Origin of the sequence: Amycolatopsis sp. NPDC005232, from assembly GCF_040607795.1 — a bacterium.
In the GTDB taxonomy this organism is placed as follows: domain Bacteria; phylum Actinomycetota; class Actinomycetes; order Mycobacteriales; family Pseudonocardiaceae; genus Amycolatopsis.
The window spans coordinates 1-115,343 of record NZ_JBEXHL010000014.1; the positions used below are offsets into that span (position 1 = coordinate 1).

Genomic DNA, 115,343 nt, shown 5'->3' on the forward strand with positions numbered 1-115,343 from the left:
CCGCCGGACTACGCCACATGACCCGAGACACCACCCGACCACTCACCCTGCTCGGCATCCACCCCTAAAACACCAACGACTTTGCCGGAACCCTGCCCTGGGAGGGCGGGGGCGTGTTCGGGCCGGGGCGAGGTGGCGCACTGAACACCACCTGGGCCAACCCCGTACGGTCCCGGATCACCAGGAACGTCACGGATTTCAGGGTGCGCCGGCGGTGGAGCCAGCCGGCGATGGTCGTGGTGGTGCCGGTGTGCGTGGGCAGGTCGGCGACCAGGGTGCGAGGGAACATCCACTCTCCTCGAGCGAACTCGGCGACCCCTTGGGGGTGCGGGCGAGAAGGGAACTCGCGGTACCACCGCACCTTCGCCGCCGGGACAAAGGCGGCCTCGAAAAACTGGGCCCGGTGTCGGGGGCCGGCCGGCGGGGCATTGCCTCCCCGCTGCTCGGGAGTGTCTTCGCGGCGGGGACGCGGCGCCGCCTCTCAGCTATGGCGGCTCTCTGTGGGCGCGGGACCCCGCGCTACTCGGTTCCGTCAGCGCGTTGCGCGGAAGTCTAGGCACAGGCGCCACCGAACGTCGCGCGAATTAACCCGCCAGCCGTGCAGGACTTTCGACTTGCCGCGCCGAACGGTGACAAACAGCCGTTTCCAACGAATTCCACCGCGGCCACCCCGCCGCGTTCACCCGGCTGGCGCAGTGGTCCACGCAACCCCGTCGGGCCGGCTCATCCGAGCAGCTGAAGCCGAACGGGTGAGTGGTTCGTACATCGGTTCGTCCCAATCCGTGCTCCATCCGAAGGACCGCCCACGACGCCCCAAAGAACAGTTTTCCCAGGTCACTCCGGCATTTAGGGGCTTTTGCCGGGATCGTTACCATCCCTCCATCGTTGACCCCTTCGTTCGCCCTGACCTAATTTGTTGCCCCACCAGACGAACTTGGCGGTGTCAGCGTGGACTCCTCCCTGCCTCTGAGACCCATCGGCCCACCGCGGCCGGCGGATCAGGCCTCGGTGCGGCGCAGCAACCTCGCGCTCGTGCTGCGGCACCTGCGTGACGCCGGGCCGCGGTCGCGGGCGGGCATCGCGGCGGAGACGGGGCTGAACAAGGCCACGGTGTCGAGCCTCGTCGCGGAGCTGGTCGAGCGCGGGCTGGCGCGGGAGGGCGAGCTGGAACGCGCGGGCGCGGTCGGGCGGCCGGGCACGATCGTGGAGCTCGACGGGCGCGGGGTGGGCGGCGTCGGCGTGGAGGTGAACGTCGACTACCTCACCGCGCTGGCGCTGGATCTCACCGGCACCGTCCTGTTCGAACAGCGCGTGGCGCTCGACGTGCAAGCGCTTCCTCCGGCCAAGGTCCTCGACGCGACGGCCGAGCTGGCCGCGAGAGCGCTCAGGGAATGCCGCCGTCTCAAGGTCTCGCCGGTCGGGCTGACGCTGGCGATTCCGGCCCTCGTCGACGTGGAAGCCGGCACCGTGGCGTTCGCGCCCAACCTGCACTGGACCGACGTCCCCGTGGTCACCGGCCTGACCGAACGGCTCACCCACCGCCTCGGCCGCCTGGGATTCCCCGTCCGCATGGCCAACGACGCCAACCTCGGCGCGCTCGGCGAGCACGCGATGGGCAGCGTCGCCGGCACTGCGGACCTCGTGTACCTCACCGGCGAGATCGGCGTCGGCGGCGGCGTGATCTCCGGCGGCAGGCTCCTCGGTGGCGCGGAAGGGTTTTCCGGCGAGATCGGCCACATCCAACTCGATCCGAACGGCCGGCGCTGTGGCTGTGGCAGGCGCGGCTGCTGGGAGACGATCGTGGGCCTCGCCGGGATGCTGCGGCTCGCGGCCGAGCCCAACGACCCGGTGCACGACCCCTCGTTGGACCTCGAACAGCGCCTCGACATGGTGCGCCGCCGCGCGGAGCTGAAAGACCGCCGCACGCTCGACGCGCTGGCCCAGGTGGGCACAGGGCTCGGCGTCGGCGCGGCCGTGCTCGTGAACGTGTTCAACCCGCGCGTGGTGCTGCTCGGCGGTTACTTCGCGCAGCTCGGCCCATACCTGCTCGGCCCGATGATGGCCGAGCTCAAGGCCCGCGTGGTCGCGCCCGACATCGGCGGCTGCCGCGTGGAGCTGTCGTGGCTGGGCTTCTCGGCCGCCTCGCGCGGCGGGGCCCACGTGGCGCTGGAAGCCGTGTTCGACGACCCCGCGCGGGTTGTCGCCGGAGCAGGGGAGAGGGACAGCGGATGACGCTTCTCGAAATGACGGGGATCGGCAAGGGTTTCCCCGGCGTGCGCGCGCTCGACGACGTCGAGCTGAGCGTGGCCGAAGGGGAAGTGCACTGCCTGCTGGGCCAGAACGGCGCCGGCAAGTCCACGTTGATCAAGGTGCTCGCCGGCGCGCACCGGCCCGACGCGGGGGAGATCCGCGTCGGCGGCGAGCCCGTGGAGCTGCCCAACCCGACCGCCGCCATCAAGTGCGGCATCGCCACGCTGTACCAGGAGCTCGACCTCGTCGACGGGCTTTCCGTGGCGGAGAACATCTTCCTCGGCCACGAGCAGGCCAGCGGGGGCTGGGTGCACCGCGCGACGATGCGCGCCGAGGCGCGAAAACTCCTGAACCGGCTGGGGCACCAGGAGATCCGCGTGGAACGCGAGGTCGGCTCGCTCTCGGCCGCGGGCAAGCAGATCGTGAGCCTCGCCCGCGCACTCTCGCTCGACGCGCGCCTGATCGTGCTCGACGAACCTTCGGCCGTCCTCGCCAGCGACGAGGTCGCGAACCTCTTCCGCGTGATCCGCGGCCTCACCGAACGCGGCGTCGCCGTCGTCTACATCTCCCACCGGCTCGAAGAGATCCGCGAGATCGGCGACCGCGTCACGGTCCTCAAAGACGGCCACACCGTCGCCACCGGACTCCCGGCCCGCACCACGCCGACCACCGAGCTGGTCGCGCTGATGACCGGCCGCCGCGTCGAATACCTCTTCCCGCCCCGGCCCGCCGAAGACGCGTTCGACGACCGCCCGGTGCTGCTGGAGGTCGAGGACCTCACCGTGGCCGGCTCGTTCGAAGACGTGGCGTTCACCGTGCGGGAAGGCGAGATCGTCGGCCTCGCGGGACTCGTGGGGTCGGGCCGGTCCGAAGTCCTCGAAACCGTCTACGGGGCAAGGAAACCCACCACCGGCCAGGTGAAGCTCGCCGGCAAACCCCTGCGGAACGGCGTGACGTCGGCCGTCCGCGCCGGCCTCGGCCTGGCGCCGGAGGAACGCAAGAGCCAGGCCCTGCTGCTGCAGGAGTCCGTGGCCCGCAACGTTTCCCTCGCCTCGCTGCGGCGTTACGCGCGGTTCGGCTGGTTCAACTCCCGCGCCGAGACCACCGCCGTCCGCCGCCACACCGAGGCCCTCGACCTGCGCCCGCCCGACATCCGCCGGCCCGCGGGGAAGCTCTCGGGCGGCAACCAGCAGAAGGCCGTGCTCGCGCGCTGGCTGCTCAAGGGCTGCCGCGTGCTGCTGCTCGACGAGCCGACCCGCGGGGTCGACGTCGGCGCGCGGGCCGAGCTGTACCGCGTGATCCGCGAACTGGCCGATTCCGGCGTCGCGATCGTGCTCGTCTCGAGTGAACTGCCGGAGGTGCTCGGCCTGGCCGACCGGGTGCTGGTGCTGCGCGAAGGCCGCGTGCTCACCGAGGCGCGCGGACGCGACCTCGACGAATCGGCCGTGCTCGATCTCATCCTCGAGGAGCAGGAGCGTGCGGAATGAACGCTGAACAGGCGGTGGCAACCGAACGTGCGCGCGGGTTCTCGGTGCGGCTGCGGGAGGCGCGCAACCTCGGCTTGGTCGGCGTGCTGGCCGTGCTGGTGCTGATCGGCGCGCTGACCCAACCGGGACAGTTCCTCACCACGGGCACGCTCGTGCTGGTACTGGTGCAGGCTTCGGTGATCGGCGTGATCACCGTGGGCATGACGTTCGTGATCATCGGCGGCGGCATCGACCTGTCCGTCGGCGCGGTGGTGGCGCTCGCGACGGTGTGGGCGACCACGCGCTCGACCCAGCAGTTCGGCATTACCGGGATCGTGTTCACCGCCGTGGCCGTCGGGGTCGGCTGCGGCCTGGTCAGCGGGCTGCTCATCGCGTACGGCCGGCTGGTCGCGTTCATCGGCACGCTGGCGATGCTCGCGTCGGCCCGCGGCCTGGCGATCCAGCTCTCGCAAGGCCGCACACAGACCGTGACGTCGAGCAACCAGGCGCTCGTCGACCTCGGTTACCAGGACAGCTACGTGCTCGGTATCCCGCCGCTGGTACTGATCTTCGCGGCCGTCGCGATCATCGGCTGGCTCGTGCTCAACCGCACCACCTTCGGCCGCCGCACCTACGCGATCGGCGGCAACCTGGAGGCCGCGCGGCTCGCGGGCATCAACGTGAAGCTGCACACCTGCCTGCTGTACGTCCTATCAGGACTGTGCTGCGGCATCGCCAGCGTGATGCTGATCATCCTCACCTCCAGCGGCACGTCGGGCAACGGCAACCTCTACGAGCTCGACGCCATCGCCGCGGTGATCATCGGCGGCACCCTGCTCTCCGGCGGCCGCGGCACGCTCGTCGGCTCCGTGCTCGGGGTGCTCGTGTTCACGGTCATCAGCGTGCTGTTCACCCTCAACAACCTGCCCACGGCCGTACAGCAGCTGGCCAAGGGCGTGATCATCGTGCTCGCCGTGCTCGTGCAGCGGCGGGCTTCGCTCTACTCGAGTGAGAGGACCACCCGATGAACACCGACATCCGCCGCCGCGCGTTCCTGACCGGAGCGACCCTCGCGGGCGTGGGCGCGCTCGCCGCGTGCACGAGCAACGAGGAGCCACCGCCCGCCGCCGCGACCGCACCCCAAGGCGCCCAGGACGCGCCGGGCAAGAGAGTCACGGTCGGGTTCGCCGGGCCGCAGGCCGACCACGGCTGGCTCAACGCGATCACCGTCAACGCGCGGGCCGAAGCGCAGCGCCATCCCGACGTGGAGCTCGTCGTCGCCGAGGGGTCGAACGACGCCGCCACGCAGTCGGCGCAGATCGACGCGCTGATCAACCGCAAGGTCGACGTGCTCGTGGTGCTGCCGGCCGATGGCAAGCAGCTCACGCCGGCCGGGCGCAAGGCGATGAACGCGGGCATCCCCGTGATCAACCTCGACCGGATCTTCGACTCGCCGCAGGCCTACCGCACGTGGGTGGGCGGCGACAACTACCGCATGGGCGTGAACGCGGGCAACTACATCGGCCAGCAGCTCAACGGGCAGGGCACCGTGCTCGAGCTCGCCGGCATCGACACGCTCGAGCTCACCCGCCAGCGCACGCAGGGCTTCGACGACGCGCTGGCCAACTACCCGGGGATCCGCAAGGTCGGCCGTGCCGCCGCCGAGTTCACCGTGCCGACCGGGCAGGCCCGCATGGCCGAGCTGCTGCAGGCGCACCCGCAGTTCAACGCGGTCTGGAACCACGACGACGACCAGGGTGTGGGTGCGCTGCAGGCCGTGCGCCAGGTCGGGCGGTCGGACTTCCTGATGGTCGGCGGCGCCGGGTCGAAGGCCGCGATGGAGGCGATCAAGAGCGACAACTCGGTGCTCAAGGCCACTGTGCTCTACCCGCCGACGATGGCCGCGTCCGCCGTGCGCCTCGCGCGGCTGCTCGGGCAGACGAAGGGCGTGTCGGACCTGGCGGAGCAGGAGATCCCCGCTTCGGTGACCACGTTCTCGGCGGTGGTGACCAAGGAGAACGTGGACAAGTACCTGCCGGTTTCCTTCGAGTGAAAGGGTTTTCGATGGCCGGGCAGATCGGCGTCGGGATGGTGGGCTACGCCTTCATGGGCGCGGCCCACTCCCAGGCGTGGCGGACCGTGCACCACGCCTTCGACGTGCCGCTGACGCCGCGGATGGCGGTGTTGTGCGGACGTGACGCCGCGGCGGCGTCGGCTGCCGCGGAGAAGCTCGGCTGGGCTTCCGTGGAGACGGACTGGAAACGGCTGGTGGAGTCCGACGAGGTGGGGATCGTCGACATCTGCACGCCGGGGGACACGCACGCGGAGATCGCCCTGGCCGCGCTCGCCGCGGGCAAGCACGTGCTGTGTGAGAAGCCGCTGGCCAACACCGTTGCCGAAGCCGCGGCGATGGCCGCCGCCGCCGAGGAGGCGACCGCTCGAGGGGTGCGGTCGATGGTGGCGTTCAACTACCGGCGCGTGCCGGCGCTGGCTTTCGCGCGGTCGCTGGTGGCCGACGGGAGGCTGGGCGAGCTGCGGCACGTGCGGGCGCAGTACCTGCAGGACTGGATCGTCGATCCCGAGTTCCCGTTGGTGTGGCGGCTGCAGAAGGAGCGCGCGGGGTCGGGCGCGCTCGGCGACATCGGCGCGCACATCGTGGATCTCGCGCAGTTCCTGACCGGGTCGCGGATTTCGGGCGTGAGCGCGGTGACGGAGACGTTCGTGCGCGAGCGGCCGCTGGTCGCTTCGTCGTCGGGGCTGGCGGCTTCCTCGGCGGCTGCGCGGGGCGAGGTGACGGTGGACGACGCCGCGCTGTTCACCGCGCGGTTCGCGTCAGGCGCGCTGGGCAGCTTCGAGGCGACGCGGTTCGCGGCCGGGCGCAAGAACTCGATGCGGATCGAGCTCAACGGTTCCGAGGGCAGCCTCGCCTTCGATTTCGAGGCCATGAACGAGCTGTACTTCCACGACCACACACTGGATCCGTCGGTCGCCGGGTTCCGCCGGATCCTCGTGACCGAGCCGGAGCACCCGTACGTCGGCGCGTGGTGGCCGCCGGGCCACGGCCTGGGTTACGAGCACACCTTCACCCACGAGGTGCGCGATTTCCTCGTGGCGCTCGCTTCGGGCACCGACCCGGCGCCGTCGTTCGCCGACGGGCTGCAGGTGCAGCGCGTGCTCGACGCGGTGGAACGCAGCGCCGCCGCCGATTCCGTGTGGACCGTTGTCTGATCAGGAGGTTTTTTCGATGGCACGACCGCTGACGCTGTTCACCGGGCAGTGGGCCGACCTGCCCTTCGAGGAGGTCTGCCGCCTCGCGAGCGGCTGGGGCTACGACGGCCTCGAGCTCGCCTGCTGGGGTGACCACTTCGAAGTCGACAAAGCGCTTTCCGATGACGGGTACGTGCAGTCCAAACGGGACACGCTGGCCAAGTACGACCTTCGCGTGTGGACGATCTCCAACCACCTGGTGGGCCAGGCCGTGTGCGACCACCCCATCGACGAGCGCCACGAGGCCATCCTGCCCGCCCGCATCTGGGGCGACGGGTCACCGGAGGGCGTGCGCCGGCGGGCGGCCGCGGAGATGCAGGACACCGCGCGGGCGGCCGCTTTGCTGGGCGTGTCCACTGTGGTCGGTTTCACGGGATCGTCCATCTGGCACACCGTGGCGATGTTCCCGCCGGTGCCGCAGTCGATGATCGACCGCGGCTACGAGGACTTCGCGGCCCGCTGGAACCCGATCCTCGACGTGTTCGACGAGGTCGGCGTCCGCTTCGCCCACGAGGTCCACCCGAGCGAGATCGCCTACGACTACTGGACGACCGTGCGCACGTTGGAGGCGATCGGCCACCGCCCGGCCTTCGGCCTGAACTTCGACCCGTCCCACTTCGTCTGGCAGGACCTCGACCCCGTGGGTTTCCTGTGGGATTTCAAGGACCGCATTTACCACGTGGACTGCAAGGAAGCCCGCAAGCAGCTCAACGGCCGCAACGGCAGGCTGGGTTCGCACCTCCCGTGGGCCGACCCGCGCCGCGGCTGGGACTTCGTCTCGACCGGCCACGGCGACGTCCCGTGGGAAGACGTCTTCCGCATGCTCAACGCCATCGCCTACGACGGCCCCATCTCGATCGAATGGGAAGACGCCGGCATGGACCGGCTGACCGGCGCGCCGGAGGCGTTGGAGTTCGTGAAGCGGTTGAACTTCACACCCCCGACGGCGGCGTTCGACGCGGCTTTCTCGTCGAAGCCTTAGGTCTGTCGGACCGGCGTGGCCCTCAGGTCAGGCGGTTGGCGATCATGATGATGACGACCACCAGCGTGAGGGCCGCGAACACCATGCCCACGATGGCCAGCGCCTTCATCCGCCGCCGTCCCACGCACGCGGCGATGCCCAAAGCGAGCGCCACCAGTGCGAACGGCAGCCCGATCCAGGCCCGGAGGTCGAGCGTGCCACCCAGGCGCGCGTCGTCCATCGCGACCGGCAGGAACGGGACGATCAGGCCCGCGATCCCGACCACGAACGCCAGCACGGCGGGCACGCCGCTCTTCAACGGCCCTTGCTGAAGCATCCCGGGCTGCCCGGTCCACTGCTGCTGCGGCCCGGGGTGCGGAGCGAGGCCGGATTGCGGCGGCAGTGCGACCGAGGGCGGCTGCGGCACCGCGGCGGGCGTGGACCACGCCTGCTGCGTCCCGCCACTCAGCCGCCCGGCCTCGGCCGCGGGCGGCTGCCCCGGCGTGTACCGCAACACGGGCCCTTGCGGCGGCGGCGGGAAACTCGCGTCCGGCTGGGTTTCCGGCGTGCCCGGGCTCTGCTGTGGACCGTCGGTCATGGTGGGGACTCCTCGGTGGCGGGGACCGCGCTGGCGAGATCACAAGATAGTCGTCTCGACCACCTCGCGACCAGCAAACGGCCTATCCCGCCACCGGGGAAATCCGTCACCGGGTGCCGAGCAGGTGCTCCAATGCCAGCTGGTTCAGCCGGGTGAAGTGGTAGCCCCGCTTACCCGCCGCCTCGACGTCGAACGAGTCCGCGGCCAGGTCGTCCAGCGTCTCGCCGGGGGCGACCGTCGGGACCGACAGCTCGTCGACGCGCGAAGCCGACAGCGCCGCGGCCACCTCGGGGTCCGCCCGGAACGCGGCGGCCTTTTCCTTCAGGATCAAGTACATCCGCATGTTCGCGGCGGCCGAATCCCAGACGTCCGAAGCGTCCTCGGTGCGCAGCGGCTTGTAGTCGAAGTGCCGCGGGCCGTCGTAGCCGGCGCTCTCCAGCAGGTCCACCAGGAAGAACGCCGAAGTCAGGTCGCCGTGGCCGAAGATGAGGTCCTGGTCGTACTTGGGACCGTGCTGGCCGTTGAGGTCGATGTGGAAGAGCTTGCCCTGCCACAGGGCCTGCGCGATGCCGTGCACGAAGTTCAGGCCGGCCATCTGCTCGTGGCCGACCTCGGGGTTCAGGCCGAACAGCTCGGGTCGCTCCAGCTGCGAGATGAGGCCGAGCGCGTGCCCGATCGTGGGCAGGAGGATGTCGCCGCGCGGTTCGTTGGGCTTGGGCTCCAGCGCGAACCGGATGGCGTAGCCCTGGGACACGGCGTGGTCGGCCAGGAGGTCGAGGCCCTCCTTGTAGCGGTCCAGCGCGGCGCGCACGTCCTTCGCCGCGTCGGACTCGGCGCCCTCGCGGCCGCCCCACAGCACGTACGTGGAGGCGCCCAGCTCGGCGGCCAGGTCGAGATTGCGGCGCACCTTCGTCAGCGCGTACCGGCGGATGTCGCGGTCGTTGCTGGTCAGGCCGCCGTCCTTGAACACGGGGTGCGTGAACAGGTTGGTGGTCGCCATCGGCACCTTCAGGCCCGTGGCCTCCAGCGCCGCCTTGAACTTCTTGATGGCCGCGTCGCGGTCGGGCTCGGTGGCGAGCAGGTCGTCGTCGTGGAAAGACACGCCGTACGCGCCCAGCTCGGCCAGGCGGTGCACGCTCTCCACCGGGTCCAGCGCCGGCCGCGTCGCCACGCCGAACGGGTCGGCGGCCTGCCAGCCCACGGTCCACAGGCCGAACGAGAACTTGTCGTCCGGAGTGGGCGCGAAGTCGGTCATGACGGTCCCCTTCAATCAAGTACCATTTAGTTCACGTTGTAGACTAAATATGCGCCCCGCAGGCCCGCCCGTCAAGGGCCGTCGCTTCACCGGGGCCTCGGTACAGTTCCGGGAGGAGGCCACGGCGATGACGCAGGCGGTGCGGCACGACTCGATGCGCGCGCGCAACCTCGAGCTGGTGCTTGGCGAGGTCGCCGGGCGCGGCCCGCTCACCCGCGCGGCGCTCGCGGAGCTCACCGGCCTCACCAAGTCCACCGTGTCGAAGCTCGTCGGCGACCTGCTCGACGCCGGTTTCCTCGCCGAAACGGGCCCGGCCCGCGCGGGCGAACGCGGCCGCCCCGGCGTCGAGGTCGTGCTGTCCGGCGCGCGCGTGGCGTCGCTGGGGCTGGAGATCAACGTCGACTACCTCGCCGTCTGCCTGCTCGACCTCGCCCGCACCGTGCGCTTCACGGAGCGCCGCGAGCGTGACAACCGCGGTTCCCGCCCTGAGGAAGTGCTGGGGGAGCTGCAAAACCTCGCCGAGACGGCCCTCGCCGCGGCTGAAAATCTGACCGTCGCCGGGGCCGTCCTCGCCGTGTCCGGCCCGGTCGGCGACGGCGTGCTGTTCAGCGCCCCCAACCTCGGCTGGAGCGACGTCCGCGCCGCCGACATGCTGCACCTGCCCGTGCCCGTCACCCTCGACAACGAGGCCAACCTCGGCGCCCTGGGCGAGCTCTGGTTCGGCGCCGGCCCGTCCGACTTCCTGTTCGTCTCCGGCGAGGTCGGCATCGGCGCGGGCCTGGTCGTGGACTCGGCGCTGTTCCCCGGCACCCACGGTCTCGCCGGCGAGCTCGGCCACGTCGTCGTCTCCCCGGCGGGCCCGCGTTGCCGCTGCGGCGCGTCCGGCTGCCTGGAAACCTATGCGGGACAAGAGGCTCTGCTCGAAGCGGCGGGCGTCACGAGTGTCCACGACCTGCTGCACAACCTCGAGACCAACGACCCCACCGCCTCCAGGGCCACCACCGCGGCGGGCGAAGCGCTCGGCCTCGCGCTGTCCTCGGCGGTCAACCTGCTCGACCTCGACCACGTGGTGCTCGGCGGTGTCTTCGCCCCGCTCTTCCCGTGGCTCGCCCCCGCCGCGGAAACCGTGCTGGCGGGCCGCCTGGGCCACCTGCGCGGCTCGGTCCCGACGCTCGCACCGTCCACTGTGGGCGGTGATGCCGCCACCTTGGGCGCGGCCGGGCGGACCATCCACCACGTGCTGGCCGACCCGGGCCCGTTCCTCACTCGCGCGTGACCCCGGCTCATCCACGACGGGTGAGGTGACTGCGGCACCGGCGGGCCGACGATGACGGCGAAGGCCCGCCGAATCGAGGTGTTCGATGACTGCCCAGCCGACTGCCCGAACACCCGACCAGACGCGCGTGCGCCACGCCGAAGTCGCATTGCGCTCGATCGGCCAGCCGAACTCCGTGGCCCGCGAGTTCGACTTCTGGAACGACCGCTACGAGGGGCGGCGGCTGTTCTCCGAGCTGTTCGGCACCTTCCTGCTGGTCCTCGTCGCCGTGGGCGGCGGAGTCGTCAACGCCCGGTTCGGCGGCTCGGCGATCCCGACGTCGGCGCAGGTCGTGGCCCCCGCGTTGATGGTCGCCGCGATCATCCTGTTCATGGGCACGGTCTCGGGCGCCCACCTCAACCCGGCGGTGACGCTCGCGTTCGCGGCGCGCGGTGACTTCCCCTGGAAGCGCGTGCCCGCGTACATCCTGGCGCAGTTCGTCGGCGCGGCGCTGGCCACGCTGCTGCTGTGGGCCCTGCTCGGCAAGCAGGGCGACGCCGGGCTGACGCTGCCCGGCAGCGGGATCAGCACCGTCACGGCGATGCTGTGGGAGCTGGTGCTGACCACGGGCCTGGTGAGCGTGATCCTGGGCAGTGCCTCGGGGGCCCAGCAGGTCGGGCCGCTGGCGGCGATCGCCGTGGGCAGCTACATCGCGCTGGCCGGGTTGTGGGGAGCGCCGGTGAGCGGCGCGTCGATGAACCCGGCGCGCTCGCTCGGGCCCGCGCTGGTGCTCGGCGACTGGACGTCGTGGTGGGCGTATCTGGCCGGCCCGATCGCCGGGGGCTCATCGCGGTGGGGATCGCCTACATCCTGCGCGGCACCGGAGGCGGCCGCAGCGGGGAGAAGGCGGCGCAGGGCGTGCTTCCGGGGAGCGCGGTGCCGCGCTCCCCGGAGAACACCTAGCTCACCGAACGCACCAGCACGATGCCGCTGCCCACGGTCGCGCCCGCGTCGTCGACCACCGAGAGCTGACCGCGCAGCACACGGCCCGCGCCCGGGGCGGCCGAGGCTGTCACGACACCCGGCACGGTCCACGTGGTGCCCGAGGCGTGCGCGGCGACCGGGTCGGTCACCGTGACGCCGCCGAACGACGGGTTCACGAACACGTCCAGGTAGTCGTACGCCGTGGTCCCGGTGGGCACGGAGTACCCGTCGACGACCGCGATCCACGCGCCCGCAACCGGGTTCTGGACCGTCACCGACTCCTCGGAGTCACCGTCGGCGCTCTGGCCCGCGAGGACGCACGAACCGCTGCTGCAGTTGTACACCGACAGGTCCAGGTCGGCGGCGGTGTCGGCGGTGTTGCCGATCGTCACCGTCAGCGACGTCGAACCCGGCAGCACGGTCAGCGGCGTCTGCGCCGACTGGTCCTGCGCGATCGTCGGCCGCGTGATCTTCGCGCTGCCGAACGTACTGCCCACCACGTGCCCGGTGAACGCCTTGAGCGAGTTCTTCACCGTGTACGTGCGATCCACCCCGGTACCCAGCGGAGCCGACGCGATGTCGTCCGGGTTCGGCGTGATCGCGGTGCCCAGCGCGGAAACCGTCAGCTTGTACGGCGCGGTGTCCACATCGGACGTCCGGCGCGCCTCCACCGTGATCTCCCAGACGCCCGGCAGCGGGTTGGTCAGCGTGCGGCTGGTCGGCGTGCCGCCGACACATCCCGCGCCCGCGTCGGGGTTGTAGCAGTTGGTGGAGGTGTTGCTGTCGACCGGAACGCCGGTCGGGTCGTAGCGCAGGAAGCGCACCTGGCCCTTGCCGGGGTCACCACCACCGGTCAGGTCGACCTGCAGCGAGCTCGCACCCTGCGGCACGCGCAGGAAGTAGCTCACCGACTGGTTGCGCGCGATCGTGCCCGACGCGGTGAAGGTGCCCGACGAGGCGAACTCAGCCGGCGCGAAGACCGTGTTCATGGTCTGCACGTCGACGCCGATCGTCAGCGGGTTGTCGAGGTACAGCAGCGCCGAATGCGCACCGGCCTGTTTGGGGTTCACCTTCACCTGGAAGGAAACGGGCTTGTTCAGTGGCAAAGACACCAGGGAACCCGAGGAGAATGTTCCGTCGTTGCCCACCCAGCGTGCGAAATACACCACCGGACGAGAAGAACCGGACGTGCGCGTGAGCGTGTACGTGCGCGTGTAGGACTTTCCGACGGTCACGCCCTCGCGGTCGTGGATGCCGACGCCGACGCCCGGGGTGGGCTTGAGCAGGTTGGCCTGCACCGTGTGCACGTCGACCGCGGTGGTCACCGCGTCCGGCTTCGGGTTCAGCGACAGCGCGACCCACGCGGCGGGCACGTTGAACAGCCCGGCGCCCTGCTCGTACGCGCCGATGCCCGGCACGAAACGCGCCGTGGACTTGATCGCCGAGCGCAGCGCCGCGACCGGCGGACGCTGGCCGTGGTGCGTCGCCTTGTACGCGCTCACCAGCAGAGCCGCCGCGCCCGTCGCCTGCGGTGAGGCCATCGACGTGCCCTGAAGCATCGCGTACCCGGCGGGCAGCTGGTACGTGCCCGCGACCGGACCCGGCGCCTCCCACCGCGGCACGGTGGAGATCGCCGCGCCGGGCGCGATGATGTCCGGCTTGAAGCCACCGTCTTCGCGCGGACCGCGCGAGGAGAACGGGTGCAGCGCCTCGGCCTTCGACACCTTCGAGCCGTAGTTCGACAGCCACGTCTCGCGCGTGATGTACGAGCCGACACTGATCGCGTCCGTGGCCACCGACGGGTCGCCGACCGAGTTCGCGCCCGCGCCGGAGTTGCCCGCGGAGATGAAGATCTGCACGTTGTACTCGGCGATCGTGCGGTTGTAGAGCTCCGCGCGCGCGTTGTTGCCGTCGTTGAGCGCGGGCAGGCCGCCGATGGAGATGTTGATGACGTCGGCGCCGTGGCTCGCGGCGTAGACCACGCCGTCGAGCAGACCGCTGGAGGTGCACGAGTCCGTGGTGAGACACACCTTCACGGCCATCACGTTCGCACCCGGGGCGGCACCGTCCATCTTGCCGCCGAACAGGTCGTTGCCCGTCGCGATGCCGGCCACGTGCGTGCCGTGCTCGGCGCCCGCGATGCCGATGTTCACGAAGCCCGGCTTGTCGGTCTGCACCACGAACGCCATGCGCTCGGCGCGGTCGGTGGCGGGGTTGTCGGTGCCGAAGTAGCCGACGTCGAAGTTCTTGGCGTAGTCCGACATCGGCTTCTCGTCGGTGAAGTCGCCGTCGCCGTCGAGGTCCACGCGCACCTGCTTGGTGGCGGTGTCGAGCAGCACGCCCCACGAGTCGGCGCGGTCGCCGTCGCGGTTGAGGTCGCCGCCGGTCTCACTGCCGGCGCCGCCGAGGTCGCCCGCGGTCTCCTTGAACAGGCCGAAGGTGTACGGGCCGCCGGTGGCGGGCGAGGTCCAGTCGCGGCCGTTCGACGCGAAGGTGCCGGTGTAGGTCTGGGTGGACTGCTGTACCCACGTGCCGTCGCCGGAGTTGGTGGCGTTGGCGTCGTACCAGTCGACGATCTTGCGGTCGCCGTGGCTGGTCTTGGCCAGCGCGGGGCTGTCGAGGTCGACGCCGGAGTCGAGCACGGCGACGGTGGTGCCCTTGCCGTCCCAGCCGCCGAAGGTCTGGCCGAACTGCGCGGCGTAGGTGTCGCCGGTGGGCAGGTACGGGTTCACGCGCGGGGTGTTCTTGCCCGGAGCCGGCTGCGGGATCGGGTTGGCCGCGCCTTCGGGCTTCGGGTCGTCGCGGTGGATGAGACCGTCGACGTCCACGGCGTTCACCGACTTGAGCTTCGCGGCCTTCTCGGCGTTCGCGACGGGCACGGAGACCTTGACGTAGTCGAGCTTCGCGTCCGTGGACTCGACCACGCCGCCGAGGGCCTTGAGGTCGTTCACGGCGGCGCTCGAGCGGCCGCGCTCGGCGGCGACCAGCAGCGTCACGGTGCGCTTGCCGGCCCGCTGGGCTTCGGCGACGAGCGCGCGGTCACCGTCGTCGAGGGTCTTGCCGTCAGTGGCGGTGGGGTTTCCGGGTGAGGAAGGGGGCTGCGCGGCGAGCGCGGCGGGCACCCCGACGGGGGCGACGCCGAGGGCGGTGGCGAGGAGGGTGATCCCCACCCGCCGTCTCCAGCGTGATTTCTGCTGTGTCATCGGAGCAGTACACAGGTCGGGACCATCCGCATCAATCAGACAGTCAGCCTATCGGCCGCAATTCGGCGTGAGACGAACGGCCTAACCCGACGGCCTGACCAGACCACCACCACGACGACTCCGCGGCCGACGGCCCCGCGAAGGATCACCGCAGGGTCCCGGGGGGTCCGGGGGAGACGACTCACGAAGGCGACCACCGTCGGGGGTCGGGGGGAGACGGCTCGCCAACACGACCACCATCGGGACTTCGGGGGGAGACGGCTCGGCAACGCGACCGCCGCCGGGGGCCACTCAGCAAAGGCGACCACCGTGGGGGTCCGGGGGCGAAGCCCTCCGGGCGGGCCCGGGGTTGCACCCCCGGAGATACGACGAGCGAGCGGGGTCCGCGCTTCCAGCGGACACACTCCACCCACTCGCTCGTGGCAACCGAGGGAGTCGAACCCTGCGCGGCTTGTGAAGGCGGCGCCCCTGACCGGCCCTGACCCTGCGGCGGGCGACGGCTGCCCTGTACTTGTTCGAACAACAGGGGAGTACCCCCGCATTCCCAGCATCGCACATTCGTCACCCGTTCGGGCAGTGACGGGGTGGCGGTGTTCTTGTCGTGCCGGTGATTCCCTTCCCCCGTACCGGGCTGGCAGGCTGGGCGGATGGACGATCTCCTTCTCCGCCGGGTGCGGGTCGGGCTGGGCGGCGGGCTCGCCGACGTGCGGGTGAACGACGGCCGCGTGGCCGCCATCGAGGAGCCGGGCACCGGTTCGGGCTTCGCCGCGCGTGTGCTCGACGGCCACGGCGGCACGCTCCTGCCGGGTCTCGTCGACGCCCACGTGCACGCCCTGCAGTGGGCCACCTTCCGCCGGCGCATCCTGCTGGGGGACGCGCGTTCGGCGGCGGAAGCGGTGGAACTGCTGCTGCGGCGGTTGTTGGAGACGTCCGACCAGCCGGGCGACGTCGTCGTCGGTGCTGGTTTCCGCGACGGGCTCTGGCCCGACAAGCCGCACAAGGACCTGCTGCAGCGCGCGTTGCCGGGCCGCGCGGTCGCGTTGTTCAGCGCGGATCTGCACACGCTCTGGCTCAGTCCCGCCGCGCTCAAGCTGGTCGGCCGCGACCACCCGACGGGTGTGTTGCTGGAAAACGACTGCATGACCGCCACGGCCGCGCTGCCGTCGGCCGCGCCGGACGTGCAGGACCGCTGGGTCGCCGACGCGCTCAGTGCGGCGGCTTCCCGTGGTGTGACGGGGATCGTGGACTACGAGTACGCAGACACGGTCACCGATTGGACTCGCCGCGTTACCGAGGTGGCACCGGCGACGCGGGTGGCCTGTGTGATTTCGCGGCCGTTGCTGGACGTCGCTGTTTCCCGCGGCCACCGGACCGGTGACGTGCTGCCGGCCGGCGGCGGGTTGCTGAGCGTGGGGCCGTTCAAGTTGTTCGTGGACGGTTCGCTCAACACCCGCACAGCGTATTGCCACGACCCCTATCCGGAGTCGGATTCTCCTGGCCTGCTTGAACTTCCATCTTCGGAGCTGGAGCCGCTGATGCGGCGGGCCTGGGAAAACGGCCTGGTGCCGGCGGTCCACGCCATCGGCGACAAGGCCAACACCATCGCCCTCGACGCGTTCGCGGCCGTCAGCTGCCCCGGCCGCATCGAGCACGCGCAGCTGTTGTCTTCCGACGACGTCCCGCGGTTCGCCGGGCTGGATCTCGTGGCGAGCGTGCAGCCCGCCCACCAGCCCGACGACCGCGACGTGGCCGACCGCCACTGGTACGGCCGCACGGACCGCGCCTACGCCTACCGCGCCCTGCTGGATTCCGGCGCCCGCCTCGAAATCGGCTCCGACGCGCCGGTCGCGCCGCTGGACCCGTGGGACGGGATCGCCGCCGCCGTGGGCCGCACGGACGACGACCGGCCGGCGTGGCATCCGGAACAGGCGATCCCGCTGGCGGACGCGTTGGCCGCCGCTTCGGGTGGACGCCGGGGGATCGAGGTCGGGGACGTGGCCGATCTGATGGTCACGGCCGCGGACCCGGCACACTTGTCCCCGGCGCAGCTGCGGGACATGCCGCTCACCGCGACGATCCTGGCCGGGAAGCCGACGCATCTGGCGTGAGCTGGCAGCGGGCCGGTCCGGCGCGTCAGCGGGCGGCGGCGCCGGCCTGCCAACCCGAGGCCCACAACCGCCCCGGCGTCACCTCACCGCGGAAGAGCGGAGCCGCGCGGGCGCCGAAGTCGGCGAAGGACGTCGGGCGGAGGCCGAGCTTCGAGAACACCGTGGTGTCCACAGTAGACTCAGGACTCCCCGTGCGGCGAAGGTGGAAGAGCGCGGCGAGGTCGTCCGCGAATTGCGCCGGGATACCGGCCGCGACGACGCGGCGGTGGTGCTCTTCGGCGGAGAGGTCGACGTAGCGGATCGGCCGTCCCACGACGCCGGTCAGGATTTCGGCCACCTCCGCCATGGTCAGCGCTTGCGGTCCGGTCATTTCGTGAACGGCCGATTCGTGGCCGTCGGAGGTGGCCGCGGCGTAGACGACCTTCGCGATGTCCTCGACGTCGATCGGGGCCAGGCGAGTGGCGCCGAGGGGCAGGGCGAGCTCGCCGTCGGCGAGCATCGTCGGTACTTCTCGCAGGTAGACCTGCATGAACTGGCTCGGCCGCAGGATCGTCCAGGCGATGCCGGACGCGCGCAGGTGCTCCTCGATCCGTGCGTGCAGCCGCGCGAACCGGAAGCCCGAACCCGGGTCCGTGCCCATTCCGGACACCTTCACGACGCGCCGGACACCGCGCCGCACGGCGGCGTCGATCAGGTTGGCCTGCGCTTCGGCCATCCGGCCGTCCGCGCCGGAGATCAGGACGGCCGTCTCGACGCCGTCGAGAGCCGGGCCGAGCGTGTCCGGCGCCAGCAGGTCGCCGTGCACCGTGGAGATGCCGGGCAACGCCGGCTGCGGGCTGCGGACCAGGGCCCGCGCCGGGTGACCCCGCCGGACGAACTCGCGCACGACAGCCGAACCGGTGAGCCCGGTGCCGCCGGTGATGAGGATCATGGGGGTGACTCCTTCGTCGAATTTCCCTCTTGATCCCTGTAGACGAAGCGCTGCCCGCGAACTGACCGCGGAATCCACCGGACGTCCGGCGCGTTGCCGGGGTTGTGACGCCGACCACCCTTGACGACTGGACCGACCTCGACGCCCGGCATCGGCCCGAGCTGCTGGGCTACTGCTACCGGATGCTCGGGTCGGCCGTCGACGCCGACGAAGCCGTGCAGGAGACGATGCTGCGGGCCTGGCGTGGGCGCGCCGGCTTCACCGGCGCCGCCACCCCGCGGGTGTGGCTGTTTCGCATCGCGACGAACGTCTGCCTCGACCAGCTCCGGCGCAGGCCTCGCCGGGAGCACCCCGTCGACGTCACCGCGGCCGGCGACGCGAGTTCGCCGCTCGGCGTGGGGGAACCGGCGAGGTGGGTCGGCCCCGCACCCGATCGCTGGCTCCTGTCACCGAGCGCCGACCCGGCGGAAACGGTGGTGCGGCGCGAATCGGTGCGCCTCGCCTTCGTCGCCGCCCTGCACACGCTCTCCGCACCGCAGCGCGCGACGCTGATCTTGCGTGACGTCCTGAAGTTCAGCGCGGACGAGACAGCCGGGCTCCTCGGCATCACCGTGGCCGCCGCGAACGGGCTGCTGCGCCGCGCACGGGGGCGCCTCGCCGAGCGCCCGGCGCCGGCGGCCGGACTCACCGACACCCAGCGCGCGCTGCTCGCCCGGTTCGTCGACGCCTTTGAACGCTACGACGTGCCCGCCCTCACGGCGCTGCTCCACGAGGACGCCACGCTCGCCATGCCGCCCTACGGCCTCTGGCTCGCCGGCCGGACCGAGATCTCGCGGTGGTTCCGGCGCGAGGACAGCCCGTGCCGTGCGTCGAGGCTCGTTCCGATCGAGGCGAACGGCTCGCCCGCTTTCGCGATCTACCCCGGCGAGGGCGGTTTGCGGGCCTTCGCGGTGCTGGTCGTCGACGTCGCCGGCGACCGGGTCGCCGCGCTCGAGGCGCACCTCGAGCCGCGGCTGTTCGGCCTGTTCGGGCTCCCGGCCGAGCTCGCCGTGGCTCAGTCGCCGTGCGGGTCGGAGGCGTTGACGGCGGCGACGACCTGGTCGTAGTCGCCGCGGGCTTCGCCGTAGCGGAGGAACTTGACGCGCTCGACCTGGATCTCGCGGGCGTTCGGCTGGGTCTCGATGAGGTTCACGACCTCGCTGACGAACTCGTCGAGCGGCTGGGCGTGGTCGTTGCCGGCCTGGCCGGGGAGCAGGTCCGTCTGCACGGACGGCGGTTCGAGCTCCATGACCTTCACCGACGTGTCGGCCAGCTGCAGGCGCAGCGATTCACTGAGCATGTGGATGGCAGCTTTCGACGCGTTGTAGCTCGGCGTCACCTTCAGCGGCGTGAAGGCGAGGCCGGAGGAGACGGTCATGATCGTCGCGTCGGGGCGGGTCTGCAGGTGCTCGACGAAGGCGGCGATGAGGCGGATCGGGCCGAGCACGTTGGTGGTCACGACCGATTCGGCCGAAGCGAGGAACGACTCGGGCCGGTGCCAGTCCTCGATACGCATGATGCCGGACATGGTGACCAGCACGTTGAGGTCGGGGTGGTTCGCGAGCACCTCCTTGGCGGCGGCGTCGATGCCGGCGGGGTCGGTGGTGTCGATCCGCACGGTGTCGAGACCGGGGTGCCGGGCGGCGATCTCGCGCAGCAGCTCCTTGCGGCGGCCGCCGATGATCACGGTGTTGCCCTTCGCCTGCAGCTCGAGCGCGAGGGCCAGGCCGATGCCGCTGGTCGAGCCGGGGATGAAAATGGTGTTTCCGCTGATGTCCATGCCACGACTTTCGCGCTTCGCAAGGCTGAGGTGCAGAGACCGCTCATCGGGGGATCGGCGGTCCCTGGTTCGTGCCCGCCGTGAGTCGGATACTGAGTGTCATGGATCGTTCGACACTGGCGGAGTTCCTGCGCCGACGCCGGGAGGAGCTGCAACCCGAGGACGTCGGCCTGCCTGCGGGCGCGCGTCGCCGCGCTCCCGGGCTGCGGCGTGAGGAAGTCGCCTCGCTGGCCGCCATGTCCACCGACTACTACACCCGGCTCGAACAGCAGCGCGGTCCGCAGCCGAGCGAGCAGATGCTCGCGTCGCTGGCCCGCGCGCTGCGCCTGAACGCCGGAGAGCGCGACTACCTGTTCCAGATCTCCGGCCGCAACGCGCCTTCGGCCGTCGCCGTCGCCACTCACGTCGCGCCTGCGTTGCTGCGGGTCCTCGACCGGCTCGACGACACGCCCGCCCTGATCCTGTCGAACCTCGGCGAGGTCCTCGTGCAGAACCGCTTCGCCGACGCCCTCTACGGCGACCATTCCCACCACACCGGCCTCGCCCGAAGCGGCATCTACCGCTGGTTCACCGACCCCGGCGAACGCCTCATCTACCCGGCCGCCGACCGTGCCCGCCAGAGCCGCGCCCAAGTCGCGGGCCTGCGCGCCGCGTACGGGTCGATGGGGCCGCAATCGCGCGCCGGTGAGCTGGTGCGGGCGTTGCGGCAGGAGAGCGCGGAGTTCGCCGAGCTGTGGGAACGGCACGAGGTGGCGAGGCGGTTCGAGGACCACAAGACGTTGATCCATCCGCAGCTGGGTCCGATCGAGGTGGACTGCCAGGCGTTGTTCACAGAGGACTGGTCGCAGTCGCTGCTGGTGCTCACGGCGGCGCCGCGGACGGAGGCGGCGGAGAAGATCCAGCTGCTCGGAGTGCTGGGGCACGAGCAGTTCCCGGCTCCGGCCCGGTGATCGGTTCGTGGTGAAGCCGTGGCGGCGGGGCACAGCCCGCACCGGCCCGGTTGCGCAGCACGTATTCCGACGGCGTGCGCAAGATCGTCGGGTCGGACACCGACATGCTCAGCAGCAGCCGGTCGTTCCTCGAAGCGCAGATCCGGGAGCACACGCCGGCGTTGCCGAACGTCCGGTCGGTCGTCGCGCGCGTGACGGGGCTGGAGTTCTCGGACACCGCGGTCACTGCCGCGACTTCCACCGCCTTCGCCGCTTCCCCGCGCGGCTCGTGGCCACCGGTGACGCCGTCGCGTCCTTCAACCCCATCTACGGCCAGGGCATGTCCTGCGCCGCCCTGCACGCTTCGTGTCTTTCGGAGTACCTGCGCACCGGCCCAGATCTGGCCGTGCCGGCGCACGCGTTCTTCGCCCTGCAACGTGTGATCGTCGACGCCGCCTGGGGCCTCTCCACGGGCGGCGACCTCGAACTGCCCCATGTAGACGGTCCCTACCCCCGCGGCTATCGCCTGCACAATCGGGCGATCAGGCAGATCGTGGCGGCGTCGGTGTTCGAGCCGGAGATCGCGCGGCGCTTCGACGAGGTCGCGTACCTCCTGGCGCACCCGGCGACGTTGGCTCGGCCGGGGACGTTGGTGCGGTCGATCGCGGCCAACCGGCGCGGGTGACGGCCTGCGCGGCCACCGCCGGTGCGGGCGCCCCGATACGAGGGCGCCCGGACCGGCGCCGGGTCAGTGCCGGAGCTCGGCGTGGACCAGGAGAGCGTCGTGGTCGGTGTAGGTCGTCGGCAGGACCTTCGCACGGGCCGCGGCGAGGGTGCCGTAGGAGTGCTGGATGCCGGGGTCCTTGGCGGCGGCCGCGTCGGTCAGCGTCCAGAAGCCCTGGGGCGCGCACGAAGCGTGCCGGTTGACGTCACCGGCGAAGATGGTCGGCCGGTGCCGGGCGGCGAGCACGGCGGTCAGCTCGGTGCACTGGACGGAGTTCGTCGTGCCGGGGGCCTCGCCGTCGGTCGACAGGTGGCTGGTGCAGACGTCCACTCCGCGCGCGGTCGTCACGCAGAGCCAGCGGCGCTGCTCCACGCCGCTGAACACGGAGTACGGGGCGTCCTGGGAGGCGCGGATCGCGTCCTTGGTCAGCACGGCGTTGCCGAAGAACCCACGGCCTTCCGGAGTTTTGCAGGCCAGCGGGGCGCCCTTGTAGATCACCGTGGCGAACCGGTAGTGATAGCCGGTGCGCGTGGCGACCTGGGCGACGTCGCCGCTGCACGCCTCGTTGAGGGTGACCGCGTCGACGTTGTTCGCCTCGATCTTGGCGGCGACCTCGTCGACGATCTTCGGGTACTCGGTGCCGGGGTAGCAGCCGGCGTAGCCGCTGGAGCAGACGTTCATCTGCAACAGCGAGTACGGCGACCGCCCGTGCCCGGCCTCGGTGGCGCCGGCGGTGGCGAGGGGGGACAGGAGCCCGAAGGCCAGCAGACAGAACAGCACAGTGCGCAGACGCGCAGCGAAACGTTGGGTCACGAGCAGATTCTGCGGCCCGGGCCGGGCCACCCGAAGACCTCTCGACAAGAGTTCACCGGGTGGACGTCCGGCGGGCAACCTCCATACCGGAGTTCGGCGCCTTCCGTTGCGCCACTACGGTTTCTCGCGATCGCGGGCACCATCGAGGCCGCGCCGGCGGGTGGGCCGGCGCCTTCCGCCACTCACCTCCGCGTCAGCCCCGCCCCTCGGGCCTGGGCAGGTCGAGGTGCTCGCGCAGAGTCGACCCGGTGTACTCCGTGCGGAAGCGGCCCTTCGCCTGAAGCAGCGGCACCACGTGGTCGACGAAGGTGGTCAGCTCGTACGGGAGGGTGGAGCCCATGATCGTGAAGCCGTCGACCGCGCCCGCGTCCTGCCAGGTGAGGATGTGGTCGGCCAGCTGCTCCGGCGTGCCGACGAAGTGGAACTGACCCGCCCCGCTTTTCATGGCCGAGGTCAGCTCTCGCAGCGTCGCGGTCGGCTCGGCGCGGGCCGCCTCGACGAGCTGCGCCGCCCGGCTCGACGCCGCCGGCGCGTCGAGCAGCTCCGCGGGCAACGGCGCGTCCGGGTCGTACGCGTCCGGATCGAGTCCGGCGGTGTAGAGCACGTTCTGCCACCGGAACTCCTCGCTGGACAGGTCCTCCAGCCGTTGGGCCTTTTCCTGTGCGGCAGCCTCGGTGTCGCCGAGCGTGATCATCAACGCCGGCAACACCAGCACCTGCTCGGGCGCCCGCCCGACCGCCGCGGCCTGCGCGTGCAGGTCGGTGCGGAACTTCACGGCCGCCTCCAACGACGGCGGCCCCGAGAACACCAGCTCCGCGAACCGCGCCGCCAACCCGATCCCCGCCGACGACTGCCCCGCCTGCACGAGCACCGGCCACCCCTGCGGCGACCGCGGGAACGGCAGGATGCCCTCGACGTCGTAGAACTCCCCGTGGAACCGCGGCGCGTGCAGCTTCGCGCGGTCCGCCCACACGCCGTCGGGCCGATCGCCCAAGAGGGCGCCGTCCTCCCAGCTGTCCCACGCCCGCGTGACGACGTCGACGAACTCGTGCGCCCGCGCGTACCGGTCGGCGTGATCGGGGTGCGCGGCCTCGCCGAAGTTGGCCGCCGCCAGCGACGTCACGGTGGTGACGATGTTCCACCCCGCCCGGCCCCCGCTGAGGTGATCCAGCGTCGCGAACCGCCGTGCCAGCTCCCACGGCTTGTTGTACGTGGTGGACCCCGTGCCGATCAGCCCGATGTGACTGGTGACCGCCGCCAACGCGGAGAGGACGGAGATCGGATCGAACTGCGTCTGCGGCAAGTGCGCCACGCGGTACTCGGGGATGGCGATGTTGTCGGCGAGGAAGATCGTGTCCAGCAGACCGCGCTCGGCCGTGCGGGCGATGTCCGCGTAGTACGGCAGGCCGAGGACCCCACGTACGTCGTCGTCGACGACCCGCCACGCTGATTCGTGGTAGCCGTTGGGCCAGATGAAGGCGTTGAAGTGCAACGGTCGCGCGCTCATGAGCTGGGCTCCTCAAGCAGTGTTGTCACGGGTGTTGTGGTTCCGGCTCACCGCGGCGGTTCACAGCTTCGGCGAGCGGCTTCCCGGCCGGCTTCCCGGTCGGCCGTGCGGCGCGGCAGCCGGGGCAGCTCGGCCGGGGCTGCCGGCGGTGGGCTTGCGAGCGGGTGCCCTCGCCGCCATGGGGCGGCCGGTTCGGTGGCCGGACCGCACCTCGCCGCAGCTGCGGGGTTGTCGGGTGGGTGGGGTCGTGCTGTTGGGCTTGCGAACGCCGCGCCACCACAGTCGGCTGGGCGGCTTCCCCGCCGACCGTTCGGCGCGGCGCCCGTATCTCGTGGTGGCCGTCGGGCCGTTCGGGCGGGTTCGCCAGGGTCTCGCCCGGGTCGCAGCAGCGGCTGGGGCCCCTCCACCCCGTGGCGTCCGCGCCACAGAGCGGAGGGAACGACCGCAACCCGACCCCGCCAGACCGAAACCTCAGGCCAGGCCCTGCTGCTTCAGCCAGTCCTTCGCCACGTCGGCGGCCGGCTCACCGTCGGAGTCGACGCGGCTGTTGAGGTCACGCAGCTCGTCGGTGGTCAGCTTCGCGCTGACGGCGTTGACCGCCGCCGCGAAGTCCGCGCCCCGCTCGTCGAGCACCTTCTGGCTCACCGCCGGCACGACGTTCTCCGTCGGCTCGATCCCGAGGTCGTCCTTCAGCACCACGTACTTCGAGTCACCGGCGACCGGGCTCACCGAGTCGACCGGGATCACGGTCGCGCCATCCGAGTCGAGCTCCTGCACCCGCGGGCCGATTTCCTGCACGGTCTTGAACGTCGCGTTCGTGAGCTTGTACACGTCCTGGAAGCCCTTGAAGCACGGCAGCCGCGTCTCACACTCCGGACCGCCCGCCATCACGACCTTGTCGAGCTTCTTCAGGTCGCCGATCGTGGAGAGCCCCTTGGACTTCGCCAGGTCGGCCTTCACGATGTAGACGTCCTTGTCCTCGGCCGGCGCGTAGTTCAGCAGGCCGATGCCCTCCGGCTTGAACAGCTCGGCCAGCTGGCTGTGCTCTCCGGCTGCGTCCTTCACCGCGTCTTTGCCGAAGCCCGTCGCGATGGCCGCGCCCTGGTACTCCGGCACGAACTGCAGCTCGCCCTTCTTCAGCGACGGGTAGATCAGCTCGCGCGAACCCAGGTTCAGCTTGCGCGTGACCGGGTAGCCCTTCGCCTCCAGCGCGCCCGCGTAGAGCTCCGCGAGGATCTGGCTGTCGGTGAAGTTGAACGACGCCACCACGATCGGCGCGCCGCCCTTGCTCTGCGCAGCCGGCTGGTCACTGCCGCCGCCACCGCACGCCGTGAGGCCGAGCGCCGCCACGGCCAGCAGCGCCCCCGCTCGGATGGTCCGGGTCCAGCGCACGTGCCCACACTCCTCGGTTCGAGAACGGTCTTGGTGACCGATCATGGGGACCCTATAGACGGGTACCGACAGAAACCACATCGTGGGAATCACATGGGGCCGGCGTCTGCTGTGGACAGCGGTTATTCCCGATTCACGGCCAGAAATATCGGTCCGAAAGGTCATGCGAGCCGATAGGTTGATCACGTGACGAGTTACGCGATCGTGGGATCCGGCTGGCGCGCGGAGTACTTCTGGCGGCTCGCGGACGAGCTCGACTGCATCGGCGTGGTGTCGCGCAGCCCCAAGGAGCTGCCGGTGCCCGTGTTCACCTCGCTCGACGAGTGTCTCCGGCGCAAGCCCGACTTCGTGGTGACGTCGGTGCCGTGGCACGTGACGCCGGGCCTGATCCGGGAGCTCGTGGGCCGCGGCGTGCCGGTGCTCGCGGAGACGCCGCCCGCGCCCGATCTGGACGGCCTCAGGGCGCTGTGGCACGACGTCGGCGAGAGCGGTCTCGTCCAGGTCGCCGAGCAGTACAGCCGGATGCCCGCCCACGCCGCCCGCATCGCGCTGGCCCGGTCGGGCGTCCTCGGCGACATCACGCGCGTCGACGTGTCCTCCACGCACCAGTACCACGCCGTGTCCTCGATGCGGACCTTCCTCGGCGCCGGCCGCGGCCCGGTGGAGGTGCGGGCCACTCGGACGACGGCACTGCTGGCCGACCCCCTGTCACGCGCGGGTTGGGCCGACGTCGTCGAGACCAAGCCCGCGGTGACGACGTTCGCCGCGGTGGTCTTCGCCGAGGGCGTCGGCGTCTACGACTTCACCGACAACCAGTGGCACAACCAGCTCCTGCACCGCCGCCTCCTCGTCCGCGGCACCCGCGGCGAGCTGGCCGACCAGGACGTCCTGAGGCTGACCGGCGACCGCACCATCACCCACACCCCGATCATCCGCCGCCAGACCGGCTACGACCTCGACCTCGACGGCTTCGACACCGACCACCTCACGTTCGGCTCCGAGGTCCTCTACCGGAACCCGTACCAGGGCCGACGGTGGAACGACGAGGAGATCGCGATCGCCACGCTGCTCGCCGACACGGGGGCTTGGGTCCGCGGTGAGGGGCCGGCGCCGTACCCGCTGGCGGATGGGATCGAGGACCACCGGATCGCGTTGGCGATCGAGGAGGCGGCGGATCGGGACGCGGTGGTGCGGACGGGGCCGGAAGCCTGGCACTGAGCTGCCGGAAGACGCCTGACAACGCTGCCAGTGGTCTGCACCACCGGAACCGATTCAGCACCGCGGTGAACCCCCCACTGGTACGCCCGGTGGATTGACGGAACCCCACCTAACGGGCAAAGATCGTAGACACCCCGATCTGACAACGTTGTCACGCCGAAAGGAACGCGATGAGAGCGCGGAAACGCGTGTTCGCCGCCTTGGTGCTCGCCAGCGCCGTGGCCACAGCGGCCACCACCACGGCAGCCACAGCCCAGGCCCAGCAAGGGCCGAAGTTCGCCGACGACCCCACCACGCTCGTCGACACCAGTATCGGCAACAACGGCGACGGGACGACGTTCCCGGGTGCCGCGGTGCCGTTCGGGATGGTGCAGCTGAGCCCCGACACCCAGCTGAACCAGTACGCCTCCTACGACTACAAGCAGGACACCATCCTCGGCTTCAGCCACACGCACCTCTCGGGCGTCGGCTGTCAGACGATGGGCAACTTCCGGTTCATGCCGACCACCGGGGCCGTCACGTCGTCGGACCCGGCGCAGTACGGCGCGAAGTTCAGCCACGCCAACGAAACCCGCGCGCCCGGCTACTACGGCGTGAAGTTCGACAACGGCATCCAGGCCGAGCTGACCGCGACGCAGCGCACGGGCCAGCACCGCTACACCTACCCCGCCGGCTCGGGACCCGAGAACGTGCTCATCGAGGTCGGCCAGAGCAACGGCTCCACCTACGCAGGCGATGTCCACGTGGTCGGCAACGACACCGTCGAAGGCTGGCTGCAGGGCGGCAACTTCTGTGGTGAGACCGGCAAGGAGCGCTACCGGATCTTCTTCAGCGCCAAGTTCGACCGCACGTTCCAGAGCTTCGGCACCTGGACCGACGGCACGATCACCCCGAACCAGCGCGACGCCTCACGCGGCACCCAGCGCGCCGGTGCCTACCTGACGTTCGACCCGAGCAAGGGCGACCAGGTCGGTGCGTCCGTCGGCCTGTCCTACACCTCGGTCGACGGCGCTCGCCTCAACCGCAAGGCCGAGCAGCCCAAGTCGTTCGACAAGGCGCGTTCACAAGCGCACAACACCTGGCAGGACGAGCTCAACCGCATGCGGGTGGCTGGTGGAACAACACCAGACCAGCGCACGTATTACACCGCGCTCTACCACTCGCTGCTGCACCCGTCGATCGGGTCCGATGTGGACAATCGCTACCGCGGCTTCGACGATCAGGTGCACAAGGCGGATTCGACGTACTACCAGATGTTCTCGCTCTGGGATACGTACCGCTCGCAGAACCAGCTCGTGGCGCTGCTGCATCCGGACAAGGCCGCCGACATGGCGAAATCCGTGTTGCACATCTACCAGGATGGTGGCTGGTTACCACGCTGGGGCCTGGGCAACAGCGAGACCAACGTGATGTCCGGCGACCCCATCACCCCGTGGGTCGTGGACATCTACAACCGCGGCCTGCTCGACAACCGCACCGCGCACGGCCTGTTCGACGCGCTCTGGAAGAACGCCAACGAGGTCCCCGCCGACCAGTCGATCTTCCGCGGCCGCGACGGCAACCCCAGCTACGTCCAGAACGGCTGGGTCGCCTACCAGAACCTGCCCGGCTACAAGTTCGGCGACAGCCGTCAGGCCGGCTCCGCCACGCTGGAGTACGCGCTGGGTGACTGTTCGCTTTCCACCATGGCGGCGGGACTGGGTTACCAGGACAAGGCGAAAACTCTCGCTTCTCGCTGTGACAATTTCACCAAACTCTGGGACCCGACGATCACCTCCCAGGGCTTCAACGGCTTCCCCGTCCCGAAGAACGCCGACGGCTCGACGGTCGGCAACCCCGACCCCACCCAGACCAACGCCTTCCACGAGGGCACGGCCTGGCAGTACCAGTGGATGGGCCAGCAGGACCCGCAGACCCTCTTCGGGCTGATGGGCGGCGCAGGGCAGGCCGAGCAGCGGCTCGACAAGTTCTTCGACATGCCCACCGTGCTCACGGACCCGGCGAAGGCCGCCGCGGACTCCTGGGTGACGGGCGCCTACGACTACCACAACAACTTCGCGTTCAACCCCAACAACGAGCCCGACTTCGCCGCCCCGTGGATGTACACGTGGACCGGCGCGCCGTGGAAGACGTCGGCCGTGCTGCGCGCCATGCGCACGCTCTTCACCGACAACGTCTACGGCATGCCCGGCAACGACGATCTCGGCGCCACCTCGTCGCTGCTCGTCTTCGCCATGGCCGGCATCTTCGAGGCTCAGCCCGGCTCCGCGACCTACGTGATCACCGCACCCATGTTCGACAAGGTCGAGATCCGGCCCGAACACGGCCGCACGATCAGCATCGAGGCCCCGGGCGCCAGCGCTTCGAAGCTGCAGTACGTGTCCTCGGTCAAGACCGACGGGCCGGGCAACGGCGGCAAGCTGCGGCAGAGCTGGTTGTCGCACAAGGACCTGCTGCGCGCGGGAACGATCAAGATTCAGCTCTCGGACACCCCGACGAGCTGGGGCGTCAACGCCGGTCCGCCGGCGGTGGCGCGCGCCTGACAAGTCCGGGGTTGCGGTCCAACAGGGCCGCAACCCCGGGCTTCAGGTCCTTCAGTGCTTCGTGTGCAACGCGGTGAGCGCGCCCTGCCACGCTTCGCGCGAGACGGTGAGTTGTCCTGCTTCGCGATTCTTGGTGTCCCGGACACTGACCCGCTCTGCGACTGCTACCTCGACGCAATTGGAATTCGCCGTGCTGTAGGACGACGTCCGCCACCGGGCAGTCTGCATGTGTGGACCTCCGCTTACTTAGCTGCCTCCGCGATCACCGCGCGGCTCGCGTCCTCGCTCAATGCCTCTCCGGCGAGCAGCCTAGCAAGCTGTCGATAGAGTCCCCAATCCTTACTGGCGCTCAGGAACGAGGTCGTGCTGTGCTGCTCCAGCAACACAACGGGGTCTCGGTGTTGGTACTCGAAAATAACAAAAGAGCCGTTCATGCCAGGGTGATAACGTGGCTGCCGGGGGAGCACTCGCAAAGCCACGTTTGGCCGTTCGGACATGGCCAGCAAGTGGTCCATCTGATCTGACATGACCCAGCCGGCCGCAACTGGCTCATCTATCGCGTGGATGCCGATTATTGCGGAGTAATTGACCGGGTCTCGTTCGGTGAGGATCTTCTGCCGGTTGAGGCGGACCTGAATACGCGCATCGGTCTGCTCCGCGGTCAATCCTGAGTCTTCGAAGATGTTTCGTGCATAATCTGGAGTCTGCAGTAGTCCTGGAATGACGTTGAGCGCCCACTCGTTGATTGCGTGCGCGCCCTGCTCGTATTGCAGCAGAGTGGTCAATTCGGGAGTCAATTCGGCTTGCCCGGCCGCCATCCAGTTCGGGTCGCGCACGTGCCTGGCCAAGTCCATGATCCGGCGCCTCGCCTCGCCGAGCACCCGCAGATAGCCCATCAGCGTGGCCACATCCTCGATCGAGGGCGTGCGGGTCCCGGCTTCCCAGTGCGCAATGAGGCTCGGGTTCAGCTCGAGTGCCCTTCCCAGCTCGCGTACGCCGAACTTCCTTGCTTCGCGCACTTCGCGCAGCGCCGCACCCAGCGCCACCGCGCGCGGGGTGCCAGAAGGCTTGGTCATGGCCGTGATCATACGTAATCGAATGATCACCCGTGGCGCCGCTGGCGTTTACGAAAGTTGACAGAAGGCTGTGTTCAGCACGTTGCTGAATAGGGGAGACCGCTGTGTTGAGATGGCAGCAGGCCGAGGGAAAACGGCACGCTCATGAAGGGCCTTTCGCGCCGCGCCCGGAGGAATCGTTCGTCGCGTTGTGCGGGGTGGAGGTGACCGTGGCGCGGACGGACGTTCCGCAGCTCGGCGGGAATTGGTTCGATCCGACGTGTGCGGTGTGTTCGTCGGCGTGGTTGAGCCGGACGTGAACGACACCTTGCTCCTCGAGCGGATCCGGGATCTGCACGCTGCGCTGGGCGCGGATCTCGCGTTCCTGGTGCGGACGTTCGAGGAAGATCTGCCCCGCCCCGACGCGCTGCGCGACCTCGGCGAGCGGCTGCTCGACCTGGGCGGCGCGCTCGTGACGAGGTCGGACGAGCTGAACGCGGCCATCCTCGCTGTGCTGCCGCCCGACGGGTGGCTGCCCGAGGCCGGCACGCGCCGGCACGTGATCGGGGTGGTGCACCAGGTGGGGCCGAGGCCGTTGCGGTGCGGGAATGTGTTCCTGGCGTTGTGCGGTTCGGCGTGTTACCCGTTCTACGGCCGGGACGCCACGAACCGCGCGGCGCGCCACGAAAGGTGCGAATCGTGCCAAGCCTGGCAGGGATCCTCCTGACGGGTGCTCACCGGCGCCCGACCCGAGCGTGACCGGCGGTTTTCGTGTTGGCTGGACCGATGGCCGAGCCAAACCAGCAGAACCAGCCGAACCAGGAGAACCAGCAGAAGACCAGCACCGACCGGCTGTTCCGGATCGCGATCACGCTCAAGGGGCTCGACGGCGCGGTGCAGCTGGTCGGGGCGCTGATTCTGGCGTTCATCCCGGCGACGGTGGTCACGGGCTTCGCCCACGCCGTGATCACGCGCGACCTGCTGGGCGACCCGTCGGGCACGCTCGCCCGCCACCTGGAACTGGCGACCGAGCACTTCGTGAGCGGTGGCACGAAGACGTTCGCGGTGGCGTACCTGCTGGCCCACGGCCTGATCAAGCTGCTGCTGGTGTGGGCGCTCGCGCGCAAGTGGATGCGGGCGTACCCGGTGGCGATGGTGGTGCTGGGCGCGTTCGTGGTCTACGAGGTGTACCGGGCGATCAACACGCATTCGATCGCGTTGCCGTTCTTCGCGGCGCTCGACGCGGTGATCATCGTGCTCGTGTACCGCGAGTACCGGCAGCTGCGCCGGGAACGAGCCCGTCAGCGTGAATCAGACGGCCCTGGTGCAGGCAGCGCGGATTCAGACAGCATGGATTCAGGCAGCTGAGGGAAATCGCTCGGTGACGATGGCGGCCACGTCCACCTCCGGCTGTTCGACGAAGAGCGCGGTGGCGTTGTCGGTGCCGCCGAAGGTGATGGCCGTCTCGACCAGCGCCGCGGCGCCGCGTTCGGGGTCGGCCAGGATCTCGTCGATGGTGGCGGGCGGGAGGACCTTGTGCACGCCGTCGCTGGTGAGCAGCAGACCGCCGCCCACGACCTCGGTCGTGCCGATCTCGTCGGGCTTCGTGGTGCGCACGCTCGTAGTGACCATGTGCTCCATGCGCGGCGAGTACGGCTGGTGGCGCGCGCGGAAGTACTCGGCCAGCGTGTGGTCGGTGGTGAGCTTGCGGATCATGGTGCCGTCCCAGGCGTACGCGCGGGAATCGCCGACCCACGCGATGCGGTAGCCGCCGGGGAAAGGCATGGCGACCACGAGCACGGCGTCGCCGGTGCCGCCGAGCTCGCGCAGGGCGCGCTGGGCGTTGAGGATCGCGGCGACGGGCCCGCTCTGCACGGGCGTGCGCGCGGCGGCCGCGGCGGCGGTCTGGGCGGCGCGGCCCGCTCCGGGGTCGTCGCCGACGCCGTCGGCGAGCGCGAAGGTGATCCCGGGCGCACCGGCGAGGGCGTAGGCGCTCACGGCGTCGGCGTTGCGCTCGCGTGGGCCCTGGGCGCTGGCGGTGTGCCAGCGTGGGTATCCGGCCATCGTGACCTCCCCGGTGTTCGCGGCTTTCCCCCTGCGCTTTCCAGAATGCGCTCGTTTCCTGGGAACAGACTGAGACCCGGCTGTTTTTCCCCTGTTGGCCTAAACCACCACTTCACGCGCTGCCTTCGCACAGACAGAGGCCACCTCGCACTGGGCGAGGTGGTCTCTGCGTCCGGCCTACTTCGTGAGGTCGTAGACGGTCGAGTTGCCGACGGTGGTGGCGGTGAAGTTCGTCGCGACCCACTCGGTGATCTCGCTGGAGCCGCCGCCGGGTCCGCCGCCGCCGGGTCCGCCGTCGACGTAGTAGGAGACCTGGCCGTCGGCCACGTACTGCTGGAACTCCGCCAGCGTGGGCGCCGGGTCGCTGCCATCCCAGCCGCCGATGCCGATCACGGACTTGCCGCTGGCCAGTTCCAGGCTCGCGGCCGACTGCGAGCCCGTGGTGGCGGCGGCCCATTTAGTGGTGGTCTTGGCCAGCAGCGCGGTGAGCTCGCTGCTCGTCTGCTCTTCACCGGGACCCCCGCCGCCGAACCCGCCGAAGCCTCCGGTGCTTGGGCCGGACGTCGGGATCGAGCCGGTGTGGGGCTGGGCGGCCGTGTCGACGGCGTAGGCGGCGGTGCCGAGCCCGAGCGTCAGCACGCTCGCCGCGGCCAGGACCACCAGCGCCTTGCGCAGCGGGGGCACGCCGACGACCACGACCGTCGCGACGAGCACACCCAGCACCACGATGATCCACCGCAGCGCGGGGAACCAGTCGGGTGTGCGGTCGAGGAGGAGGAAGCTCCACACGGCCGTCACGGCGATCATCGCGCCGAGCACCGCCCGTGGCGCGGTGTTCGTCCGGCCGCGCCACAGGGCATGGCCGGAAATCGCGACCACGGCGGCGATCGCCGGGGCGAGCTGCACGGAGTAGTACGGGTGCACGATGCCGCTCATGAGGCTGAACACCAGGCCCGTGACGAGCAGCCAGCCGCCCCACAGCAGCATGGCCGCGCGGGTGCGGTCGGTGCGGGCGGCGCGGCGGGTGAACCAGAGGCCGGCGACGAGCCCGATGATCGCGGCCGGCAGCAGCCACGACACCTCCGTGCCGAAGCTGGCGCCGAACATGCGGCCCAGGCCGCTGCTGCCGCCGAACATCGTGTTGCCGCCGCCCGCACCGCCGAACCCGCCGCCACCGCCGGGCCCCTCGCCGCCGAAGATGCGGCTGAGGCCGTTGTAGCCGACGGCGAGTTCGAACAGGCTATCGCCGGTGGAGCCGCCGATGTAGGGGCGCGAGGCCGTGGGCCAGATCTCGACGAGCGCCACGAACCACCCGGCGGACACGAGCACCGCGAGGCCCACGTACAGCAGGTGCAGCAGGCGTTTGCCGAGCGACGTCGGCGCGGCCACGAGGTAGACGAGCGCGAACGCGGGCAGCACCGTGAAGGCCTGCATCATCTTCGTCAGGAAGCCGAACCCGACGGCGACCCCGGCGAGTGCCAGCCACATCGGGCTCGCCTTCTCCACGGCGCGCACGGTGAAGTAGGCGGCGGCGATGAGCAGGAGCACGAGCAGGGCGTCGGGGTTGTTGAAGCGGAACATCAGCGCGGCCACGGGCGTCAGCGCGAGGCCGGCGCCGGCGAGGAGGCCGGGGACGGGGCCGGAGACGCGGCGGACCGTGAGGTAGAGCAGGCCGACGGACGCGACGCCCATGAGCGCCTGCGGGGCCAGCACCGTGAAGCTGGAGAAGCCGAAGATGCGGGCGAAGGCCGTGCCGACCCAGAGGGCGGCGGGTGGTTTGTCGACGGTGATCACGTTGCCGGAGTCGAGGGAGCCGAAGAGCCAGGCTTCGACGTTCTGGGTGCCCGACTGCACGGCGGCGGCGTAGAAGGAGTTGCCGAAGCCCGAGGCGGTGAGGTCCCAGAAGTAGAGCACGGCCGTGAGCGCGAGGAGGCCGAACACGGCCGGCCGGACCCAGGGCGGCGAGTTTTCCTTGCGGTGTATCGGGTTCTTCTTGGCGGGGACGGCGAGAGTGGCGGTCATGGGGTCTCCTCGGACGGGCGCCGGCGGGGGTTGAACACCCAGCCGCGCAGCAACAGGAAGCGCAGCACCGTGGCGGCGAGGTTCGCCAGCACGAGCACGGTGGTCTCCAGCACGAGCCCGGGGTGGGTCGTGTGGTTGAGCAGGGCCAGCGAGCCGCTGGTGAGCACGAGGCCGAGGCCGAACACGATCAGGCCCTCGAACTGGTGGCGCCCGGCGCCGCCGCGGCCGCGGACGCCGAACGTGACGCGCCGGTTCACCGCGGTGTTGGCGACGGCCGTGACGAACAGGGCCAGGAAGTTCGCGGGCTGCGAGCCGATTCCGTTGCGGAGCAAGAGGAACAGCAGCAGGTACGCGGCGGTGCTGGCGACTCCGACGGTGGCGAAGCGCACGAGCTGCTTCACGAGGCTGGGCGAGACGCCGGGCGCGGTGACGCTGATGGGCTCGCGGCCGAGCTGCTCCCGCAGGCGGTGCACGGGGATCTCGCCGGTGAACGTGGCGCGCGTGATGCGCACGATGCCCTTGAGATCTTCGGTGGCCGTTTTGACGATGTGGACCGACGACTCGGGGTCGTCGACCCAGTCGACCGGGACTTCGTGGATCCTCAGGCCCGAGCGCTGCGCGAGGACGAGGAGTTCGGTGTCGAAGAACCAGCCCGTGTCCTGCACGTGGGGGAGAAGGCGGCGCGCGACGTCTGCGCGGATGGCCTTGAAGCCGCATTGCGCGTCGGAGAACCGGGCGGCGAGCGCGCTCTTGAGGATGAGGTTGTAGCAGCGCGAAATGAACTCACGTTTGGGGCCTCTGACGACGCGCGCACCCCGTGCGAGCCGGCTGCCGATGGCGAGGTCCGAGTGTCCCGAGAGCAGCGGGGCCACGAGCGGCTGCAGGGCGGCGAGGTCGGTGGAGAGGTCGACGTCCATGTAGGCCAGCACCTGGGCGTCCGAAGTGGACCAGACGGCATTCAGCGCGCGGCCGCGGCCCTTCTCGTCGAGGTGGCGCACCTCGACCTCGGCGAACTCTCTCGCGAGGGTTTCTGCCACGTGGAGCGTCTTGTCGGTGCTCGCGTTGTCCGCGATGGTGATGCGGTAGGCGTAGCCGGCGTGCTCCTCGAGGTGCGCGTGGAGCCGGCGGATGCACGGCTCCAGGTCGGTTTCCTCGTTGTACACCGGGATCACGACGTCGAGCACCGGCTGCGGCCCACCGAGGCCGACGGGCGTCGACCCGGGCCGGGGCTGGGGCACTTGTGCCGGTGCTCCCGCGGCCTTCGCTCCGTTTTCGGCTCCGTTTCGGGAGGGTGCGGTGGCGTTCATGGGAGCCATCGTTCGGCGCCCGGCTTTGGCCGGGTTGTGGCATTGCTGTGGGGCGCCTGTGGGTCGGTGCTCTATCGGGTGATCTTGAACGGCTGGGGGTTGCCACGGTGGGGTTGTCAGGCACGGCGCCGTGCGGCCGAAGCTGCGTGGCAATCGCCAGTTGTCCACAGCAGGGTCGAGTTGTGGACAGCTCTGTCCCATTCCGGCGCGGGCACGTTTTATGTCGGTGGGGGGCGATATACTGGACGAGGGCGCCCCGGTGTACTGCCTAGGGAGGGCGGGGGTTTGTCTCTGTGGGGCGGCGCGGGCGGAGGGCTGGAAATGCCGCCATCTTCGGGGCGGCCGTGAGAGTGGCGTCGGAGATTCGTGAGATGTCGGACGGTGCTCGTAGGATGGGCGGATGCTGTTCGAGGCACGGCTGCGGGAAGGCATCCACGCGGGGCGCGTGACCGTGATGGTGCGCAGGTGGGCGCGCAACAAGGCGATCGCCGGGCATCGGTACCGGACGGGTGTCGACCTGATCGAGGTGGAGCACGTCGATGAGGTGACCGTCGCGGATCTGACGGACGAGGACGCCGTGGCGGCCGGGTACGCGGATCTGGCGGAGTTGGTTTCGAACCTGCGTGGCGACGAGTCGGTGCCGTTGTACCGGGTGTCGTTCCACGTCGTGCGGGGCGGGGATCCGCGGGACGCGCTGGCGGCCGACGCGGCGTTGTCGGGTACGGACGTCGAGGCGATTTCCGCGCGGTTGCGGAGGTTCGATGCCAGTGGCCCGGACGGCCCGTGGACGAGGGCCGCGCTGGAGGCGATCGCGGCGAACCCTGGGCTGCGGGCGGGGACGCTGGCCGGGCAGCTGGGGTGGGAGGAGCTGCTGGTGTTCAAGCGGTCCGTGCGCAAGCTGAAGGACCTGGGCCTCACGCTCTCGCTCGAGGTGGGGTACCGGATTTCGCCGCGGGGCGAGGCTTATCTCAGGTTGTCAGGTCGTACACGGTGACACCGTCCACTGTGGTCGCCTGGTAGTTGTCGGCGACCCAGGTGGCGATCTGCTGGGCGTAGTCGCTGCCGGTGCTGCCTTGCATCGTGAGGCCGTCGCCGAGGAAGTAGTGGATTTGTCCATTGTGGACGTCCTGCTGGAACTGGGCGAGGGTCGGGTACGGGTCGGTGCCGTTGAAACCGCCGACGGCGAGGACCGGGAGGTTGCTCGCGAGCTGGTAGCCGGCGGCGTTGTTGGAGCCGACGGTGGCGGCTGTCCACGTGTGGCCGGGAGCCTGGAGGAGTGCGGTGAGGTTCGGGCCGGGGGTTGCGGTGCCGAGGAGGCCGCCGGCCATACCGCGGCCGCCTCCGCCTGGGCCGCCGAAACCTCCGCCGCCGAAGCCGCGGCTTACTGACGGTCCGGCCGACGGAATGGCGCCGCTGTGGGGAGTAGCCGCCGTGGCGATCGTGTACGCACCGGTGGCGGCCAGGAGCGTGACCAGGCCCAGGACCGCGAGCCCCCGTGTGGCGGTGCGGCCGAGCTGGTTGACGAAGAACACCGCCACGGCCGCGAGCAGCCCGGCGACCAGGATCGCGGGCGCGAGCCACGGTTGCCAGGACGGTTCGCGGATGAGCAGCACATAGGAGGTCACGGCCGTGAGCGCGAGGCCGCCGCTGAGCACGCCGGCCGCGGCGGGGTCGTCGCGCAGGCGCCACAGCTGGACCGCGGCCGTGCCGACGAGCGCGGCGACGGCCGGGGCCAGGGCGACCGTGTAGTACGGGTGGATGATGCCGCCCATGTAACTGAAGACGATCGCCGTCACCAGCAGCCAGCCGCCCCAGATCACGAGCGCCGAGCGGCTTTGGTCGGTGCGCGGTGCCCGGCGCGTGAACCACAGGCCGGCCCCCAGCGCGAGCAGCGCGGCGGGCAGCAGCCACGCGATACCGCCGGCCATTTCGCTGCCGAACAGGCGGAACAGACCCGTGGTGCCCCAGCCGCCGCCGCGTCCGCCGCCGACGCTGCCGGTCTCGTCGCCGGTGATGCGGCCGAAGCCGTTGTATCCGAAGGTGAGGCCGAGGAGGCTGTTGTCCTGGGAACCGCCGATGTAGGGCCGGTCCGCGGCCGGCCACAGCGCGACTACCGCGACGTACCAGCCGGCCGACACGATGACGGCTCCCAGTGCGCCGGCGAGGTGGAGCAAGCGTTTGCCCAGCGGCGTCGGCGCGGCGATCAGGTAGGCGAGGCCCAGCGCGGGCAGCACGAGGAACGCCTGGAGCATCTTCGCGAGAAACCCGAACCCGACGGCCACCCCCGCGAGCGCGAGCCACTTCGGGCCGGCCGTCTCGCTCGCCCGCACCGTGCAATAGGCGGCGGCGATGAGCAGCAGGACCAAAAGCGCGTCGGGATTGTTGAACCGGAAGATCAACGCGGCCGCCGGGGTGAGACTCAGGATCGTCCCCGCCAGCAGTCCGGCCGCGGCTCCGGAAGTGCGGCGGACGGTCGCGTAGAGCAGGTACGTCGACCCGACCCCCATCAGCGCCTGCGGGACGAGCACGCTCCACGCGTTCACGCCGAACAGCCGCGTCGACAACCCCATCACCCACAGGGCGGCGGGGGTCTTGTCGACGGTGATGGCGTTGGCCGCGTCGCTGGACCCGAAGAACCACGCCTTCCAGCTCTGCGCGCCAGCCTGGGCGGCCGCGGAGTAGAACGCGTTGGCCCACCCGGAGGCGCTGAGGTCCACCAGGTACAGCGCCGCCGTGCCCGCGAGCAGGACGGCCAACGCCGGCCGCACCCATCGCGGCCGGGTGACGTCCGCCCGCTTCGGTGTGGCGGCGGGAATCGCGACTGCGGTCATGACAGTCACCCTGGCGCCCCACCCTGGGCCGGCCTTGTGGACACCCTGTGTGCGCCCTGTGCGACGGGATGTCACAGCGTGAGCGGACATCACGGGTGGTAGGGGTAGGAATCAGGCCTGCGTGGCCGGCTCGCCGGTGTGCTGGGTCAGGGACAGCGACTGGGAGGCGGACTCCGTGCGGCGGGGATGCTGTGAACCTCGACGGACCCGCGGTGCGCCGTCGCGTTGGCCGTACTCGGGGTCGGCATTCCTCGGGCGACGAGGTTTCGCTACGCGGCCGGACATCGCCGGGCGACGATGTCCGTCGCCCGGTCAGGCGTAGACCTGCGCGACGGGCTCGCGGACGCGTGTTTCGCGGCAGCGGCGGAGACCTCGGTGCGCCGGGGATGCTGGGCTTCGACGGCGCCGTGGTGTGCCGCGAGCGCGGCGGCCGCGATGGTCGTGGCGAGGTGGACCGCTTGCAGGCGCGGACATGCCGGGGCGTCGGCGGTGGATGGCCGCCGGGCCGTCAGGCTTCGATCTGTGCCACAGGTGATTCGGTGCGCTGGGCCGGGACGGTGACCGGCAGCCGGACCGCGAACTCCGTGCGCCCGGGGATGCTGTGCACCTCGATGGTGCCGTGGTGGGCCACCAGCACCGCGGCCGCGATGGCCATGCCCAGGCCCGTCGAGCCGGCGGCGCGGGAGCGGGAGGAGTCGCCGCGGGCGAAGCGTTCGAAGACGGCCGGGAGGAGGTCCGGGGGGATGCCCGGGCCGTTGTCGGTGACGGTGATCACGGCGGTGCCGTCGGCGGAGCGGGCGAGGGACGTCACGACGGTGGTGCCTGGTGGAGTGTGGACGCGGGCGTTGGCGAGGAGGTTGGCGAGGACCTGGTGGAGGCGTTGGACGTCGCCCAGCACGAGCACCGGGGAGTCGGGCAGGCGCAGCTCCCAGCGGTGCGAGGGGCCGGCCACGTGGGCGTCGCCGACCGCGTCGGCGACGAGGCGGGCGAGGTCGACCTCACCGACGTCGAGGGGGCGGCCCGCGTCGAGGCGGGCGAGGAGCAGGAGGTCTTCGACCAGCGTCGTCATGCGGTCGGCTTCGGATTCGATGCGGGTCATGGACCGGGCGACGTCCGGGGGCACGTGCATGCGGCCGCGGCCGGCGAGCTCGGCGTAGCCGCGGATGGCGGCCAGGGGCGTACGCAGCTCGTGGCTCGCGTCGGCGACGAAACGGCGTACGCGCATTTCGCTGGCGTGCCTCGCTTCCAGCGCGGCGGAGATGTGGCCGAGCATGAGGTTGAGCGCGGAGCCGACCTGGCCGACTTCCGTGCGGGGGTCGGTGTCGCCGTCGGGGACGCGGACGGAGAGGTCCACGTAGCCGCGGTCCAGCGGCAGCTCGGAGACGCGGGCGGCGGTCGCGGCGACGCGGTCGAGCGGGCGGAGAGTGCGCCGGACCGCGAAGGCGCCGATGAAGGCCGCGCCCGTGACGCCGGCGGCCGCGACGCCGAAGAGGATCAGGCCGACGGTGAGCAGCGTCTGCTGCACGGGCTCGAGCGGCACGCCGGTGACGACCACGCCGTCGGGGATGGGCGTCGCGGTGAGGCGGTAGTCGCCGAGGTCGCCGACGGTGCGGGTGTAGGCGCGGCCGTCGGCGGGCAGGCTCTGCAGGGCCGCGAGCTGGTCGTCGGTGAGCGTGACGCGCTGGCCGTGCTGGGACAGCGAGCCGCCGTCGATGAGCCGGCCGCCGGAGAAGTGGGCGTTGACGGTGCCGGCGCCCTGCCCGGGCGCGTCGAGTGGGTTGTGGCCGCCCAGCGGCCCGCCGTGCGTCGCGAAGTCCTGGGCCCGGCCGGCGGCGGCGTAGAGCTGCCCGTCGGTCTGGTCGATGAGGAACGCCCGCAACGCAAACTCGCTCACCACCCCGATCACCAGGCACACCAGCGACAACAGCGCCACGATCGCCATGGTCAGCTTCGCGCGCAACGACAGCCGCCCGAAGCGGGTCCTCGCGCGCTGAGTCATGACACGAGCGTGGGGGCGCCGGGTGTGGGCCGCATGTGTGCTGCCTGTGAGCCCGCTGTGATGTCGGGTGTCCGAAAAGTCGGGGTCACAGGTCGGGCTGACCACGGCCACAGTCCCGGCACAGGGTTCGCCTCGATGGTGGTGGTCGATTCCCCAGTCGAAGGAGCATGTGATGACCTCGGAACAGTCCACTCAGGACCCTGCCCAGCCCGCTTGGGGTGGCACTCCCGGCAGCTCGAACCCCGGCCCGAATCGTCGGCGCAAGTGGGTCGCGGGCGGGGTCGCCGCGGCGGTCGCCGTCGGTGGCGGCGCCGCGATCTGGATCGCGAGCAGCTCGGTCGACTCCGGCACGGCCACTGCCGCCGGCCCGGGTGCGGGCGCCGGCGCCGGCCAGGGCGGTCCGGGCGGCGCTGGTGGCCCCGGCGGCGCCGGCGCGCTCGGCCAAGCCCTGCACGGCGAGTTCACCGCCGCCGACGACAGCGGCGCCTACGTGACGAAATTCCTCCAGACGGGCAAAGTCACCGCCCTGTCCGCCACCTCCCTCACCGCCCAGAGCGACGACGGCTTCACCAAGATCTACACGATCGACTCGGCCACCGCGACGGGCATCACCAACGGCGAAAAGGTCACCATCGTCGCCACCACTTCCGGAGACACGGCCACCGCCACCTCGGTCGAGGAAGCGAAGGACGGCCCGCCGTCACAGTAGTTCCGCGGGCTGCGGTCGGGCTTGGTCCGGGTACGACCGCGCAAACGGGGCGGTGTGCGGGCGGCAGGAACTGCTGGGCGAACGCCTGCCGGCAGCGATCGATGGCCTGCCGTCACGGCAGTTACTGTGTTGCGGCCAGGGCTCGCGCGGCACGACACTGCCGCTGAGGGCGGTGTGTGCGGGCAGCGCGAACGCCAATCGGCAGCGGTCGCCGTCACGGCAAGTTCCTGCGCCGCGGTCAAGGCTCGCGCGACACAACACTGCTCAAGAGGGCGGTGTGCGAGCGGCGGGAACGGCTGAGCGGGACGCCGGTCGCAAGCGATTGGCAGCCCGTCGTCGCAGTGGTTACGGGCTGAGGCAAGCGCTTGCGCGAAGCAAGACCGTCGACAGGAAAGCACCCGTAAGCGGTGCGAGCAGCTGGCGAGGGCCAGTCAGGAGCACCCGAGGGCCCGCCGTCACAGCAGTTCCCGGGCGGCGGCAAGAGCTTGCGCCGCGTACGAACGTCCGAACAGGACGGTGTGCACGAGCAGCGGGAACAGCTGATGCATCGGCACCCGCGAGCGCCAGCCGGCGGCGAGTGGCGTGGCCTCGTCGTAAGCCGAGATCACCTCGGCCAAATGCGGGCAGCCGAACAGATGGAGCATCGCGAGATCCGTCTCGCGGTGCCCACCGTGGGCGGCCGGGTCGATCAGGCAGACGCTGCCCGACGTCCACAAGACGTTGCCGTTCCACAGGTCCCCGTGTAGTCGCGCAGGCGGCTCCGCAGGCCCGGCAACGGACGGGAACCGCGAACAGGCCCGTTCGAAAACGCCAGCCTCGGCAACGTCAAGCACCCCGGAGTCCACCGCCTGCCGCACATACGGCAAGACCCGCTGCTCCGCGTACCACCGCGACCACTCGGCGCCGGTCACATTCGCCATCGGGGCCAGGCCGATCCGCGCCTCCACCGGCCCACCCGGAGGTGGTGAACCGAAAGCCGGCGCCCCGGCCGAATGCAACCGGGCCAAACCCAGCCCGAACGAACGCGCCGCGGCAACCGTCGCACGCGCAGTCGCAATCCGGTCGAGGACCAGCCACTCGTCGTCAAAGCCACGCACACCGACGAGCGAGACCGCGTCAGCCGAAGCCAGCCACCGCAACCCCGCGGCCTCGGCGACAGCCGCGCCGGGTGCGTGCTTCACCACCACCCACCCGTCGGCCAGCTCGGCTTCCACCAGAGAACCCGACGAGCGCGTACGCACCACCTCAAGGCCGGTCAGCCGGGCAACAACGTCAGCAGCGCTCACCGGTCGTAGTCGACCGCCAGCGCAGGCGTCGTCGGGCGGGCCCGGCACGTCAGGATCCGGTTGTCCGCCACATCCGCCTCCGTGAGCGCGTACTGCACATCCATGTCCACGCGCCCCCGCACCAGCTTCGCCACGCAGCTGCCGCATGCGCCGCCGGTGCAGGAGTACGGCACGTCGAGCCGGGCGCGCAGTGAAGCGTCCAGCACGGTTTCGCCCGGCTGCGTCACGATGTCCGTCACGTGCCGCCCGACGGTGACCGACAGGGCGGCCGACGCACCTTCCGGGCTGCGCGCCGGGGCGCCGGCGAAGAGTTCGAACTGCACGTCCTCGTCGGGGACGTAGGCCTCGCGCAGGGTGCGGCGCGCCATGTCGAGCAGGCCGCGCGGGCCGCAGAGGAACCACTGGTCGACCTTGGCCGGGTGAAGGCGGTTCTGCAGCAGCGCGCGCAGCCGGGTCGCGTCGAGGCGGCCGCTGCGGTAGCGCTCGTGGGAGATCGCGAGGGCCTCGCCGACGGTGTCGAAGTGCCGCACCGGGCGGTGGGCGTGCAGGTCCGGATCGCGTTCGTCGGTGCGGAAGTGGACCACGTGCAGCCGGCCCGCCCACTCGCGGGCCAGCGCGCTGATCTCGTCGGCGAACATCGTCGTCGCGCCGGAAGTGTTGACGTACAACAGGGTCGCGCGGCTGTGGGCCTCCGCGCGCAGGGCGCTGGACAGGATCGACAGCACCGGCGTGATCCCGCTGCCGGCCGCCAGCACGACGTAGTGCGCCGAACGGTCCGGGCACGGCGAAAGCGTGAACCCGCCTGAAGGTGGCAGCAGTTCGAGCACGGCACCCGGCTTCAGCTGCGAAGTCGCGAACGGCGAGAAAGTGCCGCCCGCACGGCGTTTCACCGCGATCCGCAACGACGCCGAACCGGCGGGGGAGCAGAGGGAGTACGTGCGCCGGACCACGGTGCCGTCCACAGTGGTGCGCACGACCACGTGCTGGCCGGGCACGTGCCGGAACGTCTCGCGCAGCTCTTCGGGGACGTCGAAGGTGATCGCCACCGCGTCCTGGGCGATCGGTTCCACGGAAACAACCCGCAGCGCGTGGAACCGCCGAGGCCCGCGCAGCAAGGGTTCCGGCGCGGGTTCCTTCTCGAAGCACTCGGTGAGCCGCCGCCACGCGCGGTACTCGGCGGCCGTCAGCTCGCGGCCCCACGCCGTGGTGATGGGGACTTCGCGCGCCAGGTATGCGTCGCGGTTGTCGTTCCACGCGCGCAGGTACAGGTAGAACGGGATCGCCGGGTGAAGATGGTGCACCAGGTGGTAGTTCTGGTACAGCATGATCGGCGTCATCAGCCACTCCAGCCCCACGCGCACCCGCGTGGCGCCGAAGCGGTTCTCCGCCAGACCGTGGTGGGGCAGCCAGTCGAACCACCACGCCAGCAGTGCGAGCCCCAGCCGCTGCGGGATGAGGTAGACCACCAGCAGTTCCCAGCCGTGGCCGCACGCCACCACGGTCACCACCATCGCCGCGAACGCCACCAGCGCCACCAGCGTCTCCGCGCGCTCGAGGCGCGGGCGGCCGTGCACGCGACGGGAATAGAAGCGCACGTACCAGAAGTCGATCGTCGGCCAGCGGAACGGCAGCTGCCACCACGGGCCCTGCGAAGTCCAGGCGTCCGGGTCCGTGCTCGCATCGGCGTTGGTGTTGCGGTGGTGCTCGAGGTGGATGAAGCGCAGGAACGGGAACGAGCCGTAGGCCGCCACGAACAGCATCGCCAGCCGGCCGAGCACCTCGTTGAGCCAGGTGAGCTTCCCGGCCGCGTGATGGGCCGACTCGTGCGCGACGGTGAACATCGTGAACGTGACGAGCGCGTGCAGCGGGATCGTCACCCACAGTGGCGCGATGCCGCACAACGCGAGCCAGGTGGCCGTGCCCCACACCGCCAGACCGCCCGCGAACAGGGTGAGCGTGGGCAGGGACGCGGGCGCGAGCGGGATCCGGGGACTGGGCACGGCGGTGCGCTCGGGCGCCCCGGGCTGTTCCCCGGCGCCGAGCCGGCTGTCGACGACGGGCATCGAGCGGTCTCCTCGGTCGATCGCTCCTGGCCAAGCGGTGACAACTTAGACAACCGCACGGGGTTTGTAAATCGGTTTGACACGGATTCAGGGGTGCGTCCTGGTCAGTGGCTGCGCAGGCCGTCGTCGCTGAGCTCACTTCCCGTGAAATCCGGTGTCGCCGAGGAGTCCCCGGGGGCGCGTGCGCTCGCGGGAGCGGCTGCTCGCGGCCGCGGCCGAGCTGACGTGCGTCGGCGGCTGGGCGAACCTCACGATGGGCCGGCTCGCGGCCGACCTCGTGCGAGCCGCCAGACCGTCTACAGCGAAGTGGGCTCCAAGGCCGGGCCGGCCGAGGCCCTCGTGCTGCGCGAGACCGACAAGCTCGCCGGCACCGTCGGGCAGATCGTCGCGCGCCACCCGGGCGACGCGGCCGAGGGCGTCACCGCCGCGTTCTGCCACATCGTGGCGGCCGCGCGCGTGAACCCGCTGCTCAAGACCGTGCTGGGCGGGCAGGACGGCGACGAGTTGCTGTCGCTCATCACCACGCGTTCGCAGGCCGTGCTGGAGCGCGCCGTGACCGCGCTGACGCCCGTGTTGCGGGCGCAATACCCGGAGCGCGGGTTGTCGGAAGAGGCGTGGTCCGTCTTCGCCGAGACGTTCGTCCGGCTCCTGCTCAGCCACGTGGTGCAGCCCGGCGGGCCGGTCGAGCGGACGGCCACGAGCGTGCGCTGGGTGCTCGGGCGGATGCTCGACCGCTGATCGGGAGGGGTGTCCGGGTGCCCCCGACCAGGTCCGGTGAGGCCAAGGGCCTAGACTCGGCTGTCCCGGTCGGCAGGTGACCGGGGCCGTCCCGAGGGACAGTCCAACCCCCATTGTTTACCGCTCGAGGAGAAGACCTTGAAGAGCACCGTCGAGCAGCTCAGCCCGACGCGAGTCAAGATCAATGTCGAGGTGCCGTTCGACGAGCTCAAGCCGAACTTCGACCGCGCCTACCGCAAGATCGCCGAACAGGTGCGCATCCCGGGCTTCCGGCCCGGCAAGGCGCCCGCTCGCGTCCTGGAAAGCCGGATCGGCCGTGCGCCGGTGCTCGACGAGGTCGTCAACGAAGCCATCCCGGCCAAGTACATCGAGGCCGTTCGCGCCGGTGAGGTCCGCACGCTGGGCCAGCCGGAGTTCGAGGTGACGAAGCTCGAGGACCGCGACGTCCTGGAGTTCAGCGCCGAGGTCGACGTGCGGCCGGAGATCGCGCTGCCCGACCTCGAGGGCCTCGAGGTGAGCGTTGACGACGTCGAGACCACCGACGCGGAGGTCGACGAGCAGCTCGACGAGCTGCGCGCCCGCTTCGGCACCCTGACCGGTGTCGAGCGTCCGGCCGAGAACGGCGACTTCGTGTCCATCGATCTGTCGGCCACGGTCGACGGAACCGCGGTGGAGGAGGCCTCCACCACCGGCCTGTCCTACGAGATCGGCTCCGGCCAGCTCGTGGACGGCATCGACGAGGCGATCGTCGGTGCGAGCGAGGGTGAGACGAAGACCTTCACCACCAAGCTCGTGGCCGGCGAGTTCGCCGGGCAGGACGCCGAGGTCACCGTCACCATGCAGTCGGTCAAGCAGCGCGAGCTGCCGGAGGCCGACGACGAGTTCGCGCAGCTCGCGAGCGAGTTCGACACGATCGACGAGCTGAAGAGCGACCTTCGCGAGCGCCTCGGCCGCGTGAAGAAGATGCAGCAGGGCGTGCAGGCGCGCGACAAGGTCCTCGACATCCTCCTGGAGCGCACCGAGGTGCCGATCCCGGAGAAGGTGCTCGAGGCCGAGATCGAGAACCGCAAGCACGACGCGGTGCACCCGTTCGACCACGACGAGGCGAAGTTCGCCCAGGCGCTCGAGGCCGAAGGCCGTACTCTGGACGAGTTCAACGCCGAGGTCCAGGAGGAGTCGGAGAAGGCGGTGCGTACCCAGCTGCTGCTGGACACCATCGCCGACAACGAGAAGACCTCCGTCAACGACGGCGAGCTCACCGAGCGCATCGTGTACCAGGCCCAGCGCTTCGGTGTCAGCCCGGACGAGTACGTGCAGCGGGCCCAGCAGTCGGGCCAGCTGACCGCGATCTACGCCGACGTGCGCCGCGGCAAGGCGCTGGCGTCGGTGGTCCGGGGCACGACCGTGAAGGACGCCTCGGGCGCCGAGGTCGACCTCACCGAGCTGTTCGGCGCCGACGAGGCTGATGCCCCGGCCGGCGACGAGACGCAGGTCACCGAGGAAGCGGCCGCGACCCCTGCGGAGTGACGCTGTAAGCGAACTTGGGCGGTGTCGGGCATTCCGCACCGCCCGAGTTCGTTAGGGTCGGTTGCAAGATCTCAAGCATCTGAACACGACAGCGGTGGCCGACACGACGAAGGGTCACCGCCGGCGAAAAGGCAGGCAGACGTGAAGCAGCACATGCCCGAGGGGCGGACCGGCACCTCCGGACTCACCCTCACCGACTCGGTGTTCGAGCGGTTGCTCCAGGAGCGCATCGTCGTCCTCGGCTCCGAGGTCAACGACGAGATCGCCAACCGGATCACCGCGCAGCTGTTGCTGCTCGACGCGGACGACGGTGAGTCCGACATCCGGTTCTACATCAACTCGCCGGGTGGCTCGGTCACCGCCGGGTTCGCCATCTACGACACCATGCAGCTGATCCGCCCGGACGTCGCCACGTACGCCATGGGCATGGCGGCCTCGATGGGGCAGTTCCTGCTCTCGTCGGGCACGCCGGGCAAGCGGTACGCGCTCCCGCACGCCAGGATCCTGATGCACCAGCCGTCGGCGGGTGTCGGCGGTACCGCGTCCGACATCGCGATCCAGGCGGATCTGTACAACAAGTGGAAGCAGGAGCTCGCCCGCATCACGGCCGAGCAGACCGGGCAGACCACGGAACAGATCGTCAAGGACGGCGACCGCGACCGCTGGTTCACGGCGCAGGAGGCGAAGGAATACGGCTTCGTCGACCATGTGCTGTCGGCCGGCATCACCTCGAACAACTGAGCGCGAAGCACACAGGAGACCTCTCATGAGCAATTACCGGCTCCCGGGTGACTTCCGGGCTCCGCAGACTCCTCAGTCGCGGTACATCCTGCCGTCGTACGTCGAGCGGACGAGCTACGGCGTCAAGGAGTCCAACCCGTACAACAAGCTGTACGAGGAGCGGACGATCTTCCTCGGCGTGCAGGTGGACGACGCGTCGGCCAACGACGTGATGGCCCAGCTGCTGCACCTCGAGCACGAGGACCCGGACCGCGACATCAGCATCTACATCAACTCCCCGGGTGGGTCGTTCACGTCGCTGATGGCGATCTACGACACCATGCAGTACATCCGCCCGGACATCTCCACGGTGTGCCTCGGCCAGGCCGCTTCGGCCGCCGCGGTGCTGCTGGCGGCCGGCACGCCGGGCAAGCGCATGGCGCTGCCCAACGCGCGCGTGCTGATCCACCAGCCGGCCACCGAGGGCACCTACGGGCAGGTCTCGGACCTGGAGATCCAGGCCAACGAGATCCAGCGCGTGCGCCGCCAGATGGAGGTCATCTTGGCGAAGCACACGAACAAGGAGCCCGACCAGATCAGGGCCGACATCGAGCGGGACAAGATCCTGACCGCCGACGAGGCCAAGGCCTACGGCCTGATCGATGAGGTCCTTCCGTACCGGAAGGCCTCCGCCAACTGATCACGGAACCGGTGCGTGTCGAATCGGCGACACGCACCGGTTCTCTGGTCTAGTGTCGACCTCTGACGTGCCTTCTCCTCACCCGGGTGTTCCCGCTCGCGGCTTCGGACGGGTACCGTCAGTGGCAGTGCGTGAAGCTTCGGCCGGTCGGTGTGAAAGCAGTCGGCTCGGGCCGGAGCGGCAAGACAGTGTCAGGTGCGTACCGCGCACCGGAGGGGACGAGGTCAACGGCCATGGCACGGATCGGTGACGGCGGCGACCTGCTGAAGTGTTCTTTCTGCGGGAAGAGCCAAAAGCAGGTGAAGAAGCTCATTGCCGGCCCCGGGGTCTACATCTGCGATGAGTGCATCGACCTCTGCAACGAGATCATCGAAGAGGAACTGGCCGAAGCCGGCGAGGTGAAGCTCGACGAGCTGCCCAAGCCCGCGGACATCCGCGAGTTCCTCGAGCAGTACATCATCGGCCAGGACGACGCGAAGAAGACGCTCGCGGTCGCGGTGTACAACCACTACAAGCGCATCCAGGCCGACGACAAGGCCGGGCCGAAGGACTCCAAGGACGAGCCCGTCGAGCTGGCGAAGTCCAACATCCTGATGCTCGGGCCGACCGGTACCGGCAAGACCTACCTGGCGCAGACGCTCGCGAAGCTGCTGAACGTGCCGTTCGCCATCGCGGACGCCACGGCGCTGACCGAGGCCGGCTACGTCGGCGAGGACGTCGAGAACATCCTCCTCAAGCTGATCCAGGCCGCCGACTACGACGTGAAGCGCGCCGAGACGGGCATCATCTACATCGACGAGGTCGACAAGATCGCCCGCAAGTCGGAGAACCCGTCGATCACGCGCGACGTGTCGGGCGAGGGCGTGCAGCAGGCGCTGCTGAAGATCCTCGAGGGCACCACGGCGTCGGTGCCGCCCCAGGGCGGGCGCAAGCACCCGCACCAGGAGTTCATCCAGATCGACACCACCAACGTGCTGTTCATCGTGGCCGGTGCGTTCGCGGGGCTCGAGAAGATCATCAACGAGCGCGTCGGCAAGCGCGGCCTCGGCTTCGGCGCGGAGATCCGCACCAAGGCCGAGATCGAGGGCAGCGACGTCTTCTCCGAGACGATGCCCGAGGACCTGATCAAGTTCGGCCTGATCCCGGAGTTCATCGGCCGCCTCCCGGTGGTCGCCACGGTGAACCACCTGGACAAGGATTCGCTGGTCTCGATCCTCACGCAGCCGCGCAACGCCCTGGTGAAGCAGTACAAGAAGCTCTTCGAGATGGACAACGTCGAGCTCGAGTTCACCGACACGGCGCTCGAGGCCATCGCCGACCAGGCGATGCTGCGCGGCACGGGCGCCCGCGGCCTGCGCGCGATCATGGAGGAAGTCCTCCAGCCGGTCATGTACGACATCCCGAGCCGCGACGACGTGGCGAAGGTCGTGATCACCGAGCAGACCGTGCGGGAGAACGTGAACCCCACGATCGTCGCGCGGCAGCCGTCCCGGCGGGCCCGCAGCGAGCGTGGTGAGAAGTCGGCCTGAGCCGTTAGCTGATCGGCTTGAGCCGTTTGCGGGAGTCCGCTGCCAGGCTGTTCGCGGCACGCGCGATAATGGACAGGATGACAACCGTGCCGCTGACCGCAGCCCCAGGGGACAACACCACCGCCTCGGTGTCGGACGAGGATGAGGCCACTTCGCCTCCGCCTGCGTCGACTGATGCGCCGTCGGTGGGCATCGTCGAACTGAGCGAGCGAGTCGTCGCGTCCATCCTGACGCGCTTCCCGTGGCTGTACCGCGCGGGCAACATCATGCTGGCCGTCTTCGCGGTCGTCTGCCTGGTGGCGGTGGGGACGCGGTTGTCGGCGTTGCCGCTGATCCCGTTGCCGTTGTTCGCGTTGGCTTGGTACTTCCTGCGCTTCCTGCGCGTGGCGGAGACCCGTCGGCTGCAACTGCGGTGGGCGCTGCTGACGGCGCTGGCGACGATGGTGGGGTTCTGGTTGATCTCGGTGGTGGCTCGGTGGGTGTCTTCCTGAGGCTCGTGTTGCGCGGCTGAGTGCGGGCGGGCTGGTGACCGGGTTGGTCGTGCTGGTGCTGGTGGCGCGGAGCTGACTTCAAGGGGGCGTCCGTCGCGTTTGGAGCGTGCCCGCTGCCTCACACCGCGCGCGGCACGTGCTTCCCGACGAAGCTCACCAGGCTCGGCACGACGGAGTGGAAGAACGTGTCGCTGTGGATGCCCTTCGCCGTGTAGCCGACGGCCGGGTGGGTGGCCGCGATGTAGCGGCGGACGCCGGTGATGAAGGAGTCCTCCGTGCCGCACCAGAGGGCCGTGGGGATGCCGCGCAGGGCGGTGAGGTGGCGCAGTGGGTCGAGCGAGGTCCAGTCGGTCTGGCCGGTGAAGATGTGGCGCTTGGCCATCTCGGGCCAGTTCGTGATGAGCGCCGGCGAGATGGCCGCGATGGCCTCTGGCGGTTGACGACGCTCGGCGCGGCGGCGGCCGTAGACCATCGCGCCGAAGCCGCCCATCGAGACGCCGGCGCAGGCGAAGGGCAGGCCGTGCGCGCCGCCGAGGCCGCGGGCCGCGAGCCAGCGCGGGACTTCCTCCAGCAGCATCGCCATGGGGTCGTCGCCGGGGCGGACCTCGTGCCAGTAGTTGTCCCCGCCGTCGACGGCGACGTAGCCGTGCGCGGGCACGGCCTTGCGCGCGACGTCCGAGGCGAGCTGTTTGAGCAGGCCGCTGGGGGCGGCGCTGCGGGCGTTGCCGTGCAGGCCGTGCAGCATGAGGGACATCGGCAGGTCGAGCGGCGGCTTCTTGCTCGGCAGGAAGAGGACGAGGTCGACGTCGCGGCCCCTCGCGGCGGAGTGCACCCGCTCGACGCGCAGCGAACCGACCTGGGTGACCGGTGAGTCGGTGGTGACGCCGAGGACCTGCAACGCCTGACCGAGAGGCGTGAGCCCCGCTGCCGTCGCCGCGGCGAGCCCCGCGACGCCCAGGCCCGCGGCCCCGGCGGCGATCGCGGTGCGACGGCTGACGCGGCCGTTCACCCGGCCTCCGTCCCAGCGACGGCGACGGACGCGCGGCGGGCACTCAGGCTGCCCACGGCGGCCTCGGCCCCGGAAACGGCGCCGCGCGCGGCCCGGCGGTCGACCCGTCCGTCCACCTCGGCCTCCGTCCCAGACCACCGCAGGAAACTCCCACCCACCTGGACGCAGCTCACCATCCGCGCGTTGCCTGGCGCCACCGATCATCGTGCAGAGTCCGCGCCCGCTGCGCCAGTCCTGAAACCCGGCCCTTGCGACCGTTCCATAACTCTGTTATCAATGAATAACACTGTTATGGAAGGATCTCGCATGACCAACAAGTTCCTCGAAGGCAACTTCGCCCCCGTCACCCACGAGCACACCGCCACGCGGCTCGAGGTGACCGGGGAGCTGCCCGACTACCTCGACGGCCGCTACCTGCGCAACGGGCCCAACCCGCTCGCGCGGCAGGACCCCGAGAGCTACCACTGGTTCCTCGGCGACGGCATGGTCCACGGCGTCCGCCTGCGGGACGGGCGGGCCGAGTGGTACCGCAACCGCTGGATCCGCACGCCGCACGTCGCGGGGTTGCTCGGGGAGGGGGCGGAGGCGCCGAACATGGGTATCGGGGCCAACACGAACGTCATCGGGCACGCCGGGCGCACGCTCGCACTCATCGAGGGCGGCCTGCCGGCGTATGAGCTCACCGAGGAGCTCGACACCGTCGGCGCGTGCGACTTCGACGGGACGCTGCCGGGCGGCTACACGGCCCACCCCAAGCGCGATCCGGGCACGGGCGAGCTGCACGCCGTCACGTACACGTTCGGCCTCGGCAATCGCGTGCGGTACTCGGTCGTCGGCACCGACGGGCGGGCGCGGCGCGTCGTGGACATCGAGGTGGCGGGCCGGCCGATGATGCACGATTTCTCGCTCACCGAAAAACACGTCGTCTTCTACGACCTGCCCGTGACCTTCGACGCGAACCAGACGCCGGCCCACGTCGACGTGCCCGACCCGGTCACCGCACGCTCCGGCCGCGGCGTGAGCTCACTGCCGTACCGCTGGAACCCCGAGTACCCGGCGCGCGTCGGCGTGATGCCGCGCGACGGGGACAACGCCGACGTGCGCTGGTTCGACGTCGCGCCGTGCTACGTCTTCCACCCGCTCAACGCCTACGACGACGGCGACCGCGTCGTGCTCCACGTCGTGCGTCACCCCAAGGTGTTCGACCACGGCGTGCACGGCCCGACCGAAGGTGAGCCGACGCTCGACCGCTGGACCGTCGACCTCACGGCGGGCAAGGTCCTCGAAAACCGGATCGACGAGCACGGGCAGGAGTTCCCGCGCGTCGACGAGCGCCTCGTCGGGCGCGCGCACCGCTACGGCTACGCGGTGGCCGTGGACGGGCTCTCGAACCTCACCGGCGCGGTCTACAAACACGACCTGCGCAACGGAACCGCCCAGCGGCACGGGTTCGGCCCCGGCCGCGTGCCCGGGGAGTTCGTGTTCGTTCCGTCCCGTGTGGACGCTGCCGAGGACGAAGGCGTGCTCATGGGTTTCGTCTTCGACGCGGCCACCCAGCGCAGCGACCTGACGCTGCTCGACGCGGGAACGCTCGAGCCTGTCGCGGCCGTGCACCTGCCCGACCGCGTGCCCCACGGCTTCCACGGCAACTGGGTGCCGATCGGCTAGACCGAACGGCCTACGTCAGCACCCGCTGATCGCCCGTGTAGAGGTTCATGCTGTCGCCACGCAGGAAACCGATGAGCGTCATCCCGTTCTCCTCGGCCAGCTCGGCGGCCAAAGAGGACGGAGCGGACACGGCGGCGAGCAGACCGATTCCGGCCATCGCCGCCTTCTGCACCAGCTCGAACGAGGCACGGCCGGAGACCAGCAGCCCACAGTCGGGCGCGGGTATCCGACCGGCCTGCAGGGCCCACCCGAGCACCTTGTCCACAGCGTTGTGCCGCCCGACGTCCTCGCGCACGACCTCGAGCTCACCGTCCTGAGTGAACAGTGCGGCCGCGTGTAGCCCGCCGGTGGACTTGAACACCTTCTGCTGTTCCCGCAACGTGTCCGGGAGCTTCACCAGCACGTCGGTCTTCACCTCGAACGGCGAGTCCGCGGGGGAGAAGCGGCTCTTCAGCTTCACGGCGTCGAGCGCGGCCTTGCCGCAGACGCCGCACGAGGATGTGGTGTAGAAGTTGCGCTCCACGCCGACGTCCGGAGGTGCCACTCCGGGCGCGAGTGTCACGTCGAGCACGTTGTAGGTGTTGCGGCCCTGGTCGTCGACGCCGTCGCAGTAGCGCGCGGCCGCGATGTCCTCACGGGAGCCGAGCACGCCCTCCGACAACAGGAAGCCGTGGGCCAGCTCGACATCGTGACCCGGAGTGCGCATCGTCACAGCGAGTGCTTTGCCGCCGACGCGGATCTCCAACGGCTCTTCGGCCGCCAGTGAGTCGGGGCGACGACGTTCGCCGGTCGAGGAAATCCTCCGCACCGGCCGTCGCACGGTCACCCTGCCCATCTGTCCACCTTTCAACGGCCTGTGAAGACGTGCGCAGACGATCTACGACACCCAGCCGATGCAACGTCGGGGAACAAGTAATACATTCCCACCATCACCTCACAGTTCGGAGGAGTCTGACGATGGCCCTCGGCTTCCTGGCCCGCTCTCGTATCGTCGCACCGCCTGGCTGGACCCGTTGGCTGGTCCCTCCCGCGGCGTTGTCGATCCATCTCTCGATCGGTCAAGCCTACGCGTGGAGCGTGTTCAAAACTCCGCTCGAGAAGACCATGCACCTCTCGGGCACGGAGTCCGGGCTGCCGTTCCAGCTGGGCATCGTGATGCTCGGCCTCTCGGCCGCGTTCGGCGGCACGCTCGTGGAGAAGAACGGCCCGCGCTGGGCCATGTTCGTGGCGACGATCTGCTTCGGCACCGGCTTCCTCGTGGCGGCGCTCGGCGTGGCCACCGGGCAGTTCTGGCTCGTGGTCGTGGGCTACGGCGGGATCGGCGGCATCGGCCTCGGGATCGGCTACATCTCACCCGTGTCGACGCTCATCAAGTGGTTCCCCGACCGGCCCGGCATGGCCACGGGCATCGCGATCATGGGCTTCGGCGGCGGCGCGCTCATCGCCTCGCCGTGGTCCTCGGCGATGCTCGGCTCCACACCGACCACGAGCGACATCGCGGTCGCGTTCCTGATCCACGGTGTCGTCTACGCGGCGTTCATGACGATGGGCGTGCTGCTCGTGCGCGTGCCGGCCGACGGGTGGAAGCCCGCGGGCTGGGAGCCCAAGGCCCAGGAGACCAAGAAGCTCATCTCCACGCACAACGTCTCGGCCGCCAACGCGCTCAAGACGCCCCAGTTCTGGTGTCTGTGGATCGTGCTGTGCCTCAACGTGACCGCCGGCATCGGCATCCTGGAGAAGGCCGCGCCGATGATCTCGGACTTCTTCAAGGGCACCTCGGCGCCGGTCAGCACGGCGGCCGCCGCCGGTTTCGTCGCGATGCTCTCGCTCACCAACATGCTGGGCCGGTTCGTCTGGTCGTCGGTCTCGGATGCGGTGGGGCGCAAGAACATCTACCGCTTCTACCTCGGCGTGGGCGCGGTGCTGTACCTGATCATCGCGCTGACCACGAACTCGTCGAAGCTGCTGTTCGTGCTGTGCGCGATGCTGATCCTCTCCTTCTACGGCGGCGGTTTCTCGACGCTGCCGGCGTACCTGAAGGACCTGTTCGGCAACTACCAGGTCGGCGCGATCCACGGCCGGCTGCTCACCGCGTGGTCGGTCGCCGGCGTTCTCGGGCCGCTGATCGTCGACGGCATCGCCGACAGCGAGAAGTCCGCGGGCAAGAGTGGTCCAGACCTCTACGCGACGTCGTTCTACATCATGATCGCGCTGCTCGTGGTCGGCTTCATCGCCAACGAGTTCGTGCGGCCGGTCAAGGCGAAGTTCCACGAGCCCGTGGCGAGCACCCAGGTGGGGAGTGAGGCGTGATGAGCACACCGGACGTGGAAGGCCGCTCGGGCGGGCGCACCTTGCTGCTCGTGGTCGCCTGGCTGTGGGTGCTGGTGCCGTTCGTGTACGGCGTTTACGAGCTGATCCTGAAGGTCATCGATCTGTTCAGCAGCTGATGGCCCGCTGATCGGGATTACCCGGGTCTGCTGAGGAGCGCGACCACCGGTGCACGACGTGCCGGAGGTCGCGCTCTTTTCGTCCGCCGGTGGCTGCTTGATGGACAGCCGTGATGAGCAACGTCAACTCAGGATCGTCCACGGTGTCCTTCGGTGGCCGCGATCATCGTAACGGCTTCGTCCGGATAGTCGCTGGACAAATGGTCAAGAGTCGTTGACCATTGGCTCTCGTGACTGGGGACGACTACGTTCCGCCCTCCGACAGCGTCGAGGTGCGGACTACAGAACAACTGCGCGCTGTGAACAACCTGGTGCGCCACCGCGTGCTCGCGGTGCTGCGCGACGGGCCCGCGACGATCACGCAGATCGCCGTGCGCCTGGATCTGGCGAAAGGGAGCTCGAGCTACCACGTGCGCGTGCTGGAGCGCGCCGGGCTCATCCACGTGGTCCGCACTCGCAAGGTGCGCGGCGTGGTGGAGCGGTACTACGGGATGGTCGCGAAGACGATCGAGCTGCCGGATCCCGCGCCGGGGCAGCGAGACGTGCTGATGCAGCACGCGATCGACGACCTGGCGACCGCGCCTGACGGGTCGCCGCGGCTGGTGCGGCTGAAGCACCTGCGGCTGAGCGAGGCCCGGTTCGCAGAGTTCGAGCAGCGGCTGGGCGAGCTCCTCGACGAGATGCACGCGGCACGCGAACCCGCCGAGCCCGCGGCGACGATCGCGGTGGCGTTCTTCCGGCCTGGTGAGGGGGCGGCGCGGTGACTGCGGTGATGAGTGTCTTTCGCCGTTCGGGTGCGGCGCCCAAGATGCCGCCAGCCTTCGCGCGGCTGTGGACGGCGGCGACGGTATCCGGGCTGGGGGATGGGGCGTACGCGGCTGCGTTGCCGTTGTTCGCCGTGGCGCTGAGCAAAGATCCCGTCGTGATCAGCCTGGTGTCGGTGGCGATGCTGCTGCCGCACCTGGTGGTGGGGCTGGTGGCGGGCGCGCTGGTGGACCGGTGGGACCGGCGGCGCACGATGTGGCTCGCCGATCTGTGGCAGGCGGGGCTGCTGGCGCTCGCGGTCGTGGCGGGGGCGCTCGGCGCGCTCGGGATCCCGGCGTTGCTGGTGCTGGCGTTCCTGCTCGGAGTGGGGCAGCTGTTCTTCGACGTGGCCTCGCAGGCCTACCTGCCGGACCTGCTCGGGCGCGACCAGACGTTGCTGCGCCGCGCCAACGGACGCCTGCGCGGCGCGTCGACGGCGGCCGGGCAGTTCGCGGGGCCGCCGGTCGGCAGCTTCCTGTTCTCGCTCGCGCGGACGGTGCCGTTCGTGGTCGACGCCGTGTCGTTCGTGGTGAGCGCGCTGCTGATCCGGACGTTGCCGTCGACGCCGGTGCCCGAGCGCGTCGAGGGCCGCAGTGTGTGGGCGGAGGCGCAGGAGGGGTTCCGGTACGTCGTCCGGGACCGGCTGCTGCTCGGCCTGGCGTTGCGGCCGGCGGTCGGCAACCTGGCGTTCGGCGCGGTGGGTGCGGTGCTGGTGTTGTTCGCGCAGGACACCCTGGGCCTGTCCGCCCTCGGCTACGGCTTCCTGCTCGCCGCCGACGCCGTCGGCGGGGTGCTGGGTGCGATGGTCGTGGCGGGACCTCTCGAGAAGCTGCTGGGCACGGGCACGGCGCTCACTCTGACGGCCGTCGTGGAGGGCGGGTCGATCCTCGTCTTCGGGCTCGCGGACAGCCCGTGGCTCGCCGGCGCCATGTTCGCCCTCTGCGGCTGCGGCATGGCGACCACCATGGTGCTCGGCTGGTCGCTGCGCCAGGTGATCGTCCCGGGCCGGCTCATGGGCCGGGTCGCCGCGGCCTCCCGCCTGGTCGCGACGTCGGCCGGCCCCCTCGGCGCGCTGCTGGGCGGCTGGCTCGCCTCGGCGGCGGGCCTGCGCACCCCGTACTTCGCCGCCGCGGCGGTCCTGCTGACGATGACCGTGGTGACGATGAGCATGACCAGCAACGCCAAGGTGAAAGCCGCGTTGGCATCTACAGTGGACGGTTAGAGCTCCGCCAGCAGCCGGCGCCGCGCGGAGTCCACGTGGTCGGCGGCGACGCGGTCCAGTTCGGCCGCGTCGCCGTCGCGGATGAGGGCCGCCAGTTCGCGGTGTTCGGCGACGACGTGGGAGCGGTACTGCGAGCTCCCCAGGGACACCCGTTGCAGCTGGAACAGGAACACCTGCGAACGCACGGCCTCCCACGCCTCCGTCAGGCGACGGTTGGCCGCGGCGGCGTAGACGCGGTCGTGGAAAGCGATGTCCAGGGCCAGCAACTGGGGGCCGTCCGCGCCGGAGGCGACCGCGGCAGACAGCGCCGCGACGAGGTCGTCCAGGGCGGCCAGATCGTCCACAGAGGACCGCGCCCGAGCCGTGACCGCGGCCAGGCGGTCGAGGGCCGCGCGCACGGAATACACCTCTTCGACGTCCACCGCGGTCACCTCGACGACCGTGGTCGGGCGGTGCCAGCCGCCGCGGACGAGGCCTTCGCGGGTGAGCAGGGCGAGGCCCTCGCGCACCGAGCCGCGGCTGACCTCCAGTGACGCGGCGAGCTCGACCTCACGCAGGGGCGCGCCGGGTGGGAAATGGCCGGCGAAGATCGCGTCGCGCACGCGGTCGGCGGCTTCCTCGGCGAGGCCGCGGCGCGCCGCTTTCCGCAACGGTGTGGCGTCCATCGGTCAATGTTGACATTCGGACATGGGCACTTCAAGGTGAGGGAGCCACTGTGAGCCGAAGGAGAGCCCATGCGCCCCGCGTTCCACCTCGCCATCCCGGTCGACGATCTCGCCCGCGCCCGCGCGTTCTACGGCGGGGTGCTGGGGCTGGCGGAGGGCCGGTCGGCGGACGCGTGGGTGGACTGGGACTTCCGCGGCCACCAGGTGGTCACGCACGTGGTGCCCGGCGCGAAAGCCGAGGCCGGTCGCAACCCCGTGGACGGCCACGACGTGCCCGTGCCCCACTTCGGCCTGGTCCTCGACGTCGACTCCTTCCACGAGCTCGCCGGCCGCCTGCGCGGCGCCGGCACGGAGTTCGTGATCGAGCCGTACCAGCGCTTCGCGGGCGAGCCGGGGGAGCAGTGGACGATGTTCCTGCACGACCCGGCCGGCAACGCCCTGGAGTTCAAGGCGTTCCGCGACGAAGCGCAGCTGTTCGCGAAGTGAACGTCCTCGTCACCGGCGGCTCCCGCGGCATCGGCCGCGCGATCGCCCACGCCTTCGCCGCCCGGGGTGACCGGGTGGCCGTCCACTATGGATCGAACGCCGCGGCCGCCGAGGAGACGCTGGCCGCGCTCGCGGGCGACGGCCACGTGCTGATCGGCGGCGACCTCGGCGATCCCGAAGCGGCGCAACGGATCGCGAACACGGCCGAAGAGTTGCTCGGCGGCGTTGACGTGCTCGTGAACAACGCGGCCGTCGGCACCACACCCGAGACGTCGACGCCCGTCGCGACCGTCGGCTACGCGCACTGGCAGGAAGTCTGGCGCCGCACGCTGGACGTCAACCTGATGGGTGCCGCCAACATCTCGTTCCACGTCGCCCGCCACCTCATCGCGCGGAAAGCGCCGGGGCGGATCGTGAACGTCGGCTCGCGCGGCGCGTTCCGCGGTGAACCCGAGCACCCCGCGTACGGCGCGAGCAAGGCCGCGCTGCACGCGCTCGGCCAGTCGCTCGCGATCGAGCTGGCGCCGCACGGGATCTCGGTCACGTCGGTGGCGCCCGGGTTCACCGCGACCGAACGCGTCGCGCACCGGATCACCGACGCCGTGCGGGAGCAGAGCCCGTTCGGCCGGGTGGCGGAGCCGGAGGAGATCGCCAACGCGGTCGTCTACCTGGCCTCGGCCGAGGCGACTTGGGCCTCGGGCGCGATCCTCGACCTGAACGGCGCGTCGTACCTGCGCTGAAATGTGAACGCTGAAATGTGAACTGGGTCACGCGTGCAGCAGAACCGGTGCGCGAGGCGTCGGTAGGGCGTGCGGATCGCAGGAAAGATCGTCGTCGCGGTGCTGGCGCTCGTGGTGTTCACCGGCACGGCTTACGGCTACGCCACGTTGAGCTCACTCGACGACGTCAAGCGCAGCAGCGTGATCGACGCCGGCGACGAGCCGGCACCCGGTGAACAGCCGGCCGACGGCTCGCTCGACATCCTGCTGGTTGGCCGCGACTCGCGCACCGACGACCAGGGCAACCCGCTCTCGCCCGACGTGCTGCGTGAACTGCGCGCGGGCGCCAACGGCGACGACCTCACCGACACCCTCATCGTGCTGCGCATCCCCAACGGCACGCAGACGGTGAAGGCCTTCTCGATCCCGCGCGACTCATACGTGACACTGCCCGGCGGCGACAAGGGCAAGATCAACGCCGCCTACGGCCGCGGAAAGGCCCTGGAGGTCTCGAAACTGCACGCCGCGGGCGAGACCGACAAGACCAAGATCGAGCAGGAGTCGCTCACCGCCGCGCGCCGCGCCACGCGGCAAGCGGTGGAGGATCTCACAGGCGTGAAGATCGACCACTTCGCCGAGGTCAACCTGCTGAGCTTCTACGACATCAGCAACGCCGTCGGCGGCGTCGAGGTCTGCCTCAACAACGCGACGTCAGACCGCAACTCGGGTGCGAACTTCCCGGCGGGGCCGCAGAAGATCTCGGGCGCGGACGCGCTGGCCTTCGTCCGCCAGCGCGACGGCGTCAAGGGCACCGACTTCGGCCGCATGCGCCGGCAGCAGGTGTTCCTCGCTTCGCTGGCGCACCAGGTGCTTTCGGCCGGCACGCTCGCCAATCCGGGCAGGCTCGGCGCGCTCATCGACGCCGTGAAGAAGTCCGTGGTCCTCGACGATTCCTGGAACCTGCTCGACTTCATCGGGCAGCTGCGCGGCATTTCCGGCGGTGGCATCCAGTTCACGACGATCCCGGTGGTGAACCCCGACTACCGCTACAGCAAAACGAATCCCCGGGCGACGGCGGTGCAGGTGGATCCCGCACAGGTCAAGGCGTTCGCGGCGAGCCTGATCGGCGCACCGCCTGCTTCTCCGGCGAAGCAGGCCGGCTTCGTGGTGGACGTCTCCAACGCGGGCGGCACGAGCGGGCTCGCCCAGCGCGTCTCGGATGTGGTGAAGGGCAACGGTTTCACCCCGGGCACCACCGGCAACGCCACCGCGCGCCGCACCTCGCTGGTCCGGTACGGCGCCGCACTGGCCACCCAGGGCCAGGCGGTGGCGGAGCTCCTGGGGGGCCTCGCCACCGCCGAGTCCGCCGACGTGCCGGCCGGCCACATCGAGGTCACCCTCGGCCAGGTCTACTCCGGCCCGGGCGCGTCCCCCGGCGGCAACCCCACCGGCGGCGGCGCCGGCGCGGGCGGCTCGGGTGACACTCCGATCACGGGCGCGGGGAACAACTGCGTGGACTGACCGGCACCGGACCTGATCGGCGTGCCGGGGCGGTGGTGCCGCGGGCCGGGCTGGTTGACTGGACCGATGCGATCCTGGGCCCGCTGGCTGCTCGCCGCCGCCGTTCTGGTGGTGCTCGCCATCACGCTCCGGCCTGGGCACCTCAGCCCGCCGGAGAACGTCAATCTGGTGCCGTTCGCGGGGATTGCCGACGAGGCCCGCAACGCCAACGGCCGCCTCGGGCTGATCAACAACGCCGGCAATATCGCGTTGTTCGTGCCACTGGGGTTCCTGGCGACCGTGGTCACGCGCCGGAAAGCCGCCGTGATCGCGGCGCTGGCGGGATTCTCGGCAGCGATCGAGATCGTGCAGTACTTCGTGGGCCGCAGCGCCGACGTCGACGACCTGCTGCTGAACACCCTCGGCGCGGCACTCGGCGTCCTGCTCGCCGCCACAGCCCGGTCACGCCGGAAAACCCCGGCGTGACCGGACCGCGTCAGGAGTGGTGGTGCGGCTCCAGCCGGATCACGACGGCCTTCGACACGGGGGTGTTCGACTTCTCCGCGACGGAGTCCAGCGGCACCAGCGCGTTGGCCTCCGGGAAGTAGGCCGCCGCGCAGCCGCGAGCGGTCGGGTAGGACACGGCGCGGAAGCGCGGTGCGCGGCGGTCGCCGTCGCGCCACTCCGAGACCAGGTCCACGATCTCGCCGTCGGCGATGCCCAGCTCGGCCAGGTCGTCCGGGTGGACGAAGACCACGCGCCGGCCGTCCTCGATGCCGCGGTAGCGGTCGGACAGGCCGTAGATCGTGGTGTTGTACTGGTCGTGGCTGCGCATCGTCTGCAGCAGCAGCCGGCCCGCCGGCACCTCCGGGTACTCCAGCTCCGACACGGTGAACGTGCCCTTGCCGGTGGCCGTGCCCGTGAACTCGCGGGAGTCACGCGGCGCGTGGGGAAGCACGAACCCGTCGGGCTCGCGCACGCGGCGGTTGTAGTCCTCGCAACCCGGCACCACACCCGCGATGCGGTCGCGGATCAGGTCGTAGTTGTTCTCGAACGTGCGCCACGGCACGGCGTGGTCGGCGCCCAGCAGCCGCTCGCCCAGCCGGCAGACGATCGCGACCTCGGAGATCAGGTGCTCCGAAGCCGGCTTGACCCGGCCGCGCGAGGCGTGCACCTGCGACATCGAGTCCTCGACGGTCACGAACTGTGGTCCCGACTCCTGCACGTCACGCTCGGTGCGGCCGAGCGTCGGCAGGATCAGCGCGGTGGTGCCGTGGACGACGTGCGAACGGTTGAGCTTCGTCGACACGTGCACGGTGAGCGAGCACGAGCTCAGCGCCTTCGCCGTGAGGTCGGAGTCGGGCGTCGCGGAGGCGAAGTTGCCGCCCATCGCGAAGAAGACCTTGCCGCGGCCGTCGCGCATCGCGCGGATGGCGTCGACGGTGTCCCAGCCGTGCTCGCGGGGCACGGTGATGCCGAACTCGCGGTCGAGCGCGTCCATGAACGTCTCGGGCATCTTCTCCCAGACGCCCATGGTGCGGTCGCCTTGCACGTTGGAGTGGCCGCGCACCGGGCACAGGCCCGCGCCCGGCTTGCCGATCATGCCGCGCGCCAGCGCGAGGTTCGTGATCTCGGAGATCGTGGGCACCGCGTGCTTGTGCTGCGTGAGCCCCATGGCCCAGCAGTAGATCGTGCGCTCGGACGTGGCGATCATCCGCGCGACGTGCTCGATCTGCGCACGCTGCAGGCCCGTGGCCTTCTCCGTCTCGGCCCAGTCGAGCTCGAGCAGGTTCTTCGCCCAGTCCTCGAACCCGTAGGTCGCGGAATTCACGAACTCCTGGTCGATGATCGTGCCGGGCGCCTCGTCCTCCCACTGCAGAAGCAGGTGGCCCACGGCCTGGAACAGCGCGAGGTCGCCGCCGAGGCGGATCTGCGCGAACTCGTCGGCCAGCGGGGTGCCCTCGCCGACGACACCGCGCACGTTCTGCGGGTTCTTGAATCGCATCAGCCCGGCCTCGGGCAGCGGGTTCACGGCCACGACCTTGGCGCCGTTGCCCTTCGCCCTCTCCAGCGCGGAGAGCATGCGCGGGTGGTTGGTGCCCGGGTTCTGGCCGACGACCACGATCAGGTCGGCGTGGTGGATGTCCGCGAGCGACACCGAGCCCTTGCCGATGCCGATGCCGGTGGACAGCGCCGAGCCCGACGACTCGTGGCACATGTTCGAGCAGTCCGGCAGGTTGTTCGTGCCGTAGGAGCGCACGAGCAGCTGGTAGAGGAACGCGGCCTCGTTGCTGGTGCGGCCCGAGGTGTAGAACACGGCCTCGTGCGGGCTGGCCAGCCCGTTGAGCTCGCCGGCGACGAGGTCGAACGCGGCGTCCCACGAGATGGGCTCGTAGTGGGTGGCGCCCTCGCGCAGCACGAACGGCTCGGTGACGCGGCCCTGCTGGCCCAGCCAGTAGTCCGTCTTGTCCTGCAGGTCGGCGACCGCGTGGGTGGCGAAGAACTCGCGGTCCACGCGGCGGCGTGTGGCTTCCTCCGCGACGGCCTTCGCGCCGTTCTCGCAGAACTCCGCGAGTTTGCGCTTCTCGCCGTCGGCCTGGAGCGGCTCGGGCCACGCGCAGCCCGGGCAGTCGAAGCCCGCACGCTGGTTGAGCAGGCGCAGGGTGAGCGCTGTGCGCGTGGGGCCCATCTGCTCCACGCCGCGCCGGAGCGACACGGCGACGCCGGGGATGCCGGCTGCGTAGGTCTTCGGCTTGCCCACCTTCAGGTCGGCTTCGTCCACGTCGTGTTTCGGCGCATCACGGTGCATGTGTCCATCGTGCGCTTCGATCATGGATTCCCCGACACGGGGTCTGGTTTTTCACACTTGAAAGATGCTGCTTGACCTGGTCACCCGCCCGTTCGGCCGAGAGGTTCGCCCTTCGGGGTGACGACGGTCACTGATCGTGCCGTCGATCATCTGCGTCGGCGATGTCAGGCGCGCTGCGCCCGTTCGCGGCGTTCTGCCAGCTTCAGCCCGCGGTCGGCGACCGTCACGACCAGAAGCAGCGCGCTGATCACCACGAGCACGGCGCCGAGGTGGTGCAGCCCGGCCGAGTCGGCGCGCACGCCGTAGCACTGGGCGATCACGGTGGAGGCCACGATCGCGCCGAGGTACTGGGCCGTGCGGAACAGCCCGCTCGCGGTGCCCATGGTCTCGGCGGGCGACTCCCGGTAGAGCGTGGTCTGGTTCGCGACGCTGGTCAGGCCCTGGGCCAGGCCGAACACCGCGATCAGCCCGAGCAGCGCGCCCAGCCACGTCGTGTCGCCGACGAACAGCAGCGCGACCGAACCGGCCAGCAGCGCGACGGCGACCACCACCAGTCGTTTGCGGATCCCGGTCGCGCGGCCCGAGAACGCCGCCGCGCACACGGCCACGACCGACATCGGCAGCAGCAGCGCCCCCGCGATCGCGTCGCTGAAGCCGCGGCCTTCCTCGAGCCACTGCACGTAGCCGAACATGATCGCGTAGATCACCATGAAGCTCAGCGCCTGGCGCAGGTAGGTGCGCAGGATCGGGGTGTTGGCCGCGAGCATCCGCAGGTCGATGAACGGCACCCGCGTGTGCAGCTCCACCCACACGAACGCCGCGCCGACCGCGACGGCCGCCGCGAGCAGCCACAGGTCGCCGATGCCCGGCGCCATCAGGTAGCACAGCAGCACCAGCAGGGAGAGCGAGAACAACGCGATGCCGAGCACGTCGATCGGCTTCGGTTTCGTGGCTTCGTCGCGCACCGGCGCGTCCTTGGGGACCCAGAAGATCGCCAGTAGCAGCGAGGCACCCGCGAGCGGGATGTTCACGGCGAAGATGGCCGGCCAGCCGAAGAGCGTGATCAGCACGCCGCCGAGCGTCGGGCCGATGACCATGATCGTCTGCGAGGACAGCGAGAGCAGTGACAGCACGCGCGCGGGCACGCCCTGGCCCAGCGTGTCGGCGCGCTTGCGCAGCACGGCCATCGCGGCGGGGAAGCCGGCACAGGTGCCGATGCCGAGCACCGCGCGCACGCCGGTGAGCCACTCGACGGAGAACGGGATCATGCCGGCGATCCCGGCGACGATCACCACGGACGCGCCGCCGAGCAGCACGCGGCGGGCGCCGTAGCGGTCCACGAGCAGGCCGACGACGGGCTGGCCGACGGCGGTGGCGAGGTAGAGGGCGGAGATCAGCCAGGCCGTCTTGCCGGGCCCGGCGCCGAAGCTTTGCCCGATCGGCACGAGCGCGACGGCGATGAGGGTGGAGTTGATGGGGTTCAGCACCGCGCTCGCCACCAGAGGGGTGACGAGTTTGGCACCGAAGTTCGCCGGTGCCTTTCGGGGTGTTGCGGTGGTCGTCACGGATCCTTCGTCCTGGAGATGTCGGGGAAAATCGGGGTGTCCTCCACGGCGTCCGCTTTGACGTCGGTGTTCGGGTCCCGGCGCCGATGCCGGGCACGCTGGATGATCAGTGCTCGGCGACGCGCTGCAGCAGCGGCAGGGCCTGGCGCACCGTCTCCAGCTCCTCGGCGGTCAGCTCGGCCGCGAGCGCGTGGGCGAGCCACTCGTCGCGGTGCTGGCGGATCCCCTGCACGGTCTTCGCGCCGAGCTCGGACACCGACAGCACGGTCCGGCGGCCGTCGGCGGGGTCGCGCGAGCGGGCGAGGTAGCCGAGCGAGTCGAGCGCCGAGAGCGTGGTGGCCATCGACTGCTGCCGCACGTGCTCGGCGGCGGCGAGCTCACCCTGCGTCGCGGGGCCCTCGCGGTAGAGGCGGTTGAGCGCCGCCGACTGCGACGGCGTGAGGCTGTCGGCGTTGTCGACCTGCCTCAGCCGGCGGTGCAGCTGCGCGACGACGCCGCGCAGCCAGCCTGCGGATTCGGCGACGGGAGCGGGTACGGTGGCCATATCCACAGTTTAGGCTGTGTAGTCTGGCCTGTGCATCCCGCGAAGGGGCGACCTTGGCCACACCCGGTGACTTCGGCCTCCGCTCTGCCGGGCGCGGACCGGGCAAGTACGGGGGCTCGCGACGAAGCGAACGAACGCGACCGGAAGCGGTAACGCCTTTTTCAGACGGGCCATCAGCTGGATCTGCTCAGTGTTTTTCACGCCGTTTCCGGTGCAATCGTCGCTTGTTGACAACCCTTTGATCCACGCAGGACGATGAGGATCGCGCTGCTGTACTACGGCACCATTTTTTTGAGTCGGCTGATATGCGCGCCATTTCCGGAAGAATGGCGTGGTGGGGAGGCGCCGATGCCTGCTTGGACGCGGATCCGCCGCAGCCGGGCGGACGCGAGGGCTGCCGCGGAGACCGGACGCGGGCCTGGGTATGCGCTGGTCGCGGGCTGGTCGGGGATCCTCTTCGCGGCGTTGTTCACCGTCGCACTGGTCCTGGTGCACCGGGCGCCGGGACTGACCGTGGCGGACAGCCAGTACGCGAATTTCTACGCCGACGGTGGTTCCGGTGCATTGGTGACCGCAGGCCTGTACATTGTGCCGTTCGCGGGGATCGTCTTCCTGTGGCACATGATGGCCACGCGTGAATTCATCGCCACCCTGCCCGGCACGCAGAACCGGGAAATGCCGCGGGCGCTTCAGCTGGCGTCCGGGGTGGCGTTCATCATCCTGCTGTTCTCGGGGATGGCGCTGACCGGGGCGATCGCGCTGCTGAAGCAGTTCTCGGTGGCGCCGCTACCGCCCGTGTACGTGGCGCGCGCGCTGAGCGCGGCAGGCTACGGGCTGGTGTTCGTCTTCGGCGCCCGCGTCGCCGGCATGTACATGATCACCACGACGACGCTGCTCAACGCCGCGGGTGTGCTGGCGCGCCCGCTGGCGTGGTTCGGCTACCTCTGCGCCGCGACTGTGCTGCTGAGCTGGACCTTCCACCCGATCTTCGCGCTCATCTTCCCCGGCTGGGTCTTCGTCGTCAGCGTCGTGGCGGTGGTCCGGGCCCACCAGGCCAAGGCGCGGACCACGCAGCCGAGCCCGGCCGGCGCCGTGACGTCGCCGGCCGAAGGGCACCTCTCCAAGGAGTGAACGCCATGACCACCAAGACCCCCATCGACGAAATCCCGGGCCCGCGCGCGCTGCCCTTCGTCGGCAACGCCTTCGACATCGACGCCCACAGCCCGTTCGAAAGCCTGATGGGGATGGCCAGGGAGTACGGCCCGATCTTCCGGCTGACCACACCCGGCGGCACGCGGCTGATCCTGTCCGGCGCCTCACTGGTCGAGGAGATCTGCGACGACTCGCGCTTCGACAAGGTGGTCAGCGGCGGTCTCGCGAACGTGCGGCAAACGGCGACCTCCACCGGCTTGTTCACGGCCGAGACGGACGATCCGCTGTGGCACCGCGCGCACAACATCCTGATGAAGCCCTTCAGCCTGCAGTCCATGCGCGACTACGTGCCGATGATGCTGGACATCGCGGGCCAGCTGGTCGACAAGTGGGAGCGGCTGAACCCGGACGAGGACGTCGACGTGCCGGCCGACACGACCCGGCTGACGCTCGACACCATCGCGCTGTGCGGGTTCGGCTACCGCTTCAACTCCTTCTACCGCGATACCCAGCACCCGTTCGTCGCGGCGATGATCCGCACGCTCACCGAGTCGCAGGCGCGGGCCCGCAGGCTGCCCATCCAGACCCGGCTGCGGATCCACGCGCAGCGGCAGCTGGACGAGGACCAGGCCTTCATGAACGACCTGGTCGACAAGCTCATCGCCGAACGCCGTGCGGAGGGCGAGGCCGGCAAGAAGGACGATCTGCTCGGTCAGATGATCAACGGCGTCGACAAGAAGAGCGGCGAGCGGCTGCCCGACGAGAACATCCGGGCCCAGTGCATCACCTTCCTGATCGCCGGCCACGAGACCACGAGCGGCCTGCTGTCCTTCGCGATCTACTACCTGCTCAAGAACCCCGACGTGCTGGCCCGCGCCCGCGCCGAGGTCGACGAGGTGTTCGGCACCAGCGCCGAACCGACCTACGAGCAGATCCACAAGCTGACCTACGTCCGGCAGGTGCTCTCCGAAACGCTGCGGCTGTGGCCGACCGCGCCCGGGTTCACGCGCACGCCGTTCGAGGAGACCGTGATCGGCGACCGGTACTTGATCGAGCACGGCGTCCCGTTGACCGTGCTCACCCCGATGCTGCACCGCGACCGCAGCGTGTGGGGCGACAACGCCGAGGAGTTCGACCCCGAGCACATGGCTCCCGAACGGCTCGCGGCCCTGTCGCCCGACGTCTACAAGCCCTTCGGCACGGGGCAGCGGGCCTGCATCGGCCGGCAGTTCGCCATGCAGGAGGCCGTGCTCGTGCTCGGCATGCTCGTGCAGCGCTTCGACTTCATCGACCACCTGAACTACCAGCTCAAGACCAAGACGACGCTGACCATCAAGCCCGACGAGATGCACATCCAAGTGCGTCCTCGCCCCGGGTTCGTGCTGACCCGGCCCGGCGGTGCCCCCGCGGCACCGGCGAAGTCCGTCTCGGCTGCGCCCGCACCGCGCGTCGCGCTCGCGCCGGACGCGCACAAGACCCCGCTGCTGGTCGCCTACGGCTCGAACCTCGGCACCGCGGAAGGCATCGCGACGCGGCTCGCCGGCGAGGGGACCGAGCGCGGCTACGCCGTGACCCTCAGCGCGCTCGACGACGTCGCCGACGCACTGCCTGCCCAGGGCACGGCCGTGATCGTCACGTCGTCCTACAACGGCACGCCGCCGGACAACGCCGGCAAGTTCTGCGACTGGCTGCGCGGGCCTGGCACCGCGAAGGACGCCGCCGCGGGGCTGTCGTACACCGTGTTCGGCTGCGGCAACACCGAATGGGCGGCCACCTACCAAGCGGTGCCGAAGCTGATCGACACCGAGCTGGCCGCGCACGGCGCCACCCGGCTGCACGCCCGGGGCGAGGGCGACGCGAACGGCGACTTCGACGCCCAGTACCGCACCTGGCACCACGGGCTCTGGGCCGACGTGGCCGCGAGCGCAGGCCTGCCCGAGAGCGCGGCCGAGCCGGCCACGACGGGCCCCCGGCTGTCGATCACGCTGGTCAACCGCCAGCTGAACAATCCGGTGATCATGTCCTACCAGGCCCAGCCGGCCCTGGTGCGCGTCAACCGCGAGCTGCACGCGCCCAACGGCGGGCGGTCCACGAAGCACATCGAGGTCGCGCTGCCCGAGGGCGCCGACTTCCGCGCCGGGGACCACCTCGGAGTGCTGCCCCGCAACAGCATCGACCTGATCCGCCGGGTGATGCAGCGCTTCGAGCTCGACGGCGGCATGTACGCGACGATCATCCCCAACAGCGGAGACCACACCCACCTGCCCGTCGACGAGCCCGCGCCGCTGCTCGGCATCCTCGCCAGCTGCGTCGAGCTGCAGGACGTGGCCTCCCGGGCCGGCATCGAGGTGCTCGCCGGCTGCACCGAGGACCCCGCCCAGCGCGCCGAGCTCGAGTCGCTGGCCGGGGATGACGAGGCGTCCCGAGCCCGCTACCAGGAGCGGGTCTTCACGCCCCGCCGGTCGCTGCTGGACCTGCTCGAGGAGTTCCCCGCCTGCGCGGTGCCGTTCGGCGTCTACCTCGACCTGCTGCCCCCGCTGCGGCCGCGCTACTACTCGATCTCGTCCTCGCCGCTGACCGATGCGAAGGTGGCCAGCGTCACCACGGGTGTCCTGCGCGCCCGTGTGCGCGGTGGCGGCGACACCATGTTCTCGGGTGTCTGCTCCAACTACCTGGCGGGCAGCCCCGACGGCAGCACGGTGTTCGTGTTCGTGCGGCCCCCGACCATCGAGTTCCGGCCGCCGGACAACCCGCACACCCCGATGATCATGGTCGGGGCCGGGACCGGGCTCGCCCCGTTCCGCGGGTTCCTGCAGGAGCGGGCGGCGCTGCGCGAGCAGGGCGTGCCGATCGCCGCGTCGCTGCTGTTCTTCGGCTGCCGCAACGCGGACCAGGACTTCCTGTACGCCGACGAGCTGCGCGAATACGACCGTCAAGGCGTCGCCAAGCTGCACGTCGTGTTCTCGACCGCCCCGGTCGACGGGCGCAAGTACGTCCAGCACGAGATCGCGGCGGCGGGCGACGAGGTGTGGCGACTGCTGCAGGACGGCGCGGCGGTGTTCGTGTGCGGCAACGCGAACACGATGGCGCCGGGCGTCCGAGCGGCCTTCACCAAGTTGTTCGCCGAGAAGACGGGCACCGGCGAGGCCGACGCACAGGCCTGGCTCGCCGGGCTTCGCGCCTCGAACCGGTACGTCGAGGACATCTGGGGCGGCGGCTGAGCGCAGGCCGCACCGGTGGCCGTTCGCCGTTGGTGCGGCCCTCGTTCGGGGGTGCGGCCTCGGGGCCCGCCCGGTCAGGCCGGTGGTGTGCCCGTGAACGCGGAGGTACCGAGGCTCACCGCGAACCAGAACTCGTTGACGCCGTGGCCCTGGAGCTGGTGGACGATCACGGCGGCCGCCAGGAGCAGGACGAGGCCGCCGATCGCGAGGACACCTGGCCAGCGGCTGGGAGTGCGCGCGCCGTAGCCGTAGCTCGCGGTCACACCGGAGCGGCGTTCGCGCTTGCGGCGCTTCTTCATCTCCTTCTTGGCACCTAGCCAAGCGTCGACCTCGGCGTGCTTGCGCCAGTTCGGATCGACGAGGTCCGGGTGCGTCTCCATCCGGTCGTCCGGATCTTCCGGTCGCGTCATCCGTGCACCGCCTTTCCCCCTGAGCAACCCCGCCGGAGCGGGTTCGTAGACTTGTCCATTGTGACCGAGAACGCTCCGCAGCAGAAAACCGACCTTCCGGGTGCCTGGGACCCGGCCGCCGAAGAAGCACCCATGTACGACCGCTGGGTAGCGGCCGGGTACTTCACGGCCGACGCTTCGTCGGAGAAGCCGCCGTTCTCGATCGTACTGCCGCCGCCGAACGTCACCGGCAGCCTGCACATGGGCCACGCGCTCAACCACACCCTGATGGACGCGATGAGCCGCCGTCGTCGCATGCAGGGCTACGAGGTGCTGTGGCTGCCGGGCATGGATCACGCGGGCATCGCGACGCAGAACGTGGTCGAGCGCCAGCTCGCCGGCGAGGGCCTTTCGCGCCACGACCTGGGCCGCGAGAAGTTCGTTGAGCGCGTCTGGGAGTGGAAGGCCGAGTACGGCGGCAAGATCCTCGGCCAGATGAAGCGCCTCGGCGACGGTGTCGACTGGTCGCGCGAGCGCTTCACCATGGACGAGAACCTGTCGCAGGCCGTGCAGACGGTGTTCAAGAACTTCTTCGACGCCGGGCTCATCTACCGCGCCGAGCGCATCATCAACTGGTGCCCGCGGTGCCAGACGGCGCTGTCGGACATCGAGGTGGACCACAGCGACGACGACGGCGAGCTCGTGTCGATCCGCTACGGCGAAGGCGACAACGCCATCGTGGTGGCCACGACCCGCGCCGAGACGATGCTGGGCGACACCGCCGTGGCCGTGCACCCGGACGACGAGCGCTACGCGCACCTGGTGGGCACCGAGGTCGAGCTGCCGCTGACCGGCCGCAAGATCCCGATCATCGCCGACAAGCACGTGGACCCGGAGTTCGGGACCGGTGCCGTGAAGGTGACCCCGGCGCACGACCCGAACGACTTCGAGATCGGCCGCCGGCACGACCTGCCGATGCTCACGATCATGAACGAGTGCGCCGAGATCACCGCGCGGGGCCCGTTCGAGGGGCTCGACCGGTTCGAGGCGCGGCCCGCGATCGTGGCGGCGCTGCGGGAGCAGGGCCGGATCGTGGCGGAGAAGCGGCCGTACGTGCACGCCGTCGGCCACTGCTCGCGCTGCGACACCGTGGTGGAGCCGCGCCTTTCGCTGCAGTGGTGGGTGAAGGTCGAGGAGTTGGCGCGCGCCGCGGGTGACGCGGTGCGCGACGGCCGCACGAAGATCCACCCGGCGGAGCTGGAGAAGCGCTACTTCGACTGGGTCGACAACATGCACGACTGGACGATCTCGCGCCAGCTGTGGTGGGGCCACCGGATCCCGGTCTGGTACGGCCCCGACGACCAGGTCGTGTGCGTGGGCCCGGACGAGCAGCCGCCGTCGGGCGAGGGCTGGACGCAGGACCCGGACGTGCTGGACACGTGGTTCTCGTCGGGCCTGTGGCCGATGTCGACCATGGGCTGGCCGGCGAAGACTGATGATTTGGCGAAGTTTTATCCGACCAGCGTGCTGTCGACCGGTTACGACATCCTGTTCTTCTGGGTCGTGCGGATGATGATGTTCGGCGTGCAGGAGATGGACGGCGTGCAGCCGTTCGACCACGTCTACCTGCACGGGCTCATTCGCGATGCGCAGGGCAAGAAGATGTCGAAGTCGCGTGGGAACGTGATCGACCCGCTCGAGTGGATGGACGCCTACGGGGCCGACGCCACCCGCTTCACCCTCGCGCGCGGCGCGAACCCGGGCGCGGACATGGCGCTGGCCGACGAGTGGGCCGCGGGCTCGCGCAACTTCTGCACGAAGCTGTGGAACGCCAGCAAGTTCGCGATGATGAACGGGGCTTCGGTCTCGGCTCCGTTGCCCGCCGCGGCGGACCTGACCGAGGCCGACCGCTGGATCGTCGGCCGCCTCGGCGCGCTGGTGTCCGAAGTGGACGGCCTGTTCGCGGACTTCCAGTTCGCCAAAGTCGCGGGCGCGCTGTACCAGTTCACGTGGAACGAGCTGTGCGACTGGTACCTGGAGCTCGCGAAGGTCCAGCTGTACCAAGGCGATGACGCGCGCGTTTCGGCGACGCGCTCGGTGCTCGGGCACGTGCTGGACACCGTGCTGCGCCTGCTGCACCCGTTCATCCCGTTCATCACCGAGAAGCTGTGGACCGCGCTGACCGGCGGTGAGTCGCTGGTGATCGCCTCCTGGCCCACCGCGCCGGAGGGCTACGCCGACGCGGTGGCGGACGCCCGGATCGCCGACGTGCAGAAGCTCGTCACCGAGATCCGCCGTTTCCGCGCCGACCAGGGCCTCAAGCCGGGCCAGAAGGTCGCCACCCGGCTGTCCGGCGCGGGCTTCGACGCCGTCTCCGGCCACGACGACGCGATCCGCTCGCTGGTGCGCCTGACGCCGGTTTCCTCGGAGTTCTCGGCGAGCGCGTCCCTGGAGGTCGCCCTCGCCGGCGGCGTGGCCGTGGTGGAGCTCGACTTGTCCGGCACCATCGACGTCGCTGCGGAGCGCAAGCGTCTGCAGAAGGACCTGGGCGTGGCGCAGAAGGAGCTCGCGCAGACCGAGGGCAAGCTGGGCAACGAGTCGTTCATCGCCAAGGCGCCCGAGCAGGTCATCGAGAAGATCAAGACCCGCCGGGCCACGGCCGCGGCGGACATCGAGCGCATCGAGTCGCGGTTGGCGGCGTTGCCGGCTTCGTGAGGTTCGGCTTGACGGTGGCGTCCGGTGCTTCTCGCACCGGGCGCCACTTTGCGTTTCAGCCGAGTTCGCGGCCCGCCTCGATGAGCGCCAGCACTTCCGGCCGCAGCCGGCGGTCGGCTGAAGTGGCGAGGTAGGTGGGCATCACCGGGGTCGGGTTGCGCAGAGGGCGGAAGGCGACGCCCGGTACGGGCAGCAGGTTGGCGTGGGCGCGGTAGAAGACCGTCCACTGGGGACGGCCAAGGCCGAGCGTGCCGAGGGTGTCCTGGGCGTTCGTGAACTCCTTGCCCAGCACCGGTTCGAAGCCGGCCTCGCGGCAGGACGCGAGCACCAGGTCGTGCAGGGGCCGGTTGCGTTCAGGGGAGCTCAGACGCAGGGGCAACGGTGCGAGGTCGGCGAAGTCGACGGTGTCGCGTGAAGCCAGTGCGTGCGTGGCGGGGAGCGCGACGAGTACCTCGTCCGTCCACAAGGGAGTCAGGTCGAGGCCGTCGGCGGGCCAGTCGCCGCGGAGGAAGGCGGCGTCGAGGGCGCCGTCGCGGACTTGCCGGAGGCGGGCCGGGGTGGGGGCGTGCACGAGCTCCAGCTGGGCGTCCGGGGCGAGGCGCGTGAACGCGGCGAGGAAGCCGTCGAGGCGGTCGCCGAGGCCGTCGCTGGTGCCCAGCCGCACGAGGCGGGCGCGTTCGGCGCGGAAATCGGCCACGGCGTCGGCCGCGCGCTCGGCGGCGGCGAGCACGGCCCGCGCGTGCGGCAGGAACCGCTCGCCCGCCTCGGTCAACGAGACGGTGCGAGTGGTCCGCTCGAACAGCTCCGTGCCGAGTGAACGCTCCAGCCTTCGCACCTGCTGGCTCACCGCCGGCTGCACGATGTGGAGGCGCTCGGCCGCGCGCCCGAAGTGCAGCTCCTCGGCCACGACCACGAAGTACCTCAGCTGACGCAGCTCCATCCCCGGCCCCATTCATCAGCGTTCGTGATGAGTCTACGAGCGGACTGGCCGTTGGTCGCCGCGCGCCGTCGCGGTTGGCTCGAAGGCGAACGGAAGAGAGGAAGATCCGATGGCATTCGTCGAGGTCCGGGGCACGCGGCTCTACTACGAGGACGAGGGCGCCGGTCCGGGCGTGCTCCTGCTGCACGGCTGGGGCACGAGCGGCCGCGTGTGGCAGTCCCAGCTGCCCGACCTGATCCGCGACCACCGCGTGGTCACGCTCGACTGGCGCGGGTGCGGGCGCTCCGACCGGCCGGCGGCCGGCAACACGATCGCCGGCAACGTGGCCGACCTCGTCGAGGTGATCACCGGGCTCGGGCTGGAAAAACCCGCCGTGGTGGGTTCGTCGATGGGCGCGGTGTTCGGCACCGAGCTCGCGCTGGCGCGGCCGGACCTCGTCGGCGGTGTCGTCGCGGTGGACGGCCCGGGGTACTGGCCGTCGGAGGGCATGCGCGACAAGGTCCACGAGGTCACCGCGGCGCTGCTGGCCGACCGGCCCGGCCTCGTCGCGAGCTGGGTGCCGAACTGGTGCGCGCCCGGAGCGAGCGCGGCGTTGGTCGACTGGACGATCCGCCAGATCGTCGACTCCGCCGGCTACATCGACCCGCTCATCGGCGAGTCGGCGACGTGGGACCCGCGCCCGCGGCTGCCGGAGTTGAGCGTGCCGATCGCGTACGTCCACGGCGAGCTCGACCTCCAGATCCCGCTGGAAGTGGCGCGCACCTGCGCCGCGCTCACACCCGGCGCGAGCGTGCACGTGGTCGCAGGCTGCGGGCACCTGCCCCACCAGGAGGACCCCTTCGCGTTCACCGCGGTGCTGCGCGACGTGCTCGCGAGCCTGCGCGTGGTGGTGTGACCGTGGTTCCCGTGACCCTGACCGGCGGAACCGCCGAGGTCCACTACGCCGTGACCGGCTCCGGTCCCGGGCTCCTGCTGCTGCACGGCACGGCGGCGTCGCACGAACAGTGGGCGCCGGTGGTCGCGCTCGCGCGGGAGTCGTTCACGGTCGTCACGCCCGATTTCTCCGGCTCCGGCGGCACCGTCGACCACGGTGGCCCGGTTTCGATCGCCGATCTCGCGGCCGAAGCGCTGGCCGCGGCGGACGACGCCGGCCTCACCACGTTCCACGTCGCCGGTCATTCGCTCGGCGCGGTGGTGGCGGCGCACCTGGCGGGCACGCACCCGGCGCGCGTGCGTTCCGCCGTGCTCCACGCCGCGTGGCCGAAGACCGACACGCGGCAGGACGCCGAGTTCCGCTACTGGCTCGAGCTGCTCGACCACGGCGCCGAGGTGTTCGCGCGGATGCTGCCACTGATGGCGTTCGGGCCCGGCTACTGGGCCACGACCACGGCCGACGCCAACGACGAACTGGTGGCGCAGCTGGTGATCCAGTCCGGGACGGCGCGGCAGATCGAGGCCGACCGCGGGGTCGACCTCCGGCCGGTGCTGGGCTCGATCACGGCGCCGACGTTGGTGCTCTCCAGCGCGTACGACCGGTTGATCGAGTCGGCGCAGCAGCAGGAACTGCTGGCGGCGATCCCGCACGCGAACCACGTCGAGCTGCCGGCCGGGCACGGTGCGCCGGGTGAGCTGCCGGAGGAGTTCGCGAAGGTGCTCCTGGACTTCGTGCGTCAAGCCGAGGAGGTCCAGGCCGAGGCGGGCCGGGCCGGCACTTGACTGGGGGTGGGTGCCGGCCCGGTCCTGGCTGCGCCGGTCGTCGGCGGCGCGAGTCTCGCCTGCCGATTTTCATCTCAGTTGGTGTCATTCGGCAAGTGAATAACCTGAGTTGACACTCCGGTGTGACGGCTGCGAGACTCTGCGATGCCGAGGGAGGGGTGTCCACGAGCGACGGGGCCGGCGGGTGACCGCCGCCCCCGCTCGTTCGCGGTCAGGGAGTCAGCCGGCGAGCTGCCGGTGGATGATCCCGGCGAGGCCCGCCATGCCTTCGGGCAGCGGGTGGTAGGCGGCGGCGGTGAACAGCAGGGTGTCCTGGCCGTTGATCCACGCCGCGCCATCGGGTGCGCAGGCGTCGTGGCCGGCCGACGGCGCGAACGTGTCCACGTAGGACGCGTGGCCGTCGGCTTCGACGGCGTTCTCGATCGCGGCGTCGAGGGCTTCCTCCACACTGGACAGCCAGGCGTAGTCACCGTCGGCGAAGGGCAGCACGCTCGGGCAGTAGCCCGACGCGGGCGCGATCCGCGGGTACCCGATCGCGAGCACCTTCGCGTGCGGCGACCGCGCGTGGATGCCGGCCAGCACCGTCTGGATGCTCTGCTGCGTGTTCTTCAACGCGGCCTTGATGGAATCCACGCCGCCGGCCGTGAAGTGGCGCTCGCACGGGTTGCCGCTCGGGTCGGTCGAACGCAGCGCCGGGCACGTGCCGATCAGCGTGCCGAAGACGCCGGAGTCGTTGCCGCCGATGCCGAGCGTCACGAGGTCGGTGTCCAGGCGCAGCGCGGAAAACTGCGGCGCGTTCACGCCCAGCGGCACGCTCTGGGCGGCCGTCATGTTCGACGTGTCCGCGCCCGAACAGCTGACGTCGGTGTAGGTGCCCACACGCAGCGCGGACGCCAGGATCGCCGGGTAGTTCGACGAACTTCTCGCGCACCCCAGCGGATCCAGCCGCTGTGTGGGGATCAGCGGCCCGGCGGTGTACGAGTCGCCCAGCGCGACGTAATGCCGGAAATGCTCCTGCCGAGGCGCGGCGTCAGCGGTGGCGGTGACTGTCGTGACGGCTGTTGCGGCCGCCAGCGCGGCGAACACGAGCCGGGTGGTACGCATGCGAAGGCCCCGTTTCTCCGAACCGAATTCACGGACTCTCCTCACGTTTAGCCAGCTCTTCGCGGGTTGCCTGCCGCCGTTCGGGTGGACGCCCCGCGGATTCACCCGCCAGTGGTGTGACGTGGCGAGAATCGGGTCAGGCCAACGGTTTCCGGTAGGTCAGGAGGTGCCGCCAGAACGGGAGCCGCCGGATCGTGCTGCCGGGCAGGCGTTGCCGGGCTTGGTGCCTGAGCTGGTTCATAGTCGGGAACGTCATTTCCACAGGTGCGTTCGGCGTCGGGTCCGGGCCGCCGTTCAGCCATTCTCCCGCCGCGACGACCAGCCGCGCGGCCACGTTTACCGGCGCGAAGGCGAGCTCGACGGCGTAGTCGGCGGGAGTGCTCGGGCGGGCGAGTCCGAGGACCGCGAGGACTCCGCCGGGCCGCAGGGCGTCGCGGAGCTTCGTGACGGTGTCGAACGGCATGTGGTGGAGGGAGGCGATGCAGGAGATGAAGCCGTAGGCGTCCTGTTCGAGGTCGTCGGTCGCGATGTCGCCTTTCCTCGCGTTGACCCGTCCGGGCCCCGGCGACCCCAGCGCGGCGGCGATCCGCACCATCTCCTCGGACATGTCCACGGCGTCCACGTCGAGCCCTCGCGCCGCCAGCCGCCGCGCGAACCGCCCCTGTCCGCACCCGACGTCCAACGCCCGTTTCGCCTCTGGCGGCACGAGGCTCAGCAGCAGGGGGTGGTAGCGGTGGTTGTGGTTGAACGGCATGTCCCGACCTAACCAGCAACACCGCGCGCCGGGGTGCTGAACGCCGGTACGCTCGCCGCTGTGGAGCTGTTGCCGTTCGACGAGTACGCGCGCTCCCTCAACCGCAAACAGATCGCCGCCGGCACGCTGATCCGCGACGACGCCGATCGGGTGCTCGTCGTCGAGCCGTCCTACAAGGACCACTGGGAGATCCCGGGCGGCGCGTGCGAGGCCGGCGAGACGCCGTGGCGCACCGCGCGCCGTGAACAGGCGGAAGAGCTCGGCCTCGACCGCCCACTCGGGCCGCTGCTCGTGATCGACCACGTCCCCGAAAACGGACCGATGCCCGAGGCCCTCGCCTTCGTCTTCGACGGCGGTTTCCTCACCGAGGACGAGGTCCGGCACCTGCGCCTCACCGACCCCGAGATCCGGTCCGTCCACCTGCTCCCGATCGACGAAGCCGCCGCGCGGGTGAATCCGGGGCTGGGGCGTCGGCTGCGGGTGGCGCTGGCCGCCGCGCGAGCCGGTGCGACGGTCGTGTTCTGCGAGGGCGGGCAGCCCGTCGTGAGCTGACCCCGCCGACGGCCGAACCCGCAGGTCACCACTACCGACACGGGCCCGACGCTCGGCAACTCACCGCACGTAGACTCGTCTGGTCAGGTGAAGCCCGTCGTCGAGGGAGCGTTTGCGTGCCGCGTGGTGAGGCGGACGGCCAGGGGCCGTTCGAGGAGATCGACGAGGCCGGCCAGGGTCGGCCCGATCTCGCGGACCCGGACAGTTTCGCCGGGGTCGACGAGCTGGGGGCGCGGGCGCACGACGAGTCCGACGACACCGACCCCGACCTGGACGCGCCGGACGCCGCGTACACCGTCGGCGGTGGGTCGCGCGGCGGGATCGGCGGCATCGGGCAGCTGGGCGACAACCTGGCGACCGGGCCGGTGCCGGACCTCCTCGGTGCCGAAGACGCGGAGCTGCACGAGCTCGACGACCAGGGTGTCGACGAACCGGCCCAGAACCCCAACGGTCCCCAGGCCCGCCGTGAGCTCATGGCCGTCGAGGCGGAGCTGAACCAGCGCTGGCCCGAGACGAAGATCGAGCCGAGCCTCGCGCGGATCCAGGCGCTGGTCACGTTGCTGGGCGAGCCGAACCACGGCTACCCCGTGCTGCACGTCGCCGGGACCAACGGCAAGGGCTCGGTCAGCCGCATGATCGACGCGCTGCTCACCCGCATGGGGCTGCGCGTCGGGCGGTACACGAGCCCGCACCTGCAGCTCGTCACGGAGCGCATCGCGCTCGACGGGCACCCGATCTCGGCCGCGCGCTACGTGGACCTGTTCCGCGACGTCGCGCCGTACGTGAACATGGTCGACGCCGCGAGCGACGACGGCGTGGCGATGAGCAAGTTCGAGGTGCTCACCGGCATGGCGTTCGCCGCGTTCTCCGACGCGCCCGTGGAGGCCGCCGTGATCGAGGCGGGCATGGGCGGGGCGTGGGACGCCACGAACGTCGCCGACGCCGACGTCGCCGTGATCACCCCCATCGGCCTCGACCACACCGAGTACCTCGGCCCGACGGCCGTCGACGCGGCGCGCGAGAAGGCCGGAATCATCAAGCCCGGCTCCGTCGCCGTGATCGCCGACCAGGACCCCGACGTGCTCAACGTGCTGCTCAAGCGCGCAGTCGACGTCGACGCCGCGGTGGCGCGCGCGGGCAGCGAGTTCGGCGTGCTGGAGCGCGAGGTCGCCGTGGGCGGGCAGATGCTGAAGCTGCAGGGCCTCGGCGGCGTGTACGACGACATCTTCCTGCCCCTGCACGGCGCCCACCAGGCGGCCAACGCCGCGCTCGCGCTCGCGTCCGTCGAGGCGTTCTTCGGTGCGGGCAAGGAGCGTCAGCTCGTGCTCGAAGCCGTGCGCGAGGCCTTCGCCGAGGTCGAGAACCCGGGCCGGCTGGAGCGTGTGCGCGCCGCCCCGACCGTGCTGCTCGACGCGGCCCACAACCCCATGGGTGCCCAGGCGCTGGCCACCACCGTCACCGACGAGTTCGCGTTCCGCCGCCTGGTCGCGGTCGTGGCGGTGATGGCGGACAAGGACGCGCGCGGCATCCTCGACGCGCTCGAGCCCGTGGTCTCGGACATCGTGGTCACGCGCAACTCGGCCCCGCGGTCGATGGAACTCGAAGACCTCAACGAGGTCGCCATCTCCATCTTCGGCGAGGACCGCGTGCTCGCCGAGCCCGACCTGGAAACGGCCGTCGAGACGGCCATCGGCCTCGTCGAGCAGTCCGACGACCCGGAGGAACCCCTCGCCGGCGGCGGCGTGCTGGTCACCGGCTCCGTCGTCACCGCGGGCGAGGCCCGCACCCTGTTCGGGAAGGAACCGGTATGAGCGAGACGCCCCCGCCTCCTCCCAAGGACCCGATGAAGGGCTTCCGCGGCGTCCTCTCGGGCACGCTGATCATGGAAGCCATCACGGTCGCCCTCGCCCTGCCCGTCGTCAACAAACTCGGCGGCGGCATCACCTCGGCGACGGGCTGGACGGTCATCGGTATCGCCGTGGCGCTGCTCGTGTTGTGTGGCCTGCTCAAGCACGTCTGGGCGGTGCCTGTGGTGCTGGTGCTGCAAGTCGCGTTGATCGCGATGGCGTTCGTGTTGCCGGCGATCGCGATCATCGGGGTGCTGTTCTTGGCCGCGTTCGTGTGGTTCTTGTACCTGCGCCGCGAAGTCGCGCGCCGGATGGCGGCGGGGACGTTGCCGAGTCAGCAGCAGTCTTCTTCGCAGCAGCAGCAGCGCTGAGGCAGCTACACCCCGCGTAGGGAGTCCGGCTCCTCCGCGTCGTTCCACTCGACCGGCCGCGCTCCGACGGCGGGAAAGCTCAGCCCCGGGTCATCGGACTGCACCAGACACATCATCCGGTGCCCGAACAGCAGGGCGCTGCGCGCTTGCCTGGCGAAAATGTCCAGCACCGCGTGGGCTAGGTGGCGTTGCACGGCGGCGAACTTGTCGTAGTGCCGCAGCACGAGCACGAACCCGCCCGCAGCGAGATCAGGGGCGTGGTCACCCGAGGCGATGTCGCCCATCCAGTCGTCGAGGCCGTCGAGGTTGTCGTCGTAGTACTCCGGGAAGTCCAGTGCACTGGCGACGTCCCGGTGGAGGTCCGCCTCCCGCGTCCACCCGGCGGTGTCGATCTCGACGATCCGGTAGCCGTGGTCGGTGAGCCACGTGGTCGTGGTGGCCAAGACCGCGGTGCTCCAGAACAGCGTGACACCCGAGTCTTGCAGGAGCAGGAAGTCCGGCTCGGTGGAGAGCTTCGCGCTCGGATCGAAGGCAGCCATCCCGTGGAGCCTATTCGGCCGGACGGCTAAAGCCCGCGTTGGGAGTTCAGCCACTCCGCGTCGTTCCACAGGACCGGCGTCGCTCCGACCGCGGGGAACGTCAGGCGCGGATCATCGGACTGGACCAGGCACATCATCCGGTGCCCGATCAGCAGGGCGCCACGGGCTTGATCCGCGAAGATGTCCAGCAAGGCATGGGCGGCGCGGGCCTGCGCGGCGGCGAACTTGTCATAGTGGCGCAAGACGAGCACGAACCCGGTGGCCCCGAGATCGGCGCCGTAGTCACCCGCGGCGACGTCACGCAGGCAGTCGTTGAGAGCGTCGAGGTTCTTGCCGTAGTGGTCGGGGAAATCCAGCGCCGCGGCGATATCCCGGTGGAGATCCGCTTCCCGCGTCCATCGGGCCGCGTCGATCTCGACAGTCCGGTAGCCGTGCTCACCGAGCCACGCGATCGTGGTCGCCAAGATCGCGGGATCCCAGAACAGCGTGACGCACGTGTTCCGGAGCAGCCTGAAATCCAGCTCCGCGGAGAGCTCATCGCTCGGATCGAAGGCAGCCATCCGCGCCGACCCTATCCCGCCGGGCACGCCACAGCGCTGACCCAGTTCACCACCGCGTCGCCGGGAGTTGTCCGGAGAGCCGTCGGAACCGGATAGAACGTCCGGCATGACCGAATCGACCCACTCCCGCCGCACCCTGTTCAAGGCTGGTTTCGCCGCGTCGGCCGTTGCCGGCGGGGCGTTGCTCCTGCCCGAGAGCGTGTCCGCCGCGCCGCTGGTGCGCCGCGCGCGCCCGGTGCTCACACACGGCGTCGCGTCCGGCGACGTCACCACCGGTTCCGGCATCATCTGGTCGCGGGCCGACCGGCCGGCGCGGCTGATCGCCGAGATCGCGCGCGACGAATCCTTCCGCCACGCGCGCAGAGTCACCGGAGACATCACGACGCCCGACACCGGCGGCACCGGCAAGGTGCGCGTCGCGGGGCTGCAGCCCGGGACCGAGTACCACTACCGCGTCACCGCCGTGGACCTCGATGGCCGCACCTCCAGCGAGCCCGTCACCGGCCGGTTCTCCACCGCGCCCGTCGGCCGCCACGACACGCGCATCCTGTGGAGCGGCGACGTCGCGGGCCAGAACTACGGCATCAACCCCGCGTTCGGCGGCATGACCATCTTCTCCGCTATGGCCGACCGCCGCCCCGACCTGTTCCTGCACAGCGGCGACACGGTCTACGCCGACGGGCCGCTCACCGAGACCGTCACACTGCCCGGCGACGGCGGCACCTGGCACAACATCGTCACGCCGGAGAAGGCGAAGGTTGCCGAGACCCTCGACGAGTACCGCGGCCAGCACGCCTACAACCGCCTCGACAAAAACTTCCTGCGCTTCGCCGCGCAGGTCCCCAGCTACGTCCAATGGGACGACCACGAGGTGCTCAACAACTGGTACCCCGGCGAAGTCCTCAACGACCGCCCCGAATACACCGAGAAGCGTCTCGACGTGCTGGCCCCGCGCGCGTACCAGGCCTTCCACGAGTGGCACCCCATCGACAGTCGCCGGGCCGTCGACGGGCGGGTGTACCGCAGCTTCCGCTACGGCAGCCACGTCGAGGTGTTCGTGCTCGACATGCGCACCTACCGCAACGCCAACACCGCGGACCAGACCAAGCCGGGCTACATCCTCGGCGACAAGCAGGCCCGCTGGCTCGCCGACGCGCTGGACCGAAGCACCGCGACGTGGAAGATCGTGCAGGCGGACATGCCGATCGGTCTCGTGGTCCCGGACGGCACGGCCATCGAGGCCGTCGCCAACAACCGGCCGGGCGCGCCCGGCGGTCGTGAGACGGAGCTGGCCTGGGTGCTGCGCGAGATCTCGCGCCGGCGCGTGCGCAACGTCGTGTGGCTGACCGCCGACGTCCACTACTCCGCCGCGCACCACTACTCGCCCGACCGCGCGGCCTTCAAGGACTTCGACCCGTTCTGGGAGTTCGTGTCCGGGCCGCTCAACGCCGGCGCGTTCGGGCCGAGCGCCCTCGACCCTACGTTCGGCCCGGAAGCGGTGTTCGTCCACGCGCCGACGACGCAGAACTCCTCGCCCACGCAAGGGTTCCAGCACTTCGGCGAGCTGAACGTCGACGGCGGCAGTGGCGACCTGCGCGTCGACCTGCGCGACGCGGGAGGCAAGTCCCTGTGGTCCAAGACCCTGCACCCGCAGGGCCGCTGACCCGGCCGAAACCGGCCGCACGCGCGGGTCGGCTAGGCTCGCGCCCGATAACACGAATCCGCACAAGGAGAAACACCGTCGTGACTGAACGCACGCTGGTCCTCGTCAAGCCCGATGGCGTCGCGCGCGGCCTCGTCGGCGAGGTCGTCTCGCGCATCGAGCGCAAGGGCCTGAAGCTGGCCGCCCTGGAGCTGCGCACCGTCGAGCGCTCGCTGGCCGAGGAGCACTACGCCGAGCACAAGGAACGTTCGTTCTTCGGCGACCTGCTGGAGTTCATCACGTCGGGTCCGCTCGTCGCGATCGCCGTGGAGGGGCCGCGCGCGATTGCCGCGTTCCGCCAGCTGGCCGGTGGCACCGACCCGGTCGAGAAGGCCACGCCGGGCACCCTGCGCGGCGACTTCGCGCTGGAAACCCAGTTCAACCTGGTGCACGGCTCCGACTCCCCGGAGTCGGCCGAGCGTGAGCTGAAGCTGTGGTTCCCGGACCTGTGAGCCGGGCTTGAAAGCCGGGGTGGAGCCGAGTGGCTCCGCCCCGGCTTTTCCCGTTTCCGCCAACACTTTCGAGGTGTCATGACACTGTCCGCCGAGGACTATCTGGCGAGCCTGCGCGCGCTCACGGCCGAGTTCGCCGAGGCCGCGAACTCCGGTGAAGCGAGCGCGCCGGTGCCGGACTGCGCCGGCTGGACACGCGCCGACCTCGTGACCCACCTCGGCGGCATCCACCGCTGGGCGGCGGAGATCGTGCGCACCGGCGAGCCGCAGCAACTTTCCGCCGCGGACGAACCCGGCGACCTCGCCGCGTGGTACGCCGAGAGCGCCGCGATGCTGCTCACCGCCCTCGAGGTGGCCGAACCCGCCGAGAAGTGCTGGCACTTCGGCGGCACCCCGAAAACCAAGGCGTTCTGGTTCCGCCGCCAGCTGCACGAGACGGCCGTGCACCTGATCGACCTCCACGGCTGCGCGGGCACCACACCGGTCCTCGACCCCGTCGTGGCCGCCGACGGCGTCGACGAGGTGCTCACCGCGCTGCTGTCGCGCGTCACCCGCTGGCACGCCGTGCCGCCGCTACCCGAGCCGATCACGCTGCGGGCCACCGACACCGGGCACGAGTGGACGGTCGTGCCGGGGGAGCCGCCCGCGGTGGGCGAAGGCGAGGCCGCCGCCACCGTCGAGGCGAGCGCGCAGGAGCTGCTGACGCTGCTGTGGAAGCGCGGCGAGGTCACGCCGCGCGTCACGGGCGACGAGGAGCTGGCGCGCGCCTTCCTGAAAGCGCCGCTGACCCCCTGACCGGAACCGCCCGTTCTGAGCCATTCAGGCGGCGTTCACCCTGAATCCTTCCGCCGGCCGAGCTGCTCCACTTTGCTGGGCGAAGTCACTCACTCGATACTGGGGTACCTGGTGAAGAAGTCACGCTCCGTGCTGCTTTGCGCCCTTTGCGCACTGTTCGCCACCGCCGTTACCGCGCCGGCGTACGGCGATCCGCTCGCCGCGCCACTCGGCACGCGGCCGGTTGAAGGCGCGCCCGCGGCGTCCTCGGCCCGCGAAGCGCCGGTCACGGCCGCGGCGACGACCGACGACGGCCTCGAGACCAGCAGCGCCACCTCGGCCATCGCGCCCGGCCTGCAGCTCACGCAGTTCGACCGCTTCGACCCGGCCGGCTGGATCCGCGGTGACACCCTGAGCGTCGACCTCACCAGCAAGGTCCTCAAGCCCACGTACCTGAGCCCTGGCACGGTTTCCGCGCGCACGCCGCTGTCGCAGCAGGTGGCGCGCACCGGCGCGGTGGCCGGCGTCAACGGCGACTTCTTCGACATCAACGCCACCGGCGCGCCCGAGGGCGTCGGCGTTTCCGACGGGCAGCTGCAGACCGCGCCGGCCGCAGGGCACAACACCACCGCCACGATCACCGACGAGGGCCGCGCGAAGCTGGCCGACGTCTTCCTCGAAGCGTCGGTGCAGCTGCCGGACGGGCGCAGCGTGCCGGCCACGAACTTCAACAGCCCGGTGCTGGGCAAGGACGGGCTCGGCGTCTATACACCGCTGTGGGGTGCTTCGGCGCGCGCGACTTCGGTGGCCGGCGCCGCGAGGGTGGCCGAGGTCGAGGTGCGCGACGGTGTGGTCACGCAGGTGCGCACACAGCCGGCCGAAGGGCCGATTCCCGCGGGCAGCACGCTGCTGCTGGGCCGGGAAGCAGGCGCGGACACGCTTTCCGCGCTGAAGGTCGGCGACCGCGTCGGCGTCTCGTACGCGCCGCGCTCGGACGCCGGGAAGATCGCCGTGGCCGTCGGCGGCAACGAAGCGTTGCTGAAGGACGGCCAGCTGCAGCCGGTCGACGACACCACGCTCGCCCCGCGCACCGGCGTCGGCTTTTCCGCCGACGGCAAGCACCTGTGGCTCATGACGGTCGACGGCCGGCAGGGCGACAGTCGCGGCATGACCGAGGCCGAGCTGGGCCGGCGCCTGAAGGCCCTGGGTGCCGACGATGCCATCAATCTCGACGGCGGCGGCTCCTCCACGCTGCTCGCGCGCGGTGAGGGCGAGGCCGCGCCGAGCGTGCGCAACGCCCCGTCGGACGGCGCGGAACGACTGGTGCCCAACGGGATCGGCATCAAGACCGCGCCCGGTAGCGGCCGGCTGACCGGCTTCGCGCCGGCTCCCGCGCAGAACACGAAGAACGCCACCCGAGTCCTTTCCGGACTGTCGCGCGTGCTCGTCGCCGACGGCCACGACGAGACCGGTGCGGCCGTCGCGGCGCACCCGCGGTGGAACACGTCGGACCCGGGCCGCGCCACCGTGACGGACAACGTGCTCACCGCCCACGCCGACCGGCAGCACCCGGAAGCGCGCGCAGACATCTCCGTGGTCGTCCGCGACGGCAAGGCTTCCGGCAAGACGACCGTGTCGGTGCTCGGCACACCGGTGCGGCTGGGCACGAGCACCGCACAGGTCGCGCTGTCCGGCGCGGGCGCGCACAGCACGTTCCAGGTCTACGGCTACGACGCCGACGGCTACGGCACCTGGGTCGAGCCGCGCGACGTGAAGCTCGACTACGACCCCGCCGTGGTGGACGTGAAGCCCGCCGCCGACGGGTTCGAGGTCACGGCGAAGGCCGCTTCGGGCGCCTCGGCGATCACGGTGCACGCGGGCGGGCTGACCGAGCACCTGGCCGCTTCGGTGGGCACCGAGCCGCAGGTGGCGTCTCCTTTGGACGGTTCCGCCGGCTGGAGTGCCAGCGTGTACCCCGCCGTCGTCGGAGCCGCGTTGTCCCCGGCCGAAGGACGCGACGGCGGCCAGGGCCTCGCGCTCGACTACCGCCTCACCGGCACCACGGCCACGCGCGCCGCATACGTGACCGCCGCGACGCCGTTGCCCGTGCCGGCCGGGACGCAGAAGATCGGCCTGTGGGTCGACGGCGACGGCAAGGGCGCGTGGCTGCGTGCGGAACTGCGCGACGCGGCCAACGTGGCGTCCATTGTGGACCTCTCGCTCAGCGTCGACTGGACGGGCTGGAAGTACGTCACCGCCGCCGTGCCGGCCGGGCTGCCGGACGGCCAGCGCCTCACGCGCTTCTACGCCGTGGAAAACGTGCCGGACCAGCAGTACGAGGGTCACCTCGTGTTCGACGACCTCAGCTTCGAGGTCGCGCCGTCCACGTCCGTGCCCGCCGATCCGGCCGAGCACGACCCCGCCCTGGTCACCGACGGCACGCTCGGCACCGGCGGCCTGCGGATCGCGGTGCTCAGCGACGCGCAGTTCACCGCCGACGCGCCCGACGGCCCGCTGGTGGCGCAGGCGCGCCGCGCGATGCGGGAGGCCGTGGCCGCGAAGCCGGACCTGGTGCTGATCAACGGTGACCTCGTCGACCGCGGCACGGCGCCCGACTTCGTGCTGGCGCACAAGGTGATCACGGAAGAGCTCGACGGCAAGGTGCCGTGGTACTACGTGCCCGGCAACCACGAAGCCGAGGGCGGCAACGGGCTCGCCAACTTCGAGGCCGCGTTCGGCGTGACCCACCAGGTCGTGGACGTGCGCGGCATCCGGCTCGTGCTCATGGACTCCTCACGCGGCTCGCTGCGCGCCGGCGGGTTCGACCAGGTGCGAATGCTGCGCGACGCGCTCGACGGAGCCGCCCGCGACCGGTCGATCCGCGGCGTCGTCGTCGCGATGCACCACCCGGTGAAGGACCCGAGCCCCACGGGCAACTCGCAGCTGGGCGACCGCAAGGAAGCCGACCTGCTGCAGACGTGGCTCACCGGCTTCGAGCAGTCCTCGGGCAAGCAGGCGGCCGCGATCGCGTCGCACGCCGGCGTGTTCAGCCTGTCGCGCACGGACGGCGTGCCCTACCTGGTCAACGGCAACTCGGGCAAGACGCCCGCGGCCGTGCCGGGTGACGGCGGGTTCGTCGGCTGGACGCTGGTGCGGGTCGACCCGTCGGCGAAGGACCAGCCGGTGCGCTTCGAGACGCGGCCGAACGTCGACGCGCTGACGCTGTCCGGTCCCGCTTCGCTGCGGTGGGGCGCGAGGGCGCAGTTGACCGCGACGCTCACGCAGGCCGGCCGGGCCGTGCCGGTCGCGTACCCGGTGAGCGCGGACTGGAGCGGCTTCTTCGCGCACGTCGGCGCGGGGCGTCCGGCACCGTGGGACGCGGTGTCCTACGACACGGCGAGCGGCGTGCTGACCGCGTTGCACCCGGGTGTCGCGCGGATCTCCGTGACGGTGAACGGCGTTTCGAGGGATCTGACGGTCACCGTGCGCTGACCGATCGGGAAACCGGTCGAAAACTGTCGGTGCCCGCGCCTAATGTCGACGGGGTGGCAGAGGCAACGGCGGAACCGGCACTGGTGCAGGCGAAGGCACTGGTGAAGCGGTTCGGTGAGTTCGAAGCGGTGCGCGGCATCGACGTCGAGGTGCGGCCGGGGGAGGCGTTCGGCTTCCTCGGGCCCAACGGCGCCGGGAAGTCGTCGACGATGCGGATGATCGCGTGCGTGTCGCCGCGCACCGACGGTGACCTGCGCGTGCTGGGCATGGACCCGGACGTCGACGGGCCGCGCATCCGCGCGCGCCTGGGCGTGGTGCCGCAGGAGGACAACCTCGACGTCGAGCTCACCGTGCGGCAGAACCTGCAGCTCTACGGCCGGTATTTCGGCCTGTCGCGGACGCACGTGCGGGCCAAGGCCGAGGAGCTGATGGAGTTCGCGCAGCTGAGCGACCGGGCGGAGCAACCCGTCGACTCGCTGTCCGGCGGCATGAAGCGGCGGCTGACGATCGCGCGGTCGCTCGTGAACGACCCGGAGCTGCTGCTGCTCGACGAACCCACCACGGGCCTCGACCCGCAAGCCCCGGCGCTGACGCGCTCGTCGGCCCCGCCGTGCTCGAGCTCGAGGTCGACTTGCTGATCCCAGCGGCGGTCGAGGGTGTCCTCCACGCCGATAACGCTGGAAGCGTACGGGCACGTGTGATCGTCGAGGGCGCCAATGGGTCTACTGCCCCGGAGGCCGGCTGACTCCTGGGCGAGCGGGGCGTGGTGATCGTGCCGGGCATTCTCGCCAACGCCGGCGGCGTGATCGTGTCCTACTTCGAGTGGGTTCAAGCCAACCAGGCGTACTGGTGCGTCACGCGACCAGGTCGAGGATCGGCTCGCCGAGCGGATGCTCACCGCCTGGCACGTCGTCGTCGCTCACGCCTCGACCCACAACATCACCCTTCGCGCCGCAGCTACAGCCTTGGCCGTGGAACCTGTCGCCAATGCACACCGGGTCCGCGGCCTCGACTCCTGATGGCTCGCCAGCACCAACGAGCTCGATCGGAGTGGTCACTCGTCGGTGCTGGCGACCACCACCGGCCTGAAGTTCGTCTCCAGTGCCGGTCGACGCTTGGACTGAGATCCCCAGCCCGGCGGTATTACCCACGTAATGCGCCATGTGACGGGACCGCGCGGCCACGCGGTCCCCGCTGTGGGCGATCCGATGTACGAGTTGCCCGTGAACCAGCCGGTGGGAGCGCTGGTGATCGAGTATGCGAGCCTCCGCCGCGTCCGCATCAACGGACGACTCGTTGCGGCCTCGCCTGATGCGCTGGACATCGACATCAGCGAGGCTTACGTCAACTACGCGAAGCCAGATCGCGGTGTGGTTCCAGCACGAGTAGGACGATCACGACGCCCAGTAGCCGCACAAGTTTAGGCACGAGCTACGTGAGGCCAGCATCAATGACCTCCGCATCAACGACACTGACCCACACTGGTTCGGCCCCCCGGCTGCGGCCGCAGCGTTGTTCTCTCATTCCAATGGGCGACCCGACTCTCAGCGAGGCGGGACATCTGGAAACCGACGATGTCGTCGCTCGCGTGGGCCGTCCCGACCCGTTCGCCCAGGACGGACAAGACCACACCGGTGACAGCCTGTTCGCCGACCTCGAGCTGCACCTCATCGGCGAGCAGATCACGATCAAAAGCGGCCCTCATCCCGGCACAGTGAAGGTGGGCAGAACGCCGAACCTGGTACAGCACGGATCTCTGTGGGTTCCTGGCGGTCGTGGCGAGTTGGCCGATCGGGGAGACGCGGGGTGGGTCGCGGCCTGACCCTGACTTGACATGAAATCAAGTCAGGGCCAGGCTTGAAGCCAAGGCCCTCCCTTCACAAGACGTGGGCGAGAAAGGATTCCCATGAGTGACTGCGCACGCACGCGAACAGCTGGTGACCTGGCGTGGGCGTGTTGTCGGCCACCAACGGGATCGCGGGCAGTTCCGCTGAGACTGTGCGGGTAGAGCAGATCAAGGGGATGCCGGCCACTCGGGCGCTGGCGGACGGGCTTGCCGTGCACCATGGCTCGATCGATGGAGATGAAGGGGACCTCGGCGCCTTGGAGCGGGCACGTCGTATTACAGCATCACGGAACCCTTAAGGCGCGCGCACAGCAGCTTCTGGGCGAGTTCAATGTTGGACATTATTTTGCCGTCCCCTATGGACGTGACCGTAAAGCCCGTATGGGCTTTGATCTCCGGTTGGTCCGCCGGATACGACGAAGTCGGTCCCCGGAATTGGCTTGTGGTTCCGGACGCGATCGGTGCGCATGGCGTGGTAAGGGAGTTCGATGACGCGTTGAGGGGATACCGAGGTGGCGCCGAGACGGCTCACGCTAGTGGAGGTGAAGTTCGGCGAGCACGATCGCCCGAACTCCTGGCCGAGCTCGGCAACTCCCGAAAGGACCAGGAGTGCCTTCGGGTCAGATGGCTGGGGCCTCACCGGTGACGTTCCTCGCGTGTCTGGCTGGCTCTTTAGTTGTCGTGATGAGGATTGAGGACTACTGCGACGCCAATCGGCGTCGCAGCTCGCTGCCGCGGACACCGGGGTCCGCCTATGCCATGCGCTGGCGGTGCGGGGTTCAGTGGCGGACGGGCGAATGGGCCGGCTCGCGTTTGGGAAGGGGGTTCGAGGTTGAGTAATCCGCTGGTGGCGCCGACGCAGGATTCAACGACGGCGTATTCGGGGATCTCGCTGCTGGAGACTGCGAACGATCTGAAGTCGGCGATCGATAGTGGTGACTGGGCCTCGGTCGCGATGGGCGCGGTGGGCACGGCGCTGGACGCTCTTTCCATGGCAATGGACCCGTTCGGTGCGATCCTCGCGGCCGGTGTGGCGTGGCTGATGGAACACGTGGGCCCATTGAAGGAAGCGCTCGACGGTCTGACCGGGAACGCCGACCAGATCAAGGCACAGTCGGAGACGTGGAACAACGTCGCCTCGGAACTGGGGGGTATCGGCTCGGACCTGCAGGGCGCGGTGCAGGCGGATTTGGCGTCGTGGACCGGTCCTGCTGCTGATGCGTATCGGCAGCGGTCGCAGGATTTGGTGGCGTTGCTGGGGAGTGCGCAGAAGGGCTGCGAGGGCGCTTCGAGCGGGGTGAAGACCGCTGGTGAGGTGGTTGCCGCGGTCCGTACCTTGGTGCGGGACATCATCGCCGAGCTGGTCGGGCACCTGATCAGCTGGGCGTTGCAGGTGGTGTTCACCCTCGGCATCGGCCTGGCCTGGGTGATCCCGCAGGTCGTGAGCACCGTGGCCAAGACCGCTTCGAAGATCGCCGACATCCTCACGCGGCTTATCAAGGCCCTCAAGGCTCTCGTCCCGCTGTTGAAGAAGGCGGGGGCGCTGTTCGAGGATGCGTCGAAGGCGCTGAAGGGGCTCAAGGGTGGCAAGGTCTCCGCACCGTCGACGGTGAAAGACATCGGCGCCACGCCGAAGGCACCGGAAATGAAGAGACCGCCGAACGGCGGCAACGATGGTGGTACTCCGAAGGGGGATCCGACGCCCCCGAAGAATGATCCCTCGCCGCAAGGCGAGGACAGCACGACGACCTCGAGCGCCGGCGGCACACCTCCATCGAAGAGCGATCCTGTGCCGTCGCACATGGCTGATCGGCCGCCGAAAGGTGGGCCGGCGCCGGTGGCCGACACCCCGCCGGCCACGACGGACGGGCCTGGCGTCGGTGTGCCGAAGTCCGGGCCGTCGCCGAAGCCGGACGGCCCGCGGGATCGCGCGTTGCCGTCGGATTCCAAGGTATGCGTGTCGGACCCGGTCGACGTCGCCACTGGTGAGGTGGTGATGACCCAGGTCGACGTCACGATGCCAGGTGAGGTCGGTGACCTGGTGCTGTCGCGCACACACCTGTCGTCCTACCGCGCGGGGCGGTGGTTCGGCCCGTCGTGGGCGTCCACGGTAGATCAGCAGCTGACGGTGGGCTCCGAGCACATCCGGTACTACGCGGAGGACGGCATGGTCCTCGTATACCCGCGGCCGGCTGACGACGCCCCCGTGATGCCCCTCGAAGGTCCGCGCCACCCCCTGCGGCGCGCGCCCGGCGGCTACCGGTTATCCGCAGGGCCCCGCGAGCTGCAGTTCGCCGACGTCGGCCGAAATGTGTTCCCGCTGACCGTGATCGAGCAGGATGGCAGTCGTACCACCATCGAGTACACCCCGGACGGCGCGCCGATCGCAGTGCGTCGCGATGACGGCAGCGAGATCCGGATCGTCACCGCCACGAGCCGCATCGTCGCGCTCGCCGCACCCGGCGCCGCCCCTCTTGTCCGGTTCGGCTACAACCGACTCGGCCAACTGTCCACGATCACGGATTTCGGCGGCCGCCCGATGAGGCTGGATTACAGTGTCGACCACCGGCTCGTCGGCTGGCAGGACCGCACGGGCAACTGGTACCGGTACGTCTACGACGACGCCGGACGCTGCGTCCGCACGGTCGGTTCAGACGGCTACTTCAACGCCGTCTTCACCTACGACACCGCGACGAGGACCACGCAGCACACCGACGCACTGGGCCACACCTGGACATATCGGATTAACGATGCCGGCCAACTGGTCGAGAAGACCGATCCTCTCGGGAACTCCCGCAGGTACGCATGGAGCCGCTATGACCAGCTGCGGTCCCAAGTGGACGAGCTGGGCCGGGTTACGCTTTACAGTTACGAGAACAATGAACTGAGGACCGTGACCCGCCCGGACGGTTCCCGGGTGCGGATTTCGCGCGCCGCCGGTGGCACAACGTTGGAAACGGGTGAAGGATCCTCGGCGGCGCTTGCCGTGGTCGCGGAGGCCGATCCGTTCGCCGTCCTCCCCGGTGTCTCGACACCGTTCCGGGCGGACAGCCGGGCTGATCCGCTCGGCGACGAGCCGTTGACCGGCGCAGCGGTCCGACCGGGCGACCGCGACGTGTTCGGCAGGCCCCAGGTCGTGCACACCGCCTCCGGAGGCGCGGCCCGGCTGGGATGGACAGCCGAGGGGCGGCGGGCCTGGCGGATCGGCCCGCACGGGGACCGGGAACATTGGCTGCACGACGCGGAAGGACGGGTCCTCGAGCACCGAGACGCGGCCGGGGGAGTGACACGACGTCGCTACGGGCCGTTCGGGCTGCCGATCGAGGACACCGACGCGGCCGGCGCACGCACCCTCTACAGCTACGACGGCGAGCTGAGGTTGACCGCGGTGACGAACCCGCACGGTCTGATCTGGCGCTACACCTACGATCCCGTCGGCCGCCTGACCGAGGAGGCGGACTTCGACGGCAGGCGGCTGACGTACACCTACGATGAGGCCGGGCAGCTGCGAAGGATGACGAACGGACTCGGCGAGGTCACCGAGTACCGCTACGACCTGCTCGGCAATGTCGTGGAACGACGTACGGCCACCGGCGTGACCGGCTACGCCTACGACGCGTTGGGGCGGCTTACCTACGCCGTCAACGCCGACTCGGTCCTGGAGATCGCGCGTGACGAGCGCGGCCGCGTTCTCGACGAGACGCTGAACGGCGTCGGCGTGCACTGGAGCTACGACGTGACCGGCGTCCGCAGGCGCACTGTGTCTGGTTTGGACAGTGAATGGCGGTACGACTCCGGCGCGCCGGAGTCACTGCACATCGCCGGCCACGAGATGCGGTTCGAACACGACGAGCACGGGCGTGAGACGAGTCGTGCCGTCGACGGCGCGGTCGTGCTGCGGCAGCGGTTCGACGCCGAGGATCGGCTCGCCGAGCAGGTGGTCACCGGCCTGGGCCGGCGAGGCTACGCCTACCGGCCAGACGGAAGGCTCGCCGCTGTGGACGACGCGGTGTCGGGTCCGCTGCGCTTCGGGTTCGACCGGACTGGCCGGGTCACCGAGGTTCACACGCCGCGCGCCGACACCGAACGCTTCACCTACGATGCGGCGGGCAACATCGTCTCGGCTGTCACGCCATCGGCCTCGGGACCACGCGCCTACGAGGGCAACACCTTGCTGCGGGTCGCCGGGACGCGCTACAACCACGACCGGCAGGGGCGGGTGACCGGCCGGGTCCGCACAGGGCCAGTGGGTGAGCAGGAGTGGCGCTATCTCTGGGACGAGCTAGACCGGATGATCGCCGTGGTCTCTCCCGACGGCACCTTCTGGACCTACCTTTACGACCCGCTCGGCAGGCGGTTCGCCAAGCGGCGCTGGGCCATCGGCGAGGACGGCCGGTCGAGGAAGACCGCCGAGACGTGGTTCGTCTGGAGCGGCGCCGACCTCGTGGAGCAGATCGAGCTTTACGACGACGGCACCTCCCGCGTGCTCACGTGGGAACGGCATCCCGGCGACAACAGGCCGGTGGTTCAGGTCGAGCAGACCGGGCCATCACACCGCATGCGGTTCTGCACCGTCGTCACCTCGCCGGCGGGCACACCGACCGAACTGATCGACGAGCACGGCGTGCTTGCCTGGCGTGCGCGCTCGAGTTTCTGGGGCGAACAGGCGCAGGCGGCGCCGATTCCCCTGGCCTTTCCCGGCCAGTACCGCGACGACGAGAGCGGGCTGCACTACAACGTATATCGCTATTACGACCCGGAGACCGCGCGGTACCTGAGCCAGGACCCGCTCGGGCTCGCCGCCGCGCCGAACCCGGTCGGCTACGTCTCGGAGCCGCTACTCGCCGGCGACCCGCTCGGGCTCGTGAGTCCGTGTGGTAAAACAGGCGCTTCCAAGGCCCCGGACCGCCCCGCCGGCGGCGACGACGCCGGCAAGATCGAGCTGGCGGCGAAGAAACCGGACGGACTCGACGAATTCCGCTCCCCGGACGGCAAGATCCGCCCGGCCGACATGGCCGACGAGCAGTACGCGAAGTTTGCGCCCAAGTGGGACGAGATGATGAAGCCCGGCAAGGACAAGAGCTGGTTTTGGTCGGGTGGCCACATCACCGACGGAAAGTTCACCGACGCGCCGGTGTGGGGCAAGGGCGCCGATCCCGCCAAGGACGCTCCCCTCTCCGATCCGGTTACCGGCAAGCACGTCACGGCGCAGACGTACAACGGGCCGATCGACTTGCCCGCTGAAGCGCTGGCGAAGAAGCACGGAGGCAATACACTCGAAGGCATCTTGCGCGACAACAAGATCGAGATGCCCGGCTTCAGTGACGGAAACCCCAACGCCGGAAAGGTGTGGACGGACGCTTCGAAAGCCCTGGGCCGTAACGCCGAGGGTGAGGCCCACGTGGCTCTGCCGAACACGCCGGCTCCCTCCAGCGGCTGGGCCCACAACGGCGATGTGCTTGCCTCGCGCCGACCGAACAACGTGTTCGACATGGACGAGTTCCCGATCTTGCGACACAACCCGAACATCACGAAGGTCATCGCCCACGACGCCGATTACCCCGACGCCGACCCGGTCGTGATCTGGAACAAGGAAAATCGCTGATTGTCGGGCTGGCTCGGCCTTGTTCCCTGCTTACTCCGAGAGCAGGGCTTCGAGCGCCGGAAGAACCGCTGGTAGCACGAGACGTGGATGCTGTGTGAGCCGAAGGATCAGCACACGGTCATATGGCGAGGGAGGTCCTTAAGAACGTTGGCGACAACAAGTGTCTTTTGCCACGACCTCACGCCAGAGGTGGCCACGGCGGCGGCGCAGGCTCTCGGACCCCAGGCCCTGGCACCGTTCACCCAGTCGCTGACCCAGGTCGCCTGGCGTACGACTTCGCACAAATACATCATCGGGGAACGGGACAATGGCCTACCCCGGCGATGCGGGAAAGTTCGCAGGACGGGCCCCGTCCGTGGAGTGTGCGAAACACGTCACATTCGCCGTCGTGTCCCGTCCTGCGGAGACTGCGGAGTTTCTGCGAGAGGAACTCGCGAAGGCCGCTCACCGCTGACGTCGACCCAATCGCACAGGCGCACCATATCCGCTGTTCGGCGTGGACCGTTTCCGAGCGCTGGCCGATTTCCAGTGCACACACGTGGCAGGTCGGCATGACAACACCTCACCTGGACGCGGTGCGTGTACCGGGCCCAGCGCGCAATAATCGACGGACGTAAAGGAACAACGCAGTGCGCATACTTTTCTCGGCCACGCCGGCCCACGGTCATATTATTCCCTTGTTGCCTTTGGCGCGTTCCTTCCGGGCGCAGGGCGACGATGTGGCACTGTTGACGGCCGGATCCCTCGCGTCGTCGTTCGTTGGCGAGGGCATGGTCCCGTTGGCGGCCGGGCCGGCGCTGGACGTGCTGATGGGCGAGGTGATGAGACGGACTGGCGCAGACCCGCTGGCGGGCCTGACTCCCGAGCAGGAAGCAGAGGCGTTCGCCGGCGTTCGTGTCGATCTGACCGCAGACGAGGCGGAGGCGATGGCCCGGGGATGGCAGCCCGATCTGATCGTCAGCGAACACTACGACTTCGTCGGACCGATCACCGCCTCGGCGCTCGGCGTACCGTTCGCGACGCTTGCGTTCGGACCCGCCATGTCTCCTACCGCGGCGGCTCTCATGACCTCGACGATCCGCAAACGCCACGACAAGAGAGGCATACCCCTGAGACGGCCGCGGTGGTATCTCGACACCTGCCCTCTGGCCCTCCAAACAGACGGATGGAGCAAGCCCGAGGGGCACATCGGCCTGCGTCCCGAACCCCACCGTGCGGCCGGACGTCCGCCAGCTGACAAGACGCTGTCCTCGCCGAAGCGCTCCACAACAGCCCGCGTGTTGGTCACCTTCGGCACGGTGTTCTCCTCTCCCGAGGTCCTTAACCCGCTGCTCGTGGAGCTGTCGGCCGCAGACCTGGAGGTCAGTGTCACCACCGGACTGCAGGCATCGGCCGGGGACTACGCTTTCGGCGCAGAGAACGTGCCCGACAACGTGAAGCTGTTCGGTTTCACGCCGTTGGACGAACTGTTGCCCGGCATGGATATCGCGGTCACGCACGGCGGCGCCGGCAGTACCCTGGGCATACTCGCTGCCGGTATTCCGATGGTGGTGGTGCCGCTGGCCGCTGATCAGTTCGTCCAGGCGGCGCGGGTGGCCAACGCAGGAGCGGGCATCTCCGTCGAAAAGGGCGCCAGTGCCTCCGACGTCGCTAAGGCTGTGGCGTCGCTGCTCGCGGAACCTGCATACCGGGAGAACGCCGGCAAGGTGGCTGAAGAGATCGCGGCTCTTGTAGCGCCCGAGGCTGTTGCCGCTCGCCTTCGGCAGAGCCTCGCCGAGCAGTGAGAGTCGTTGCGTCTCGTCTCTCGCGAGTCGGGCATGAAATAAGGAGTCGCCCACTCCAACTGGTGCGCACTGATCCTCACGCGACCTGGACGTCCAGCGAGCTCGCCCGGTCCCTCGGATATAGCAGGATCCACCCTTCCGGGCATCGATGAAACGCTTGGCCCCCACGAGGAAAGCATCGTCAAGACCGGTCGAGAAGCCTACGTGATCGAGCAGCGCTGGGCATCGCCGGATTTGACGGATCGCCCGGATCGGCCCTACCAGGCGCCCCAGCGAGAAGACCGTGCGTCGGGTACTGCGGCGCTTCGACGGCGACGTGCTCGACGTGGCGGCCGTAGGTGGCTGCCTCACCGCTCGTGCCGCCGCCTCACGTGCCGCAGACCAGGACTAACACCCACGGCACTGCCGTGCGCGGGCGGCGGTGCCGTGGATGGCAAATCCCTGCGCGGCGCTATCCGCGTCGATGACCACTGCGTCCACCTGATCTCCGCGCTGTATGACGACGGCATCGTGCTGGCCCAGCGCGAGGTCGACGCCAAGCACGACGAGATCACCGCCTTCGGGCCCCTGCTGAACCCACTGGACCTGACTGGACGGGTGGCGACCTTCGATGCGCTGCTGACGCAGACCGACCACGCCAGATTCCTGGTCGAGAAGAAAGACGCACACTGCATCGCCGTACTCAAGGGCAACCGCCCGAACCTACAGGCGCTGGTGAAGGAACTGCCACGGAAAGAAGTGCTGCTCTTGGAGCGCACGCGGGCCGCTGCCCATGACCGTGACGAGATTCGCCGCCTGAAGGTTGTCCACCGTGCCGGGGCTGCCTTCCGTGCGGACCGGGCGCTTCGGGTCGTCCGCCGGCGCCAGCCGGCGCGCACCGCGAAGGTGCCGATCGAATGCGTCTATGCAGTCACCAGCCTGACGGCCCACGAGGCCGTACCCGCTGACTTGGCGGAATGCAAACATGTGAGGCCGGCTGCCGTCCTCCCGCTGTGCCGATATGCGGGCCGATCCGGTGATCGCCTGGTCCGGTGACCGGGGCGTACGTTCACGGTCGAGCCCGCGGTCGGCGCGGCGGCCAGTCGTTCTGGTCGGCAATGGTGAGTGGAGGACGACGATGAGCACGAAGCGGCAGGCGCGAGGCGATCGCCGGGAGGCGGTGGTCGCCGCCGCGATGGACCTGTTCTCCCGCAAGCGGTACGACGATGTCTACATCAGTGAGATCGCCGAAACGGCGGGCGTGGCGCACGGCCTGCTGTTCTACCACTTCAAGGACAAGCGCGGCCTGTACCTGGAAGTACTGCGGCGCATGCTCGATGAGCTCGTGGATCTGCAACGTCGCCGTGACGACGAGCTGACGGGAGAGCAGTGGCTGCGCGGTGTGACGCTCCGGCAGGTCGAATACCGGCGCGAGCACGCCCAGACGATGCTCGTGATGATGCGGGCCGGTGGGCAGGACGCGGAAGTCGACGAGCTGATCGAGCGGAGCCGCAAGGCCGGAGTCGAGTTCTTGGCTGCCGTCGTCGGCCTCGCCGGGGAGCTGCCGCCGCGCACCCGGATCACCATGCGGGCGGCGATGGGCGCCGCCGACGAGATGATCGCCGACTGGCTGACCCACGGCTGTGACCTGGAGGTGGCCGAGCTGGTCGAAGCGGTCTACACGGTGGTCGTGGCGGCGCTCGCCACGGTCTGCAAGCAATCGCTGCGACTCGCCGCTGTGGCCGGTGATCAGCCGGCAGGGCGGGCCCGGAGCACTGGGCGGAGGAGAAACGATGGAACGACTTAAGACAGCGGTAGCTGCGGCGGACGACCCGGCGAAGCGGGCCGCAGTCCGGGACACCGTCGCCACGGTGATCGACGACGTCCGGCGAGACGGCGACACCGCGGTTCGCATGTACTCGAAGAAATTCGACAACTGGTCTCCGGAGCAGTTCCGGCTCACCGGCGAGGAGATCGACCGGGTGCTGGCCACTGTGCCGGCGCAGACGCTGGCCGACATCCGCATCGTCCAAGCCAACGTCCGCGACTTCGCCCAGCGCCAGCTTGAGTCGTTGCACGACTTCGAGGTGGAACCTCAACCGGGGGTTCTGCTGGGACAGAAAACATTCCCGTGTCGGCCGCCGGAGCCTACGTGCCGGACGGTACCCGCTCGTCGCCTCGGCGCGCATGACCGTGGTGACGGCGAAGGTTGGCGGCCTCGACCGAGTGACCGCGGCCACCCCGCCGATCCGCGGCACGGCCCCGGCCGCGACCGTCGCGGACATGCATCTTGCCGGTGCCGACGAGATCCTGCTGTTGGGTGGTGTCCACGCCGTGGCGGCCATGGCGGTGGGCACCGAGACAATCGGCAGTTCGACCTGCTCGTCGGACCGGGCAAGGCCTACGTTGCCGAGGCCAAGCGGCAGCCGCGATGACCAGAGCGAGGGTGAGGGCCGTGGTCGATCACGACTTGTGCGGGCGTGGCGCAGTGCGTCCAGGCGGCCCCTGGCGCCTTCCAGCTCGACGACGACCTACTGTCGGTTTTCGAGCCGTCGGGACCGTGGAACGCCCGTGAACTCGAGGCGACCCGGGACAACTGGCCGATGTCGGCGATTAGGATCGACAGAACGGACGCCACGCCGGACAGCTGATGTCCTCGGGGTGGCGCGTCACCCCGACCTCAAGCACGACTTTCCCGCCGGTGTGCCCTGCCGCCTGCCGGCGCTGGGCTTGAGCGGTGCGTTCGAGGGCAAGGTCGTGACGACCCGGATCCGCGGCTTGCCACGAGCCGGCGAGGCTGGCAACGGCGCGGAGGTCATCGCCGTCGAGACGGGCGAACACGGGCGTGACGCCGGGAGTGCGGTGCGGGCTCGGACGGTGTCGCCAGCCCGCAGCAGCCACTTGGCGCGGGTGGCGCCAGTGATTTCTTCCCAGACGACCTGCACCCAACCTTCTGTACACGTACTCGCGTCCGTCGCGTGACGGGCTCATGGTGGAGCTCATCGCTTCTGGGTGGATCGGTTCGAGCTCTCGCTCAGCTCGCTGGACGCGGGCGGCAAACGGGAGGTCAGCCATGTCAACCGCGCCGGAGAGACCCAGGTATTCAGCTACCACCACGCGCTGGACGGTGCGCTCCGCGTCGAACTTGTGGACTCCGACCTCCGGAACGAGGTCCTCCACTGGGCGGACACAGCCCCAAAGCGATAACCACCGACGCGACTCAACAGTAATGCGGTCCGGATCCGGTTCACCGAAGGAGCCATACAGCCCACGGTGACAGATTCACACAGGGACTCGACGGTCCACGCCGACCCACGAGCCGACCACGATCGCTCCTCATTCGGTCGGCCACGTTAACTGGCGTCGTGGCTTGGCCCGTTTAGGGAATGTCTCTTGCCGCTGTGCAAGCGGTGCGCAACGCGGTATTCCCGGCGGGTGGGGTGTCCAACAAATAGCCGTTACTGGACACCCCGCCCGCCGGGCGACGACCGATTCGCCCTCGTTACGGAAAGTCCCCGTTTGGGCCCTCTCCGTACCGGCTCAACAGGGTGAATCGAAAGAGCAGATCAGTTGGGGAGCTTTGCGGCCAGCAGGTTTACCGGCGTGACCGTGGGAAAGTCGGTAAACAACTCTTCCGCTCGCGCCACGATCGCCGCCTTTACCTTCCCCTCGAGGTGCTCCTCGCGACCCTGCTCGGAATCGAACGCGTCGAAGATCCGATATTTTCGCGGGCCGATGGGGAACGCGAACCAGGCGATGGTGCCCGGCTCGGCGTCGACCAGAGTCTTCGCTTCTTTCAGGAACGCCTCGACCTCATCTTCCTTTCCTTCCTTGGCCTCGATCTCGGCGAAGAACCCGTACGCAACCATCGATTTCCTCCCTGCACGTGTGTCTTGGATGGGCACTCGCCACGATAGGTAGCGTGATCTGTCCCTAGGGCACAGATTGGGCCATCTAGGCCACGTATCGCGCCTGATTGCGCACAGCCGCAGCGGTCCGTTACCCGCCGAGTCAGTTCGAAGCCACAGGGGCCGTGTCGACCGGCTCGTCGGTCCGATGTGACTGGCGACGAAACTCCGCCCGGTAAGCGCCGGCCGTCGTCCCGACGTGGCGGTCGAAGTTGCGCCGCAGGGTTTCCGGTGTCTGGAAGCCAACCATGACGGCGATGTCCCCCACAGGGTGATCGGTGGTTTCCAGCAGCGCCTTGGCCTGGCTGACTCGTTCTTGGTTAATCCAGTCGAAGACGCTCATCCCCGTCGCCTGCCGGAACTTGCGAACCAGGCTACGTTGGCTCAAGTGTTGCTGCTGCGCGAGCCCGGCCAGAGTCAACGGCTCGTAGACGTGCTCGCGCAGCCAGTGCAGGAACGAGCCCATGGGCAGGTCGTCGTCGGCGCGCAGCGACTGCTTGACGTACTGCGCCTGGGCCCCTGGCCGCCGGGGCCCTGCGACCAGGAGCCGACCCACGTCGTTTGCATGGGCGTCGCCCATGTCGAGGGCGAGCAGGTGCAGCGCGAGGTCCATGGTGGCGAAAACCCCGCCCGAGGTGTGCACCGGCCCATCGTCGACGAACAGTTTGTCCGGCGTCAGCCGCACCCGGGGGAATACCGCGCGGAACTCGTCGGCCAGCAGCCAGTGCGTGGTCGCCTGCCGCCCGTCCAGAACCCCGGCGCGACCCAGCACGAACGCGCCGCCACAGTACGAGACCATCCGGGCGCCGTTCTGGTACGCGCCGCGCACGCTTCCCAGGATGGCCGAACTCCGAGATGCGAGGGGCTTTTGCACCCCGGGGACCATCACAGTGTCGGCAGTCAGGAGGGTGTGGAGCGGTGCGAGTTGCCCAAGGTCCGCGCCGGACGGGAGGATGTATCGCTCGGATTCGCCGCAGAGGATCACTTCGTAGGGTGAGCCGATATCCCGGACTACGGTCTGCACTGTCCCTGTACGCCGCCCGAAGACCTGCTGGATCACGCCGACTTCGAACCCTTCGGTGTCCGGGTCCACGAGGACGGCTACCCGGTGCTTGTGTCTGCCGCGGGATAGCGGGGGAGCTTTTACCGCACGCGTCACCACGCCACCATTCCCTTCACCGTCCAGAATCGAGAGGCGGGTGTGTACCAGGTGTTGATTTCAGTCAAGGCCTTGGACCTCTCGCATAGGTTGTTTTGAACCGCTCAGGTTCCCTGATTACAGCATGGGCATTAGGTCCAACGAATGGACGCGCCGGTCCGCGTTGGGTCACGTCAGTGCGATCGGCCTCACCTCGCACGTGTCAGCAGGTGGTCCTACGGCCCCAGATTCGACGGCAACGGGTATGCGAGGTGCTGCCCACCGCCGTCTGGTCCGTCCGGAGACGGGCAGCGTGGCGAAGATCCGGTGGGCCGTGTGGGCGCGTCATTTGGCTGACGGTTTGAGATCGGGTGAGTACTCGGCCTCTCGCCAGTCACGGCCACATCACGCCGTTTAGAGACAATCGGCCGAATCGTCTAGCGGCTGATCTGATTGGGCGTCGCTGCGTTTGTCGGATACACCCGAAGCGCGGTCGACGGCTGCGGAGATGGGGTATTCACGAACTCGGACACCAAAGCTCGGTGCAATCGTCGGTACCGGGGGGAGGGGTGGGTGACAGTCGCCCCTCTTGGTCGGCGAGAATCCTGGGGGTGCCCGGGGCCGATGCGTGCTCCCGAAGCGCACACGTGGCGCCCGCCTGTGCCGATGACGGCTTGATTCTGGCTTCGGGTTTGACCAGTACTCAACCATGCTGACGGCGAATCATTTTGACGAACTCTCGGAAAGAATATACAGAACGTGATGCCCCGAATTTCCTGCCAGGCGATTTCTGGCCATAGTTCGGCGCTAGTCGGCGCGATGAGGATCAGCGGCGCGTGTCAGTGATAGTAGTAATTTGTTCAGTGGTACGTGGATGCCGTGCATGCTTGCGGTTCTGACGACGGCGCCACTGATATAATCGTACTCGGTGCTATGACCGGCGAGACGGTCGTACAGCATCGAAGATCCAATATCACCGGACTGATGAAGTAGTGCACCGATGATCTTTTCAACCTGATCATTACAAATATTGGCACCCTCGGCCCTGGCGACTTGTGCAGTTTCCAGAAGAATTCCTCGTGCGAAATCTGCAATGCCGCGGTCGCGAAAAACGTCGCCCCGGCGCATGGTCAGGGCGGTTATCGGGTTCCAAGCCGAGTTGATCAACAATTTGTGCCATGTCGAGGTTTTGAAGTCGCCATCCTCTTTGAACCTGAGAAAGCTACCAGCAAATACCCCGACCAGTCGACTCGCTGCCGGCCCCTCGGGAATAAGAAATGTGTCCTGGTCGTCTTTGAAGTACAGAACGCGCCCCGGCGTCAGTCGCTCAGCTGCGATCCTGAAGGGAACCGCTGGTATAACTTCAACTCCCGCCGGCAGGTACGGCTCAACTCGCCGACGATGTGCAATGCCGTTCTGAACCACTACCACCACTGTGTCCGGCCCTGTCATGGCCGATATCCAGGCTCTGGTACTAGCCGTGTCCTGTGCCTTGGTGGCAATCAAAATCCAGTCGACGGCTCCTTGCCTCTCGGGTACTGTTGCAACATGGACTGGAACCTCGTGCGAGCCTTCCTTGGTGTCCACTCGCGGCGTTTGCATGGGTGTTCGCGCACATAAGGTCACATCGTTACCTGCCACATGCGCTGCCCATGAAATGATGGTGCCGAGAGCGCCGGCGCCGATCACTGCCACTTTCTGCCGCCGTACTGAAGGTTGAAAAATATTTGTCGGCCTATTGTCGTCGTTCATTATAACTCTAACCCTTTTCTGGGCTACTAGGCGCGAAACTGCTTGCCGTTGAACTGACCGGATAAATTCCTCGAGTTGAGACGCTATGGCCGCTATCTGACCGCTGACTCGATTATCATCTGCGACTCTGACAGGAGAGTATCGGTTGGTGTATAACTGCATGCGACCATGCGGAGTTTCCCGCCAAAAGTTGTGACTCCGATGACCTGTTCGCCCTCGGCCTGACATAAGAGCGCCGGCCCCCACAGTGCAGTCGGATGGATAGCGCCGACCCGCTGAAATTCCACGACACCAAGGTTGCTGACAGCAATGTCGTACCCGAAGGTGGCCATGACAGCCAATGCGGTCGCGGCGTCGACATCGGGTGGAATATGTTGCTGGACTGCTGCGGAAGCGGCGGCGATATTGCTTGCAGACCTTGGATCTTGCAGTGCATCGCTCGCGGCGCGCGCCTGGTCCCAGAAGGAACCTTCGGCCAAAGGTGTGGAACCCGTCCGTGCGGCAGCGTGATAATCGACACACTGTCCTTGTACTTCGATGTGGTCGCGAAAGTTAATAGGTGTCAGCGCGCGTACGAACTCGTCGCCGGTCAGGGAACTGCGCGCACGAGATACGCTGGCGAGAAGGGCTCCGTGCACTGTGGTTTCCTCACTGCGACACCTCTGAATAAGTCGCTCAGTGAGATCAGGATCAAAGGCGGCCGTACTTACGTAGGGAGTTGTATTATCGAATGGTCGCGGAACGCCAGGCCCCATGCGGGGGTCCTCACTCGCGGGCCGTTTCACTTCGACAGTCGCTCGGGGCCGCAAGGTTCTCGCAATCATCTCTTCCTGGGAAGGCGGAAGGGGAAGACCTTGAAGGTCGTAATGATTGAGTGCGGCTACGACATCTTCGAGCACGGCCATAGCCCCAATGCCATCGGTGATGCAGTGATAGAAAGTCAGTAGTATTGCCGAAGATGTGTTATCGTGTATCAAAACAGCCCGAGCTAGTGGTGCATGCGAAGGGTCGAATCGTCGGCTTAGCTCTTCTGCCGCAACAGCCCGCCAGGAGTCAACGTGCTGCTTCAAGATGCGGAGTGGGATGGCGGTGCGAACTGCGGGACGATGGAAGGCGAGTCCTTTGCTCGAATGGTCTACGATGTGTGCCTGTAACAGCGGGTGCCGGGCCTGCGTAGCGGCAAGGGCGCGAACGACCTGTTCTACCGGTAGCGTTTCTTCAAATTCCGCGACTACCGTGAAATGCATCGGAAAATCTTCCATGTAACGGTGATACATGCGTTCCAATGCCCCGAGTGGCCTCAGCATGAACGTGGTGCTGCTCACCTGTAAGACTCGCTTTCTGTTGCGTGTCGGACGTCAATTCCTTGTCGTTCTCGGCGCTGCCAGACATAGCACGTCAGGAGTGTGAGAACGTTTCCACCCTGAGTGACAGCTACGCGGCAAGGAATAAGAAAACCTTTGGCTAGAAGCTTGACCGCTCCGACATCGACGGCGGAAAATGGATGGCCACAGTGCGATCATGCGCGACACGAGATCAGTATGCTGCTCGGCACTCCGCCCGATTTGGGCTGGATCGGAGGGATAAAAGCGGTTTTAGAGTGGCCGTGCACCTCTCGTCTACAAGTCTCGTTACAGCGCTGACTGAGTGTAAGAGTCAATGGGAGGGCTTGCTCTGGTTCCTTGTGGATGTGGGCGGGTCGTGGTTCATGGTCATCGTTGACAACCATGAACCACACTTGACATGAAGTCAAGTCAGGGCCATGGTGGACGTCGCGCCCTCGTGCACGAGCTGAGCAAGTGGTGGTGCGCTGCGCCCTCGCGGCGGGGAAGGATCCGGATGAATGACCACTCATGCGTGTGAGCCATCGACGTCCTGTTGCCCGGCCGCCTGGTCGCCCTAGTACTGCAACCAAGGTCAACGACACCCCGGTCACCACAGGTGGTCGCGAAGCCCGGGCCGATGAGCTGGTCGTCGACCTTCCCGCCGGGCGTGGCTCTAACTGCCGTTGCAGTACTAGGCCTCACTCATGTCGTTGGTGTTCCTGGCAACTGCAGCAACAGACCTTCGTGGACTTGATCGAGGCGGTGACGCCTGGGTTGGCGACGCCGACGAGCTCAATGCCGGCGGTGGCGCGTTGACCGCGAATTCACGGCGGAACGTGGCCGCGCGCCTGGCAATCGGCGACGGTGCGCTTGGATTGGCCGTGCATGAGATCGGAACGACGGTACGGCGGGGCTCGCACCGATCATCTTCCTCGTAAACAACGATGGACACACCTGTCAGCGGTCAATCGTCGGCTGATCATCGTGTACGGCGATGTTGCACGATGGAACTGGCTCGAGATCCCGATCCCGTTCGGCTTGCGAGGTGCGGTGATCCGCAACGTCCGCCTGGTGGGGAGCTCGACGACGTTCGAATCGAAGCCGAGTTGGCACTGGGACGACTCGCCTTCGCGCACGTGAAGCCGGTCACCACCACCTTCCCCGGCCCGTGACCACGCTGCAGTAGTCAGTCGACCATCAGGCCCGCTGATCCAGACAGTGGCCGAATTGACCGCCGGTTTGGTGCTTTGGTGCCATTAATCCTTCCTGTCGCGATCGCTGTTGGTGTTGCCGTGGCGTACGCGAGGACGTCTGGACGCTCGGTTGCGAGTGACGCCACGTGGCACCGCATTCATGTCACGACTTGACAGTCAGACTACCCATTCCGGATCGGTGCCCTCGACGGCTAAACTGTCCGGATGGATGGTGGCGAGATTGGCTCCCGGCGGCTGACGGCACGCGGGGCGGCTACCCGAGAGCGCATTACGCGCGCTGCGGCAGACCTGATCCATGCCCAAGGGGCTGCCGCCACGAGCATCGAACAAGTCGTTGAGGCGAGCGGTACCAGCAGATCGCAGGTTTACCACTACTTCGCGGACAAGGACGCACTGATCAGTGCAGTGATCAAGTCGCAGGGGGATCGAACGTTTGCCAACCCCCAGCTGGAGCAGTTGCAGTCCCTGCAGGGCTTGTGGGAATGGCGGGACCAGGTGGTTCGCAACGTTCGCGCCACGCGAGGTGCTTACGGCTGCGCTATCGGAGGCCTCGCCAGCGAGCTGAATGAGCATTCCGAACCGGCGCGGATTCTGCTGGCGGCGGCACTGCGGACCTGGGAGTCTTACCTCGCTGCCGGCTTGAGTCGGATGCGGGCGAGCGGAGATCTGCGTCCGGAGACCGACGTGGCCAAGCTGGCCGCCGGGATTATGGCCGCACTCCAGGGCGGGTACCTGCTCTCGCAGACGGCCCGCGATGCGGAGCCCATGGAACACGCCCTCGATATGGCCTTGGGCTACGTCCGCTGCTTCGCCAGCGTCAACGCGGGCGTGTAGAACCCACCTCGGATTTGACAGATCTCGAGCTGTACTCCATAGTCGGAACAGTCATTCCGAGTTGCGATTGGTTCCGGACTCACGGGGAGAGGGGTTCACTCGCGCCCTGAAGTGCCCGGCATCTCTCTGGTGACGCTTGCTTCATGTCTGTGATACGGCGACGGATCAGGAGTGTCATGACGCATCACCACGGTGCGCGCTGTCCGACGATCAAAGTTGGTCGTAGCCAATATGGACTACGCGTTCTGACTTTTCCACGGGAGGCAGTTTCGCTGCTGGACAACGTGCGGTCGGCCTGTGTCGTCGGCGCACCGACTGCGCTACCCGCGTGACCAGCTAAGTCCGCGCGGGGACCTACAGCTGCAGCGTGATGGCCAATCCGGCGTGGTTCTGCATGCAGTTAAGGGCGTGCTGGCCGGCTGATACTTGTGGAGAGCGAACCAAAGCCTCGTTGAAATGCTCGAAGTCTCCGTGGACGGACCGTCTGAGTCTGTCTGTGCCGGGCGGCAACCGCAGGACCCCAAGCCCGTACGTCGACGTTGCCGGCGCAGTGGAATGGGACGGGGCGGCACCCGCGACAGGGGTTATAGGCCTGATCGACCTTGTTCCTGGGATCGCCTCTTCGATGTGGCCATAGCGGTTCACGCAATTCCTCGCGGTCTACATCGGCGAGGCTGAGGGCACGCTTAGCTGAGGGATTCGAGGCCGGAGCCGGCGCAAGTACAGGTAGACCGAAGTATCTGAGTGTCCCTTAGAGATCGGTATGGACAGGCTGAGCTAACCGCGAAATTCAATTGCCGATGGCGTTCTAGCGGCAACCGACCTATGACTTCATTCCAATACAGAATCGACCAGAGAAGGGCTGAACCCTTGATCGCAGACCGAGGCAGTACGAACTTCAGCGAAGCCGGCGAGTTCTCCAAGCTGGAGAAAATCGCTGGAATTCTCAGTCGTTACGGTCTAGTCGTCGTCATCGGGTGGATCGGCGCCATGAAGTTTGCAGATTTCGAAGCGAAGCAGATTCATCCGCTGGTAGCGAGCAGTCCATTCTTGGGCTGGTTGTATAACATCTTCCCGGTGGACACGTTCTCGGCGATGTTAGGTGCCTTTGAACTGACCGCCGCGGTGCTAATTTCAATTAAACCATTGTTTCCGAGGTTGTCAGCGGGGGGAAGCGCGCTGGCAATTGTGCTGTTCCTGTCCACCATTAGCTTCCTGTTCACCACTCCAGGTGTTACCGAGTCCGCCGGCGGCGGGTTTCCGGCTCTATCGAACGATGGTGAGTTCCTCCTCAAGGACGTCGCACTGCTCGGTCTGTCGGCGTGGACTTTCGCTGACTCGGTGCGAGCGGCAAGGGTTCGTTCGTCGGCAGGCTCAACCTCAAGTTCGTCACGCACCGCGCCGTGACCTCCGTGCGAGCTCGCATGAGGGCCGATGCCGGCCAAGCTCTTGCATACGGTGTGGAGTACGCCGTTCTCGGCAGTCTCGGCATTAACGGCCCGCTCCGGTTGCGATCATCGTACGGTTGCCGACGTGCTCGGTGACAGGCGTTTCATCAGGCCGTGCCGTGTCTGTGCGGCCAGAGGCGGCCGAGCGTGGATGTCGGGCGGGGCGCGGGGTGCATCACTCAGACCGCATCGGCTAAATGGATACGAGGAGGTGTGGATGGCCAGGAGCGATGAGGCCTTCGTCGATTTTTTCCAGGCAACCTCCACGCGGCTGATGTATGCGGCTTATCTGCTGACAGGTGACCGGCACCAGGCGGAGTGCGCTGCACGAATGGCATTAATTCGCACGTACGCCGCGTGGCCGCGGGTACGTCACGAGAATGCTTATGCATACGTCTGCGCAATGCTAGTCAAGCAAGTGACCGTGAAGCCTTGCCGGCGACTGAAGCGCGTCGTCGCCAAGGATATACCCGGGCGCCTGGATGGCTCGGACGTTCACGTGGCCCAGGCCACGGCTGAGAGAGCGATTTTGGAGAAAGTATTGGCGCGGCTTACCTTTCGGGAACGGGCCATCGTTGTTCTCCGGTACTTTTTGGACGTGCCGGAGGCTGAAGTGGCGAGGACGCTCGGTGTATCGCTGAGTTTTGTTGCGAGCTCGAGCTCCCAGGTGCTCACGACGCTACGTGCTGCCACCGAGAATGGAGAGCCCGTATTACTGCCAGCGGACATCGTGCAGGATAGTCGATCCCGAGACGTGTTGGGTGAAGACGGCGGCCACGGCGCGGCAGCGACTCCATAACTGCTTCGTGGCAGGCGCGAAGAGACCTATATTGCCGTGTCTAGTGGGAGTCGATGAATTCTAATGAAATTGTGGACGGTTTGCCCGATATAAGGGATGCGGGGGGCGTGAGTTCTGGAGTGAGCCCTCTGGTGTGGAATTTTGTCAACTTTTTGATAGCTTACCGGCGACGCCATTGATGCTTGAAGGTGGCTGGATTTTATCGCTGAGCGTTACCCCATTGCGCGAGCGGCTTCAATGCAAGGACGAAATCCTTGCCTCGCTGGGTGAGTCTGCACGGAATCTGGACGGGTGTGGTTGGTAACACCGTCCGAAGCACCAATCCGTCCCGCTCCAGTTTTTTGAGTCGTTGAGGGAGCAGCGGAGCGGAGAGGGCCGTCGACGAGCCTGAGGATGTCGGTGAAGTGGTCGGCGCCGTGAATCAAGGCGACGAGAATCGCTCCGCTCCACCGGCGGCTGATGACGTCGATGGCCTTCTGGAAGCCTACGGCGCTGGCGCCAGACTGGCGTCGCCGCTCCTGGTCGGAGAGGAAGACAGCAGCGGCCACAGAACCGTTTGCCCCGCCGCCTGCGCTAGTCGCGCATCTCTACGTCGAACGCAGGACTTTCGGGTCCTGGCCGGTGTTCGCCGTGTCGCCGCCTGACGGCGATTCGCACGGCGCGGTCTTCTACACGAACGGAGGCGGACACGTCACCGGGCTGTCTGTGCTGGCTCGATCTGATGGAGGTTGCTTATCACCCATTAGATAGTGACGCACTGGTGATGTCGAACGTGACGACGAGTGTCGCGACGTGCCAGTACCGTGACTCGGCCGGCGAACCGCCTAGGGTGCGGCGGGCGATCGGCTCGTAAACCAGCTGGTACCGGGCGAGTTCGATCGCAAGCGACTAGACCCAGCCGGCGGGGTGACCGAATGTCTTGCCGATGGCGATACGGCCAGTGTCAACTCCGGGGTGACCGTGATCGCCATCATCGGCGTGGTCGTCGGCCTAGTCTCACTGTTCGGCCTCCTCCACCTCGCGCTCCGGCTCGGCGGTCTCGCCGGGGTGGCGTCAGGTGACCCGGGCGGGGACTTTTCAACCTCCCGGGTCGCTGCTCGGTACGCGGCGCCTGCTGCTTACCGGAGCTCCGGCGAGGGTTTTGCAGCTCGTGCAGCGGCTGTTGAACAAATGCAGCGCGGCCGCCCCGGCGCCGAATACGGCGGACCCGCTCGTGTCCGGCGACTTCGGGAAAAGTGACGTTCGACGCGATCGGGGCGAGGCTCTCGGTCGCCTGGTCGCCTGGTCGCCTGGTCGGAGGTCGGCTCGGCCTACTGCGAGCGATCGGTGCCGCGAATGGCGCTGCAGCGAGGTGCGGCTCGGCGCAACCGGAGTCTTCTGCGGTTTGGCTTCAGCGCGTGGGATGAGCCGCGTTTGCACATTGAATGAGGTCGCACGGGAGGTGGTTCGCCAGCGCAGGTGGGAGTATCTATCGGCACAGCAGGCAGTCGGCCATTACGTTCAGAACGACGACCAGCCTGCCGAGATCGTGGGCCTTTGCTACATCGTCAACGGTAGTATTCGGGCGAGCGACAAATCGATCATGCCCACCCGAACTCGCCAGCAAGCTTCTGCACCACTGAGGTGACGTGATCGCGTGCCGTCGTCCAGCCCGCCGAGCTTGGCTGCGAAGTCAGCACGATCACGATATATCTCCGATGGTCAACCAGCCCTGTGGTATGCAAGTTGAGGCCCGGATCGCAGCAGGACCACCCCCGTTTCACGCCCCAGTCCGTGGTGGCGACGACACAGGGGATTCCGAAGTACTGATCAACCAACCCGTCGGCGTCGTGCTTGGTTGCTCCATCCAGTGCGGTAATCGCACAACCGCACCAGGTCGGTCGCGTCGATGCGGGTGCAACTCCACTTGCGGGGATGCGGGACCGGGGGTGGCGTCGCCGAGGTCATACCGATCTTGGCCGCCCAGCGCGGGTCACGATCGACGGTCCGCCGAACCGCACCCACAGCTGGCTGGCAGTTGCGTCGTCGCTGCGGGAAAGCATCTCCTTCACGACGTCCTCGGACGCACCTTCGTCCAGCGCTTGGAAGGCGATGAGCAGTTTCACCACAGACGCCGATGTGTAGATCGCGTCCGGTCGGTACGACACGAGATCCGTGCCCGCCGGCCGGTCGTGCACGAGGACGCTCAGCCGACCTGGCACGAGCTTCGCCAGCGAGGTCCCGGTCGGAGTCGCGGTGACCGACGGGCTCGATGAAGCAGAGGTAGTGGGTTTCGACGAACGCGAGATGGACGAGATGTTCGACGAAGCTGGGGAGGCCGAGGTGTGAGACGTCGGCGGCGTCGGCAGGATCGCTGCTGCGAAGACGGGACCGGGTGAGCGGATCGTGTCGGCGACGAAGAACGCCGCGACCAGCGAGCCAAGTGCCACGACTGCCAGAACTACAGTGCGTCGCCTGTCCATGCTGCTTGTTGTCGGCACCGCGCTTCGATGTCTCACTGATCGGCGGTTTTATGACCTGGATCTCATCTCGTCGCCGTTGGGGGACGCCGGACGGGTTCACGACAATCAGCTACGTGAACAAGACCGCCGAACAGAGGGACCGGCCGGACCTCGTCACGCGAGACCCGAGGGAGGTCTTCGCAGAGCTGTTCGACGAGTACGCGTACCCGCTGCGCGGCTATCTCGCGGGCCGGGTGGGCCACGTTGTCGCCGACGATCTCGTCGGGGAGACGTTTCTGGTGGCACTTCGCCGTCGGATGAGCTACGACCCGGCGCAGGCGTCGGTCCGCAGCTGGCTCTATGGCATCGCCACCAACTTGTTGCGCAACCACGTGCGGCAGGAAGAACGGTACTTCCGGCTCAGCGCCAGGTTGGGTGCAGGCGAGCGGTCCGTCGAGAACCACGACTCGCTCGTCGCCGGACGGGTCGATGCGGCCGCTCGCCTGCGCACCCTCGCGGGCGCGTTGGCCGACCTCAGCGAGCAGGATCGGGACGTGTTGCTGCTCACGTCGTGGGCCGGGCTCGAACCCGCCGAGGTCGCAGAGGCACTCGGTATGCCGGCCAGCACTATCCGTTCTCGGCTGCACCGCCTCCGTCAGCGCCTTCAGGCTCTGCTGACCGTCCAGAACGAGGAGAACCCCGGTGAATGAGCTCGACGAGACGCTCGCCCAGCTGCACCGCGACGCCCGGAGTGCGCCGGGCTCGCTGGACAACGCCCGACGGAATCTGATGGCCGCGGTCGACGCAGAATCCGCACGGCCCGGGAACGGCGAGGTGGTCGCGCTGCGTCCACGACGTCGGCGCGTGCTGCCGATCGCCGCCGCTGCCGCTGCCGTGCTCGCCCTCGCCGCTGTCGGCATCCAGCTCGGTGCGCCCAGCGGTACGCCAGGTTCGACGAGTGGCGATCCCGGGCAGCCGGCCGTCGTGTTGCTCTCGGCTTCCCAGGTGCTCACCAAGGCCGCGGACCTCAGTGTCGGTGCGGTCGATCAGCCCGTCGGGCCGGGGCAGTACCGATACATTGTCCAGCACGGTTGGGTGCAACGCAGTGTCGAGAAACCGCCTGTCGGTGGCAAACCGGTGGGCTACAGCTATCTCTGGGAGACTCGGACGCAACGGTGGATCCCGGCGGACTACCGCGACACCTGGCAGGAAAACCGCACGGTCCTCGACAAGTCGAAGTTCCTCGCAGGTTCGGCGCCGCAGTCCCAGGACCCCGTTCCCGATCTCGGCCCCTACGACCAAGGCCAGTGGCGCGGCGCATGCGGAGACTTCTTCCCGAAGGTCAAGCCGGTGAAGGTCTGCGGCGACGCGAACGACTGGGACAGCCCCACGTTCTACGCGAAGCTGCCGAGGGACCCGGGCCAGCTGTATGCCTTCCTGACCGACCTGACAAAAGTCCGCGGTTCGGCGCCGGACGTGATGTTCCACTATGGCGTCGAGATCCTCCGCGCCGGCCTGATGCCGGCCGACCTGCGCGCACAGTGGTACCGCGCGCTCGCGAAGATCCCCGGCATCCAGGTCGTCGATCGCACCACTGACCTTGACGGCCGCTCCGGGACCGCGATCGGCCTAGGAGACGAACACGAGCAAGACCAGCTGGTCATCGACCAAGCGACGGGCGCGATGATCGGCACCCGCGTGGTGGCTGGCACGCAGCCAGACTTCCCGTGGATCAAGCCGGGCACCGAACTCGAGACCACGGCGATCAGCACCGCTGTCGTCAACGGGCTCGGTAAGACACCGGCATAAACCAGGCGCGCGTCGGTCCGGCCTGGCAGGCGTAGCCGGCCGTACGGTCGGGCCATGGGAGCCTCCTGAGGCCATTGGATTGGGTTGGCCGTCGATGTCGCGGCGCCACGCGGCCAGCAGCCGCGACAATCTTTCGTCGATTGAGCCCTCGGCGCGCACACCACCAGTTCAGGCGGCCTCCGCACGCGTGGATCACGAACCGCGCCGCCGCCGTGCAGCTTCATCCGATCAGCGCCCCGCATGCCGGCCCAGGTCCGTGTTCACGCGGTGTTCGGCCGGCAGGGCATCGCCTGCGGTGTCTGGCGACGTGCGACCAGGTTGTCGCCGGACCAGAAGGCCCCCTCGGCGGCGTAGCGCTCATCCGCGTGCTGCCGCCCGGCATGTACAGCGGGCGCGCCGGCGCGTTGATCGAGCGGGCGGTCACCGTCTACGGGCGGTCGTGGACGATCCTGCTGTCCGGCGCGCTGGAGCCGTTGTTCTACCTGCTCGCGTTCCAGGTCGGGTTCGGCAAACTGGTCCAGACCGTGCCGGGGCCCGACGGGCGGCCGATGAGCTACGTCGCGTTCGTGGCGCCCGCGCTGCTGGCGTCGTCGGCGATGAACGGGGCCGTGTTCGAGAGCACGTACAACCTGTTCTTCAAGCTGCGCTACGCGAAGACGTACGACGCCATGCTCGCCACGCCCATCGGCCCGCTCGACGTCGCGCTGGGGGAGATCGGCTGGGCCATGCTGCGCGGCGGGCTGTACTCGGTGGCGTTCATGGCCGTCACGGGCGCGATGGGACTGCTCACGTCGTGGTGGGCGCTGCTGCTCCTGCCGGTGGCGCTGCTGGTGTCGTTCGCGTTCTCGGCCATCAGCATCACGCTCGTGAGCTACCTGAAGTCGACGTCGCAGTTCGACTACATCCAGCTCGTGCTGATGCCCATGTTCCTGTTCTCCACCACGTTCTTCCCGATCACGGTCTACCCCGAGGCACTGCAGTGGCTGGTCCGGTGTTTCCCGCTGTACCACGGCATCGAGCTCATGCGCGGCCTCGCCACGGGCTTCTTCTCGTGGAGCATGGCGGGCAACCTCGCCTACCTGCTGGTGCTCGCGGCGATCGGGGTCTGGGGGTCGACGCGGCGGATCGCGAAGCTCCTGCTGACCTGATCGGGGTGTCCAAAGTGCGACCTGTCGTATTTCGGCCACGGCGAAGATCGTGACGGCGCGCCCGGACTGCCCCAGGCTGACCGGATGCACGGAAGACCCCTGAAGCTGGCCGCGCTCACCGCCGGCCTGTCCCTCGCCCTGGCCGTCCCCGCCTTGGCCGAGCCCGCCCACGCGCAGCCGTGGCAGCTCGTCGGCCCGAACAGTGCCGGCGGCCACCTCGCGTTCACGCCCGACGCTCCGGCGCGGCTGTACGTGCTGCCCGACAGCGGCCGCGCCGTCTACCGCACCGACGACCACGGAGACACCTGGACCACGCCAGGTCCGTTGGGCG

94 protein-coding genes and 6 pseudogenes (1 of these 100 running past the window's edge) are annotated in these 115,343 nt (G+C 69.2%); 64 read left to right on the forward strand and 36 right to left on the reverse strand.

All coding sequences use genetic code 11. The annotated features are described in order from the left end of the window. Positions 1–64: 64 nt before the first annotated feature. Positions 65–289, reverse strand: a complete 225-nt coding sequence (locus ABZU76_RS25555) for an OB-fold nucleic acid binding domain-containing protein (protein WP_354873794.1) — start codon at positions 287–289, stop codon at positions 65–67. 719 nt (positions 290–1,008) lie between these two features. Here ABZU76_RS25555 and ABZU76_RS25560 point away from each other — a divergent pair. The 6 genes from ABZU76_RS25560 to ABZU76_RS25585 are packed head-to-tail and all read left to right on the forward strand — an operon-like array spanning position 1,009 to position 7,965. After that, the gene (locus tag ABZU76_RS25560; protein WP_255638291.1) at positions 1,009–2,232 is read left to right on the forward strand and encodes an ROK family transcriptional regulator; all 1,224 of its coding nucleotides are present in this window, start codon (positions 1,009–1,011) and stop codon (positions 2,230–2,232) included. Then, a complete protein-coding gene (locus ABZU76_RS25565) occupies positions 2,229–3,737 on the forward strand; it encodes a sugar ABC transporter ATP-binding protein (RefSeq protein ID WP_354873796.1) in 1,509 nt (502 codons plus the stop codon). Before ABZU76_RS25560 ends, ABZU76_RS25565 begins: the two co-directional genes overlap by 4 nt. Continuing rightward, a complete protein-coding gene (locus ABZU76_RS25570; RefSeq protein ID WP_354873798.1) occupies positions 3,734–4,744 on the forward strand; it encodes an ABC transporter permease in 1,011 nt (336 codons plus the stop codon). Before ABZU76_RS25565 ends, ABZU76_RS25570 begins: the two co-directional genes overlap by 4 nt. Then, a complete protein-coding gene (locus ABZU76_RS25575; protein WP_354873800.1) occupies positions 4,741–5,769 on the forward strand; it encodes a substrate-binding domain-containing protein in 1,029 nt (342 codons plus the stop codon). Before ABZU76_RS25570 ends, ABZU76_RS25575 begins: the two co-directional genes overlap by 4 nt. An 11-nt stretch (positions 5,770–5,780) precedes the next feature. Further along, a complete protein-coding gene (locus tag ABZU76_RS25580; RefSeq protein WP_354873802.1) occupies positions 5,781–6,944 on the forward strand; it encodes a Gfo/Idh/MocA family oxidoreductase in 1,164 nt (387 codons plus the stop codon). Positions 6,945–6,960: 16 nt separating this feature from the next. Further along, positions 6,961–7,965, forward strand: a complete 1,005-nt coding sequence (locus ABZU76_RS25585) for a sugar phosphate isomerase/epimerase family protein (RefSeq protein ID WP_354873804.1) — start codon at positions 6,961–6,963, stop codon at positions 7,963–7,965. A 22-nt stretch (positions 7,966–7,987) separates the two neighbouring features. Here the strand turns inward: ABZU76_RS25585 and ABZU76_RS25590 are convergent, their stop codons facing one another. Beyond that, positions 7,988–8,542, reverse strand: coding sequence for a hypothetical protein (locus ABZU76_RS25590; protein ID WP_354873806.1), 555 nt, complete (start codon positions 8,540–8,542; stop codon positions 7,988–7,990). A gap of 106 nt (positions 8,543–8,648) precedes the next feature. Continuing rightward, positions 8,649–9,797, reverse strand: coding sequence for a xylose isomerase (xylA, locus tag ABZU76_RS25595; protein ID WP_354873808.1), 1,149 nt, complete (start codon positions 9,795–9,797; stop codon positions 8,649–8,651). A 127-nt stretch (positions 9,798–9,924) separates the two neighbouring features. Between xylA and ABZU76_RS25600 the strand changes: the two genes are divergently transcribed. Continuing rightward, on the forward strand, positions 9,925–11,073 hold the full coding sequence (locus ABZU76_RS25600; protein ID WP_354873810.1) for an ROK family transcriptional regulator: 1,149 nt from the start codon (positions 9,925–9,927) through the stop codon (positions 11,071–11,073). 85 nt (positions 11,074–11,158) lie between these two features. Continuing rightward, positions 11,159–11,836 (forward strand): annotated as a pseudogene (locus ABZU76_RS25605) (MIP/aquaporin family protein); the annotation flags it as partial. Between the two features lie 175 nt (positions 11,837–12,011). Here the strand turns inward: ABZU76_RS25605 and ABZU76_RS25610 are convergent. Next, positions 12,012–15,239 (reverse strand): S8 family serine peptidase, encoded by a 3,228-nt coding sequence (locus ABZU76_RS25610; protein ID WP_354873812.1) that lies wholly within the window; start codon positions 15,237–15,239, stop codon positions 12,012–12,014. Positions 15,240–15,886: 647 nt separating this feature from the next. Here ABZU76_RS25610 and ABZU76_RS25615 point away from each other — a divergent pair. Continuing rightward, a complete protein-coding gene (locus tag ABZU76_RS25615; protein WP_354873814.1) occupies positions 15,887–17,347 on the forward strand; it encodes an amidohydrolase family protein in 1,461 nt (486 codons plus the stop codon). 25 nt (positions 17,348–17,372) lie between these two features. On the opposite strand, the gene ABZU76_RS25620 is transcribed toward ABZU76_RS25615, so the two are convergent. Further along, on the reverse strand, positions 17,373–18,278 hold the full coding sequence (locus ABZU76_RS25620) for an SDR family oxidoreductase (protein ID WP_354873816.1): 906 nt from the start codon (positions 18,276–18,278) through the stop codon (positions 17,373–17,375). Between the two features lie 104 nt (positions 18,279–18,382). Here ABZU76_RS25620 and ABZU76_RS25625 point away from each other — a divergent pair, with 104 nt between their 5' ends. Continuing rightward, entirely contained in the window at positions 18,383–19,384 is a 1,002-nt protein-coding gene (locus ABZU76_RS25625) for an RNA polymerase subunit sigma-70 (RefSeq protein WP_354873818.1), read from the forward strand. Here ABZU76_RS25625 and ABZU76_RS25630 read toward each other — a convergent pair. After that, positions 19,333–20,097, reverse strand: coding sequence for an SDR family NAD(P)-dependent oxidoreductase (locus tag ABZU76_RS25630; RefSeq protein ID WP_354873820.1), 765 nt, complete (start codon positions 20,095–20,097; stop codon positions 19,333–19,335). The genes ABZU76_RS25625 and ABZU76_RS25630 overlap by 52 nt on opposite strands. Before the next feature lie 101 nt (positions 20,098–20,198). Between ABZU76_RS25630 and ABZU76_RS25635 the strand changes: the two genes are divergently transcribed. Both ABZU76_RS25635 and ABZU76_RS25640 read left to right on the forward strand, forming a co-directional pair. After that, positions 20,199–21,047 (forward strand): helix-turn-helix transcriptional regulator, encoded by an 849-nt coding sequence (locus tag ABZU76_RS25635; RefSeq protein WP_220242938.1) that lies wholly within the window; start codon positions 20,199–20,201, stop codon positions 21,045–21,047. 268 nt (positions 21,048–21,315) lie between these two features. Beyond that, positions 21,316–21,711 carry a hypothetical protein gene (locus tag ABZU76_RS25640; RefSeq protein WP_354873823.1) on the forward strand — a complete coding sequence of 132 codons (396 nt, stop codon included), beginning with the start codon at positions 21,316–21,318 and terminating at the stop codon, positions 21,709–21,711. 63 nt (positions 21,712–21,774) lie between these two features. On the opposite strand, the gene ABZU76_RS25645 is transcribed toward ABZU76_RS25640, so the two are convergent. The 3 genes from ABZU76_RS25645 to ABZU76_RS25655 form a co-directional block, all read right to left on the reverse strand. Further along, positions 21,775–22,563 (reverse strand): endonuclease/exonuclease/phosphatase family protein, encoded by a 789-nt coding sequence (locus tag ABZU76_RS25645; protein ID WP_354873825.1) that lies wholly within the window; start codon positions 22,561–22,563, stop codon positions 21,775–21,777. A gap of 193 nt (positions 22,564–22,756) precedes the next feature. Beyond that, positions 22,757–24,070 (reverse strand): LLM class flavin-dependent oxidoreductase, encoded by a 1,314-nt coding sequence (locus tag ABZU76_RS25650; protein ID WP_354873827.1) that lies wholly within the window; start codon positions 24,068–24,070, stop codon positions 22,757–22,759. Between the two features lie 471 nt (positions 24,071–24,541). After that, complete coding sequence (locus ABZU76_RS25655; RefSeq protein WP_354873829.1) at positions 24,542–25,462, reverse strand: ABC transporter substrate-binding protein; 921 nt, start codon at positions 25,460–25,462, stop codon at positions 24,542–24,544. A gap of 186 nt (positions 25,463–25,648) precedes the next feature. On the opposite strand from ABZU76_RS25655, the gene ABZU76_RS25660 reads away from it, so the two are divergent. Both ABZU76_RS25660 and ABZU76_RS25665 read left to right on the forward strand, forming a co-directional pair. Beyond that, positions 25,649–26,680: a hypothetical protein gene (locus tag ABZU76_RS25660; protein WP_354873831.1), complete on the forward strand. Its 1,032-nt coding sequence runs from the start codon at positions 25,649–25,651 to the stop codon at positions 26,678–26,680. Positions 26,681–26,850: 170 nt separating this feature from the next. After that, a complete protein-coding gene (locus tag ABZU76_RS25665) occupies positions 26,851–29,223 on the forward strand; it encodes a GH92 family glycosyl hydrolase (protein ID WP_354873833.1) in 2,373 nt (790 codons plus the stop codon). A gap of 51 nt (positions 29,224–29,274) precedes the next feature. Here the strand turns inward: ABZU76_RS25665 and ABZU76_RS25670 are convergent, their stop codons facing one another. After that, positions 29,275–29,451 carry a DUF397 domain-containing protein gene (locus tag ABZU76_RS25670; RefSeq protein ID WP_354873835.1) on the reverse strand — a complete coding sequence of 59 codons (177 nt, stop codon included), beginning with the start codon at positions 29,449–29,451 and terminating at the stop codon, positions 29,275–29,277. Between the two features lie 14 nt (positions 29,452–29,465). Then, on the reverse strand, positions 29,466–30,299 hold the full coding sequence (locus ABZU76_RS25675; protein ID WP_354873837.1) for a Scr1 family TA system antitoxin-like transcriptional regulator: 834 nt from the start codon (positions 30,297–30,299) through the stop codon (positions 29,466–29,468). A 104-nt stretch (positions 30,300–30,403) separates the two neighbouring features. On the opposite strand from ABZU76_RS25675, the gene ABZU76_RS25680 reads away from it, so the two are divergent. From ABZU76_RS25680 to ABZU76_RS25690, 3 genes are read left to right on the forward strand one after another with little or no spacing between them, the layout of a single operon-like run. Next, positions 30,404–30,598 carry a zinc finger protein gene (locus ABZU76_RS25680; RefSeq protein ID WP_354873839.1) on the forward strand — a complete coding sequence of 65 codons (195 nt, stop codon included), beginning with the start codon at positions 30,404–30,406 and terminating at the stop codon, positions 30,596–30,598. Continuing rightward, positions 30,595–31,005: a hypothetical protein gene (locus ABZU76_RS25685; RefSeq protein ID WP_354873841.1), complete on the forward strand. Its 411-nt coding sequence runs from the start codon at positions 30,595–30,597 to the stop codon at positions 31,003–31,005. Before ABZU76_RS25680 ends, ABZU76_RS25685 begins: the two co-directional genes overlap by 4 nt. Positions 31,006–31,064: 59 nt before the next feature. Then, positions 31,065–31,646 carry a DUF2127 domain-containing protein gene (locus ABZU76_RS25690; protein ID WP_354873843.1) on the forward strand — a complete coding sequence of 194 codons (582 nt, stop codon included), beginning with the start codon at positions 31,065–31,067 and terminating at the stop codon, positions 31,644–31,646. On the opposite strand, the gene ABZU76_RS25695 is transcribed toward ABZU76_RS25690, so the two are convergent. The 3 genes from ABZU76_RS25695 to ABZU76_RS25705 all read right to left on the reverse strand — a co-directional run bounded on the left by ABZU76_RS25695 (position 31,635) and on the right by ABZU76_RS25705 (position 35,671). Then, positions 31,635–32,342: a serine/threonine protein phosphatase gene (locus ABZU76_RS25695; protein WP_354873845.1), complete on the reverse strand. Its 708-nt coding sequence runs from the start codon at positions 32,340–32,342 to the stop codon at positions 31,635–31,637. The genes ABZU76_RS25690 and ABZU76_RS25695 overlap by 12 nt on opposite strands. A 177-nt stretch (positions 32,343–32,519) precedes the next feature. Beyond that, the gene (locus ABZU76_RS25700; RefSeq protein WP_354873847.1) at positions 32,520–34,364 is read right to left on the reverse strand and encodes a glycosyltransferase family 39 protein; all 1,845 of its coding nucleotides are present in this window, start codon (positions 34,362–34,364) and stop codon (positions 32,520–32,522) included. Next, entirely contained in the window at positions 34,361–35,671 is a 1,311-nt protein-coding gene (locus ABZU76_RS25705) for a bifunctional glycosyltransferase family 2/GtrA family protein (RefSeq protein ID WP_354873849.1), read from the reverse strand. The genes ABZU76_RS25700 and ABZU76_RS25705 overlap by 4 nt, the downstream gene beginning before the upstream one ends. A gap of 400 nt (positions 35,672–36,071) precedes the next feature. Here ABZU76_RS25705 and ABZU76_RS25710 point away from each other — a divergent pair, with 400 nt between their 5' ends. Continuing rightward, entirely contained in the window at positions 36,072–36,665 is a 594-nt protein-coding gene (locus ABZU76_RS25710) for a hypothetical protein (protein ID WP_354873851.1), read from the forward strand. Here the strand turns inward: ABZU76_RS25710 and ABZU76_RS25715 are convergent. Both ABZU76_RS25715 and ABZU76_RS25720 read right to left on the reverse strand, forming a co-directional pair. Further along, positions 36,640–38,502 carry a glycosyltransferase family 39 protein gene (locus ABZU76_RS25715; protein ID WP_354873853.1) on the reverse strand — a complete coding sequence of 621 codons (1,863 nt, stop codon included), beginning with the start codon at positions 38,500–38,502 and terminating at the stop codon, positions 36,640–36,642. The two genes, ABZU76_RS25710 and ABZU76_RS25715, sit on opposite strands and share 26 nt — an antisense overlap. Positions 38,503–39,010: 508 nt before the next feature. Then, on the reverse strand, positions 39,011–40,501 hold the full coding sequence (locus ABZU76_RS25720; protein ID WP_354873855.1) for a HAMP domain-containing sensor histidine kinase: 1,491 nt from the start codon (positions 40,499–40,501) through the stop codon (positions 39,011–39,013). Between the two features lie 172 nt (positions 40,502–40,673). On the opposite strand from ABZU76_RS25720, the gene ABZU76_RS25725 reads away from it, so the two are divergent. Next, positions 40,674–41,210, forward strand: a complete 537-nt coding sequence (locus tag ABZU76_RS25725; RefSeq protein WP_354873857.1) for a hypothetical protein — start codon at positions 40,674–40,676, stop codon at positions 41,208–41,210. A 455-nt stretch (positions 41,211–41,665) separates the two neighbouring features. Here ABZU76_RS25725 and ABZU76_RS25730 read toward each other — a convergent pair whose 3' ends face one another. Both ABZU76_RS25730 and ABZU76_RS25735 read right to left on the reverse strand, forming a co-directional pair. Then, positions 41,666–42,454 carry a fructosamine kinase family protein gene (locus ABZU76_RS25730; protein WP_354874196.1) on the reverse strand — a complete coding sequence of 263 codons (789 nt, stop codon included), beginning with the start codon at positions 42,452–42,454 and terminating at the stop codon, positions 41,666–41,668. Between the two features lie 38 nt (positions 42,455–42,492). After that, positions 42,493–44,559, reverse strand: a complete 2,067-nt coding sequence (locus ABZU76_RS25735) for a fatty acid desaturase (protein ID WP_354873859.1) — start codon at positions 44,557–44,559, stop codon at positions 42,493–42,495. 306 nt (positions 44,560–44,865) lie between these two features. Between ABZU76_RS25735 and ABZU76_RS25740 the strand changes: the two genes are divergently transcribed. From ABZU76_RS25740 to ABZU76_RS25765, 6 genes are all read left to right on the forward strand, one after another. Further along, on the forward strand, positions 44,866–45,297 hold the full coding sequence (locus tag ABZU76_RS25740; RefSeq protein ID WP_354873861.1) for a TetR/AcrR family transcriptional regulator: 432 nt from the start codon (positions 44,866–44,868) through the stop codon (positions 45,295–45,297). 138 nt (positions 45,298–45,435) lie between these two features. Continuing rightward, a complete protein-coding gene (gene tig, locus ABZU76_RS25745) occupies positions 45,436–46,824 on the forward strand; it encodes a trigger factor (RefSeq protein WP_354873863.1) in 1,389 nt (462 codons plus the stop codon). A 141-nt stretch (positions 46,825–46,965) separates the two neighbouring features. Continuing rightward, a complete protein-coding gene (locus ABZU76_RS25750; protein ID WP_220242918.1) occupies positions 46,966–47,565 on the forward strand; it encodes an ATP-dependent Clp protease proteolytic subunit in 600 nt (199 codons plus the stop codon). Positions 47,566–47,590: 25 nt separating this feature from the next. Continuing rightward, positions 47,591–48,244 carry an ATP-dependent Clp protease proteolytic subunit gene (locus ABZU76_RS25755; protein WP_220242917.1) on the forward strand — a complete coding sequence of 218 codons (654 nt, stop codon included), beginning with the start codon at positions 47,591–47,593 and terminating at the stop codon, positions 48,242–48,244. 233 nt (positions 48,245–48,477) lie between these two features. Then, on the forward strand, positions 48,478–49,773 hold the full coding sequence (gene clpX / locus ABZU76_RS25760) for an ATP-dependent Clp protease ATP-binding subunit ClpX (protein ID WP_354873866.1): 1,296 nt from the start codon (positions 48,478–48,480) through the stop codon (positions 49,771–49,773). A gap of 77 nt (positions 49,774–49,850) precedes the next feature. Continuing rightward, positions 49,851–50,264, forward strand: coding sequence for a hypothetical protein (locus tag ABZU76_RS25765; RefSeq protein ID WP_220242915.1), 414 nt, complete (start codon positions 49,851–49,853; stop codon positions 50,262–50,264). A 118-nt stretch (positions 50,265–50,382) separates the two neighbouring features. On the opposite strand, the gene ABZU76_RS25770 is transcribed toward ABZU76_RS25765, so the two are convergent. Beyond that, entirely contained in the window at positions 50,383–51,273 is an 891-nt protein-coding gene (locus ABZU76_RS25770; protein WP_354873868.1) for an alpha/beta hydrolase-fold protein, read from the reverse strand. Between the two features lie 306 nt (positions 51,274–51,579). Here ABZU76_RS25770 and ABZU76_RS25775 point away from each other — a divergent pair, with 306 nt between their 5' ends. Beyond that, the gene (locus ABZU76_RS25775; protein ID WP_354873870.1) at positions 51,580–52,941 is read left to right on the forward strand and encodes a carotenoid oxygenase family protein; all 1,362 of its coding nucleotides are present in this window, start codon (positions 51,580–51,582) and stop codon (positions 52,939–52,941) included. Positions 52,942–52,951: 10 nt separating this feature from the next. On the opposite strand, the gene fdhD is transcribed toward ABZU76_RS25775, so the two are convergent. Continuing rightward, positions 52,952–53,776 (reverse strand): formate dehydrogenase accessory sulfurtransferase FdhD, encoded by an 825-nt coding sequence (gene fdhD / locus ABZU76_RS25780; RefSeq protein WP_220242912.1) that lies wholly within the window; start codon positions 53,774–53,776, stop codon positions 52,952–52,954. Between the two features lie 122 nt (positions 53,777–53,898). Here fdhD and ABZU76_RS25785 point away from each other — a divergent pair, with 122 nt between their 5' ends. From ABZU76_RS25785 to ABZU76_RS25800, 4 genes are all read left to right on the forward strand, one after another. Beyond that, positions 53,899–55,251, forward strand: a complete 1,353-nt coding sequence (locus ABZU76_RS25785) for an OFA family MFS transporter (RefSeq protein ID WP_354873873.1) — start codon at positions 53,899–53,901, stop codon at positions 55,249–55,251. Further along, on the forward strand, positions 55,251–55,388 hold the full coding sequence (locus ABZU76_RS25790) for a hypothetical protein (RefSeq protein ID WP_220242910.1): 138 nt from the start codon (positions 55,251–55,253) through the stop codon (positions 55,386–55,388). The genes ABZU76_RS25785 and ABZU76_RS25790 overlap by 1 nt, the downstream gene beginning before the upstream one ends. A 230-nt stretch (positions 55,389–55,618) precedes the next feature. Next, the gene (locus tag ABZU76_RS25795) at positions 55,619–56,152 is read left to right on the forward strand and encodes a helix-turn-helix domain-containing protein (RefSeq protein ID WP_354873875.1); all 534 of its coding nucleotides are present in this window, start codon (positions 55,619–55,621) and stop codon (positions 56,150–56,152) included. 8 nt (positions 56,153–56,160) lie between these two features. After that, positions 56,161–57,414 carry an MFS transporter gene (locus ABZU76_RS25800; protein ID WP_354873877.1) on the forward strand — a complete coding sequence of 418 codons (1,254 nt, stop codon included), beginning with the start codon at positions 56,161–56,163 and terminating at the stop codon, positions 57,412–57,414. Here ABZU76_RS25800 and ABZU76_RS25805 read toward each other — a convergent pair. Next, the gene (locus ABZU76_RS25805; RefSeq protein ID WP_354873879.1) at positions 57,411–58,079 is read right to left on the reverse strand and encodes a GntR family transcriptional regulator; all 669 of its coding nucleotides are present in this window, start codon (positions 58,077–58,079) and stop codon (positions 57,411–57,413) included. The two genes, ABZU76_RS25800 and ABZU76_RS25805, sit on opposite strands and share 4 nt — an antisense overlap. Before the next feature lie 69 nt (positions 58,080–58,148). Between ABZU76_RS25805 and ABZU76_RS25810 the strand changes: the two genes are divergently transcribed. From ABZU76_RS25810 to ABZU76_RS25825, 4 genes are all read left to right on the forward strand, one after another. Continuing rightward, positions 58,149–58,565, forward strand: coding sequence for a VOC family protein (locus ABZU76_RS25810; RefSeq protein WP_220242907.1), 417 nt, complete (start codon positions 58,149–58,151; stop codon positions 58,563–58,565). Next, positions 58,562–59,305, forward strand: a complete 744-nt coding sequence (locus ABZU76_RS25815) for an SDR family oxidoreductase (protein ID WP_354873881.1) — start codon at positions 58,562–58,564, stop codon at positions 59,303–59,305. The genes ABZU76_RS25810 and ABZU76_RS25815 overlap by 4 nt, the downstream gene beginning before the upstream one ends. Positions 59,306–59,374: 69 nt before the next feature. Beyond that, the gene (locus ABZU76_RS25820) at positions 59,375–60,805 is read left to right on the forward strand and encodes an LCP family protein (RefSeq protein ID WP_354873883.1); all 1,431 of its coding nucleotides are present in this window, start codon (positions 59,375–59,377) and stop codon (positions 60,803–60,805) included. Positions 60,806–60,871: 66 nt separating this feature from the next. Beyond that, positions 60,872–61,270 (forward strand): VanZ family protein, encoded by a 399-nt coding sequence (locus ABZU76_RS25825; protein WP_354873885.1) that lies wholly within the window; start codon positions 60,872–60,874, stop codon positions 61,268–61,270. A 10-nt stretch (positions 61,271–61,280) separates the two neighbouring features. Here ABZU76_RS25825 and ABZU76_RS25830 read toward each other — a convergent pair whose 3' ends face one another. The 3 genes from ABZU76_RS25830 to ABZU76_RS25840 form a co-directional block, all read right to left on the reverse strand. After that, positions 61,281–63,593: an FdhF/YdeP family oxidoreductase gene (locus tag ABZU76_RS25830; RefSeq protein ID WP_354873887.1), complete on the reverse strand. Its 2,313-nt coding sequence runs from the start codon at positions 63,591–63,593 to the stop codon at positions 61,281–61,283. A gap of 164 nt (positions 63,594–63,757) precedes the next feature. Next, entirely contained in the window at positions 63,758–65,092 is a 1,335-nt protein-coding gene (locus tag ABZU76_RS25835) for an MFS transporter (protein WP_354874198.1), read from the reverse strand. A gap of 172 nt (positions 65,093–65,264) precedes the next feature. After that, on the reverse strand, positions 65,265–65,702 hold the full coding sequence (locus tag ABZU76_RS25840) for a MarR family transcriptional regulator (protein ID WP_220242902.1): 438 nt from the start codon (positions 65,700–65,702) through the stop codon (positions 65,265–65,267). A gap of 348 nt (positions 65,703–66,050) precedes the next feature. Here ABZU76_RS25840 and ABZU76_RS25845 point away from each other — a divergent pair, with 348 nt between their 5' ends. After that, a complete protein-coding gene (locus ABZU76_RS25845; protein ID WP_354873889.1) occupies positions 66,051–66,833 on the forward strand; it encodes a hypothetical protein in 783 nt (260 codons plus the stop codon). A gap of 5 nt (positions 66,834–66,838) precedes the next feature. Continuing rightward, complete coding sequence (locus tag ABZU76_RS25850; RefSeq protein ID WP_354873891.1) at positions 66,839–70,075, forward strand: cytochrome P450; 3,237 nt, start codon at positions 66,839–66,841, stop codon at positions 70,073–70,075. 74 nt (positions 70,076–70,149) lie between these two features. Here the strand turns inward: ABZU76_RS25850 and ABZU76_RS25855 are convergent, their stop codons facing one another. Then, the gene (locus ABZU76_RS25855; protein WP_354873893.1) at positions 70,150–70,485 is read right to left on the reverse strand and encodes a hypothetical protein; all 336 of its coding nucleotides are present in this window, start codon (positions 70,483–70,485) and stop codon (positions 70,150–70,152) included. 60 nt (positions 70,486–70,545) lie between these two features. Here ABZU76_RS25855 and ABZU76_RS25860 point away from each other — a divergent pair, with 60 nt between their 5' ends. Further along, positions 70,546–73,179 (forward strand): valine--tRNA ligase, encoded by a 2,634-nt coding sequence (locus tag ABZU76_RS25860; protein ID WP_354873895.1) that lies wholly within the window; start codon positions 70,546–70,548, stop codon positions 73,177–73,179. Positions 73,180–73,234: 55 nt separating this feature from the next. Here the strand turns inward: ABZU76_RS25860 and ABZU76_RS25865 are convergent, their stop codons facing one another. Continuing rightward, entirely contained in the window at positions 73,235–74,119 is an 885-nt protein-coding gene (locus ABZU76_RS25865) for a LysR family transcriptional regulator (protein WP_354873897.1), read from the reverse strand. Positions 74,120–74,228: 109 nt separating this feature from the next. On the opposite strand from ABZU76_RS25865, the gene ABZU76_RS25870 reads away from it, so the two are divergent. Then, complete coding sequence (locus tag ABZU76_RS25870; RefSeq protein ID WP_354873899.1) at positions 74,229–75,014, forward strand: alpha/beta hydrolase; 786 nt, start codon at positions 74,229–74,231, stop codon at positions 75,012–75,014. An 11-nt stretch (positions 75,015–75,025) separates the two neighbouring features. Next, on the forward strand, positions 75,026–75,835 hold the full coding sequence (locus ABZU76_RS25875) for an alpha/beta hydrolase (protein WP_354873900.1): 810 nt from the start codon (positions 75,026–75,028) through the stop codon (positions 75,833–75,835). Positions 75,836–76,054: 219 nt separating this feature from the next. Here the strand turns inward: ABZU76_RS25875 and ABZU76_RS25880 are convergent, their stop codons facing one another. Together ABZU76_RS25880 and ABZU76_RS25885 are read right to left on the reverse strand one after the other, a co-directional pair. Beyond that, a complete protein-coding gene (locus ABZU76_RS25880; protein ID WP_354873902.1) occupies positions 76,055–76,939 on the reverse strand; it encodes an SGNH/GDSL hydrolase family protein in 885 nt (294 codons plus the stop codon). Between the two features lie 136 nt (positions 76,940–77,075). Continuing rightward, positions 77,076–77,693 (reverse strand): class I SAM-dependent methyltransferase, encoded by a 618-nt coding sequence (locus ABZU76_RS25885; RefSeq protein WP_354873904.1) that lies wholly within the window; start codon positions 77,691–77,693, stop codon positions 77,076–77,078. Between the two features lie 60 nt (positions 77,694–77,753). On the opposite strand from ABZU76_RS25885, the gene ABZU76_RS25890 reads away from it, so the two are divergent. From ABZU76_RS25890 to ABZU76_RS25900, 3 genes are all read left to right on the forward strand, one after another. Beyond that, on the forward strand, positions 77,754–78,245 hold the full coding sequence (locus ABZU76_RS25890; RefSeq protein WP_354873906.1) for an NUDIX hydrolase: 492 nt from the start codon (positions 77,754–77,756) through the stop codon (positions 78,243–78,245). A 158-nt stretch (positions 78,246–78,403) separates the two neighbouring features. Beyond that, positions 78,404–80,056, forward strand: a complete 1,653-nt coding sequence (locus ABZU76_RS25895; protein ID WP_354874200.1) for a folylpolyglutamate synthase/dihydrofolate synthase family protein — start codon at positions 78,404–78,406, stop codon at positions 80,054–80,056. Continuing rightward, positions 80,053–80,463, forward strand: coding sequence for a DUF4233 domain-containing protein (locus tag ABZU76_RS25900; protein ID WP_354873908.1), 411 nt, complete (start codon positions 80,053–80,055; stop codon positions 80,461–80,463). Before ABZU76_RS25895 ends, ABZU76_RS25900 begins: the two co-directional genes overlap by 4 nt. Before the next feature lie 5 nt (positions 80,464–80,468). Here ABZU76_RS25900 and ABZU76_RS25905 read toward each other — a convergent pair whose 3' ends face one another. Together ABZU76_RS25905 and ABZU76_RS25910 are read right to left on the reverse strand one after the other, a co-directional pair. Then, positions 80,469–81,002 carry a barstar family protein gene (locus tag ABZU76_RS25905; RefSeq protein WP_354873910.1) on the reverse strand — a complete coding sequence of 178 codons (534 nt, stop codon included), beginning with the start codon at positions 81,000–81,002 and terminating at the stop codon, positions 80,469–80,471. Between the two features lie 26 nt (positions 81,003–81,028). Beyond that, positions 81,029–81,562, reverse strand: coding sequence for a barstar family protein (locus tag ABZU76_RS25910; RefSeq protein WP_354873912.1), 534 nt, complete (start codon positions 81,560–81,562; stop codon positions 81,029–81,031). Between the two features lie 106 nt (positions 81,563–81,668). On the opposite strand from ABZU76_RS25910, the gene ABZU76_RS25915 reads away from it, so the two are divergent. From ABZU76_RS25915 to ABZU76_RS25985, 15 genes and pseudogenes are all read left to right on the forward strand, one after another. Continuing rightward, positions 81,669–83,225 carry an alkaline phosphatase D family protein gene (locus ABZU76_RS25915; RefSeq protein ID WP_354873914.1) on the forward strand — a complete coding sequence of 519 codons (1,557 nt, stop codon included), beginning with the start codon at positions 81,669–81,671 and terminating at the stop codon, positions 83,223–83,225. Between the two features lie 80 nt (positions 83,226–83,305). Further along, positions 83,306–83,716, forward strand: coding sequence for a nucleoside-diphosphate kinase (ndk, locus tag ABZU76_RS25920; RefSeq protein WP_220242889.1), 411 nt, complete (start codon positions 83,306–83,308; stop codon positions 83,714–83,716). Positions 83,717–83,794: 78 nt separating this feature from the next. Next, positions 83,795–84,511: a maleylpyruvate isomerase family mycothiol-dependent enzyme gene (locus tag ABZU76_RS25925; RefSeq protein WP_354873917.1), complete on the forward strand. Its 717-nt coding sequence runs from the start codon at positions 83,795–83,797 to the stop codon at positions 84,509–84,511. 111 nt (positions 84,512–84,622) lie between these two features. Then, on the forward strand, positions 84,623–87,982 hold the full coding sequence (locus ABZU76_RS25930; protein ID WP_354873919.1) for a phosphodiester glycosidase family protein: 3,360 nt from the start codon (positions 84,623–84,625) through the stop codon (positions 87,980–87,982). A gap of 53 nt (positions 87,983–88,035) precedes the next feature. Beyond that, positions 88,036–88,563: pseudogene (locus tag ABZU76_RS25935) on the forward strand (ABC transporter ATP-binding protein); the annotation flags it as partial. 29 nt (positions 88,564–88,592) lie between these two features. After that, positions 88,593–88,760 (forward strand): annotated as a pseudogene (locus ABZU76_RS25940) (hypothetical protein); the annotation flags it as partial. Positions 88,761–88,836: 76 nt separating this feature from the next. Continuing rightward, positions 88,837–89,001, forward strand: a pseudogene (locus ABZU76_RS25945) (hypothetical protein); the annotation flags it as partial. A 509-nt stretch (positions 89,002–89,510) separates the two neighbouring features. Continuing rightward, on the forward strand, positions 89,511–89,804 hold the full coding sequence (locus ABZU76_RS25950; protein ID WP_354873921.1) for a hypothetical protein: 294 nt from the start codon (positions 89,511–89,513) through the stop codon (positions 89,802–89,804). A gap of 856 nt (positions 89,805–90,660) precedes the next feature. Beyond that, positions 90,661–95,433 (forward strand): DUF6531 domain-containing protein, encoded by a 4,773-nt coding sequence (locus ABZU76_RS25955; RefSeq protein ID WP_354873923.1) that lies wholly within the window; start codon positions 90,661–90,663, stop codon positions 95,431–95,433. A 629-nt stretch (positions 95,434–96,062) separates the two neighbouring features. Further along, positions 96,063–97,217: a glycosyltransferase gene (locus ABZU76_RS25960; protein ID WP_354873925.1), complete on the forward strand. Its 1,155-nt coding sequence runs from the start codon at positions 96,063–96,065 to the stop codon at positions 97,215–97,217. Between the two features lie 426 nt (positions 97,218–97,643). Next, positions 97,644–98,252, forward strand: coding sequence for an ISAs1 family transposase (locus ABZU76_RS25965; protein ID WP_354873927.1), 609 nt, complete (start codon positions 97,644–97,646; stop codon positions 98,250–98,252). Positions 98,253–98,376: 124 nt separating this feature from the next. Next, entirely contained in the window at positions 98,377–99,003 is a 627-nt protein-coding gene (locus ABZU76_RS25970) for a helix-turn-helix domain-containing protein (protein ID WP_354873929.1), read from the forward strand. Further along, positions 98,990–99,316, forward strand: a pseudogene (locus ABZU76_RS25975) (histidinol dehydrogenase); the annotation flags it as partial. The gene ABZU76_RS25970 and the pseudogene ABZU76_RS25975, both read left to right, overlap by 14 nt. Positions 99,317–99,383: 67 nt before the next feature. Next, a pseudogene (locus tag ABZU76_RS25980) lies at positions 99,384–99,506 on the forward strand (hypothetical protein); the annotation flags it as partial. Positions 99,507–99,658: 152 nt separating this feature from the next. Beyond that, entirely contained in the window at positions 99,659–99,847 is a 189-nt protein-coding gene (locus tag ABZU76_RS25985; protein ID WP_354874202.1) for a ferredoxin, read from the forward strand. Positions 99,848–100,762: 915 nt separating this feature from the next. Here ABZU76_RS25985 and ABZU76_RS25990 read toward each other — a convergent pair. From ABZU76_RS25990 to ABZU76_RS26005, 4 genes are all read right to left on the reverse strand, one after another. Beyond that, complete coding sequence (locus tag ABZU76_RS25990; protein WP_354873931.1) at positions 100,763–101,065, reverse strand: antibiotic biosynthesis monooxygenase; 303 nt, start codon at positions 101,063–101,065, stop codon at positions 100,763–100,765. A 142-nt stretch (positions 101,066–101,207) separates the two neighbouring features. Beyond that, the gene (locus ABZU76_RS25995) at positions 101,208–102,266 is read right to left on the reverse strand and encodes a helix-turn-helix domain-containing protein (protein ID WP_354873933.1); all 1,059 of its coding nucleotides are present in this window, start codon (positions 102,264–102,266) and stop codon (positions 101,208–101,210) included. A gap of 783 nt (positions 102,267–103,049) precedes the next feature. Next, entirely contained in the window at positions 103,050–103,994 is a 945-nt protein-coding gene (locus tag ABZU76_RS26000) for a 2-dehydropantoate 2-reductase (protein ID WP_354873935.1), read from the reverse strand. Between the two features lie 92 nt (positions 103,995–104,086). Further along, positions 104,087–105,319 (reverse strand): hypothetical protein, encoded by a 1,233-nt coding sequence (locus tag ABZU76_RS26005; protein ID WP_354873937.1) that lies wholly within the window; start codon positions 105,317–105,319, stop codon positions 104,087–104,089. Between the two features lie 1,418 nt (positions 105,320–106,737). Between ABZU76_RS26005 and ABZU76_RS26010 the strand changes: the two genes are divergently transcribed. The 3 genes from ABZU76_RS26010 (at position 106,738) to ABZU76_RS26020 (ending at position 109,614) form a co-directional block, all read left to right on the forward strand. After that, positions 106,738–107,367, forward strand: coding sequence for a TetR/AcrR family transcriptional regulator (locus ABZU76_RS26010; RefSeq protein WP_354873939.1), 630 nt, complete (start codon positions 106,738–106,740; stop codon positions 107,365–107,367). Between the two features lie 870 nt (positions 107,368–108,237). Further along, a complete protein-coding gene (locus ABZU76_RS26015) occupies positions 108,238–108,774 on the forward strand; it encodes a DUF417 family protein (RefSeq protein WP_354873941.1) in 537 nt (178 codons plus the stop codon). Positions 108,775–109,032: 258 nt separating this feature from the next. Continuing rightward, on the forward strand, positions 109,033–109,614 hold the full coding sequence (locus tag ABZU76_RS26020) for a sigma factor-like helix-turn-helix DNA-binding protein (protein WP_354873942.1): 582 nt from the start codon (positions 109,033–109,035) through the stop codon (positions 109,612–109,614). A 199-nt stretch (positions 109,615–109,813) separates the two neighbouring features. Here the strand turns inward: ABZU76_RS26020 and ABZU76_RS26025 are convergent, their stop codons facing one another. Both ABZU76_RS26025 and ABZU76_RS26030 read right to left on the reverse strand, forming a co-directional pair. Next, the gene (locus ABZU76_RS26025; RefSeq protein ID WP_354874204.1) at positions 109,814–109,975 is read right to left on the reverse strand and encodes a winged helix-turn-helix transcriptional regulator; all 162 of its coding nucleotides are present in this window, start codon (positions 109,973–109,975) and stop codon (positions 109,814–109,816) included. Positions 109,976–111,557: 1,582 nt separating this feature from the next. After that, positions 111,558–112,043: a hypothetical protein gene (locus ABZU76_RS26030; RefSeq protein ID WP_354873944.1), complete on the reverse strand. Its 486-nt coding sequence runs from the start codon at positions 112,041–112,043 to the stop codon at positions 111,558–111,560. A 41-nt stretch (positions 112,044–112,084) separates the two neighbouring features. Between ABZU76_RS26030 and ABZU76_RS26035 the strand changes: the two genes are divergently transcribed. The 4 genes from ABZU76_RS26035 to ABZU76_RS26050 form a co-directional block, all read left to right on the forward strand. Then, a complete protein-coding gene (locus tag ABZU76_RS26035; protein ID WP_354873946.1) occupies positions 112,085–112,765 on the forward strand; it encodes a sigma-70 family RNA polymerase sigma factor in 681 nt (226 codons plus the stop codon). Beyond that, positions 112,758–113,864 carry a CU044_5270 family protein gene (locus ABZU76_RS26040; protein ID WP_354873948.1) on the forward strand — a complete coding sequence of 369 codons (1,107 nt, stop codon included), beginning with the start codon at positions 112,758–112,760 and terminating at the stop codon, positions 113,862–113,864. Before ABZU76_RS26035 ends, ABZU76_RS26040 begins: the two co-directional genes overlap by 8 nt. A gap of 380 nt (positions 113,865–114,244) precedes the next feature. Further along, positions 114,245–115,012, forward strand: a complete 768-nt coding sequence (locus ABZU76_RS26045; protein WP_354874206.1) for an ABC transporter permease — start codon at positions 114,245–114,247, stop codon at positions 115,010–115,012. Between the two features lie 84 nt (positions 115,013–115,096). After that, positions 115,097–115,343, forward strand: the 5' end (the start) of a protein-coding gene (locus ABZU76_RS26050; RefSeq protein ID WP_354873950.1) for a hypothetical protein. Its footprint extends 1,685 nt past the window's final position; 247 of the gene's 1,932 nt are visible here — the first part of the coding sequence; the start codon lies at positions 115,097–115,099; its stop codon lies off the right edge, out of view.

What these genes read in the sequence shown, in the direction of transcription:
- ABZU76_RS25825 (WP_354873885.1), top strand. Translation starts at nt 60,872, where the DNA reads ATGCGATCCTGGGCCCGCTGGCTGCTCGCCGCCGCCGTTCTGGTGGTG.
- ABZU76_RS25665 (WP_354873833.1), top strand. Translation starts at nt 26,851, where the DNA reads ATGAGAGCGCGGAAACGCGTGTTCGCCGCCTTGGTGCTCGCCAGCGCC.
- ABZU76_RS25715 (WP_354873853.1), bottom strand. Translation starts at nt 38,502, where the DNA reads ATGACCGCAGTCGCGATTCCCGCCGCCACACCGAAGCGGGCGGACGTC.
- ABZU76_RS25615 (WP_354873814.1), top strand. Translation starts at nt 15,887, where the DNA reads ATGGACGATCTCCTTCTCCGCCGGGTGCGGGTCGGGCTGGGCGGCGGG.
- ABZU76_RS25840 (WP_220242902.1), bottom strand. Translation starts at nt 65,702, where the DNA reads ATGGCCACCGTACCCGCTCCCGTCGCCGAATCCGCAGGCTGGCTGCGC.
- ABZU76_RS25905 (WP_354873910.1), bottom strand. Translation starts at nt 81,002, where the DNA reads ATGGCTGCCTTCGATCCGAGCGCGAAGCTCTCCACCGAGCCGGACTTC.
- ABZU76_RS26000 (WP_354873935.1), bottom strand. Translation starts at nt 103,994, where the DNA reads ATGAACGACGACAATAGGCCGACAAATATTTTTCAACCTTCAGTACGG.
- ABZU76_RS25700 (WP_354873847.1), bottom strand. Translation starts at nt 34,364, where the DNA reads ATGACCGCCACTCTCGCCGTCCCCGCCAAGAAGAACCCGATACACCGC.
- ABZU76_RS25950 (WP_354873921.1), top strand. Translation starts at nt 89,511, where the DNA reads ATGGGCGACCCGACTCTCAGCGAGGCGGGACATCTGGAAACCGACGAT.
- ABZU76_RS25555 (WP_354873794.1), bottom strand. Translation starts at nt 289, where the DNA reads ATGTTCCCTCGCACCCTGGTCGCCGACCTGCCCACGCACACCGGCACC.
- ABZU76_RS25590 (WP_354873806.1), bottom strand. Translation starts at nt 8,542, where the DNA reads ATGACCGACGGTCCACAGCAGAGCCCGGGCACGCCGGAAACCCAGCCG.
- ABZU76_RS25855 (WP_354873893.1), bottom strand. Translation starts at nt 70,485, where the DNA reads ATGACGCGACCGGAAGATCCGGACGACCGGATGGAGACGCACCCGGAC.
- ABZU76_RS25810 (WP_220242907.1), top strand. Translation starts at nt 58,149, where the DNA reads ATGCGCCCCGCGTTCCACCTCGCCATCCCGGTCGACGATCTCGCCCGC.
- ABZU76_RS25870 (WP_354873899.1), top strand. Translation starts at nt 74,229, where the DNA reads ATGGCATTCGTCGAGGTCCGGGGCACGCGGCTCTACTACGAGGACGAG.
- ABZU76_RS25695 (WP_354873845.1), bottom strand. Translation starts at nt 32,342, where the DNA reads ATGGCCGGATACCCACGCTGGCACACCGCCAGCGCCCAGGGCCCACGC.
- clpX (WP_354873866.1), top strand. Translation starts at nt 48,478, where the DNA reads ATGGCACGGATCGGTGACGGCGGCGACCTGCTGAAGTGTTCTTTCTGC.
- ABZU76_RS25725 (WP_354873857.1), top strand. Translation starts at nt 40,674, where the DNA reads ATGACCTCGGAACAGTCCACTCAGGACCCTGCCCAGCCCGCTTGGGGT.
- ABZU76_RS25735 (WP_354873859.1), bottom strand. Translation starts at nt 44,559, where the DNA reads ATGCCCGTCGTCGACAGCCGGCTCGGCGCCGGGGAACAGCCCGGGGCG.
- ABZU76_RS25570 (WP_354873798.1), top strand. Translation starts at nt 3,734, where the DNA reads ATGAACGCTGAACAGGCGGTGGCAACCGAACGTGCGCGCGGGTTCTCG.
- ABZU76_RS26020 (WP_354873942.1), top strand. Translation starts at nt 109,033, where the DNA reads ATGGCCAGGAGCGATGAGGCCTTCGTCGATTTTTTCCAGGCAACCTCC.
- ABZU76_RS25845 (WP_354873889.1), top strand. Translation starts at nt 66,051, where the DNA reads ATGCCTGCTTGGACGCGGATCCGCCGCAGCCGGGCGGACGCGAGGGCT.
- ABZU76_RS25990 (WP_354873931.1), bottom strand. Translation starts at nt 101,065, where the DNA reads ATGGTTGCGTACGGGTTCTTCGCCGAGATCGAGGCCAAGGAAGGAAAG.
- ABZU76_RS25600 (WP_354873810.1), top strand. Translation starts at nt 9,925, where the DNA reads ATGACGCAGGCGGTGCGGCACGACTCGATGCGCGCGCGCAACCTCGAG.
- ABZU76_RS25575 (WP_354873800.1), top strand. Translation starts at nt 4,741, where the DNA reads ATGAACACCGACATCCGCCGCCGCGCGTTCCTGACCGGAGCGACCCTC.
- ABZU76_RS25585 (WP_354873804.1), top strand. Translation starts at nt 6,961, where the DNA reads ATGGCACGACCGCTGACGCTGTTCACCGGGCAGTGGGCCGACCTGCCC.
- ABZU76_RS25785 (WP_354873873.1), top strand. Translation starts at nt 53,899, where the DNA reads ATGGCCCTCGGCTTCCTGGCCCGCTCTCGTATCGTCGCACCGCCTGGC.
- ABZU76_RS25710 (WP_354873851.1), top strand. Translation starts at nt 36,072, where the DNA reads ATGCTGTTCGAGGCACGGCTGCGGGAAGGCATCCACGCGGGGCGCGTG.
- ABZU76_RS25850 (WP_354873891.1), top strand. Translation starts at nt 66,839, where the DNA reads ATGACCACCAAGACCCCCATCGACGAAATCCCGGGCCCGCGCGCGCTG.
- ABZU76_RS25910 (WP_354873912.1), bottom strand. Translation starts at nt 81,562, where the DNA reads ATGGCTGCCTTCGATCCGAGCGATGAGCTCTCCGCGGAGCTGGATTTC.
- ABZU76_RS25915 (WP_354873914.1), top strand. Translation starts at nt 81,669, where the DNA reads ATGACCGAATCGACCCACTCCCGCCGCACCCTGTTCAAGGCTGGTTTC.
- ABZU76_RS25775 (WP_354873870.1), top strand. Translation starts at nt 51,580, where the DNA reads ATGACCAACAAGTTCCTCGAAGGCAACTTCGCCCCCGTCACCCACGAG.
- ABZU76_RS25635 (WP_220242938.1), top strand. Translation starts at nt 20,199, where the DNA reads ATGGATCGTTCGACACTGGCGGAGTTCCTGCGCCGACGCCGGGAGGAG.
- ABZU76_RS25565 (WP_354873796.1), top strand. Translation starts at nt 2,229, where the DNA reads ATGACGCTTCTCGAAATGACGGGGATCGGCAAGGGTTTCCCCGGCGTG.
- ABZU76_RS25790 (WP_220242910.1), top strand. Translation starts at nt 55,251, where the DNA reads ATGAGCACACCGGACGTGGAAGGCCGCTCGGGCGGGCGCACCTTGCTG.
- ABZU76_RS25900 (WP_354873908.1), top strand. Translation starts at nt 80,053, where the DNA reads ATGAGCGAGACGCCCCCGCCTCCTCCCAAGGACCCGATGAAGGGCTTC.
- ABZU76_RS25670 (WP_354873835.1), bottom strand. Translation starts at nt 29,451, where the DNA reads ATGCAGACTGCCCGGTGGCGGACGTCGTCCTACAGCACGGCGAATTCC.
- ABZU76_RS25865 (WP_354873897.1), bottom strand. Translation starts at nt 74,119, where the DNA reads ATGGAGCTGCGTCAGCTGAGGTACTTCGTGGTCGTGGCCGAGGAGCTG.
- ABZU76_RS26010 (WP_354873939.1), top strand. Translation starts at nt 106,738, where the DNA reads ATGGATGGTGGCGAGATTGGCTCCCGGCGGCTGACGGCACGCGGGGCG.
- ABZU76_RS25925 (WP_354873917.1), top strand. Translation starts at nt 83,795, where the DNA reads ATGACACTGTCCGCCGAGGACTATCTGGCGAGCCTGCGCGCGCTCACG.
- ABZU76_RS25630 (WP_354873820.1), bottom strand. Translation starts at nt 20,097, where the DNA reads ATGGACATCAGCGGAAACACCATTTTCATCCCCGGCTCGACCAGCGGC.
- ABZU76_RS25800 (WP_354873877.1), top strand. Translation starts at nt 56,161, where the DNA reads ATGAGTGTCTTTCGCCGTTCGGGTGCGGCGCCCAAGATGCCGCCAGCC.
- ABZU76_RS25830 (WP_354873887.1), bottom strand. Translation starts at nt 63,593, where the DNA reads ATGCACCGTGATGCGCCGAAACACGACGTGGACGAAGCCGACCTGAAG.
- fdhD (WP_220242912.1), bottom strand. Translation starts at nt 53,776, where the DNA reads ATGGGCAGGGTGACCGTGCGACGGCCGGTGCGGAGGATTTCCTCGACC.
- ABZU76_RS25650 (WP_354873827.1), bottom strand. Translation starts at nt 24,070, where the DNA reads ATGAGCGCGCGACCGTTGCACTTCAACGCCTTCATCTGGCCCAACGGC.
- ABZU76_RS25755 (WP_220242917.1), top strand. Translation starts at nt 47,591, where the DNA reads ATGAGCAATTACCGGCTCCCGGGTGACTTCCGGGCTCCGCAGACTCCT.
- ABZU76_RS25705 (WP_354873849.1), bottom strand. Translation starts at nt 35,671, where the DNA reads ATGAACGCCACCGCACCCTCCCGAAACGGAGCCGAAAACGGAGCGAAG.
- ABZU76_RS25805 (WP_354873879.1), bottom strand. Translation starts at nt 58,079, where the DNA reads ATGGACGCCACACCGTTGCGGAAAGCGGCGCGCCGCGGCCTCGCCGAG.
- ABZU76_RS25620 (WP_354873816.1), bottom strand. Translation starts at nt 18,278, where the DNA reads ATGATCCTCATCACCGGCGGCACCGGGCTCACCGGTTCGGCTGTCGTG.
- ABZU76_RS25610 (WP_354873812.1), bottom strand. Translation starts at nt 15,239, where the DNA reads ATGACACAGCAGAAATCACGCTGGAGACGGCGGGTGGGGATCACCCTC.
- ABZU76_RS26045 (WP_354874206.1), top strand. Translation starts at nt 114,245, where the DNA reads ATGTACAGCGGGCGCGCCGGCGCGTTGATCGAGCGGGCGGTCACCGTC.
- ABZU76_RS25720 (WP_354873855.1), bottom strand. Translation starts at nt 40,501, where the DNA reads ATGACTCAGCGCGCGAGGACCCGCTTCGGGCGGCTGTCGTTGCGCGCG.
- ABZU76_RS25690 (WP_354873843.1), top strand. Translation starts at nt 31,065, where the DNA reads ATGGCCGAGCCAAACCAGCAGAACCAGCCGAACCAGGAGAACCAGCAG.
- ABZU76_RS25765 (WP_220242915.1), top strand. Translation starts at nt 49,851, where the DNA reads ATGACAACCGTGCCGCTGACCGCAGCCCCAGGGGACAACACCACCGCC.
- ABZU76_RS25580 (WP_354873802.1), top strand. Translation starts at nt 5,781, where the DNA reads ATGGCCGGGCAGATCGGCGTCGGGATGGTGGGCTACGCCTTCATGGGC.
- ABZU76_RS25675 (WP_354873837.1), bottom strand. Translation starts at nt 30,299, where the DNA reads ATGACCAAGCCTTCTGGCACCCCGCGCGCGGTGGCGCTGGGTGCGGCG.
- xylA (WP_354873808.1), bottom strand. Translation starts at nt 9,797, where the DNA reads ATGACCGACTTCGCGCCCACTCCGGACGACAAGTTCTCGTTCGGCCTG.
- ABZU76_RS25880 (WP_354873902.1), bottom strand. Translation starts at nt 76,939, where the DNA reads ATGCGTACCACCCGGCTCGTGTTCGCCGCGCTGGCGGCCGCAACAGCC.
- ABZU76_RS25885 (WP_354873904.1), bottom strand. Translation starts at nt 77,693, where the DNA reads ATGCCGTTCAACCACAACCACCGCTACCACCCCCTGCTGCTGAGCCTC.